A 115,343-nucleotide genomic window follows, 5' to 3' on the forward strand; every position below is an offset into this window, starting at 1 on the left:
AGCAACGCAGCGATGCTAAAACTCCCCTCGAGGCGTGAGCGTGAATATGCAAGGGAAGTGAGAGAAAAAAGGTCGAAATATCCCTTAAAAAACAATGCCGGTCACCTTAAGTGACCGGCATTAACCTCAGAGGGTGCCGTTTTCCATTGTGCGGATAGCTTACTTCTTGATGCGGATTACCGGGGTTTCGCCCACAGTCACGCTACCAGTCAGTTTGATCAGCTCTTTGATTTCGTCCATGTTGGAGATAACAACCGGAGTCAGGGTAGACTTCGCTTTCTCTTCCAGCAGGGCCAAATCGAACTCGATAACTACGTCACCTTTCTTAACGCGCTGACCTTCTTCTGCGATGCGTTTGAAGCCTTCGCCTTTCAGTTCAACAGTGTCGATACCGAAGTGGACGAACAACTCAATGCCGCTATCGGATTCGATAGAGAAAGCATGGTTAGTTTCGAAGATTTTACCGATGGTGCCGTCAACCGGAGCAACCATTTTGTTGCCAGTCGGTTTAATTGCAATGCCATCACCAACAATCTTCTCGGCGAAAACCACATCTGGAACATCTTCAATGTTAACGATTTCGCCAGAAAGTGGGGCAACAATCTCAATGGTTCCGGTGTCTTTTTTATCATCAGAAACCAGAGATTTCAGTTTATCAAACAAACCCATGATCTTCTCCTAAGCAGTAAATTGGGCCGCATCCGGTGGATTAGCAGATTGTTTTTTCTTCAATGAACTTGTTAACCAGCATCATTAACTCGTCCGTTGTCGGTTGAGCAAGTGCTTGCTCTGCTAACACCTTCGCATCTTCGAAGTTCGTGTTACGAATAATCTTCTTAATGCGCGGGATAGAAATGGAGCTCATACTAAATTCGTCCAGACCCATTCCCAGCAACAGAAGTGTAGCACGTTCGTCGCCTGCAAGCTCACCACACATACCGGTCCATTTACCTTCTGCATGAGAAGCATCAATAACTTGCTTAATCAGAGTTAGTACAGACGGTGACATTGGCTGGTAAAGATGTGAAATCATATCATTACCACGGTCAACTGCCAGCGTGTACTGCGTCAGATCATTGGTACCGATACTGAAGAAGTCGACTTCTTTAGCCAAATGGCGAGCAATCGTGGCCGCAGCCGGAGTCTCAACCATCACGCCAACTTCGATAGTTTCGTCAAACGCTTTGCCTTCTTCACGCAGCTGCGCCTTCATGATTTCGATCTCAGCTTTCAGTGCACGCACTTCTTCAACAGAGATGATCATTGGGAACATGATACGTAATTTACCGAATACAGAAGCACGCAGGATAGCGCGAACCTGAGCGTACAGGATCTCTTTACGATCCATAGCGATACGCACTGCACGCCAGCCCAGGAACGGGTTCTCTTCTTTCGGGAAGTTCATGTACGGCAGCTCTTTGTCGCCACCGATATCCATGGTACGTACGATAACTGCTTGTGAGCCACAGGCTTCAGCAACAGCTTTGTACGCCGCGAACTGCTCATCTTCAGTTGGCAGTGAATCGCGGTCCATGAACAGGAATTCTGTACGATACAGACCTACACCTTCTGCACCATTACGCTCAGCACCGTCGACATCACGAACAGTACCGATGTTTGCGCATACTTCTACCTGATGACCATCGAGAGTGATTGCTGGCAGATCTTTCAGTTTCGCCAGTTCAGCTTTCTCAGAAGCTTCTTGCTGCTGTACAGCACGCAGAGCTTCGATCTCTTCGTTGGTTGGGTTAACGTAAACTTTATTGTTAACAGCATCGAGGATCAGGTAATCGCCGTTCTTCACCTGGCTGGTCACGCTACCGGTACCAACAATCGCAGGCAGTTCAAGAGAACGCGCCATGATGGAGGTGTGGGAGGTACGGCCACCGATATCGGTGATGAAACCCAGAACCTTTTGCAGGTTAAGCTGTGCGGTTTCTGACGGAGTCAAATCTTTAGCGACAAGGATAACTTCATCCTGGATGGCGCTAAGGTCAATAATTGCCAGACCAAGGATATTGCGCAGCAGACGCTTACCGATATCACGTACGTCAGCCGCACGTTCTTTCAGGTATTCATCGTCTAATTCTTCCAGCGCGATTGCCTGGCCTTCGATAATTTCGTGAGCAGCTGCATCAGCAGTCACTAACTTATCGGTGATAAGGGCTATGATTTCCTGCTCAAGCTCTTCGTCTTCCAGCAACATAATGTGGCCTTCGAAGATAGCTTCCTTTTCTTCACCGAAGGTCTCGCCAGCTTTAATTTTGATCGCTTCTAACTGTGCTGACGCTTTAGCGCGCCCGCTTAAGAAACGTTCAACTTCCTGCGCAACTTTGTCGGCAGAAATTTTCTTCCGGTCGATGACAATTTCATCTTCCTTCAGCAAAAGTGCCTTGCCGAAAGCGATACCCGGGGATGCTAAAATGCCTGAAATCATAACCCTACCTTACTTGTGACTGATATTTACGAAGAACCCAGAACTTACTCGAGTTCAGCCATCAGTTTTACCAGATGCTCAACTGCTTTCTGATCATCTTCGCCTTCAGCGGAGATGGTCACAACAGTACCTTGGGTCAGACCCAGAGTTTGCAGTTTGAACAGGCTTTTTGCGCTAGCGCTTTTGCCGTTGGAGGTCACAGTGATCTCAGAAGTGAAGCCTTTAGCTTCTTTTACAAACTGAGCAGCAGGGCGGGTATGCAGACCGTTTGGAGCGGTAATGGTAACTTCTTGCTGGAACATTGTATTTCCCCAACTTATAGGTTTAGTGTTGTGGAACTAAAGTCTAGCCTGGTGGCAAAACTTTAGCCTGTATAGTTAGCGCCGTGTTAATTGTAACTCTACGCGACACAGGATGCTTTCTGAAACCACGAAATGTGCTTTGGTATCGACCATGCGCTTCGCGGCTCGCTCGTCATTAATCATTATGCCGTGAAATGTGATTTTGCACCAAATCGTTAAATCGATTCAGCAGATGCACATCACATTTTTCGATTAATTTCGCGCATCAAAATAATTTGCTGGATAGATACCAGACCTTGCGAAGTGACGCAATGGCAGGGTGGCCAAAAATTTGACGTATGCCACAAAAAAGCACCCATTCGGGTGCTTTTTTACACTGATTTACCTGCCTGGCATCACTGTTGGAGTTCTTTTTCAGTGAAAAGATCGGCAAATAGGGCAGTACTCAGGTAACGCTCACCGGAAGAAGGCAGTATAACCACAATGTTTTTATTGGTAAATGCTTCATCTTCCTGAAGTTTTAACGCTGCAGCTACCGCTGCACCCGACGAAATTCCTGCCAGAATACCTTCTTCTTCCATCAAACGACGTGCAGTAGAAATAGCTTCGTCGTTAGTGATTGCGATGACTCTGTCGATAAGTTTCAGATCGAGGTTTCCAGGGATAAAACCAGCACCGATACCTTGAATTTTATGCGGACCAGGTTTGAGTTCTTCGCCCGCCAATGCCTGAGCAATAACCGGGGAGTCAGTTGGCTCAACGGCCACACTGATAAGGTCCGTTTTGCCCTTGGTGTTTTTAATATAGCGGCTCACACCAGTCAACGTACCACCGGTGCCAACACCAGCGATGAACACGTCCACTTCACCATCTGTATCTTCCCAGATTTCTGGCCCAGTAGTTTTTTCATGGATTTCAGGGTTTGCTGGATTGCTAAACTGTTGCAGTAACAGGAATTTCTCAGGATTACTGGCAACAATTTCTTCTGCTTTCTGAATCGCGCCTTTCATGCCTTTCGCGCCTTCAGTCAATACCAGGTTAGCACCCAGGGCTTTGAGCAGCTTACGGCGTTCAATACTCATGGTTTCAGGCATGGTTAGCGTTAGCTTATAACCACGTGCTGCGGCGACATATGCCAGTGCAATGCCGGTGTTACCACTGGTTGGCTCAACTAACTCTATACCGGGCTTCAGCACACCGCGTTTTTCGGCATCCCAAATCATATTGGCCCCGATACGGCATTTTACGCTAAAGCTCGGGTTACGGGACTCTACCTTGGCCAGGATGCGTCCATTACCGATGCGGTTCAGTCGAACCAGCGGCGTATGACCGATAGTCAGAGAGTTGTCTTCATAGATCTTGCTCATAACCCGTCCTTAACTGTATGAAATTTGGGAAACCTCTCCAGCATACCTGCTTAGAAGTTATGCGGAAGTAAAGAAATCGCATATCTATATGTAGAAGGGAAATAAGCAGAAGCCAGAAGGAATAAGGAGCGGCATAAGCCGCTCCTGCAAATTTACTTCCACATAGCGTGTTTAGGGCGATAGCAGTCAACCCACATGGCGGTAGCACCACATACAGCGACTGGCATGATAACCAGATTCAGGAATGGGATAAGCGTAAACAGACTGACTAGTGAGCCAAACTGCATATTAATGATTTTCTTCTCACGCAGTGAGATGCGCATTTCTTTAAATGGCACTTTATGGTTATCAAATGGGTAATCGCAATACTGGATAGCCAGCATCCAGGCGCTAAATAAGAACCATAAAACTGGCGCGACGGTTTGGCCAATACCAGGGATAAAATAGAGAACCAGCAATACAAGCGCTCGCGGTAGATACCAGGAGAGCTTTTGCCATTCACGTTTCATAATACGTGGAACATCTTTCATGATACCTAACACGCCGGTATCCGGTGGTGTTGCGCCAGTCAGACGAGCTTCGAGCTGTTCTGCCAGTAAGCCGTTAAAGGGGGCCGCAATCCAGTTGGCTATGGTTGAGAAGAAGTAGCCAAATACCAGCAAGATAGACACGACTGCCAGTGGCCAAATGAGATAGCTCAACCACTGTAACCAATCTGGAACGTAAGAAAGAAGTGTGGGAACCCAAACATCCAGGCGAGTAAACAACCACCAAAATGCTCCACCCATCAATAAAATATTGACCAACAATGGCAAGAGCACGAAGCGCCTGATTCCAGGCTGATGTACCAGCTTCCAGCCTTGCGAAAAGTAATAAACGCCACTACGTGGCCCGGCTCCTGAAGTTGAAACCATATCTGAACGAACTCCTTTTTGGTCATTACAATGACGTGCAGAGCTATCATAACTGAGTGCCAGGAGAAAAACTTATTAAGAAATGGTCGAAAAAACAGCGAAAAATCGATTTTGGTACATCTTTATGCTGAGAAAACAGTGTGCGGACTTGCACTTGAGCAGATGGGCAAATACTCTTAGTGAGTAAATGTTTGCCGTGGTGGCAAGGTGTTAGAACAACAGAGAATATAATGATGCAGGATTTGCGTCTGATATTAATCATTGTTGGCGCGATCGCCATAATAGCCTTACTGGTTCACGGCCTGTGGACAAGTCGTAAGGAGCGTTCTTCCATTTTTCGTGATCGTCCAATGAAGCGTTTGAAGTCTAAGCGTGACGAATACGAATCGGATGACGCTGAGGCTGACGATGAACAAGATGATGGAGTAGGTGAGGTGCGTGTGCGTCGGGTTAATCCTGCGCCAGAAACAACGACTCGCGAGCCAGAAATGCCTCGTCAGCCGCAAGCTCCTCAACATCAGTATGAGCCACCTTACGCCTCTGCGGAGCCGCGTCAGAGTGCGCCAGTGCGTCAGCCTGAACCGGTTATTCCACGTCAGGAAGTTCCTGTTGCGCCTGCACATCAGCCAGCGCCACAGCAACCTGCTGTCCATCAACCGGTACAACAGCCTGTTCAACCGCCTCAGCCAGTGGCACCGCAAGCGCCGGTCCAACCGGTGCAGCATTCTGAACCTGCGCCTGAGCCAGTTGCGGTACAACCTGCTCCGACACCGGAACCTCCGGCACGTCGTAAAGAGACGGTGATTGTGCTGAACGTTTCGGCTCATGCTGGCAGCATGATTAACGGCGATGTGCTGTTAAACAGTATTCAGCAAGCGGGCTTTATCTTTGGCGAAATGAACATTTTCCACCGTCATCTCAGCCCTGATGGCAGCGGCCCGGTTCTCTTTAGTCTTGCTAATATGGTTAAGCCTGGTTCATTTGACCCAGAAAGCATGACGAATTTTGCAACGCCTGGCGTGACAATTTTCATGCAGGTACCGTCATATGGCGACCCAACGCAAAACTTTAAGTTGATGCTGCAGTCTGCTCAGCACATTGCCGATGAAGTCGGTGGTGTGGTGCTGGATGACCAACGTCGTATGATGACACCGCAAAAAATGCGTGAGTACCAGGACCGTATCCGCGAAGTGGTTGAAGCTAACATCAGCCATTGATACGCGCTCTGAACATGTTTTTCTTTGAACCCTCGGATTCCGGGGGTTTTTTATATTGATGGTGCGATATGGACACAATCGAACAAAAAATCACTCAACTGCGAACCACGCTTCGCCATCATGAATATCTCTATCATGTGCTTGATACTCCAGAAGTCCCGGATGCGGAGTATGATCGCCTGATGGCTGAATTGCGTTCTCTGGAAGACGCACATCCTGAACTCATCACCCCTGATTCACCGACACAGCGCGTAGGTGCTGCACCTTTAAGCGAATTTACCCAGGTTCGTCATGAAGTACCGATGCTGTCGCTCGATAACGCCTTTGATGAAGCGAGCTACCTGGCCTTTAACAAGCGAGTCCAGGACCGCTTAAAAAGCGCAGAAGCGATTACTTTTTGCTGCGAGTTGAAACTCGATGGCCTCGCGGTGAGCCTGCTTTACGAAGATGGAGTGCTGGTTCGCGCCGCCACTCGTGGCGATGGTACGACGGGCGAAAATATCACTGCTAACGTGCGCACTATTCGTTCTATCCCTCTGAAACTGCGTGGCGAGAATATCCCCCTCCGCCTGGAAGTTCGTGGTGAAGTGTTCTTGCCGCAGGCTGGTTTTGAAAAGATTAACGAAGAGGCGCGCCGTACAGGCGGTAAAATCTTTGCTAACCCTCGTAATGCAGCAGCCGGATCTTTGCGTCAACTTGATCCACGTATTACAGCAAAACGCCCGTTAACATTTTTCTGTTACGGCGTCGGTTTGCTTGAAGGCGGTGAATTACCTACCAGCCATCACGGGCGTTTGCAGCAGTTTAAAGAGTGGGGGCTGCCGGTGAGCGACCGCATTCGTCTGTGCAACACACCAGAAGAAGTGCTGGCGTTTTATCACCAGGTTGAAGCCGATCGTCCGAAATTAGGTTTTGATATCGACGGTGTGGTTATCAAAGTAGATTCACTTGCACTGCAAGAAACACTCGGCTTTGTTGCCCGTGCTCCGCGCTGGGCGGTGGCGTTTAAATTCCCAGCTCAAGAGCAGATGACTTTTGTTCGTGATGTTGAATTCCAGGTTGGGCGCACGGGTGCAATTACCCCTGTTGCTCGTCTGGAGCCGGTTCAGGTTGCAGGTGTGCTGGTCAGCAATGCCACATTGCATAATGCTGATGAAATTGAGCGCCTGGGTTTAAGAATTGGCGATCGCGTGGTTATTCGCCGCGCGGGCGATGTAATCCCGCAAGTCGTAGGTGTGGTTGAGTCCGAACGTCCGGAGAATACCTGTGAGATTGTCTTCCCAACTCATTGTCCGGTATGTGGCTCTGACGTTGAACGTGTTGAAGGCGAAGCGGTTGCGCGTTGTACCGGCGGCCTGATTTGTGGCGCACAGCGTAAAGAAGCGCTTAAGCATTTTGTCTCTCGTCGCGCGCTGGATGTCGATGGCATGGGCGATAAGATAATCGACCAACTGGTTGAAAAAGAATACGTTCATACTCCTGCGGATCTTTTCCGCCTGACTGCCGGTAAACTTACCGGGCTTGACCGTATGGGCCCTAAGTCTGCTCAAAACGTAGTTGATGCGCTTGAGAAAGCTAAAGAGACAACGTTTGCACGTTTCCTCTATGCACTTGGCATTCGCGAAGTGGGAGAAGCGACAGCAGCCGGTTTAGCCGCGCACTTTGGTACGCTGGATGCGCTGATTGCGGCAAGTATTGAAGATCTGCAAAAAGTGCCTGACGTAGGAATTGTGGTCGCTACTCACACATTTAACTTCTTTGCTGAAGAGAGTAACCGTGAAGTGATTCGCCAGTTGACTGAAGAAGCGGGTGTTCACTGGCCTGCACCGGTGATTATTAAAGTGGAAGAGATCGACAGCCCATTCGCCGGCAAAACGGTGGTGCTCACAGGTTCACTGAGCATTATGTCGCGTGATGATGCCAAAGCACGCCTGGTCGCATTGGGCGCGAAAGTTGCGGGCAGCGTATCGAAGAAAACTGACCTGGTGATTGCGGGTGAGGCGGCTGGTTCTAAGCTCGTCAAAGCGCAGGAATTGGGTATCGACGTGATTGATGAAGCTGAAATGATTCGCTTGTTAGGTGAATGAGATGGATAAAGAGCAGCTTATTGAGATAGCCAATACAGTAATGCCGTTCGGCAAGTATAAAGGTCGTGTATTGATTGACGTACCGGAAGAGTACTTGCTGTGGTTTGCGCGTAAAGATGAATTTCCTCAAGGGCATCTTGGTGAGTTGATGAGGCTTACATTGCTGATTAAGACCGAAGGGTTGGAGGGGCTGGTGAAGCCCCTCAAACGGCATTAACTAAGTGTTATCGGTGGCGGTTTTGGCTGCCACCTGCGTCTCTTTCTGATAACGGCGGGCTAGCACCGCGCATATCATCAATTGCAACTGGTGGAAGATCATAAGCGGCAGCACCATCATCCCGACGGTTGCGACCGGGAATAAGATATTTGCCATCGGAATCCCATTCGCCAAACTCTTCTTCGAACCGCAGAACACAATGGTAATTTCATCAGCTTTGCTAAAGCCCAGACGCCTTGCCACAAACATGTTTATGCTGATGACAATAGCCAGCAACACCAGACTTACCACCACAATAAACAGTAGCGAGCCCAGGCCGACTTTGTGCCAAATTCCATGCCTGACCGCTTCGCTAAATGCCGTGTAAATGACGAGCAGAATGGAAGTCTGATCCGTTTTACCAATCCATTTTTTATGTTTTGCTACCCAATTACCAATCCACGGGCGAGAAAGATGGCCCGCCACAAACGGCACCAGTAGCTGCATCATAATGCTGCCGACTTGCTGCAAGCTGCCACTCGCGCCATGAACATGCATCACCATGCCCACTAAAAGCGGCGACAAGAATATACCAAGCAGACTAGAGGCCGATGCGGCGCACACGGCTGCTGCCACGTTGCCTCCTGCAAGCGAGGTGAACGCAATAGCGGACTGCACTGTGGCAGGCAAAATACACAGGTACAAGAATCCTGTATAAATCTCAGGGCTGACATTGACTGGTGCCCACCAGGCGAACAACACGCCCAGCACAGGGAATAGCACGAACGTGCTGCACATGACCCACAGGTGCAAACGCCAGTGGCTGCTGCCAGCAATAATCGCTTCGCGAGAAAGTTTTGCGCCGTGCATAAAGAATAAAAGTGCGATTGCGGCGGTTGTTAGCCCTTCAAAAAAGCCAACAAAGCTGCCTTGAGCGGGGAAAAAAGACGCCAGTAATACGGTCACAATTAGCGTCAGCGTGAAGGGGTCGAGTACGCGAAAGAGTTTCATCATCATTCCTCAAACTGTTGTAGAGCTATTGTGCTTTCATTAGTTTTAGAAATAAAATTGATTTATTGAATACATTAATGAATTAAATAGATGAATTATTCACTGCGTCAGTTAAAAGTGTTTGTCGCCGTGGCTCATGCCGGGAGTTTTAGCCGGGCAGGGGAGCAAATTGGCTTGAGCCAGTCGGCGGTAAGCCACAGCGTAAAAGAGCTTGAGAGCGAAATCGGTGTGAAGCTTTTGGATCGCACCACGCGCGAAGTGGTGTTGACGGAAGCAGGCCAGCAACTGGCATCCAGGCTCGAACGGCTTCTGGAAGAGCTGACCAGCACACTTTTGGATACACGTAGCGTTGGCCATCAACTAAGCGGAATTGTGCGTGTCGCTGCGAGCCAGACTATCTCCGCCCACTTAATGCCGCAATCTATCGCAGCGGCGGCGCTTGAGTTTCCCTCGATCCGCTTTGTGCTTCATGATCGCCCGCAACAGTGGGTGCTGCAAAGCATTCGCCAGGGAGAAGTCGATTTCGGCATGGTTATCGACCCTATCCAGGCCAACGATCTGGATTGTGAAGTCGTGCTTTCCGAGCCGTTTTTATTGCTTTGCCGTAATGACCATCAGTTTGCCGCTCAGTCACGTGTTTCGTGGCAGGCATTACAAGGTCAAAACCTGGTGCTACAGGATTACGCATCAGGTAGCCGCCCGTTGATCGATGATGCGTTAATGCGTCAGGGAATTGAGGCGAATATAGTTCAGCAGATTGGCCACCCTGCAACACTGTTTCCAATGGTCGAGGCGGGAATTGGCATTAGCGTTCTTCCGGCACTGGCATTGCCGTTACCTAAAGAGCGCCCTCTGGTTGTCAGACCCCTGGTTCCCGTTGTCGATCGGCAATTAATGTTGGTGCGGCGGAAAAATCGCTCGCTTTCTCGTGCTGCTGAGGCTATCTGGCAGGTTGTTCGTCAACAGGCGCAGCAGTTAGCCACTGCTCGCCTGAGCAACCCACTGTTTAATAAAGATTAGACGTAGATATCAATCTGGTGTTCTTCGGACGGTTTATTCACACCTTCTACTCGGGATTGTTGCAGTTCCTGTTTTTGCTGGGCCTGTTCAGCTTGCTCACGCTGGAGTTGCGCCAGTTGCGCCTGTAACATTTTAATTTGCGCCTGAATGAGCTCTTGTTGCTTCTGCTTTTCTTCTGTTGTGCCGCTGCCATTGGCAATATCTTTCGCTTGCTGAGTGAGTTTAGTGATTTGCTGGGTGATACGGCTGATTTGTGACGCTAGATCGTTACCCGAGTTTGATGAAGAAGTGTTCGCAGTAGTTTGCAGCGAAGGCGTGGACGTTGTTATGGTGTTGCTCATAATAATTCCCTCAAAGGAGCCGATAAAAGGTTATCGGCTAAGCAAGGAATAATCTTGAGTGAATTGGGCTGAACCTACCATTTGTGGCAGGGCTGTATTCATCAGAAGTTATATTTTACCGAATAGATAAACCCGTCTTGCAGGAAGCTTTCTCCCAGTTTGTTGTCGGCATAACGATATTGTATGCCTGTGGTAATGCTCGGAATGGGTGTCCACCACAAAGCGACAGCTCCGTTTATGCCATCTTTGCCACCGTTGCCGGCTGCATAATTGTCGGCGCGGTCAAATTCATATTCATTCCAGTTGGTGAGCATCAGCTTCTCGCCCCAAAGCGAGAAACTATATCCCGCAACCCAACCCGCGACATAACCGTTATTTCCGGTGTAGTAAGTCTGGTCGGTGTAGCGTTTAGCAATGAACGGTTTAAACCAGAAGCCATTAGCCGCATAGTTATAACCCAGACCGTAAAGTCCCATCACGTCATGGAAATTATTGGCGTTAGGGTAACCGTAAGTGCCATAGACGTGCAGATAAAGGTTTAAGCCAGTATCGCCCAGATAAATACGGTTAGTGTTTTTGAAGGTATAGCGTTGTTCTGAACCCGGTTTATCGTGGCGGCTATTCAACGGGTTTTCAAGATCGAAGAAGCCATACATTTCACCCCAGGTAAAGTTTGCACCGCCTTCGAGTTCCAGATACGCGAAATCGTCTTTGTGGGATTTTTCACTGGTGCGATGCGTGGTTCGAGATGTCCAGTCGAGATAATGTAAGCCGATGTCAGCGAATCCTCCTTTAAATTCGGCTTGAGTGGCAGTAACAGCCATTAACGAGGACAATAAAGCGAGTGTAGTGGTGAGGTGTTTTTTCATTTTTTATTTTCCCTGTGCCTTAAATCCGAGATTTCCGTCCGGAAAGATGCTGACAACAAGTAGTGTGTCGGCCGATGGCATATTGCGAGGGAAGAATGGGAAACACCAATATTGTATTCGGTGCGATTGATACAATTTCAGTATTGATTGGCTGGGGAAGACGAGTAGAGTTTTGTATGGGGAATACGTGCAAAATTCTGCTGAATCGCACATAGCAAAAAGGCGCCTTTAGGGCGCCTTTCTACATTGGTGGGGCGTGCAGGATATCACTCGTCTCATCCTGAGACTCGCCCTGCGGGTCACCGCAAGCGGTGATGCAAAATCGTTCCCGACGATTTTGTCGAACCTGCTGCAGGTTCGAACCCAGCACGAAAAAGATCGAGCCTTAGAAACAACAAAAGCGCCCCGAAGGCGCTTTTGTCTAAATTTGGTGGGGCGTGCAGGATTCGAACCTGCGACCAATTGATTAAAAGTCAACTGCTCTACCAACTGAGCTAACGCCCCGAATGGTGGGTGATGACGGGCTCGAACCGCCGACCCCCTCCGTGTAAAGGAGGTGCTCTACCAACTGAGCTAATCACCCAAACTTCGGTACTTCTATTGCAAGAGTAGATAATGGTGGGTGATGACGGGCTCGAACCGCCGACCCCCTCCGTGTAAAGGAGGTGCTCTACCAACTGAGCTAATCACCCAAATCTTATCTCTTGCTACACTGCGGAATCACTCACTAATGAATGGTGGGTGATGACGGGCTCGAACCGCCGACCCCCTCCGTGTAAAGGAGGTGCTCTACCAACTGAGCTAATCACCCCCGCTGTGTGGAGTCGCATTATAGGGAGAGTTGAAAATGAGTCAACGCCTTTTCTAAAGATTTTGTTCGTTCGTCGTAAAAATAAACAATGCGATCGCGAATTGCACATTGGTGATTGATTTGTCATCAGAATATGTGGATTGAAGACAAGAAAGGGTATCAACATTGAGGAATCAGTACACAGTGGTAGAATGTTGCCCACTCTATATTCCCTGGCATTTGCCGGTTCCCCGGTACTTTTGCGTAATTAAGGCCGTTTAATGAAAATCAAAACTCGCTTCGCGCCAAGCCCAACAGGCTATTTGCACGTTGGTGGTGCTCGTACTGCTCTCTATTCATGGCTTTTTGCTCGTAACCACGACGGTGAGTTCGTGCTACGTATAGAAGACACCGACCTTGAGCGTTCAACTCCAGAAGCTATAGAAGCTATTATGGATGGCATGAACTGGCTGAGCCTTGAGTGGGATGAAGGTCCGTATTATCAGACCAAGCGCTTTGACCGCTATAACGCGGTTATCGACGAGATGTTGGAAGCTGGTACAGCGTACAAATGCTACTGCTCTAAAGAACGCCTTGAGGCATTGCGTGAAGAACAAATGGCGAACGGCGACAAGCCACGTTATGACGGTCGCTGCCGCCATGGCCATGAGCATCATACTGCTGATGAACCATGTGTTGTGCGTTTTGCCAACCCGCAAGAAGGTTCTGTTATTTTCGATGACCAGATCCGAGGCCCAATCGAATTCAGCAACCAGGAGTTGGATGATCTGATCATTCGCCGTACCGATGGCTCCCCAACCTACAACTTCTGTGTTGTAGTGGATGACTGGGATATGGAAATCACCCACGTTGTTCGTGGCGAAGACCATATCAACAACACTCCGCGTCAGATCAACATCCTGAAAGCGTTGAATGCGCCAGTACCGGTTTATGCGCACGTTTCTATGATTAATGGCGACGACGGTAAAAAACTGTCCAAACGTCATGGCGCAGTGAGTGTCATGCAGTATCGCGATGACGGCTATCTGCCAGAAGCGCTGCTCAACTACCTGGTGCGTTTGGGCTGGTCTCATGGCGATCAGGAAATCTTCACTCGTGAAGAGATGATCAAATTGTTCACACTGGACTCCGTTAGCAAATCGGCCAGTGCATTCAATACTGAAAAATTGCAGTGGCTGAACCACCACTACATTAACCACCTTGCTCCTGAATATGTTGCGACCCATCTGCAATGGCACATCGAGCAGCAAAACATTGATACTCGCAACGGCCCACAACTGGCTGAGTTGGTTAAATTGCTTGGCGACCGCTGCAAAACTCTGAAAGAGATGGCTGAAACTTGCCGCTACTTCTATGAAGACTTCAGTGAGTTTGACGCAGATGCTGCGAAGAAACACCTTCGTCCGGTTGCTCGTCAGCCGCTGGAAGTTGTGCGCGACAAACTGGCAGCATTGACCGACTGGACTGCAGAGAATGTGCATAATGCAATTCAGGCAACCGCTGATGAATTGGAAGTAGGCATGGGTAAAGTTGGTATGCCGCTGCGTGTTGCTGTTACAGGGGCAGGGCAGTCACCTGGTCTTGATGTCACTGTTCACGCGATTGGTAAACAACGTTCGATTGCTCGTATTAATCAGGCTCTGGAATTCATTGCTACGCGCGAAGCACAACAGTAACGCCTGACGTTATAAAGTGTTGTGACTAAAAAGCCGGCTTATGCCGGCTTTTTGATACTCGTTTTACTCATCACGAATACCTAAACGCTTTAACACCCCAGCAATGCCTTCTCGCAGAATCAATGCAGACATTTTTTCTTGTTCCGAGATTGACATCTGTTTCATCGAATTGAGCAAAAGCCCTTCCAGTGAAGTGTCATTAACGTGGTAACTGCTGAGTTTCTCCGAAACGCGTTTTGCACTATTAATAAAATCGCGTACACGTTCATCCACATGAATCAGGCGAGCTTTACCTCCCTGAACACCGGGTTTTTGAGTGGTGAGCCAACTTTCTTTGCGTACCCATTTGTTGATTGTTTGGCGGCTATAACCAGTAATCATCGCCAGCTCTTCCGGGGTCATACGTTCCTTGAGCACAGTTTTTCCTTAAATCCAAAGGGGTTATTAGTGGTTCATTTTAGGGGATCATTTTACTGGAAACTGTGACAGGATTAACTACAGGAAGACGAGATGCCTCTGCTTTTACTTGTATTGTTTGCTTTTTCGGCGATTAATCGCCGAAGCTGAATTTGACGTTGACACTCTCGAATGGGTTTCATATGATGCCGCCCGTCGATACGACACGGTTTCACGGTACGGGGCTATAGCTCAGCTGGGAGAGCGCTTGCATGGCATGCAAGAGGTCAGCGGTTCGATCCCGCTTAGCTCCACCAAATCTTTACCAGCAAGATTTGAATCGTTTAAACCAAACCCATTCGTGGGGCTATAGCTCAGCTGGGAGAGCGCTTGCATGGCATGCAAGAGGTCAGCGGTTCGATCCCGCTTAGCTCCACCAAAATATGAAACCCTCGCCTAATGGCGGGGGTTTTTTCGTTTCTGCGCCAGAATAACGTCACAAAATAGTGATTTGAGCACGACTTTCCTCAATTCAGTGAATATATAAATACGATGTATTCTCAATATGAATATATCAAATTATTTCTCTTTGTTGGTTTGTATAAAAAACTAATAAATTTAATCACCTGCAATAATTCGCAAACTTGATTTGCGCAACAAATAAACGTATTATTTATCACCGAATAATGCTGCAAAGCCATTACAGAATACTCAGACCAGGGCTTATGATTTTTCAAAAATCTATCAAGAAATTCGTTACAGCACTGGTTTTATCTCTCTTTCTCGTCCCTTTTTCTCGCTACATTTCACCGTTAACGACAATTGATGGTGTTCAGGTTTATCTCGCATATCTTCCAATGGGTTTGTTGATAGCCATGGTGTTTATCTATGGCCGAGCTGCGATTATTCCTCTAATAATTTCATCAGTAGTGACATTCTCATGCGTACTTCATCTGTCATTTGTGGCGTTAGCGTCGTTTGTTTTTTGCCTGATATTTCCAATAATAGTTTGTAGTATAATTGCTCGTCATTACCTTGGGTCGAGATGGCGCTATGCTTTGACCGATAAAGGAATGGGGACTCGGATATTCTGGCTAGGGTTTGTCGCACCTTTCAGCACTAAATTATTGATGTATCTGGCGGGGCACTATATTCAATTTCCAGAAGCAGTGGCTGCGTACTTTGGTGACAATTCACTCATGTTTATGGTGGTGGATTTTCAAAATTTAATTGCCGCCTCGCTGATATTCACTTTCCTGTTTTACTATCCGCTTAGAATGATCCTGAATCCAAATTACGTCCGAGCCTTCTGGCGTCGTTGCGTGATGCGTGATTTCGTTGGCCCACGTCGTTTTTATTCTTTCACCTGGTTGTTATGCCTGATAACTCTGCTGGTGGTGTTGTGCTCATCGTGGGGCTTGTTGCAGGTTTCAGGCTACCTTGTGCCCGCTATCTTTGTGCTATTTACGCTGGGTATCCGCCATTTTGGCCCGCGTTTAATGGGGCTGTTATGGGCTATATCCGTATGGCTACTACTGACATATAACGATGGTTTCCTTTACGGGGTTAATACAGAATTTGCCCTGTCATTCATTCTTTCTGTTTTCATCTCTTTTTCCGTCTGTATGTTGTATATGACGATGATGTTTAAGAAAAACGAATGGATGAAACGCATTTATCATTCGCAGGCATTAACCGACCCATTAACACAATTACCAAATTTACGTGCCCTGGAACATCATGTGCAATGTTACCCGGAAGGGACGCTTTGCTGCCTAAGGATGTCGAACCTGGAATTTTTAAGCCGCCATTACGGCATGATGATGCGAATTCATTGTAAGCGTATAGTTACCAGTCAGATAACGCCTTTCCTGCATGAAGGTGAACAAGTATTTCAGTTGCCCGGAAGCGAATTATTAATTTTCCTCCGTGGACAACATACCGATGCGCGACTCGAACATATTGTTGATTTACTCAATAGCAAAAAAATAACATGGCATAACACCATGCTGGAAATTGAGTACGGCGCATCCTATAGCGTTATCGACAACAGCCTTGAAGAATTACACCGCACTTTAGGGCAATTAAGTTTTCTCTCCGATCAGGCGAGTGAATCGTTACGCGTACTCAGCTTGAATACCCGAGTTGAATATGTCTCTGACAAAACGACAGAGCGTGTTTTGTTACTGCAAAAAATCAAACGTGCTTTGAATGAAGAAGAGCCTGTCACTCTCTATGCACAACCTATTGTGAATAAGATGGGGCATGGATATCACGAAATACTGAGTCGTATCACTTTTGATGATGAATTAATTACCCCGGATAAATTTATTCCTGTTATTGCCGAGTTTAACCTCAGCACGCGCTTCGATATGTTAGTGGTGAAGAAGCTGGTGAATTATTTGTATCTTCACCCTGAGAAGGGCGAGCAGTCGCGTTTCTCGGTAAATCTTATGCCGTTGACGTTGATGCAAAAGGATATTGCGCAGAATATTATTTCATTGTTCACGCAATTCCAGGTGCCAACCAGCAGCGTGATTATTGAAGTCACCGAGGAACAGGCTTTTTCAGAGTCAGAAACTTCAATGCAGAACATTACGTTACTGCGTGATTATGGGTTTAAAATTGCCATTGATGACTTTGGTACCGGTTATGCGAACTACGAGCGGTTGAAAAGGCTGCAAGCAGACATTATTAAGATAGATGGTTGCTTCATTAAAGACATCACCACCGACTCGCTTGACCCGCTGATTGTTAAATCTATTTGTGATATGGCTCGAGCGAAGCAATTGATTGTTGTTGCAGAGTTTGTTGAAACGCAAGAACAGCGCAGGCTTTTATGCGAACTCGGCGTACAGTTTTTACAAGGGTATCTGATAGGCAAGCCAGAGCCTCTGGCCTTAGTCCATACATTAAGGTAGCAGTATGTTGCGAGCATATAATCAAGGGGCTGATTTGTGAGCACTTCTTTAGCGAATAGATTTCGCCTGCCAATGGCAAAAACACTCCGGGTTATCCATCTGGTTTTTATTTTTGTTTTTGCGCTGACTACTTTTTTATTCTGGCAGCAAGGACAGCTATTTAGCCATGGCTACCGTACAAGCCAGCTTAGCCACCTTGAAAGTGTAATTGCCAGAATCGAAAGCAAAGCACAGTACAAAGTTGACAACCTTCGCTATCTAAAACGAATTTTTATTGAAGCGATGGACGATCCGTTGTTCCCTGGTGTGGCAACTGTTCCTTCGGAAATTACAGGCGATGTTGGCGATTCACCATTGTGGGTCCGCGAGCTGCCTTTGCCCGATACGCTTACCGAGGACAGCGCGTTTCACGGCGAGGACGCGCTACAAGTCCGCCAGCAACTCTACGCATTGCGGAAGATTCAGGGCCTTTTCCCGTTGGCGACAGGGGCCAATGAACTGACTGCTGATTTGTACTACATCTCACGTGATGGCGAGTTTATTGTCTCTCTATCCCAGGAGATGAACTCGCTATTGGTGAGCAGCTACAACCCTCATGTAGAACAGGGTAGTTTCGTGCTGGCTTCGCCATTGCTCAATCCACAGCGAGAACCTTTCTGGACACGGCAGAATATCGCTAAAACTGATGACACTCTGGTTAATGCCGCCATTCCTGTCGATTTTCGTGGCGAATGGATAGGCCTTCTGGGGATAGCGTTTGAAAATGATGCAGTGCAAAAATTCCTTGCGGCGTCATTACCTGAAGATACGCAGAGTGCTTATCAATTGTTTGATGAACGGCTAATTCCACTCACCGGTACCGTAGGGTCGGCCAATCAATTTCAACTCACTGCTAAGCATCTACAAACTATTCGCCAGATGCTTGAAGTCTCATCGCGCGGCACGATGCGCGATGGGTCTGTATTCATCACTTTTGGCAGAGTTGTTGGCACGCGCTCGGTACTGATCAGTACCCAAACCCTCAGTCAGGGTTTACATGAAGACTTTGGCCGTTTCAGTATCCTGTTGATCGCGATGTGGGGGATATTCGTGCTGTTCCTCTGGGGATCGCACCGAGTGATTTGCCGCCTGGTGCGCAATATGGGGAGCTTGCAGCGTGAAATGCAGCATCATGCGCTTCACGATGAGTTGACCGGTGCACTTAACCGCCGTGGCTTCTTTGAGAAAACATCACAAATTAGCCCTGATTATGTAGATTACACACTTGTGCAATTAGATCTCGACCACTTCAAGAAAGTGAACGATGTTTACGGGCATCAGGTCGGTGACAATGTGCTGATGCATGCGACTCAGCGCATTCAGCGTGCGATACGCAGCCAGGATATTCTTGGGCGTATTGGTGGTGAGGAGTTCTGTATTTATCTGCCTAACTCCGATCTCAAGGCGGGGATTATGGTGGCTACAAGAGTTAAATGGGAGTTGGAGTCTTCGGCACTGGTTCTGGATGACGGCCGAAAATTACCTGTTACCGCATCGCTAGGTGTGGCTTCGCACAGTGAGTATCCTGAGTACACGCTTGATCAAATCCAGTCGCTTGCAGATATGCGGATGTATACCGCTAAAGAACGAGGCAGAAACCAGGTCTGCTGGCAGGATGACGATGCTATTCAGGCGTAGATAAATCCGCCAGGAATTTCAGGCATAAAAAAAGCCGGAGCAAATTGCCCCGGCTTTTTATTGTGAGAATTACAAGAACAGACCAGCGATAGATGCTGACAGAATACTCACCAGAGTTGCACCGTAAACCAGTTTCAGGCCAAAGCGAGAAACCACGTTACCTTGCTCTTCGTTCAGGCCTTTAATCGCACCAGCGATAATCCCGATAGAAGAGAAGTTAGCAAACGAAACCAGGAACACAGACAGGATACCTTCCGCACGTGGGGAAAGCGTACCGGCCAGTTTTTGCAGATCCAGCATCGCAACGAATTCGTTGGAAACCAGCTTGGTGGCCATGATGCTACCAACCTGCAATGCTTCATGGGAAGGAACACCCATTACCCAGGCAATCGGGTAGAAGATGTAACCCAGAATGCCCTGGAAAGAGATGCCAAAGATTGCTGCAAACAGTGCGTTAAGTGCCGCGATCAGGGCAATGAAGCCAATCAGCATTGCGGCAACGATAATCGCAACTTTAAAACCTGCCAGAATGTATTCACCGAGCATTTCGAAGAAGCTTTGCCCTTCGTGCAGGTTAGACATCTGGATATTTTCTTCGCTCTCATCAACGCGGTAAGGGTTAATCAGCGACAGTACGATAAAGGTACTGAACATGTTCAACACCAGCGCTGCGACCACATATTTTGGCTCGAGCATCGTCATATATGCACCGACAATCGACATGGACACGGTAGACATGGCCGTAGCGGACATGGTGTACATGCGGTTGCGAGACATCTTGCCGAGAATATCCTTATAGGCGATAAAGTTTTCTGATTGTCCCAGAATCAGCGAGCTTACGGCGTTAAAGGATTCCAGTTTACCCATACCATTCACTTTAGACAGAACGGTACCGATAAAGCGGATAACAATCGGCAGAACACGGATGTGCTGCAATATCCCGATCAGCGCGGAGATAAAGACGATTGGGCAGAGTACTTTCAGGAAGAAGAAGGCGAGTCCTTCGTCATTCATCTTACCGAATACAAAGTTTGTCCCTTCGTTAGCGAACGACAGCAGTTTCTCAAACATTTCTGAGAAACCTCTCACAAAGCCCAGACCGATTTCTGAGTTCAGGAAGAACCAGGCCAGGATGAGTTCGATCACTAACAGTTGAACGATAAAGCGAATACGAATCTGCTTACGGTTGCTACTCAGCAATAAAGCAAGTAGCGCAACCACGGCAAGCGCTAAGACAAAGTGAAGAACGCGGGACATATTTGCTCCAAACATGAGGCAGGTTTAATTTCGTTGCACATTCTATGAAACAAGCAATAAGAAAACGAGACTAATCGCACACTATAGTAATGTCATGTGACGAATCTCAAAATTAGTGATCAACCATACATTTCTGCTATGTTAAGTAAAGAAGATAAAAGTTGCGTCAACGCACATATCCTTAACATAGTGGTTGTCGTATTTTTTTTAATTAACGGACGATGCTAAATCGTCACCCCAAATCCCTCATTGTTTTCATCTATCAGAGCAATCAGTTTATCTCACTTAAATGAATTTGATAATCATTCTCATTTTTGATAGCTTGAAACATAGCAAAGGCTATATCTCAGAGGCAGATGATGACAAACAGTCGCGTTGACAACAGTGGTACCCGCACAGCGCGCAGATTACGCCTGGCGTTGATGGGGCCGGCTTTTATCGCTGCTATCGGGTATATCGATCCTGGTAACTTTGCTACCAACATTCAGGCCGGGGCCAGCTTTGGCTATAAATTGCTCTGGGTAGTGGTGTGGGCGAACCTGATGGCGATGCTTATCCAAATTCTGTCGGCAAAACTAGGGATTGCCACCGGCAAGAACCTCGCTGAACAAATTCGTGACCACTATCCGCGTCCGGTTGTGTGGCTGTACTGGATACAAGCCGAAATCATTGCCATGGCGACCGATCTGGCCGAATTCATCGGTGCTGCGATTGGTTTTAAATTAATCCTCGGTGTCTCATTGCTGCAAGGTGCGGTACTTACCGGTATTGCAACGTTCCTGATACTGATGTTGCAACGGCGCGGGCAAAAACCGCTCGAAAAAGTGATCGGTGGACTGCTGTTATTTGTGGCCGCGGCTTACATTGTTGAACTGATTTTCTCACAGCCTAAATTGGCTGAATTGGGCAAAGGGATGTTGATCCCAACCTTGCCGACCAGCGAAGCGGTATTTTTAGCCGCCGGAGTGCTGGGTGCGACTATTATGCCGCACGTTATCTATCTTCACTCATCGCTGACCCAGCATATGCACGAAGGCAATCGCGCCGAGCGTTACAGCGCGACAAAATGGGATGTGGGCATCGCAATGACGATTGCCGGATTTGTTAATCTGGCGATGATGGCAACGGCCGCCGCAGCGTTTCACTTCTCTGGCCATACAGGTGTTGCCGATCTCGAAAAGGCATATCTCACGCTTGAGCCACTTTTGAGCCATTCTGCGGCGACAATCTTCGGATTGAGCTTGGTTGCGGCGGGATTGTCATCAACTGTTGTCGGCACGCTGGCAGGGCAGGTCGTGATGCAGGGGTTCGTGCGCTTCTATATACCGCTGTGGGTTCGCCGCTCAGTCACCATGGCACCTTCTTTTATTGTCATCCTGATGGGGCTTGACCCAACGCGCGTTCTTGTTATGAGCCAGGTACTGCTCAGTTTCGGTATCGCACTGGCTCTGGTGCCGCTGCTGATTTTCACCAGCAATGAAAAATTGATGGGGGATTTAGTCAATACCCGGCTGGTAAAACAAGTGGGGTGGGTGATTGTAGCTGTAGTGGTGGCGCTTAACCTGTGGCTGCTAGTTGGTACGGCTTTGGGGTTGTAGATTTATAGCGCTCTGCGGCCACAGTCTTGTGGTCGCGGGTTACATCTTTATAAGTTCATTCATGCATTTGCGTTTATTTATATCCCTTCCCCTGGTGAGTTAGCAGAATATATGCCTGCTAACTCGAACCATAAACATTCCCTGAATCGCAAACGCGATTGCCAATACACCGACAATCATAAAATTGTGATGCCCTAACGCAATAGCACCTAAGAAAATGTCAATAATCGTATTGAGCAATAATATTCCAAAAAGCGGAATGCTCAGCAGTTTTCGATTCGCTATCGAGGTCCACATTATTTATAAATTACCCTGTGTATATTGGTGCCGAACACAGGCAATCATACCTATTAAGACTCTGTTGATTAGTTACTACTTTCAGAACAAATGGGTGTGATTTGTTGAACAATCAGCTCTATCCATCCCACATTATGTTATGTATGATTTATGCTGACGTTTAGAAATATCAGGGTTTTGTCATGTTCAAGCACTTTAATCATATGGCTCTTTTTGCCGCGCTGGTAAAAAACGGCAATTTTACAAGAACCGCTGAAGAATTGAATATGACGAAATCTCGCGTCAGCCAGCAAATAAGTGAACTCGAAGAATATCTTGGTTTACGTTTGCTCAATCGAACAACGCGAAAGATCTCGCTGACATATGCAGGTGAAAGTTATTTGCGATACTGTCAGGAAGTGATAGATGTTGCATTCAGAGCTGATGAGCTCATTCAGTTATTACGTGAAAGCCCAAATGGGAAATTAAGAATAATAGCGCCTCCGGGGTTCATGTACAGTGCCTTACCTGCACCTCACCATGAGTTTTTGAAAGCAAATCCTCAGGTTGAACTTGAACTGGTTACGGCTGACTCATTCTTTGGTTCGGTTAACGATACTTTTGATGTCGCTTACAGAATAGGTAAGCCTTCCGATGACTCTTTCATTGGGCGTTTCCTGGGAACCTTTAATCGATTTATTGTTGCGACGCCGGAGTATGCAGAAAAGCATAATGTCAGTTCACCTGATGAATTGCTTACATGTGATTTAATTACCCATAAAACATGGAAAAGCGTCACTCTTTCTCAAGAAGCTAGCAGCTATAAATTGGTCATGAATTCTCGGCATACCAGCGATAATCTGACTTATATATTGCAACAAGCTTTACAAGGTACAGGGATGGCAATTTTGCCCGAGTACATTGTGGATCCCTATCTAAAAAATGGTCAGCTTAAAATTGCTCTTCCCGACTGGAGTGTGCAGAAAATAGAATTGTGGATGATTTACCCCAGTAATAAAAATAACACTTTGACATTGCGTAATTACATTGATTTTATTCTTCATAGTGATGCCATCAAAGCACTGAGCAAAAATGGAAATACTGACTAGTTAATTCATCATTCATTACTTTTCTGTTTTTTATTATCTATATTTAATCTCAATTTTAAGTGGGAGAGATTATTGTATGCCGCAATACCTATCTTTAAAAGAGTACGCTTCTGATATTCATAGTAAAAAAACAAGTATGGATAGTTTATGGAATAACTACACATTGGTTTTGCTAAAGAATATTACATTAACTGAACGTTTATACCATCACCAGGTAGCAATTTGCCAAAGTAATAATTTGTCTATAAAGCTTTTTGGTTCGATGCAGCTAAACATTATCCGCACCGGTTTTTTAGGCCCTATTATGATTAGCTATCATCCTCTTATACAAGGAGAGAGCATTATAGACATACCCTCTTCATATATTAATCAACAGGGCCTCCTTGACGGAGTGATTCCTCTTTCTGATAAAAAACAGGTTTTTGAGCATTACTTACATAAATTGGTTCCCGTTTATGCACATATGGCAAATTTATGTGTAAAGGATAAAGAATGATAGTCAGGCCTGAGCAACACTGGTTTAGAAGATTGTTCTCATGGAGAGGGTCTATTATGAGGAAAATTTCTCGCCAGTTGCTCTTTTTCGCTATGTTGAATATGGCTTATCTATTTCTACTCCCGCTTTTGCATTTGCATGGTATTGAAGCAAAAGAAAATCCAATTGGTTTTATTGGGATATCCATTTCGATATTTCTTGGCTTCCGTAACAATGCAGCGTGGCTCCGCTATTCTGAGGCCAGAAAGCTTTGGGGAGACTTGTTGATTACCACTCGATCTTTAATGCGGGAAATAAAAAGCACAACAGAAGCTAGTCAGGATGAGATGAAAGTCGTGCTCAATTTTATCGTATGTTATTGCAACATATTAAAATCGATGCTGCGGCATGAAAAAATGCCTGTGGAGGTCACATCGCAAGCCCCATTTATGCTTGAGAGGCTAAATGTTGCCACTCCATGTAATGCTTTGCTTCAGGAGATTGGCAAATGGCTTTTTCGCTATAAGCGAAATTCCCTGGATTACCAGAACTTTAATCATTACCTCAATAATATCAGTACCATTCAGGGTGGGTGTGAACGTATCAGTAATACGCCAATTCCGTTTGCATATTCTTTAATTTTACATCGCACTATTTATATCTATTGTGCGATTTATCCATTGCTGATCATCGACAGCTTTGGGTTTCTTTCTCTGTTGTTTTCATTATTTACCACATATGCATTGCTTGCGCTTGATGCGATTGCTACTGAGCTTGAGGATCCCTTTGGTCGTGAAGATAATGATTTACCCTTGAATGCTATCTGCAACACCATTGAAATTGATTTACGGGAAATGATCCATGATGGGAGGCTTCCTGGAAAAATCACCCCAGATAAAAACTATCGATTGCTGTAATAAAAATGGGAGCCTTAGCTCCCATTTTTAAATCATTAGCCTCAATGGCGATGACCACCGCCGTGCCCACGTCCGTGATCACCACGGCCTCGACCACGATGATCGTCACGATCGTTCCAGCCCGCGCGATAACCTTTCTCAAAGCTGCTACGGCCACGGTCTTTATACCAGCCACGATGGTAGCCGTTATCATGGCGGTGCCAGCCACGGTCACGCCATTCATAATTACGATGCCAGTAATCACGGTCGCGCCAGCCGCCGCCATCCCAGTAATTACCGCGATAATCCTGATCGCCAATTTGAAGCTTAACTGACGGCAGCAGGGTGATTTCGCCCGCATTCGCCATCATTGGTGCAGATGCCAGTAATGCAATCGCAAGAATCAGTGTCCTGAACATACTCTCTCCCCTTACACGGTAACCGCCAGAGCGGCTTGTTAGCGGTATAGTAAGTTGTGGTAACTAAGTGTTTCATCGCCACAACTCCTAATTCGCAGAGGAGAGCACTTTTTGCTAATTTAGTTCGTAATTAAACCAGTTGGTGATAGCGGTTACACTAAAATAGCTTCAATTTCTGCCAGTTCTGCCGCCGTAAAGTGACGATTGGCTAACATGCCGACTGCATCATCAATCTGGCTGGTTTTACTGGCGCCAATCAGCACTGATGTGACTTTGTCACCACGCAGCACCCATGCCAATGCCATTTGGGAAAGTTTCTGCCCGCGACGTTGCGCTATGGCATTCAATTTACGAACTTTTTGCAGTTTTTCCTCTGTGAGCTGGTCAGCATTAAGGAACTTGCTGCCGCTTGCGGCACGGGAATCAGCAGGAATCCCATCAAGATAGCGATCGGTCAGTTGGCCGCCAGCCAGTGGTGAAAAGGCAATGCTACCCACGCCTTTTTCTTGCAGAACGGCCAGTAAACCGCCTTCAACCCAACGCTCAAACATCGAGTAACGTGGTTGGTGGATAAGGCATGGAGTACCAAGGTCATTCAAAATATCAATGGCTTGAGCGGCGAGTTCGGCTGGGTAATTTGAGACGCCAACGTACAGTGCTTTACCTTGACGCACCACGGTATCCAGTGCGCGCATAGTTTCTTCAAGGGGTGTTTCTGGATCCGGGCGATGGTGATAGAAGATGTCAACATACTCCAATCCCATACGCTTCAGGCTTTGATCAAGGCTTGAAATTAAATACTTACGCGATCCCCAATCACCATACGGCCCATCCCACATGGTGTAACCCGCTTTGGACGAAATAATCAGCTCATCACGATATGGAAGGAAATCTTCACGCAGGATACGGCCAAAGTTTTCTTCGGCAGAGCCCGGAGGTGGCCCATAGTTATTGGCCAGATCCAGATGGGTAATCCCGGAATCAAATGCGCGGTGCAACAACTGACGGCTGTTGTCCAGTAACGTGCTGTCGCCAAAATTGTGCCATAAACCCAGAGAAATGGCGGGTAGTTTGAGTCCGCTGCGCCCACAACGACGATATTCCATTGATTCATAACGCGCAGGATTTGCCTGATAGACCATATTAGTTTCCCGGTAAGTGAATAATGCCCAACTTAGTGTATACGTTTTCACAACATTACGGGCTTCAGACTACACCGCAGTTACGTGTAAATCCCTCTTTCCACACCCTTATTCTCATTGATCCTCGACAGCGATCACATATGCCCAATACTCACAGTAAGCCCTCTGAGAAGGAATGAGTTATGTCTTACACTGTCGCAGACTATCTTCTGGACCGATTCACCGAGGCTGGAATTACCCATCTGTTTGGTGTTCCCGGTGACTACAACTTACAGTTTCTGGACAATGTGATTAATAACCCGACCCTTGCCTGGGTGGGGTGTGCCAACGAGCTGAATGCTGCATATGCTGCTGATGGTTATGCTCGCTGTAATGGAGCGGCTGCGGTGCTCACTACCTTTGGGGTTGGAGAGCTCAGTGCCATTAATGGCATCGCTGGAAGTTACGCTGAATATTTACCGGTTATCCATGTAGTCGGCGCGCCATGCCTTGGGGCACAACAGCGCGGCGAGTTAATGCACCACACATTAGGCGACGGTGATTTCCGGCACTTTGCGCGAATGGCACAGGAAGTAACAGTAGCCCAGGCTTCCCTCACTGTAGAAAATGCCTGTTATGAAATCGACCGCGTTTTGCAACAAGCTTTGACCCAACGCCGTCCCGGTTATTTGTTATTACCTGGCGACGTCTCTCAGGCCCCAGCTACTCGCCCAACAAAACCGTTACTTACTTCGCAACAGTCAACCGATCCCGCCTTACTGGCGGAATTTCGTGCCTGTGTACAAGAACGCCTGGCTGAAAGCCGCAGTGTGGCCTTATTGGCGGATTTTCTGGCGTTACGTTTTGGACAGCAAAAAGCGTTGCAACAGTGGATGGATGACACTCCGATGCCTCATGCAACGTTGCTAATGGGCAAAGGGTTATTTGATGAAGGTCAGCAGGGGTTTGTAGGCACTTACAGCGCCGCTGCCAGCGATGCAACGGTGATACAGGCGATTGAAATGGCCGAACTGGTTATCTGCGTGGGCGTTAAGTTTACCGATACGCTTACTGCCGGGTTCACGCAGCATCTTACTCTTCAGCAGACTATCGACATTCAACCAAATGCCACCCGAATCGGCGAACGCTGGTTCAGCTGTATTGCAATGGCGCAAGCCGTGTCGGTCTTGCATCAGTTGTGCAAACACCAGGTTTCCGGCTGGCCCGTGTCAGAGCAAAAGCCGCCAGCACTGCCCGAAGCGACTAGCGGAAAACTAGACCAGCATGCGTTCTGGCAATCCATTCAAAAATTCCTACGCCCGGGAGATATAGTTCTGGCAGACCAGGGAACCGCCGCTTTTGGTGCGGCGACACTGACCCTACCCGCCGGGGTGACTTTTATCAGCCAGCCGTTGTGGGGATCGATAGGTTTTACCCTCCCGGCCGCGTTTGGGGCGCAAACCGCTTGCCCCAATCGTCGCGTGGTATTGCTGGTGGGGGATGGGTCGGCGCAGCTTACGATTCAGGAGATTGGCTCAATGATGCGCGATGGGCAACGCCCGGTGATCTTCTTGCTCAACAATGACGGTTACACCGTTGAGCGGGCCATTCATGGCGCCGAGCAGCGCTATAACGACATCGCGTCCTGGAACTGGACGCAAATTCCGCAGGCGATGAATCTTCACAACCCTGCGCAATGCTGGCGAGTGACTGAGCAAGTGCAGCTTGAAGAAGTAATGCAGAAAGCGGCACTGGCAGAACGACTTACGCTTGTGGAAGTCGTTCTACCGAAACAAGATATTCCCGAACTATTGCAGGCGGTTACGGCAGCGCTTGCTAAGCGCAATGCCGCTAAGGATTAAACCTTAGGCTTCTCCGCCATCATTACCGGTTTACCTGCAAGCATCAGCCAGGCTGGCAGCATCACGATGCACAGCAATGGGAGTAGTTTGATGTCGGGCACCACGGCCATTGCCATAAACAGGCTGAGCCAACCATCACGCGTAACGACTAACACCAGGCCAAGGATGGCGCAAGATAGCGTAATGGCAGCCGGAACTGCTTCAACATGCTGGTGGAGCATCATCCCAAGTGCGACCGCAACGAAAACCACTGGGAATATGCGTCCACCACGGAATCCACATGCAGAAGCAATCACCAATGCCGCCAGTTTTACCACCGCAAACATCAGCAATGTTGCTACAGAGTAATGCTGCCCAGCGGTAAGCTGGCGCATTTCATCCAACCCCTTAAATAGCGTGACTTCACCTCCAATCAGCCCTAACACGCCTAACAGGAAGCCACCAACACCAAGAATTAACACGGGATGTTTTAACTGGTGCATTAAACGATGCATACGTGGAAGGCACCAGACGGCAACCATGCCCAATGCAATAGCGATAGCTGCCACTACGGCGCCACTGAAAATATCAACCAGGCGCAGTTCGGTATATTGCAAAGAAGGCAAAGAGAAATCAGGGTGGAAGAACAAGTCTGTGGTCATTGCTCCGGCTGCTGCTGCCATAAGTGGTGCAAAAAGGCGGTCCCACAAGGGGACATCATTGCTGCCGTTGAGGGTCTGGGAAAATACCAACGCAGCTGCCACCGGCGTGCCGAACAATGCGCCAATGGTTCCGGCTGCGGCAAGAATCGTCCAGTCGAGCGCCCCGACTTTTGGCAACAAGCGTGCGCCAATAGCCACAGCCAGCGCGATATTTACCGCCATAATAGGATGTTCAGGCCCGAGGCTTACACCACCAGCAAGCCCTAGCACTAGCGCAATAATCAAACCCGGCAACGCCATTACGTTGACTGGCGCACCAATCAACGGTTCGGTGGCAGGATCAGGGCCTGCATGGCCAGGCATATAGCGAACCACTAACCCAACCGCAATCCCGGTGAAGGTCAGCATCAATAAAATCCACATCGGGGAATTCATGTCGAGATCGAAGCGTGCGGGCAGTGACACCCATAAATACTTTTGTAAGACAGCGGCAACTTTCATCACCACAATTAATACCAGGCTGGAACAGATCCCAATGACCAGTGCCGGAATGGAAAGAACCAGCATGGTTCTGGCTCGCGGATGGAGCATGATTTTTCCTTAACTAAAATTTTTTAACGCAAAATCGCCACGACATACAGTCTGCCAGATAACACATCTTGCCTTTCAGCAATAAGGGCTGAAACGCTCAAGCTAATCTGTGACGAAGATCTATAATCCCAAGGCACTTCTCATCTGGTCGTTGTTGTTTAGGCTAGCTAATTTTACAGTGTGGCCAGGACTTATTTTGACTTTAGCGGAGCAGTGGAAGAATGACAAAATATGCTTTGGTAGGAGATGTAGGCGGTACCAATGCACGTCTGGCACTGTGCAACGTAGAAAATGGCGACATCACTCAGGCGAAAACCTATTCGGGCCTCGATTTTCCAAGCCTTGAAGCGGTTGTGGTGCATTATCTCAAAGAGCACAGTGTTAGTGTGACTGACGGTTGTATCGCAATTGCTTGTCCGATTACCGGCGACTGGGTGGCGATGACCAACCATACCTGGGCATTCTCTACCGCTGAGATGAAAAAGAATCTTGGCTTTGAACATCTGGAAATCATTAACGACTTCACTGCTGTTTCGATGGCTATTCCGATGATCAAAGATGAGCACCTGATTAAGTTTGGTGGCGGTGAGCCAATCGAAGGCAAACCTGTTGCGGTATATGGTGCAGGTACCGGGCTTGGTGTGGCTCATCTCGTTCACGTTGATAAACGCTGGATTAGCCTACCGGGTGAGGGCGGTCATGTAGATTTTGCGCCAAACAGTGAAGAAGAGGGGATTATCCTCGAGGAACTGCGCACCGAAATCGGCCACGTTTCTGCTGAACGTGTGCTGTCAGGACCAGGTTTGGTGAATCTGTACCGCGCTATTGTTAAATCAGATGGTCGCGAGCCGCAGGGTTATAAACCGAAAGATATTACTGAACGAGCGCTAGAAGATAGCTGCACCGACTGTCGTCGTGCGCTGTCTTTGTTCTGTGTGATCATGGGGCGTTTTGGTGGCAACCTGGCTCTGACGCTGGGAACGTTTGGCGGTGTTTACATAGCAGGTGGGATCGTGCCGCGTTTCCTGGAATTCTTTAAAGCATCCGGTTTCCGTGGTGGTTTTGAAGACAAAGGGCGTTTTAAAGAGTACGTGCAAAGCATCCCCGTGTATCTGATTGTTCACGATCAGCCGGGGCTGCTGGGCGCTGGCGCACATCTGCGTCAAACGCTGGGACAAGTGCTTTAATCTCTTCGGGCGCAAATTCTTGCGCCCGTCTTACAAGCGCATCAACGCACGAAACTCTTTTACCTTGCTGCGACTCACTGGCACCTGAAAATCCAGATCCCGCAGGCGCAAAATATAAGTATTGTTAAACCAGGGCTCTATCTCGCGGATTTTACTCAGGTTTACGCAATATGAACGGTGGCAGCGGAAGAAGTGGCTTTCAGGCAACCTGTGGCAAAACTCGGTGATATTCATCGACATCACATAGGCTTCACGTCGCGTATAAACAAACGTCATTTTCTCGTGCGCTTCGGCGTAATAAATATCGTTGATATCGGTAACGATAATTCGTTCATCTTTTACCAGGTTAATGGTCAGCGCTTCACGGCTAGTAGTGCCGGATGTTGCGGGGGCATTTTGTTGCTGGTAAGCCGCTTCCAGTTTTTGCAGCATGCCGATAATGCGCGATTCCTGGTAAGGCTTCAGAATGTAGTCGAACGCTTCCAGTTCAAACGCTTCTACCGCATGTTCTTTCCAGGCAGTGATAAACACAATAAATGGCTTGTGGGCAAATTTACTGATGTTTTGCGCCAATAACACGCCATCTAAAGAAGGGATGTTTATATCTAAAAAAATAGCGTCAACTTCGTGATGTTGCAGGTATTTCAGTACATCCATACCATCGTCAAATGTACCAACCACTTCCATCTGACTATGTTCTTTTATCAGCCAGTTAAGCTCCTGCTGCGCCAGCACTTCATCTTCTACGATGAGGACTTTCATGCGTTTCCTCCTTGCTGCGACAATAACGGCGGAACGACAGTAGCGGCGTGAGGAATGTAAAACGCGATTTCCGTACCCGGCTCAAGACGGCGGATAACCAACCCCTCGCCATAGAGTAATTTTACGCGATGGTGCACATTTAACAGACCAATTTTATTGCCTGGCATCTCGTTGGCCTCTACACGTTCAATAACTTGCGGATCGATACCATGCCCGGTGTCACGTACCGCAATGCGCACCCGATTCCCGCTCTCTTCCACACTGATGGTGACAACACCTTTGCCTTTACATTGCTGAACGCCATGAACTATCGCGTTCTCAACCAGTGGCTGAATCAGCAGGCTTGGAATCAGGCAGTTAACCTCTTCATCAATGTTATAAATAACCGTTAGCTTATCGCCAAAACGCGCCTGCTCAATGGCAATGTAATCCTTAATTTGATACAGCTCTTTTTTAATGTCGATCTGCTCATCATCTTTTAATTCAATGTTGTAACGCAGATAGCGCGACAGGTTATAGATAAGCTGGCGGGCGGTATCTGGATTCATACGAATAGAGGATGAAATCGCATTTAGTGCGTTGAACAGAAAATGAGGGTTAATTTTGCTTTGCAGAGCGCGTAACTCAGCTTTATTTGCCATTTCACGTAACTGCTCGGCGCGAGAAACTTCCAGTTGAGTGGAGATAATCTGCGAAAGCCCGACCGCCATTTCTTGTAATGTGGAAGTGATCTGGTGTGCGTGGCGGTAATAGATTTTAAGCGTGCCGGTGACGACACCTTTTTCCCATAACGGAATAATTATTAGCGAGTGAATTTCCGGTGTGCGATAAGCCTCATCATCATTACGAATAATGATTTTCCCTTCTCGAATCGCGAGCTGCGTTCTTGGGCTGATACCGTCGTCGTTTTGCTTATAATTGTCTTCGCCAAAGCCGACGTAAGCCAACACTTTGTCGACATCGGTAATAGCTACGGCATCGGCATTAATATCGTCGCGAATAATATTGCAAACCTGGCGCAGCGATTCGCTGTTGACGTTACGAAATAAAGGTAGCGTTTTGTTGGCGATATCCAGCGCCAACTTGGCCTGGCGAGCGGCACTCGCTTCTTTTTCGCTCTCAACGCTTTGCACCAGCACCACAATCAGGCCGATTGAAACGGTGCCGAGGATCATAGGAATACCGATTTTCGAGACGATATCGATTCCTAAATCCACCGACGGCGCCCACAGCACCACCAGAATCATGGTCATGGTTTCACATAACATCGCACCGAAAATACCGACCCGCCAGTGCTGCTCTTTCGGGACTTTGCGGTTGATTAACCCGGAGATAATCCCGGCAACAATACTGGTAATTAGGCAGGGGACGGCAGTAATCCCATCGACATCAATCAAATAGCGATGTAGCCCGGCGATAATCCCGGTAATGATGCCCACCCAAGGGCCAAATAAAATCCCGCCCGCCATTACCGCGATAATACGCACGTTCACCAGCGAGCCTTCGACGTGTACACCAGACCAGGTGCTGAACAAGGCGAACATTGAGAAAATAGCGGTGACCGCTAGTAACTCTTTGGGCGTGTGGGCGTTTTTATGCAGCAGCTCGCGGAACAGACGGATGCGAATTAAAAAGAACAGGCAAATCAGCATCAGCGCCGCGCGGTCAAATACCGCCATCAGCATGTCAAAAGTTTCGTGCACGGTTAACTCGCGTGACTAAGAATGGAACGGCAATGATAAGGAAATTACTGAGTGGTTACCAGAAACGTGGGTTAATCCCCTCTCCCTGGGGAGAGGGTTAGGGTGAAGGGGTTACTTGCTGCCTAACTGCTCGCGTCCAGCCGCACTCAAATCTGCCGGAGTCGCACGCCCGTCAAAATCGATCTCAAAATCATCGGCCGCAAAATCTGGCGGTGATTTTCCTTCAACAAATGCTGGCCACTGGCGCTCGAGGTATGCGGCGTTTTTCTCGCACCACGGAGCCGCAGCGATATACATCACGTTACTGTCGAATTCTCCAAGGTGTTCATTTTCAACGGCATGGATCACATCGCAGTGCCAGAACACGGTATCGCCTGCTTCCATATCCGGAATTGAGGAAATCCCTGTTAATAAAAGGGGATGCCACTGCTCGTTAATAGAAAGAGCGCGTCCCGGCTTCGCTTCGCACAGAGATTCTTCAGGCACATCGTCTTGCAAAGCGCGCAGTAAGATATAGGCCATCGCGTTCGCTACGGGCAGCAAAGTCAGCGTGCCACCGTGTTTGCGTTGCGGGCTAAGTGCCGTCCAACCCTGGAAAGTACGGAACATGGAGCACACTGCTGGGGATGGAAATTCACGTACTTCGGTTCGGCCTTCCGCAGCAAATGGATTGTAATTTTGCCAGTCACCTGCAAACACATGGCGGTAAACATGGCGGAAATTCTCATCCAGCCAGCGCTCAACTGAACCGCCGTCGACATGTGGAGATAGACCCAAAGAGTTAGAGCGCGGCGGGCGGCGACGGGTACGGTCGGCGTAGCTCACCACGCGATCCGGGTCGAAATACTGCTTACCGTTGCTTTCGGTTTCCCATAAATTATTCAGGAAAACCTGTACCGCTTTCATACGAGCATGCTGTCGAGCTTCAACTTGTGGTTTAGACCAGTAAATACCGTAAATTTGCGGCTTACTGGCGGCAAGATTGCCAAAGTAGTTATCTTCTGCAGCATTCTTTAGTTTTTCGACAAAGTTATTCCGCTCCAGGTAATTTCCCACTTCTTCATTCCAGGCTTGAGCCTGGGATTCTGGGAATACACCTTTTACAGTGCAGCAACCGCGCTGGCGAATCAGGGCTTTTTGTTGCTCACTGACACGATTGTTGACGATATCGTCGGCATTAATTTGCGGCACCGGGTTTTCACCACGGGCCATCTCATCACGGATAGCGTCAATCTGGCGCTGCATATCGCCTTCGAGTTGTGCAAATACAGCTTTGTAGTCAGGCAATTCATGGCGAAGCTTTTGTTTTATCTCACGGATTGCATGCGGTAAGTCATCAATGTGTAGGGTCATGGCGAAACTCCACGTCTTTTTGAAAGAGGTTATATGAATGTTGCGACATGGTTAATGTAATCGATGGTCATCAAATAAAATAGGGATTAGCTTCAAGTGAAGCATCCTCTTTTGTGCGTCGTAAAAATATTTCGCTTTTCCTCTCGACAGATGATTTTTATTCAGGCTATTTTCTAAGCAAGCCACATCATGTGGCAGCGTCGCTCGGACGGTCCGGGCGCTAACGTTAATCTGAGGAATTTATGGCTGACTCCAGTCCAAAACGTCGTTTTTCGCGTATCGATCGTCTCCCTCCGTATGTATTTAACATCACCGCTGAGCTGAAAATGGCGGCACGTCGTCGCGGTGAAGATATTATCGATTTCAGTATGGGCAACCCTGATGGCCCAACACCGCCGCACATCGTCGAGAAACTTTGTACCGTTGCACAGCGTGAAGATACCCATGGTTACTCGACTTCCCGAGGCATACCACGCTTGCGCCGCGCGATTTCGCGCTGGTACAAAGACCGCTATGACGTCGAAATTGACCCTGAAAGCGAAGCGATTGTCACTATTGGCTCGAAAGAAGGACTGGCGCACCTGATGCTGGCAACGCTCGATCATGGCGATATGGTGTTGGTACCAAACCCAAGTTACCCGATTCATATTTACGGTGCGGTCATCGCCGGTGCGCAAGTTCGCTCGGTGCCGCTGGTGGAAGGCGTCGACTTCTTTGCCGAGCTGGAGCGGGCTATTCGCGAAAGCTATCCAAAACCGAAAATGATGATCCTCGGCTTCCCGTCGAACCCAACAGCACAATGTGTTGAACTCGAGTTTTTCGAAAAGGTTGTCGCTTTAGCAAAACGCTACGACGTACTAGTGGTGCATGATTTAGCCTACGCCGATATCGTCTATGACGGCTGGAAAGCCCCGTCAATAATGGAAGTCCCAGGTGCGCGAGATGTGGCCGTTGAATTCTTCACCCTGTCGAAAAGCTACAATATGGCGGGATGGCGCATTGGTTTTATGGTGGGCAATAAAGAGTTAGTCAACGCGCTTGCCAGGATCAAAAGCTACCATGACTACGGCACATTCACTCCGCTACAGGTTGCGGCAATTGCGGCACTCGAAGGGGACCAGCAGTGTGTACGTGATATCGCCGAGCAGTACAAACGCCGCCGCGACGTCTTAGTTAAGGGGTTGCATGAAGCGGGCTGGATGGTTGAGTGCCCAAAAGCGTCAATGTATGTATGGGCGAAAATCCCTGAGCAGTACGCGCAGATGGGGTCACTGGAGTTTGCTAAAAAGCTGCTTCAGGATGCGAAAGTATGCGTTTCGCCAGGCGTTGGGTTTGGTGATTACGGCGACACGCATGTTCGCTTTGCTCTCATTGAAAATCGCGACCGCATTCGTCAGGCAGTACGAGGCATTAAAGCGATGTTCCGTACGGACGGCCTATTACCAACCACACAGAAATCTTCTTCAGATTTAGCCGAATAAAAACGAAAACAGGAGCCTTATGGCTCCTGTCTCTCATTGTTTGATATTCCGGTTATTCAACCATCATCACAAACGTACCAACCCACACTAACAAAATGAACGATAAGCCCATCATGAAATATTTCACGTTACATTGCTCCGCGCGTGTTTCCGCGCAATCTTGCTAAAAATTCAGTATAGAAAGATGAAACCGCAGCTCGGGTATTTTGGGATTTACTTCACTCGATATAGCCGTTTCATATTGCATTTTGATGGCGATTCATTGATTCGCCGGCGCTAATGTACTCCCCCTATCAGGCTAAATACAAGCGCCAACAAACCGCTAAGACATTCATTTTTTAAACTTTACATTTCACATAAATAAATGGTTATAAAGTCAACTAAATTCAATTGGTTATACGTTTTTATGTCTGGCGGGGATCAGATGAAGAACAGGCTCTTTCGAGCCTGTGTTAGCGATGATTATCAGACTTATTTTACTGCGTCGTGGGCATTTTCCATTGCCTGTTTCATCGCAACGCTATTGATGGAATTCTGACGATTCTGCTCGGCGAGATAGCAGGTATCTTTGCTGATTCCCTGCGCCTGGCATTCCGCCATACGCTGTGCCGGAGAGCTACAACCAGCCAGTGCTGCGGCCATAACTAACATCAACATTACTTTTTTCATTGCTGTTTAACCCAAAATAGAGAAGAAGCCGCCGAAGCGAAACGCCATAATCTGGCGCGAGCATAATCCATCATTTTTAATAGGGGTAAACTAAGAAAAAGCCTAATCATTGATTTGGGTGATGAATGGTGATGGAAATAATTGATTTTTAGTCTACGTGCTGATTACCCACCCCAGATTTCAGCAGTGCGGCAATATGAAGTGAAAGCCTTTCAGCACTCAGGTTGGTGTCACCTTTACGAATTTCCTGTTGCAGGCGAGCAACAGGCATTAGCGTTAAACCGAACAAAGAGATGAACAAAAACTCCGGGTCAAGATCGGGATTTAAGAGTCCTTCATCCTGCCATTTGTGAATCCAGTTCACCGCCGACTGTTTTTCTTTGGAGCCAAAACGGGCATCAATTCGTTGCTTCAGTAACCCGGTTTCACTCAGTACTTCTCTTATCCAAAGCGGCGCAAACCATGGGTACAGCAAAGAGACATCAATGAATTTCTGTGTCAATGCGGTCAGCGCACCCACCGGGTCGTTTGGGTGTTGCTCAAAAGCGCCACCCATTGATGCCCGCGCTGGCATATAACGCTCATCAATTAATACATCCAGTAATTGTTCGCGGGTCTTGAAATAGTAATGCAGCATGGCAGGTGTCACACCAGCAGCAGAGGCAATGGCGCTCAGAGGGGTTTGTGCAATCCCCTGATTTGAAAATAGCTTCAGCGCAATATCAATCAAATGCTCACGTTTATCGGTGCTCTTACTGGTACCCGCTGGGCGGCCAGGGCGGCGACGTTTTTGGCCATTATCAATATGATTTTCGGATTTATCAGGGCCGTTTTCAGGTGACATTTTGTGCGCACTCCATTGACCGTGTGAAACTAATCCATCTATATTAATTATCCAGTTAATTAATTACAAGCCGATAGATAAAATGACAGTCACCGAAACACCCCAGACAGAAACGCAACAGCAAACGACATCGATTCGTTTGCTGTTTTCCGCGCTGATGCTGGTCATGCTGCTTGCGGCACTCGACCAGACCATCGTGTCTACCGCCTTGCCGACGATCGTCAGCGAGTTGGGTGGGCTGGAAAAACTCTCCTGGGTGGTGACCGCTTATTTGCTCTCTTCAACAATTGTGGTGCCGCTATACGGTAAATTTGGCGACTTGCTTGGGCGAAAAATCGTTCTGCAGGTCGCTATTGTGCTGTTCTTACTTGGCTCGGCATTGTGCGGCCTGGCGCAGAATATGACACAGCTGATTCTAATGCGTGCGTTGCAGGGGCTGGGCGGCGGTGGTCTGATGGTCGTGACAATGGCGGCAGTGGGTGATGTTATCCCTCCGGCTGACCGTGGGAAATATCAGGGCTTATTTGGCGGGGTGTTTGGGCTTGCTACAGTCATTGGGCCGCTGATTGGTGGTTTTCTGGTTGAGCATTTTTCCTGGCGCTGGATTTTTTACATCAACCTGCCGCTGGGTATTTTTGCGCTGCTGGTCATAGGTGCAGTGCTGAAACCGCAAACGGCGCGCATTCGCCACCAAATTGACTTCCTTGGTGCGGGTTATCTTGCGGCGTCGCTCACTTGTTTGATTCTGTTTACCAGCCAGGGCGGCACGGTAATGGCGTGGTCCGATCCCCAATTGTGGTGCATATTTGCTTTCTTCGTGGTGACGCTTGGTGGCTTTATTTATGAAGAACAACGGGCTTTTGAGCCAATCATTCCGCTCGGCCTGTTTCGCGATCGTACCTTCCTATTAAGTTGTCTGATTGGTTTTATCATCGGCATGTCGCTGTTTGGTTCTATGACTTTCCTGCCGCTCTATTTGCAGGTGGTGAAGTCATCCACGCCGACGGAAGCGGGGATTCAGTTGCTACCGCTGATGGGCGGACTCATGCTGACTTCGATTATTAGCGGGCGCATCATCAGCAAAATTGGGCGTTATCGTATCTTCCCCATTCTTGGCACGTTGGTGACGTTCATTGCCATGGCATTGCTCGGTACGCTGAAAATAGATACGTCGATCCACATTCTTTATCTGTATATCGCGTTGCTGGGATTTGGCCTCGGGATGGTTATGCAGGTGCTGATACTGGCGGTACAAAATAGCGTTGAGCAGAAACTGATTGGGGTTGCGACCTCCAGTACTACGCTGTTCCGCCAGATTGGTGGTTCGATAGGTGTCGCGGCTTTCGGTGCGATTTTTACTAACGTGCTGCAAAACAAACTTATTGAGTTGATCCCACCGGATGTTCAGCTGCCACACCAACTGGGTGCTAAAGCGGTACATGAACTTCCGGCAGCGCTGCAGAATGATTATTTGCAGGCATTTGGGACGGCACTGCACTCGGTGTACATGATTTCGGCGTGTGTTGTAGTACTCGCTTTTTTGCTCTCATTACTGATGAAAGATGTCCCGCTACGCAAATAATGTATGCTAATTATCAGTAGATAAGTGTGCGGGCGAAGAGGGCAGTGATGGTCACGGCGATAGATTTAAATAGCGATTTAGGTGAGAGTTTTGGCGCGTGGACGATGGGTGATGACGCCGCGATACTGAAACTTGTCAGCAGCGCCAATGTTGCCTGCGGTTTCCATGCCGGTTCCCCAGCTGCACTGTTATCAACACTGCGAGAGGCAGCCCAGCAGGGCGTGGCAATTGGTGCGCACGTCTCCTATCCCGATTTAGTGGGGTTTGGTCGTCGCAATATGGACGTTGCCCGTGATGAATTAATCGCTGATGTGATTTACCAGATTGGCGCACTGCAAGGCCTGGCGAAAGCGGCGGGCACCGAAGTGCGTTATGTAAAACCACATGGTGCGCTCTATAACACTATCGCCCAGGACGAGCGGCAGGCTTTGGCGGTCATCGACGCAATCCTTGCCATTGACCCTCGTTTACCGCTGGTGGGCCTTGCGGGTTCCCTGGTGCTGGATTTGGCACAGGAAAAAGGGCTGCGAACTATTTCTGAAGCCTTTGCCGACCGCGCCTATCACGCTAATGGTACGCTGGTTTCTCGGCGTGAGGCCGGCTCCGTACTGCATGATGCGCAGCTCATAGCGCAGCGTATGCTGCAACTGATTACCGAGGGTGGCGTGACATCCATCGAAGGACAGTTTACCCCTATCAAAGCCGACTCCATCTGTGTACATGGCGACAGCCCAGGCGCTATCGAAATAGCTCGTCAGATTCGTAACCTGCTGGAAGAGAAGGGCATTGCTATTCGAGCTTTCGCTGCCAGTTAATCAAAACGCGACGGTGGCGCACCTTCAATGCGTTGACTAGACTTCAAAAGTCGCAGTGAGCTTATTCTCGCGGCAGCCCCTTTCCTGCCGGATGAAAATAATGAAAACCGCGCCCGCCGATAAATCTTCACCCGTTGTCGAAAAACCGTTCTGGCTGAACTTTGACTTTCAGGTGCGGCGCTATGGTTTTGTCCTGCTATTGCTGATTGTTGCCGCCGCCTTGTGCGGGATATTTTCAAAGGGTTATCTGAGTGATACTTACCTTTCCAATACCAATGGCTCGCTTTCCCTCCATTATGAAAAATTCAATCGGCTGATGAGTGATGCTGACATGAAAATTGTTTCAGTCTCATCCCCTGGTGATCGCAACCGTATTATTTTTGGCGGTGATTTTATGGAGAGTTTTCGCGTTGATTCTCTGCAACCGCAGCCGGATAAAATGTACAGCCTCAATGGAGAAATGATCATTGAATATGACAAACCTACAGCTGGTGCACAGCAAATACTGTGGCTAAGTCTTACCCCGATGAAAGCAGGCCTGATTAAAAGCACGATAGCGGTTGATGGCGGACCGGATATTACGTTCCGGCAAATTATCTATCCCTGAGGTGGCCAGACAATGGATATGGTATTAAGGGCTCTCGCCATTTACTTGATATTGATGGTGGTTTTTAAGATTGCCGGCCGGCGTGCCTTGCTGCAAATGACCTCTTTTGACCTGATATTACTGCTGATTATTAGTGAGGCCACCCAACAAGCATTACTGGGAAATGATTTTTCAGTGACCGGAGCGATGATTACGATCGTCACTTTAATTGTGGTGGATATGCTGTTTGGCATGATTAAAAAATATCTGCCGGGAGCGGATGACCTACTTGATGGAACGCCGGTCATTCTGGTGGAAAATGGCTACCTTTTTCAGGACAAAATGAAAAAAGCCGATATTTCCTGCGACGATATTTTGTTAATGGCGAGAGTTGACCACGGCATTACCCGGCTTGCTGAAATTAAGTTTGCGATTCTGGAAACCAACGGCCATATCTCCATCGTCCCAGAATCCAAATAAAGCTCCAGAACGGAGAAAAGCATCTCCGTTCTGTGCCCGCACTTTATAGCGTCCCGGTACCACCATCTGAACACCATACCTGGCCTGACGTAAAGCTCGACTCGGGCGAGGCCAGTGTCACATACAGTCCGGCAATTTCCGCTGGCTGCCCTGGTCTGCCAAGTGGTGCGGACTCACCGAACTTTTCAATTTTCTCTTGTGGCTGGCCGCCGGAACACTGCAAAACAGTCCAGTAAGGGCCGGGCGCTACTGCATTTACCCTGATGCCTTCTGGCCCAAGCTGTTTTGCCAGTGACTTAGTGAATGCCACGATGGCGGCTTTGGTTTGGGCATAATCGAGCAAAATTTCGCTTGGAAGATATGCCTGAACCGACGAGGTATTAATAATAGAGGCACCGCGCGGCAGATAATCTAACGCGGCTTTAGTTATCCAGAACATGGCGTAAACATTGGTTTTGAACGTCGCGTCAAAGGCTTCTGTAGTGAGATCTTTAATCGACTCGCAATACTGCTGACGACCCGCATTGTTCACCAGCAGATCCAATCCCTCTAGCTGTTGCGCAGCCTGTTTCACCAGCTGTTGGCAAAACGACTCTTCACGAATATCACCGGGAATGGCAACCGCTTTGCGCCCGGCAGCGCGAATCAGTTCGATAACCTCTTTAGCATCGTCCTCTTCTTCAGGCAGATAGTTAATTGCAACATCCGCTCCTTCACGCGCAAAGGCGATAGCCACCGCGCGACCAATCCCGGAATCACCACCGGTTATCAGCGCTTTTTTCCCCGCCAGACGGCCACTACCTTTATAGGAGGTTTCGCCGTGATCGGGACGCGGCGTCATTTTCCCTGCAAGCCCAGGGAAAGGCTGTTTTTGATGGGGAAAGGGTGGAGTGGGGAATTGATCGGCGTGTGTCTCGTTACGGGTTGCAGGTATGTTTTTGTTATCACTCATACTTTTCTCCTGTTGGCATTTCAAACGCAGACAGTAAGCATAGGACAAACTCGCCAGACGGTGGGCCTGAGCAGGAGAACCAGGATTTCCCCTGGCGGTGCTCCCATTGATGAGCACGATTCATAATGGCTATCCGATTATGCGGGATTATCTTTTTGTGCGCAGTCGCTACTATAAGCGCCTGTCTTATTCGGATACCAAATTCTATGATTGACTCTCAGGCGCGCGTGCAGACGGCAGCGAGTAAAACGGCTGGCCTCTCCTTCGTGATTATTCTTAGCGCGTTAATGGCGTTCACTTCTTTATCGACTGATATTTATTTGCCTGCTATGCCGTTAATGGCCCAGGACCTACACGGCAATGCGGAACTGACGATCACGGGGTTCTTAATGGGCTTTTGTATCGCCCAACTGATTTGGGGGCCGTTAAGCGATCATTTTGGCCGCCGCCTGCTGTTATTTATTGGTATGGCGCTGTTTATGATCGGATCTGTGGGCTGCGCACTTTCCACCGACATTTCGCAGATTGTTTTCTGGCGCGTGTTTCAGGCTCTGGGCGCATGCACCGGACCGATGCTGGCGCGAGCCATGATCCGTGATTTGTTTAGCCGTACACGTGCCGCGCAAATGCTTTCTACGTTAATGATCATTATGGCGATTGCACCCATTGCCGGGCCACTGCTCGGTGGGCAGATGATCAAATTCACCACCTGGCACTCCATTTTTTGGCTATTGGCGGTAATTGGTGGGGTGATGTTTGTTTCACTGTTCTGGTTGCCTGAAACATTGCCGCAAGAAAAGCGGGTAAAAGCCTCGTTACCCAGCGCATTTCGTAACTACTACGCGCTACTAACGAATACTACTTTCATGCGTTTTACCCTGTGCCTGACCTTCTATTACGTCGCGGCCTACGCGTTTATTACCGGATCGCCATTTGTCTACATCACTTATTTTGGCGTGGAGCCGCAGCACTACGGTTGGCTATTTGCGTTGAACATTGTTGGGCTGATGGGCATGAGCGTGATAAACCGCCGTCTGGTTCAGCACTATTCGCTCGAAGTACTGCTGAAATTCGCGGTGGTGACTGCTGCCGTTGCCGCTCTGGTTCTGGCCGCTGCTGCGAAGCTGGAAATCGGTGGGCTGATTTTGATTGTGGCTGCGGTTTTTGTCTTCTTATCGATGAACGGCATTATTGCAGCAACCTCTACCGCCGCCGCGCTGGATTCCGTGCCAAACGTTGCCGGCTCTGCATCCGCCTTAATGGGGTCATTGCAGTACGGTAGCGGGATTATCTCTTCGTTGTTGTTGGCGCTGCTCAGTGATGGAACGCCGTGGACGATGGCCTGGATTATTGGGTTGTTTACCGTGGCCAGTGCGGTAATGGCACTGACCACGAAAAGCACCCAGTAAATATCAATACTTTGTGCTGCCCTCAGCGTTGAATGATTCACCCTGAAAACTCGATGTGTAATACCATTTATTTGAGAGGCTAAAGTTTATAAAATATTATCAGCAACCGGAGATAATAAATTGCACGGTGTTGCTGAGATATATAAGTAAACACTATTGCTGAGTCAGTTTATCTATTAGAACCTGACTCAGCATATTTATATCTACCAGATATAGCCGACGGCAAGGAGCCCATACAGCTCTCCGTTGTGCTGAACGATAGGACTGTCTGCGATATCTTTGTCATAAAATTCATAGTTGGCAGCAAACATTCCTACCCATTTGGAATTGAAACGATAGCTGGTAATTACCGCCGCCATTGGGGAGAAGGTGGTACCGGTATCCCATTCCGGGCGTTCAGGTGTTGCTTCGCTTTTCGAAACACCGCCGAAGTAATAGTTTGCCATCTTATCGCTGCGAATCATCATCCCCATGCCAGGCATAACCAATAAATTTCCCTTAATGATTGGAAAATCAGCCCACAACAATAATTCCTGACCATTGCTACGGCCTGTTACATCTGAACTAATTCGTGCACTAAGTAGAGCGTAAGGGGTAATGATCGTTCCACCGACACCAGCTTCTAACTCTGATTTTCGCTTGTGCATTCCGTCGAATGCATCTTCATCATCGGGATCAAGGTTACCAAAGCGGAACCGACCGTATGCATAGGCGGCTACCTTGTCGTCGAGGTGAAAGTAATAACGCGCCCGGTCACCCAGATACATGAATTGTTCGCCAAAATAGACAGCACCAGGGACGATATAGGTATCATTTTTCTGCGCTTCGTAACGTGGTGTGCCGCTAATGACAGCCCCGCCTAATACCAGGCCTTTGGGGATGGGGCTGGTGGCATTGTCCTTGGCGAATAAATCTAAGGAGCCTAGATCAACTTCGGCTTTCGCGGATGTACTTAGCAGCAGCAGGGAGCAGAGTGCAGCAAAATGTCGGTCTGGTCTCATCGAATTTCCCAAAAGTGGTGAGCGCGTGGGTATTTTCATTCTTGTCAAAATGTCTGTCCCGTACGAATCATTGCAGCTGATTTCATTATGTAAATGACAGATCTGCTGAGGGGTAGGCTTCTTGAAAAGTTTAGTTCACTGGCAAGAGAGAGAACTAAATTATTTATACTGTAATCAAGGTTATGCGGCGGGTGTTGAAATAATCATCAACATTGGCAGTGAACGAAGCTCTTTTAAATTAGATAATTACAGTATGAATATCTTATTGGTTATATTTTTTGTGGTTTTTAAAACTACTATTTAATTTATTGCCTATGATGAATCTGAGTGGATTTGATTTGAAATGTAGAATAATGGACATTATTGGGCTAGTGACAAATTTTAATGTTATCGACACAAAGTTCTAACATCACTGTGTGGTATTTATGCAGTCAGAGCAATTTTTGCATAATAAATGCCATGATTACTCAAAAGTGGATGTTAAATTTTTTATTTTAGTTGGGTTGCATATGAATCAGCCTGGTTTCTTTCTGGGAAATGAATTTTTTATTATTTGAGATGTTACTCACTTTATTTTTTAGTGTAAGTTATTATGTATCTGGCAACGGCAGCTTTCTTATACAGATTTCATTGTAAATAAAAAGTTAATATTAATTTTTTAATTAAAGAAAGATGTTCATTTTTAGACAAAGTGGCACATCGAATTCTTATTTTGTTGCATCTATACCCAAAATAATTCGAGTTGTAGGAAGGCGGTGACGCAGTGACAAATTCGTCGGGAACGAATTTGACCAGCCAAAGGCTGGCCTCCGGTGAGAGACAGGAGTCTCTCATTAATCCCCGGGAGCTTACTCAAGTAAGTGACTGGGGTGAGCGAGTATTGCCAACGCACATGCAACTTGAAGTATGAAAGGTATATGTAATATCAATACTCAGGGGCAAGTGGTTTGCACAACATACTCGGTATCGTCAAAGTAGTCATTGGACAGGTTTTTGCTATAGCTGTTGATGGAACGCAGCGTGAATTGCATGAAGGGGATCGAATCTTCGCTGGAGAAGAAATCGTAACCGGTGCTAACGGCGCATTAACGGTGAACTTATCCGATGGTCATACAATGGATATGGGGCGTAATAGTCACTGGAGTGACCAAAGCGGCGTAAGTGCTGCGGCTAACACTGAGCATGCAACGGATGATGTTGCAGCACTCCAGCAGGCAATTACAGATGGTGTTGACCCGACTAAAGCACTGGAAGCAACTGCTGCTGGTAATGAGACGCCAATTGAAGCCGGTACTGGCGGCGGCGGGCATTTCATTGAGCGAGTAGACCTGACTGGCGAAGTGCTGGATGTTACTTCGGGCTTTGCCACAAACAGCTTAAATTCCCAAATATCAGGCAACCGCGAATTCGATACTTTCTCTGCTCCGATTGATAATGTTCAGGACACAAATACTAATCCTACCCTGACGCAAACGGTGCAGCAGACTCCTACCAATAACGCTGTACCGGTGGGCGATCTGACGCCATCGAAAACGGTGGAGCAGCCACTGGTAGAAACGCCACACGTCGACCGACCGTCAGAGATCCCGACGACGGAGCTGATGCCAGCAGAAGTTCCGCTAACAACACTGACCCCGACCGACGTTCCGCAGACGACGCTGACGCCAGCCGACGTTCCGCAGACGACGTTGACCCCGGCCGACGTTCCGCTGACCACGCTGACGCCAGCCGACGTTCCGCAGACGACGCTGACCCCGGCCGACGTTCCGCAGACGACGTTGACGCCAGCCGACGTTCCGCTGACCACGCTGACGTCGGCCGAAATTCCGCAGACGACGCTGACGCCGGCAGAAGTTCCACTGACGACGTTGACCCCGGCCGAAATTTCGCAGACGACGCTGACGCCAGCCGACGTTCCGCTGACGACACTGACGCCAGCCGACGTTCCGCTGACCACGCTGACGCCGGCAGAAATTCCGCTGACGACGTTGACGCCGGCCGAAATTCCGCAGACGACGCTGACGCCAGCCGAAATTCCACTGACGACACTGACGCCGGCCGACGTTCCGCAGACGACGCTGACGTCGGCAGAAATTCCGCAGACGACGCTGACGCCGGCCGAAATTCCGCAGACGACGTTGACCCCGGCCGACGTTCCGCTGACGACGTTGACTCCAGCCGACGTTCCACTGACCACGCTGACGCCGGCCGAAATTCCACTGACGACGCTGACGCCAGCCGACGTTCCGCAGACGACGCTGACGCCGACCGACGTTCCGCAGACGACACTGACCCCAGCCGACGTTCCACTGACCACGCTGACGCCAGCCGACGTTCCGCAGACGACGCTGACCCCAGTATTTGTTCCGCAGACCGAGCTGACGCCCGCGAAACATCACGATCACGTCAACATCACTATTGATAACATTGTGACCGAGACAACCCCGCCAACAATGGAGCTGCACGGCACCATTACCCATGTTAATGGTGGCAGTGGATCACCGGATGGTTTTGATGTTCAGGATGGCAAAATTGTCAGTATCGGTTCAAATGTGCGTATCTATTTGAGCAAGGATGATTTCGAGCCGAAGTGCGACGATCCTGAACATCAGATCCAGCATTACAACGAAGGTAATCAGAAAGGTGATGGGAATTATTCCGATGTATTTGTCGTGCATCCGGGCAGCCAATATATACGCCCTGCTGATAGTTATCACGATAACCTTCAGAGCGTTAAAGGGGATTCGCAGAGCGGACATAAAGACTATATCTTCCTGCAAGATGGTGAAGGGATTCATTACAAGATTACATCAGGTGTCGATCACCCTGAAAACCATCAGGTGAATTCTTGGGATAATGTTTCGGTTACTGGGACTGATGGCCATGGCCACACGTTATCTTTAAATGGTTCAAACCAAATTGCGGGAGTGATTTACGGTGATGGCACTTCTCCTAACTCGCCAGAGAGTAATCCTCCACAGGTAGAGTCTCCTGCCAGCGAGCAGCACTCTACTATCACCGGTACCGTAACGGGTGACGCAGCGCTGGGCGACATCGTGAAGCTGACCGTCAACGATCACCACTATAAAGGTGAGGTGGTTGACTTGGGTAACGGGAAGCTCGGCTACAATATTGGGGTTGAAACAGGCGATCTGAAAGAGGGGCTACCTGTCCATGTCAGCATCACTATCAAAGATGACTTGGGCCATGTGACAACAGCGACGGCAGATAAAAATATTGATCATGACCAGGTCCCTCCAGCCAATTCATCTGATGATGCCGATACAATTGATGCTACCCATGATCTATACCCAGCGAGCCATGACCATGATGTGAGCGCCACTATTTCCATCGATCAAGGCATCGGAGATGGCAATACTAATGCCGGTCAATTGCTGGGTATTACGACTAATGTCATTGGCACCGTCGGGGGGAATGTCCATGTACATGATGAAGTCACCCTGGTGGTTAACAATCATACCTACTACGGTTACGTGCAGCCGATGGGAAATGGGCAGTTGGGTTATAGCATAGCGGTAACGACCACTGACCTGTCAGACAACCAGATTGCTCATGCCAGCGTGAAAACGGCGGATGGTGTAGAAGCACATGCGGAGTATAGAGCAGGGCTTTCTATCACAATCGATCAGGTGGCTGGTGATGACAATATCAATGGGCTGGAAGGTCAAAAACAGACCACGGATGTCACCGGTACGGTGAGTGGTGATGCGAAAGCCGATGATTTAGTCACGCTAACAATCAATGGTCATGATTATACAGGTCAAGTTGTTGACTTAGGTGACGGCCATCTGGGTTACAAAATTCCGGTAAATACTGCTGAATTGGCAAATGGCCATGTTATCCACGCAAGCGTGACAGCGAAAGATGGAGTGGGTGATACGGAAGAAGCATACACGGACCATTTCGTTCGTAATGACACCGCCGTGCCAGTCGAAAACACGGACAATACGGATTTGGCGCGAGAAGCTCCGCCTGCAAATAAAGCTGTAGCAACTGAGGGGGCTGCAGCTATTGATGCATCACATAGCCCAATTACCCATATCAATGGTGGTAGTGAATCAGCTGATGGTTTTGATGTTCAGGATGGGAAGATAGTTGCCATTGGTTCGAATGTGAATGTCTGGTTGAGTGATGGTGACTCTGAGCCGAACTGTGCCGATCCTCAGAACCAAATAAAGCATTACAGCAATGGCAACGTTAACGGTGATGGAAGCCATGCGGATGTCTTCGTGGTACATGAAGGCAGCGGCTATATGCAGGATGGCAACCACCGTGGCCTGGATGCGATTAACGGAACTACGCAGCAGTTGCAGGGCGGGCACAAAGACTACATCTTCATACAGGATGGTAAAGAGTCCGACTTTGAATTCTCATTCAGCAGCAATAACAATGCGCAGACCAACGTGAACACGCTGGATAATGTGACGGTGACGGGCACTGTAGGGCAGGAGCTACATTTACAGGGTATGAACCATCTTGAAGGGGTGATCTATGGTGATGGCACTGTCCATACGCCAAACGAGGGCCGTACATCGATTTCTCATTCCGATGCTCCGGTATCTGAAGCTGAACATTCGTTACCTCCAGCCGCACCTCCTGTACCTTCTGCCGAAGAAAGCGCTGTTCACGCGACAGTAGAGCACCACGCTGAACAGTCGCATTCGCTTAATAACTTGCTGGAAAGTAATGATGATCTTTTCCTTCCGGCAGCTGCGCCATCAGCAGATAGCGCCTTACACCACTCCGTCAGTACTGATCTGGGCAGTGATCAGGATCAGCATGTTGAAGATCGCATAAACCTGAGTGACCTGGCTCATGAGCTTGAGCATGGCACGGATATTACCAGCCTGATTAAAGGGACTGAGCAATCGGGTAGCGAACCGACGGTTATCGATCCTAAAGCACATGCGGCTCCGGCTATGATGTCTGAGTCTGCGGGAATGGACAGTTTGCAGCACTCATCATTTGATCATTTATTGCATAAACCAGAGCACCAGTACTAACGCTTAACACCAGTAATGAATAAGAGCCTGCCAGCGAAAGTGGGCAGGCTCTTTTAATTTCAGCCGTCTATGTAATATTCGGAACAAGGACATTAAATTAAGATGGGAATCAGGAAGATAACCTGGTTTCACATATGTTTATTGGTTCGCTAGAACCATTTTAACCTTGCTAAGGAGTTAGCATGCCACTGCATTTACGCCGTTTAGCTTTAATCCCTCTGTTTGTTCTGACCGCTTGTAATAGCCACACCAATACCACCGTTCCTCCAACCAGCACACTTTCCGCTGCGGGGTATCACCACCAACAACTGGTCGTTGATAACTCAACACTTGAAATCTCGCGTAGCGCACTGGAATACAACGTACAAAAAGTACAAAAACTGCTGGGTAATAAATCGACCATGTGCGCCATTCTGAAAGGGGATGCCTACGGGCACGACCTGTCGCTGGTCACACCGGTGATGCTGGCAAACAACGTGCAGTGTATTGGCGTTGCCAGCAATGAAGAACTTAAAACTGTTCGTGATCTTGGCTTCAAAGGCCGCTTGCTGCGCGTGAGAAATGCCACTGAAGAAGAGATGCGTCAGGCGACGGACTATGACACCGAAGAGTTAATCGGCAATCTGGATATGGCTAAACGCCTGGATGCAATTGCTCAACAACAAGGGAAAACTCTGCGTATTCACCTGGCGCTGAACTCCGGCGGCATGTCACGTAACGGGCTGGAGGTGAGTAACCAGGAAGGGCTGAACGATGCGAAAGCTATCTCTGAACTAAGCCACTTGAAAATCGTCGGCATCATGTCGCATTACCCTGAAGAAGATGCGGCGGCTGTGCGTAAAGACCTCGCGCGCTTTAAAGTTCAGTCACAGCAGGTTCTGGATATCACGGGCCTGAAACGTGAAGACGTAACAATGCATGTTGCTAACAGCTTCGCGACGCTGACAGTACCTGAATCCTGGCTGGATATGGTGCGTGTTGGTGGTGTGTTTTATGGCGACACCATTGCCAGCAACGATTACAAACGCGTAATGACGTTAAAATCGTCTATCGCCTCGGTGAATCGTTATCCTAAAGGCAATACCGTGGGTTACGACCGCACCTACACCCTGAAACGTAACTCTGTGCTGGCCAACATTCCGGTGGGGTATGCCGATGGTTACCGCCGTGTGTTCAGCAACGCGGGGCACGTACTGATTCGTGGCCAGCGTGTACCCATTCTTGGCAAAACATCGATGAATACCGTGGTAGTTGATGTGACCGATTTAAAAGGTGTTACGCCTGGGGATGAAGTGGTTCTGTTTGGTAAGCAGGGGAATGGAGAGATTACCGCGACTGAAGTAGAAGATATCAGTGGTGCATTATTTACCGAAATGTCGATTCTCTGGGGTGCTACGAACAAGCGCGTACTGGTTGATTGATATTTTTAGCCCAGTTCTAAGCTGGGCTTTTTCTATTAGCATCTCTTATTTTTATTGCCGCGAACTTAGAGCGTTGTAGTAAATCGTTGCATGACTTTACCAACAGATATCATTGATTCGGCATTTTGCTGGATCTAATGCCATATGCTTTGATGGTATGCTCGTGATGGTTTTTCTAAGAACTCAGGTTCTCCCTATCAAAGTGAATCTATGGCGACAATGAAAGAGGTTGCCCTGTTGGCCGGAGTGTCGACAGCAACGGTATCTCGGGTAATAAATCAAACTTCATACGTTGAACCTGTTACGCAGGAACGTGTGGAGAAAGCTATGCGTGAGCTGAACTATCGGCGTAATGCTGCAGCTCTGGCTCTCGCCAAACGTAGTGGCAATATGCTGGGGTTGTTAACCGGCAATCTGGCCGATCCGTTTTTTGCCCGATTAGCCCGAGGTGTAGAAGAAGTTGCACGCCAGCAGGGGTTTCGTCTGATGGTCTGTAGTGGCGGCCATCAGGCTGAGCTGGAGAAGTCAGGCTTAGATTTTTTGATTAACCAGGGCTGTGAAGCCATTGTCGTGCATGCGACGCGCCTGCCCGACCAGGATTTAATTCGCTATAGCACCCATACCCCCGCTATGGTCCTTGTGAACCGCTACATTCCATCCATATCACCTCGCTGTGTTTGGCTGGATAACCAAAGTGCAGCACGTCAGGCCACACGATACCTGTTGGAAAACGGCCATCGCTGTATTGCCTGTATTACATCAGACTTGCCCATTAATGACCGACAGCAGCGGCTGGAAGGCTACCGATTAGCGATGGCTGAATTTGGGATTACCCCGGAGAAAAGCTGGATAATTAGCGTGCCATTTAATGAAGAAGGTGGGGAAACGGCCGCCAGAAAACTTCTCGATAGCCACATTCCTTTTACTGCGGCATTTACCTTTAACGATGTTATGGCCGCCGGTATGATGCGCGCCCTTCATCAACAAGGCGTTGTCCTACCTGAACAGTTGTCACTGGTGGGTTTTGATGATGTAGTACTCGCGCGTTATCTGTTCCCGGCCTTAACCACTATGCACTATCCGATTGAGCGCATGGCCCGGCATGCAGCTCTGCTCGCCATTGGGTTACATCAACATGAAACGCCACCGCCGCGCTCCTTGTGTTTTGCTGCTGAACTGATCGAACGAGATTCGGTGATGCGGAAAAATTAATTGAAGGCGTACCGTCAATGGCTCTTTCTGTGATAAATGTCACAACTTTATTCTTCATGTATGCGGTTACATGGCAGCATCCTTTCCATCACATTTGCATTGTTCTGTTCCCTTTACGCTGCATCCACCAAAATAAATCGGAACACAATTATGAAAGCGAATGAACCACACAACGACAAAAAAGCGCTCTCTTTTGGGCTGGCTTTGCTCCCCATAATCGCGATGCTGGCATTTCTCATCATCGGATATGGGGTGATGGGGTTGCGTATTGAGCCGTTGCTTTTGAGCTCTGCGGCGATTGCGGCAGGTCTTGCCTGGTGGCAAGGATATAGTTGGGATGATGTGATGAATTCCATCGTCGCTAAACTCGCGAAAGCGATGCCGGTTATTATGATTTTGATATGCGTCGGCGGGCTTATTGGCACCTGGATGTTTAGCGGCACTATTCCTTATATGGTGTACTGGGGACTGAAGCTGATTAGCCCTCAATATATTCTTATCGCTGCATTTTTTCTGACCAGTGTGGTGTCAGTTTGTACCGGCACATCATGGGGTTCGGCGGGCACGGTTGGCGTAGCATTGATGGGGGTTGCTTCCGGGCTGGATGTCCCACTAGCTGCCGCAGCAGGGGCAGTGGTTTCTGGTGCCTACTTTGGCGACAAAATCTCTCCGCTGTCGGATTCAACTAACTTTGCGGCCATTGTTGCTGACACCTCGTTGTATGAACATATCCAGCATTTGATGTACACCACCATTCCGAGCTTCATTCTGGCAGCCATTGTTTATCTGGTTGCAGGCCACAGCAGCATGATGGGCGAAGTTGCCACTCCGCAGCGCGTGACGGACATTATTAACGCACTGGATAGCCTGTATAACTTCCATATCGTACTGATACTGCCGCCAATTATTGTCCTTTGGGGTGCTATCAGCAAAAAACCGGTCATCCCGTTGATGCTGATTGCCTGCTTGCTGGCCATTATTCTTGGCGTCTGGCTACAGGGATTGAGTGTTAAGCAGGGGCTGGATGCATTCATGGATGGTTTTAACATCAACATGTTCCCACAGGGTTCTGATGGGGTGATTGCGGATGTACCTCGCCTGCTTAATCGCGGTGGCCTGTTCTCAATGATGAGTACAATCTTGCTGGTATTCTGTGCTTTCTCTTTTGCTGGTGCACTGACACTGACAGGCGCACTGACTATCATTATCAACCGCTTGCTCACCGTTATTCATAGCGTAGGTCAACTGATTGCGGCCACTATTGGCACGACTATTCTGGTTACGGCTGCTACCAGCGACGGCAAACTGGCGCTGCTGGTTCCGGCCGAGCTTTATCAGGATGCGTATCGCCGCATGGGTTTAGATACCAAAAATCTTTCCCGCACCATTGAAGATGCGGGAACTGTGATTGAGCCTCTTATTCCGTGGACCGCTGCGGGGGTCTATATGGCGACCACGCTGGGCATAAGTACTCTGGATTTCTTACCCTGGGCCGTACAGTGTTACTCCGCTATTTTCTTTGCTTTGATTTATGGTTTTACCGGGTTTGGTATCGCTAAAGCACCGATTAAAGTCACTACACCAATGGAGAATTCAAAGCAGGAGGCTACATCATGAATAACAATTTTGACCAGGTGATTAATCGCCATGCTACGGGTTCAGTGAAATGGGATTTCATCGATCGTTATCAGAATATGCAAACTGACAATTTACTCCCAATGTGGGTTTCTGATTATGATTTTGCCTGCCCACCAAATGTGTTGGAGGCGCTTCATCGGCGTGTTGATCATGGTGTGTTTGGTTACAGCGAGCGTGATGAAAAATACTACACGGCGCTGACTAACTGGTTTGAGCGTCGCCATCAGCTCCTGATTCGCCCTGAATGGGTTTGCAGCATTGAAGGAGTCGTGCCGGGCCTTTCACTGCTGGTACAAATGCTAAGCCAGGTGGGTGATAGCGTTGTGGTTCAGGGGCCGTACTACGGATCATTTGCCAAAATTATTACGCTTAACCAGCGCCAACTGGTTGAAAATCTGCTGCAAGAAGATCCAGATGCAGGATATGTGATGGATCTTGAGCAGTTAGAGGAATTGTTTAGCAAATACCGCCCGCCACTGTTCATTCTGTGTAATCCACATAACCCTACAGGGCGTTGCTGGAGCAAAGATGAGTTAACCAAGCTTTTGGCGCTATGTGAAAAATACGATGTGACGGTACTTTCAGACGAAATCTGGGCTGATTTGCTGCTGCCAGGCTCAACGTTTACCTCTGTTTTGCATCTTGAGTCTTGCTGGCATTCAAGGGTAATTGCTGCCACATCAGCAAGTAAAACCTTTGGACTCTCATCGCTGCGGATCTCTAACTTCCTTATTCCTGATGCAGATTTAAAGGGGAGATTTATCGAGCGTTTAAATGCTCACGGTCTGGACGTATTCAATGCGCTTTCGATGGAAGCGGCTACTGCGGCATATAATGGTGCCGAACACTGGCTGGACGAATTGCTTGGTTATCTCGCGGCAAATCGTGATTGGTTTGTGTCGCAGGTAGAGAACTATTTGCCGTGGTTACGTGTTATTCCGGCACAAGGTACCTATTTGATATGGATAGATTGCCGCGCATTGGGTTTGAACGATGATGAGTTAAAGAACGTGATGACTGAGATAGCCGGTATTGCTCCTTCTATGGGGAGTGGTTTTGGCCCATCAGGCTCGGGCTTTATTCGTCTGAATCTCGGTTGCCCGCGCAGTTATCTTGAGCAAGCCATTAAAGGGCTGCTGCGTATTGGCGCGCAGTAGCTTCAAACATAATAATACGCCCCTCAGCCAGCCTTGGCTGAGGGGCGTATTTCAAAGGGACGCTGGAAACTTTCCCTACCACATCAAATCATCGGGCACGACAAAGTCAGCATACGGGTCTTCTTCGTCTTGAGCTTCCTGGCTCAGCGTACTGTTTAATACGATATAGCTCGCATCACGCTGCGCAATTTTATCGGCAACACTTGCTGGGATAATCGCGTATTCACCTTCAGGATTTTTATCTGTCATCAAACGAGCAATAGCGAGACGGCCATTGGTTAATTGAGTCTGAGTAACCTTATCCACATAGATTTTTTTAATTAAATTGTTATCTGTGAAGTTATAGCCAATATCGCCTTTTGAAATAACAATTCTATTCATTTCAATCAGCTGTTTAATTTGAGCTTTATATTCTTTAGATAAAGCAGCTTGCTTTTGTTGTTCAACCAGCTCTTTATCACGTTCAATTTGCGCCTTTTTATTCTCTTCTACAGCCTCGCGTGCCTCACGAGCCTGAACTCGTGATTTTTTGGCCGTTCTCTGAACTTTGGCCATTTTTTTACTGCTGACTAAGCCAGCTTTCAGCATCTGCTCTTGTAATGTGAGTTTTGTCATGTTCGTGGTCTAAAAGATTCAAATAGTACCAGGGATTATACCTTGAATTTCCGAGGCTGTACCAGGCTGTGGGAGTGGGGGGAAATCAAAGTTGCTGAAAGAGTTAGTGCGAGTTTGGTGGTTTCTTGCGGATGTGGAGAAATATTAATGGTGTCCCCTGCAGGAATCGAACCTGCAACTAGCCCTTAGGAGGGGCTTGTTATATCCATTTAACTAAGAGGACCTAATGCCCGTCATACTTCAAATTATGGGGGTGTTGGCTGCGTTCACAAATTCCAGTCACTTACTCAAGTAAGCTCCTGGAGATTTGTTCTTTTGCCACCTACCCACAATTCGAACTATTTAGGGCATTGCGCGGCGTAGTATACCCGCTTTTAGGTCTGAGTTAAGGGGCAGGGCTGTTGATCGCCTGAAACGTAACCATTTTTATGTGCGTCGCGCCTGCTTTTTGTCTTCGCCACCTTCTTTACCGTCTTCCACTTCCTGTTTGCGCTTCGCTTTAGCCTTCGTCTCTGCTTTTTTCTTGTTGCTCATATCGTTACGGATTTGCGCATGGCTAATCAGTGCGAAGATAAACGTGCCGCCGCAGATGTTGCCTGCGAGCGTTGGCAAGGCGAACGGCCAGAAGAATTCACTCCAGTGGATGGTACCGTTAAATACCAGGTAGAGAATTTCCACGGAGCCGACCACGATGTGGGTTAAATCCCCAAGCGCGACCAGCCAGGTCATGATGATGATGACAAATATTTTTGCCGAACCTGCTGACGGGAACATCCACACCATGGTGGCGATTATCCAGCCGGAAATGATGGCGTTGGCAAACATTTCGCCCGGCGTGTTGTGCATCACGTCCATTCCGATAGAAACGAATGCGTCGCGGGTTTGCTCGTCAAATATCGGCATATATTCAAACGCATATGCCGCAAGGCCGGTGCCGATAATATTGCCGAGTAAAACCATGCCCCATAAGCGCATCAACAGCAGGAAGTTGCTGCCGCTAGGTTTGTGCATCACGGGCAGGACAGCGGTGACGGTGTTTTCAGTAAACAGTTGTTGGCGTGCCATGATCACGATGATAAAGCCAAAGGTGTAGCCGAGGTTTTCGAGTAAAAAACTACCCGGTACACCTTCCAGATTGACGTGAAATATTCCCTTTGCCAGCAGCGATGCGCCCATCGATAACCCGGCGGCAACGGCTGACCAAAACAACGCCATTGCGTCGCGTTCCAGTTCTTTTTCACCGTCCTGGCGAATGTGCTCGTGAATCGCCATCGCCCGCGATGGCAGTTGTTCCTCGTCTACTTCAATTTTTTCCCCGTGATCTTTTTCGTCACTTTCGACCTCAATTTCATCGGTGGATTTGTTGATTTTTTCTTCTTTAATTTCACCCATTTTTAAGGTCACTCACTCATTATTGTCTTCTCTAAGCGTAGCGGCTTTTGGCGTTGTTCCCCGCCTTGCGGGCTAAATTGAGATAATTTTGATCTCGGGTGTGCGGATTACCTCTTTTGGAGTACCGCAGCGGCGCGAGCCCAACTGGAGCAAAGCCTCTGATGTGTTATGATTTTGCATCCCAAGACAAGGAGTGTTCCTCACATGCTTGATGCCATTAACCTGACCTGCGTACGTGACGACCGCGTGTTATTTAGCGAGTTGTCTTTCACCGTATGCCCAGGTGAAATGGTGCAAATCGCTGGCAAAAATGGCGCGGGGAAAACGTCACTGTTGCGGATTCTGGCGGGGCTTGCGCAGGCGGAAGAAGGTGAAGTGAAGTGGCAAGGTGAAGGCTTATCCCGCGCACGTTACCAGTATCATCAGGATTTGTTGTGGCTCGGGCATCAGCCTGGCATCAAAACCGTTCTTACCGCATTTGAAAATTTGAGCTTTTTTCACGCTCAAAGCGCGGAAACCCTACGTTGGCAAGCGCTCACTGAAGTGGGTTTGTTGGGTTTTGAAGATGTGCCTGTTAATCAACTTTCTGCAGGACAACAACGCCGGGTGGCACTGGCCCGATTATGGCTAAGCTCGCAAAAAATCTGGATTCTTGATGAGCCTTTTACCGCCATTGATGTTACGGGTGTGGAAAAACTTACCCGGCAGTTGAAGCTGCATACCGAACAAGGCGGCATGGTGATTCTCACCACGCATCAGCCACTGGTAGTCAGCAATGTGCGCCAAATCCATTTGCAGGAGAAACTGGCATGATGCGCCGAATTTTTCTGCATGAACTGCGCGTGGTGTTCCGTAAAGGTGCGGAAATAGCCAACCCACTGTGGTTCTTTCTTATTGTTATTACACTGTTTCCGCTAGGAATTGGCCCTGAGCCGCAACTTCTGGCACGTATTGCGCCGGGCGTGATTTGGGTTGCGGCGCTGTTGGCATCACTACTGGCGATGGACAGATTGTTTCGCGATGATTTTCAGGATGGCTCTCTTGAACAACTGATGTTGCTGCCAATCCCTTTGCCGATGGTGGTGTTAGCGAAAGTGACCGCTCACTGGGTGGTCACTGGCTTGCCGCTACTGATCCTCTCGCCGCTTGCCGCGTTGCTGCTAGGCATGGATTTTTACGGCTGGCAGGTGATGGCGTTAACGCTGCTTATCGGCACGCCGACATTGAGTTTCCTGGGGGCGCCGGGCGTTGGGTTAACGATGGGTTTGCGGCGCAGCGGCGTGCTGCTGAGTCTGTTGGTTTTACCGTTAACGATTCCACTGCTGATATTTGCGACTGCGGCGATGGACGCTGCATCTATGCATCTTCCGGTCGATGGCTATCTGGCAATTTTAGGTGCGTTGCTGGCGGGCAGCGCGACGTTAAGCCCGTTTGCCACGGCGGCGGCGCTGCGTGTCAGTATTCAATAATTAAAAATGTCGGATGGCGCTTCGCGTTTCCGACCTACAAGTTCTAACCCGATTTTTGTCGATATTTTGTGAGCAACGATTATGTGGAAATGGTTACATCAGCTCGCTAAACCCGAGCGGCTTTATCAGCTTTGCGGGCGTCTGGTGCCTTGGTTTGCACTTGTCAGCGCGGTGCTGTTGGTGGTCGGTTGTATCTGGGGCTTTGGTTTCGCGCCCGCGGATTATCAACAGGGCCAGAGCTACCGCATCATGTATCTGCATGTTCCGGCGGCTATCTGGTCGATGGGCATTTACGGATCGATGGCGGTGGCGGCGTTTATCGGCCTTGTGTGGCAGATGAAAATGTCAGACCTTGCGGTAGCGGCAATGGCTCCGGTCGGGGCTGTATTTACCTTTATTGCGCTGGTCACCGGTTCCGCATGGGGCAAACCGATGTGGGGAACCTGGTGGGTGTGGGATGCACGTCTGACTTCCGAGTTGGTGCTGCTGTTTCTCTATATCGGCGTAATTGCTCTATATAACGCCTTTGACGACCGCCGACTGGCCGGGCGTGCGGCGGGTATTTTGGTGTTGGTCGGTGTGGTGAATTTACCGATTATCCACTTCTCGGTGGAGTGGTGGAACACGCTGCATCAGGGCTCGACCAATATGCAGCAAAGTATTGACCCATCAATGCGCACTCCGTTACGCCTGACTATCTTCGGTTTTCTGATGCTGTTTGCCACGCTGACGTTAATGCGCCTGCGCAACCTTATCTTGCTTCAGGAGCAGCGCCGTCCGTGGGTAATGGAACTGGCGAATAAAAGGAGAAGCGCATGACCAGCGCATTTTTAAACTGGACAGAATTTTTTGCCATGGGTGGCTATGCGTTTTACGTCTGGCTGGCTGTCGCGCTAACCTTCATCCCATTGCTGGTATTGGTGGGGCATACCCGTTTGCAGCATCGCACCATTTTAAATTCAGTCACGCGCCAACAGGCACGAGAAAAACGGATTCAGGCAGCACGTCAGGCAGAGGGAACTGAATGAATACGCGTCGCAAAAATCGATTATATCTGGCGCTTTCTGTGCTGGTGGGGTTGGGGCTTACTATCACGCTTGTGCTGTATGCGTTACGTAGCAATATCGATCTCTTCTATACCCCGAGTGAAATTCTATATGGCAAAGGCGAAAGCCACCAGTTGCCAGAAGTCGGGCAGCGTTTACGTGTTGGCGGTATGGTTCAACCCGGCAGCGTGAAGCGTGATAGCCAGACCCTGAAAGTGACATTCAAACTCTATGACGCAAGCGGAGTAGTGGATGTCAGCTACGTCGGTATTTTGCCGGACTTGTTCCGCGAAGGGCAGGGCGTGGTCGCACAAGGCGTGTTTGAAGTCGGTAACAGGATTGAAGCCAAAGAAGTGCTGGCGAAGCATGACGAAAATTACACCCCGCCGGAAGTAAAAGAAGCGATGGAAAAAAATCACCAACGCGCGCCACAGGCCTATAAGGATAACGCTTCATGATGCCAGAAATCGGCAGTTTCTTGCTTTGCCTGGCGCTCGGCTGGTCATTGTTACTCAGTGTTTACCCGCTGTGGGGTGTGAAGCGTAATGACTCACGGTTGATGGCTTCTGCCCGCCCATTAGCATGGGCACTGTTCATCACGCTGTGCGCCTGTTTCCTGGTGCTGGTGAATGCATTTGTGGTGAACGATTTTACCGTACTGTACGTCGCGAATAACTCCAACAGCGAGTTACCTGTGTGGTATCGCGTTGCCGCCACCTGGGGCGCGCATGAAGGCTCATTGCTGCTTTGGGTATTGTTGCTGAGTGCCTGGACGTTTGCCGTGGCGTTGTTTAGCCGCAGCATGCCGCAAGATGCGGTGGCGCGTGTGCTGGCGGTGATGGGGATGATTAATTTCGGCTTCCTGCTGTTTATCATTTTCACCTCGAATCCATTCACCCGCACGCTGCCTGACTTCCCTATTGAAGGGCGTGACCTGAACCCACTGTTACAGGATATCGGGCTGATTTTCCACCCACCGTTGCTGTACATGGGGTATGTCGGTTTCTCCGTGGCGTTTGCGTTTTCTATTGCGGCACTGATGGCCGGGAAACTTGATTCTGCCTGGGCGCGCTGGACTCGCCCATGGACGTTAGCGGCGTGGTCATTTTTAACCATCGGCATTGTTTTAGGTTCGGCCTGGGCTTATTACGAGCTGGGCTGGGGCGGCTGGTGGTTCTGGGACCCAGTAGAAAACGCCTCGTTTATGCCGTGGCTGGCAGGGACGGCGTTAATCCACTCGCTTTCGGTGACTGAAAAGCGCGGCAGCTTTAAAGCCTGGACGGTGCTGCTCGCGATTACCGCATTCTCGCTGTGCTTGCTGGGCACGTTCCTGGTGCGCTCAGGCGTGCTGGTTTCGGTGCATTCATTTGCTTCTGACCCGGCGCGCGGCATGTTTATCCTCGCCTTCCTGGTGATTGTGATTGGCGGTTCGCTGCTGCTGTATGCGGTTCAGGGCGGTAAAGTCCGTTCACGTGTCGGCAACAGTTTGTGGTCGCGGGAATCCTTTTTGCTCGGCAATAACGTGCTGTTAATCGCAGCGATGCTGGTGGTGTTGTTAGGAACGCTGCTGCCTTTAGTGCACAAGCAACTCGGGCTGGGCAGTATTTCTATTGGCGAGCCGTTCTTCAACACGATGTTTACCGCCTTGATGGCCCCGTTTGCACTGTTGCTCGGCATTGGCCCGCTGGTGCGCTGGCGCCGCGATGAACCGCAAAAGCTGATTAAACGCCTGGTTATTGCCGTTGTGGTGACCGTGGTGCTGGCGTTAACGCTGCCATGGCTGATGCAAGACCGTATCGAAGCGATGACTGTCGTCGGTTTACTGATGGCGGTTTGGGTATTTGTGCTGGCGTTAACCGAAGTCTATGAGCGCGCCATGCATCGCCATGGCTTGCTGAAAGGATTATGGAAATTGCCGCGCAGCCATTGGGGCATGGTGTTTGGACATCTGGGGCTGGCGGTAACTGTCGTCGGTATCGCATTTAGCCAGAATTACAGTATTGAGCGTGATGTGCGCATGAAAGCAGGCGACAGTATCGACATTCACCAGTACCACTTTGTGTTCCGCGATGTGCATGAACTGACGGGGCCGAACTACCGTGGCGGCGTGGGTATTATCGACGTGACGCGTAATGGCAAACCTGAAGCCACGCTGCATGCTGAAAAACGTTTCTATAACAGCAACCGCGCCATGATGACCGAAGCGGCAATTGATGGCGGTGTGACGCGCGATCTCTACGCTGCTCTCGGTGAAGAGTTAGATGACGGTAGTTGGGCGGTTCGCCTCTATTACAAACCTTTTGTGCGCTGGATTTGGATGGGCGGAATATTGATGACGCTCGGCGGCCTGTTCTGTTTATTCGACCCACGTTACCGCCAGCGTAAAAACATGCCGGAGGCTGCATGAAGCGCAAAGTATTATTTATCCCGCTCGTTTTATTTTTGTTGTTGGCCGCGATGTTACTGTGGCAACTGGCACGTAATGCGCAGGGCGATGACCCGACCAATCTCGAATCTGCATTAGTTGGGAAAGCGGTGCCGGTGTTCCGTCTTGAGTCTTTGGAAAACCCTGGCAAGATTTATGACCAGTCAGTTCTGACTGATGGCAAACCGTTATTACTCAACGTGTGGGCAACCTGGTGCCCTACATGCCGTGCTGAGCATCAATATCTCAATGGTCTCAAAGCACAAGGCGTGCGGGTGGTCGGCATGAACTATAAAGATGAGCGCCGCAAAGCGATTACCTGGCTGAATGAATTAGGTAACCCTTACGCGCTGAGCCTGTTTGATGGCAACGGTATGCTGGGGTTAGATCTGGGCGTTTACGGTGCACCCGAAACCTTCCTGATCGATGGAAAAGGGATCATTCGTTATCGCCACGCAGGGGATCTTAACGATCGTGTCTGGCAGCAAGAATTAAAACCGCTGTGGGATAAATACAACAAGGAGGCAGGTGCATGAAACGCGTATGGCTATTTCTCATCGCATTCTTGTTCTCGTTTAATGTGCTCGCGGCAATAGACACTTTCCAGTTCAAAGACGAAGCGCAAGAGCAGCAGTTCCGCCAGCTCACTGAGCAATTGCGCTGCCCAAAATGCCAGAACAATAGCATCGCTGATTCTAATGCGATGATTGCCTCTGACATGCGCCTGAAAGTTTATGAACTGATGCAGCAGGGCAAAACGAAGCAGCAGATTATTGATTACATGGTTGAGCGCTACGGCAATTTCGTGACATACGAACCACCGCTAACGCCTGCCACTATCATTTTATGGGTGCTGCCAGTGCTATTTATTCTCGGCGGTGCGGGCGTGATTGTCATGCGCAGTCGTAAACGGCGAGTGCACTTTAGTGATGAGCCTGAAAGTGAAACTCAACCAGCGATTAGCCGAAAAGCCCATTTCTGGTTTTTCGCACCCGGTGCTGTGGTGTTAATTGTAGTGAGTGTTGGTGTTTATCTGAAAACGTCTGACTGGAAACAGGTTCGCGCCTGGCAAAATGTCTCAAACCAGACGCCGCAACTATTACAACGGGCGTTAGATCCGCAGGCCGAACCGCTGAACATGGCGGAAATGGCGGATCTCGGGCTTGGATTGCGCACGCGTTTGCAACATGAACCTGGCAATATTGAAGGCTGGATGATGCTCGGGCGAATTGGTATGGTTCTGAATAACGCAAGTACCGCTACACAAGCTTTTGCACATGCGTATAAACTGTCGCCCACTAACAGTAATGTAAAGCTGGGCTATGCTGAAGTATTGACCCGTAGTGGCGATCCGCAAGATAACCAACTGGGTGGGAATCTGCTGCGAGAGCTCCTTAAAACGGACCATACAAATGTTCGCGTGCTAAGCCTGCTGGCATTTAGCGCTTTCGAACAACAGAATTACCGCGAGGCTATTGGTGCATGGCAAGTCATGCTGAAAGTATTACCGGCAAATGACCAGCGCAGGGCTGTGGTGCAAAGAAGCATCGAGCAGGCGCAGGTTGCACAAGCTGGTATGGACAGCACCAAACCTGAGAGCGCAGACAAATAATAACAGGGAGACACATATGAATTTCCGCCTGACCGGACTGGCGTTGGCCACGACACTTTTAGTCGGGTGCGCCAGCTCTGCCGATCAACAGCCGCAGGGGCGTTCGGACCCATTTGAAGGGTTCAACCGTACAATGTACAACTTCAACTTTAATGTGTTGGACCCGTATGTTGTGCGCCCGGTGGCTGTGGTGTGGCGTGATTATGTGCCGCAACCGGCTCGTAATGGGATAAGTAACTTCACCAGCAACCTGGAAGAACCCGCCACAATGGTGAACTTCTTCATTCAGGGTAACCCGTATCAGGGGATGGTGCACTTTACGCGCTTCTTCCTGAACACAATGCTCGGTATGGGTGGTTTTATCGACGTGGCTGGCATGGCGAACCCTAAACTCCAGCGTGAAGAACCGCATCGCTTTGGTTCAACACTCGGCCACTATGGCGTGGGCTACGGCCCGTATGTGCAATTACCGTTCTATGGCAGCTTTACACTGCGTGATGAAGGTGGTGATTATGCCGATACGCTCTATCCGCTGCTATCGTGGTTGACCTGGCCGATGTCTATCGGCAAATGGACAGTTGAAGGGATCGAAACTCGTGCTCAACTGTTGGACTCTGATGGTTTGCTCAAGCAGTCATCCGATCCGTACATTTTGGTTCGAGAAGCATACTTCCAGAGCCACGACTTTATTGCTAACGGTGGGAAGCTTTCACCATCAGCAAATCCGAATGCTGCAGCAATTGAAGATGACTTGAAAGATATCGACTCTCAGTAAGCATTGAGTGGGTAATAAACATAAAAAAGGCGAAACCGAGGTTTCGCCTTTTTTGTCACTATTAACTATTAGAATGCGTAGTTAAAGTTCATACCGTACAGCCAGGCTTTGCCTTCAGACTGGAAGGTGTAATCACCTTCTTTGATCTCAACGTGCTGACCGTGCATGTAGGAAACGCCCAGGTCTACAGAAGCATCGTCGTTAAATGCGTAGGTAGTACCAGCACTGAGCCAGAAGCGATCCTGGTCAGGAATGGAGATCGAACGTTTGTCTGCCGGAACTGGGCTGTCATCGAACGCGATACCGGTACGGAAGGTCCAGTTTTTATCCATAAAGTAGGTGGTACCTAAAGCAATACGGTACGCATCTTTGAAGCTTTCATCTTTATAGAACAGAGTCTGTCCGTTGGTGCCTGTGGCTTTCAGCTCCTGGAACTGGCTCCAACTGGTGTAAGCCACGCTGTAGTGGATAGCCCACTGCGGCGCTACTTTGTTATAACCGGACAACTCCCACATTTCAGGTAAGTTCAGGGTCAGAGAACCTGGGACAGTTTGGCCGCTGGTTCCCCATGGGAAAGCTGTACCTGCGCCAGGGATAACATTCGCTTGGGCAGGAATATTACTTTTGTAATCACCATCGAAGTCAATTTTGACTTCGGAACGGTAGGTGAAGCCGTAGCGGTTATCTTTATCGATTTCATAAAGAATACCTGCGTTCCAGCCATAACCCCACTCGTCACCTTTCATGTGGGATATTTGGGTTCCTGGAGTGGCAAGGCCTATACCAGAGATTTGTTCACCTGCGTAACGTTCAATTTTTGCTTTAGCGTAAACAGCATCAAAGCCAAGACCAAAGCTCCAGTTGTCATTTAAACGATAAGCACCGCTAAGATTCAGGTTTAAGGTGGTCAGATCGGTTTTGCCACCATATTCACCAGCGATATAATTATTGTTAAATTCTGTAGCAAGGCCGTAGTTGGAGGTAACTGAAGCCCCCCAACCAAACTGTTCATTGATTGGCGCAACAAAATGCAGGTTCGGTACCCACGCAGTTGGCGCGATGTTGTCGGCAGCGGTGCTACGTCCGGTATAGGGTGAGCTACCAGAAATATTAACGTCTGGATCTATAAACACTGCGCCACCGGAGAAGGAAGGGCGGTCAAACATCATGATAGTTGCAGGGTTACGGCTGGCGGAGCCCGCGTTATCCGCAACTGCACCTTCCCCTGAATAAGCTCGGCCTAGGCCTGAGGAAGAGAACTCGTTTAATTGAAAGCCGGCTGAGTAGGCCTGCGATGAGACAATTGCCACTGCAACCGCTAGGGCTGACTTTGTAAACAGGTTTTTCTGGCTCATGACCAAAACCTCATAATGGATTTATTTTTATACAAACAATGTTACATACCGTAACAGGAGCGCGAATAGTAGGGTCTGTTCTGTTACAGAGAAAGCAGACCAGTGGCGAGAGTATAGGTCTGACCAGATGGGATGTTGCAAGTTTGTATCTAAGAATTTTCAAATTTGATCGTCGAAACGAGATCTGACTGGCAAAATCGGGTTCTTCGTCACTTAGCAAAATGGGTGAATCTTGTTTTAGATCATTTTTAAGTGTGATTTGGGTCACTTACGGATTTTGACAAGATTAACGACTGGAGTCGCTTCAACAGGGAGCGTAAAATAGACAAGATTCGTTGAAAACATTTTGCCTTTTAAATACAGAGGAAATCATAAAATGAGTAAGAACACTGCTGATGAAACCCCGGTTTGCTGCTGTATTGATGTCGGCTCTATCATCGATAACACCGACTGCACAGCAACATACAGCCGCGTGTTCGCGACCCGCGCTGAAGCTGACGAAACTCTGGCTGCGCTGACTGAGAAAGCACGTGCCGCAGAATCTGAACCTTGCCAGATCGTCCCTCGTTATACTGAAGAAGCTGACGGCGTTCGTCTGGATATCGATTTCACTTTCAGCTGCCAGGCTGAAACCATGATCTTCCAGCTGGGCCTGCGTTAATATTTCCTGACGCTCTCGTCCCTGAGAGCGTCATTTTCCTCTCTTAAAGCGTGTTCCCCCTCCCAAATTTTTAGTCCCCCGGTTGGCTGATTGTAACTTTTTGGTTAAAACTATGATCAGGTCAGACCACTATTGGTCATTTACAATTTTATTCCCAGAAATAGGAAGTTACAGCAATGCAGCTGTAGATTCATACACAAAGGGAAGAATAGGGGAGCGTTATGAGTCAGGCACTTCCGCTGGTCACCCGTCAGGGCGACCGTATTGCTATTGTCAGTGGGTTACGCACCCCGTTTGCCCGTCAGGCTACGGCATTTCACGGCATACCTGCTGTCGACCTCGGCAATATGGTGGTCAGCGAACTGTTGGCACGTAGCGAAATTCCCCCAGAAATTATCGAACAACTGGTTTTCGGCCAGGTCGTCCAGATGCCGGAAGCGCCAAACATCGCCCGCGAAATTGTCCTCGGCACCGGAATGAGTGTGCATACCGATGCCTATAGCGTGAGCCGTGCCTGTGCGACCAGCTTCCAGGCCGTAGCGAATGTGGCTGAAAGCCTAATGGCTGGCACGATCCGAGCAGGTATTGCTGGTGGTGCCGACTCCTCATCTGTACTGCCGATTGGCGTTAGTAAGAAGTTAGGCCGCACATTAGTGGATGTGAACAAGGCGCGTACTTTGGGCCAGCGTCTGAAATTATTCGCGCGTTTGCGCCCACGTGATTTATTACCGGTACCTCCTGCTGTTGCTGAATATTCAACGGGCTTGCGTATGGGCGACACCGCCGAACAAATGGCGAAAACTCACGGGATTACGCGTGAGCAACAAGATGCTCTCGCGCATCGCTCTCATACCAAAGCGGCCAACGCCTGGAGAGAAGGGAAACTGGCTGATGAGGTGATGACCGCCTTTATACCGCCATATCGCCAGCCTTTCAGCGAAGATAACAACGTTCGCCAAAACTCCTCAATTGCTGATTACGCAAAGCTACGTCCAGCCTTCGATCGCAAACATGGCACGGTCACCGCCGCCAATAGCACGCCATTAACCGATGGCGCGGCAGCGATTATTTTAATGACGGAATCTCGTGCCAAAGAGTTGGGTTTGAAGCCTTTGGGCTATTTACGCAGCTATGCGTTCACCGCCGTTGATGTCTGGAAAGATATGCTGCTGGGCCCGGCTTGGGCTACCCCACTGGCGCTTGAGCGAGCGGGCATCACTTTGAATGACCTGACGCTTTTCGATATGCATGAAGCCTTTGCCGCACAAACGCTAGCTAACCTGAAAATGCTTGCCAGTGAGCGTTTTGCACGTGATGTATTGGGCCGTGCCCATGCCACGGGGGAAGTCGACGATGCGAAATTTAACGTACTGGGTGGTTCGATTGCTTATGGGCATCCATTTGCCGCAACCGGTGCTCGAATGATCACGCAAACGCTACATGAATTGCGCCGTCGTGGTGGAGGTTTTGGCCTGGTGACCGCCTGCGCCGCAGGTGGCCTGGGTGCTGCAATGGTTCTGGAGGCCGAATAATGGAACAGACTTCTGCTTTCCACTTACATATCCGTCTCGACAATATCGCGATAGTGACTATCGATGTGCCGAACGAAAAGATGAACACTCTGAAAGCCTCGTTCGGGCCCGAAGTACATAACATTATCAAACAGGTTCGCGATAACACGGCATTGCAGGGGCTGATATTTATCTCTGCCAAGCCGGATAACTTTATTGCCGGTGCTGACATAAACATGATTGCAAGCTGCCAGAGTGCGCAAGAAGCACAGGCACTGGCACATCAGGGGCAGCAAATTATGGCTGAAATTGCTGCCTTGCCGATTCCTGTAGTTGCGGCGATTCATGGTGCGTGTCTCGGCGGTGGGCTGGAGTTGGCACTGGCCTGCCATTCACGTATTTGTACTGATGACGAGAAAACAAAACTGGGGCTGCCGGAAGTGCAGCTCGGCCTGCTGCCTGGCTCGGGTGGCACACAGCGTTTACCGCGTTTGATTGGCGTCAGCAATGCACTTGATATGATTCTGACCGGTAAACAATTACGTCCACGCCAGGCGCTGAAATTGGGGCTGGTGGATGAAGTTGTGCCACAGTCAATTCTGCTGACGGCAGCAGTTGAGCTGGTGGGCAAAGGCCGTCAGGCATCGCGCACATTGCCGGTTCGAGAGCGTATTTTAGCCGGTCCGCTTGGGCGTTCTTTATTGTTCAGCATGGTGAGTAAGAAAACTGAGCAAAAAACTCGCGGTAATTATCCTGCCACGCAGCGCATTATCGATGTGATAAAAGTTGGTCTTGGGCAGGGGAGTTTTAGCGGATACGAGTCGGAAGCGAAAGCCTTTGGCGAGTTGGCTATGACACCGCAATCGGTGGCTTTGCGCGGGTTATTCTTTACCAGTACCGAGCTTAAAAAAGAACATGGGGCTGATGCTCAACCACGAGTTATAAATGCAGTAGGTGTGTTAGGTGGCGGATTAATGGGCGGAGGGATTGCTTTTGTCACCGCGACTAAAGGCAAATTGCCCGTACGCATCAAAGATATTAATCACGATGGCATTAACCATGCGTTGAAATACAGCTGGGACTTGCTGGATAAAAAAGTACGCCGTCGACATCTGAAAGCGGCTGAGCGCCAGCGTGAAATGGCGCGTATCTGCGGTGGTACCGATTATCACGGTTTCCACAATCGCGACATCGTCGTGGAAGCGGTTTTTGAAGATCTCGCTCTCAAGCAAAAAATGGTCGCGGAGATAGAGCAAAATGCTGCACCACATACCATTTTTGCCTCAAACACGTCTTCACTGCCGATTGCTGATATTGCGGCAAATGCCGCACGTCCAGAACAAGTGATAGGCCTGCATTACTTCAGCCCGGTGGATAAAATGCCGCTGGTGGAAGTGATTCCACATGCGGGAACCAGTGCGGAAACCATTTCCACGACCGTTCAACTTGCCAAAAAACAGGGCAAAACACCGATTGTTGTTGGCGACAGCGCCGGGTTTTACGTCAACCGTATTCTGGCACCTTACGTTAACGAAGCGATGCGTTGCCTCGTGGAAGGGGAGCCTGTCGATAAGATTGATAATGCGCTGGTAGCGTTTGGTTTCCCGGTCGGCCCAATCCAACTTTTGGATGAGGTGGGAATTGATGTGGGGACTAAAATTAGTCCTATACTTCAGCAAGCTTACGGAGATCGTTTTGCAGCGCCGTCAGAAATTGCAGCAATATTGAATGACGATCGCAAAGGTAGAAAAAACGGGCGTGGTTTCTATCTTTATTCAGGGAAAGGGAGTAGAAGCAAAAAGCAGGTCGACCCTGCAATCTATACTCTGCTCGGTGTTTCACCCAAAGGGCAACTGGCAGAAAATGAAATCGCACAACGCTGCGTGATGATGATGCTTAATGAAGCGGCTCGATGCCTCGATGAAGGTGTTGTTCGCAGTGCCCGCGATGGTGACATCGGTGGCGTGTTTGGTATTGGTTTTCCGCCGTTCCTTGGTGGCCCGTTCCGTTATATGGATAACCTGGGGGCGGGTGAAGTCGTCGCACAACTGCAACGTCTGGCCAGTCAGTACGGGGAGCGTTTTACTCCCTGTGAAAGACTTTTACAAATGGTCGAAGAGCAACGAATTTTCTGGGGGAAAGTGAACCCCGGTGAAGGAAATGTAGTCAAAGAATCATGATTATATGGTTCGGTGAATGGATGCTGGTCGCTCACTTAATAAACAGTGATTGACTATACTTGCACCATTGAGGTAAAAAACAGCGTTTCATTCGATGTACGGATAAGGCACAATGCCCGGCTGCTGAATTTCTCCACGTAGGTTTCAGGGGAATTCAAGCATTCCTGGTTAACAAAAGCGGTGCAATATGCAAGTTTTTATCATGCGTCACGGCGACGCAGCTCTCGATGCCGCCAGTGACTCGGTACGTCCGCTCACCCAGTGTGGTTGTGATGAATCCCGAGTAATGGCGACCTGGTTGAAAGGTCAGGTTGTGGATATCGAACGTGTTCTGGTGAGCCCTTATCTGCGAGCCGAACAAACCCTGGATGTTGTGCGGGAAGCACTGACTCTTCCAGGTAAAGAAGACATTCTGCCGGAATTGACACCGTGCGGCGATGTAGGTCTGGTGAGCTGCTATTTGCAAGCCCTGGCCAATGAAGGGGTTGAGTCGGCGCTGGTGATTTCTCACCTACCGCTAGTCGGTTATTTGGTGTCTGAGCTGTGCCCAGAGGAAACACCACCGATGTTCAGTACCTCTGCCATTGCTAATGTCACTCTTGATCCTGAAACAGGGAAAGGGGTGTTCAACTGGCAGATGAGTCCGTGTAATTTGAAGGTAGCTAAAGCTATCTGATAGCCGTAAGCATGAAAAAAGAGCCGCTATAATAGCGGCTCTTTGTATTTCTGGGGCCGCGGGGTGCGGGCTCAGGATTACGGCAACTCCGGCGGTAGCCACTCTTCGATTTCAATCAACACCAACAATGCAGCATCACCACCGTACTCTTTTGGTGCCTGATGAAATGCCATTATGTGTGGGTGTTGAGCCAGCCACAGTGGCGTTTGCTGCTTCAACACATGCTTACCATGGCCATGCATCACACAGGCACAAAAAACATGCTCACGCCGACAGGCCGCAATCAACGCGCCTAATTCCTGCTTTGCCTGCATCTGTGTCAGGCCATGCAAATCGAGGAATAACTCCGGCGAATAATCTCCGCGACGTATTTTTTTCAGCTCAAAATGGCTGACGTCTTCGCGCACGTAACGTGTGGGGCCTTCTGTTGCCAGACGCGGCTGGAATTCATCAGAAAAATAGTGGCTGGCATCAACCTGCTCCTGCAACAGTCGCTTTACCGGAACTTCCTGCACTTTTTTGCGTATTGGGCGATGAACAATCGTGTCCTGAGTCAATTTTTTTGTGCCGCTCATCAGATCACGGAAAAGGTTCTGATCGTCAGCGCTGAGCGGAGTTTTCTTCTTCATTGGTATCTCGTCTCGCTTCTGCTATTGCGTCAGTTTACCTGGTTTGCCGTTCATCGCTAAATAAAACGTCATTTTCCCCACGCTGAGCGCGATTGAAATGCTGATTTGTCGCGGCCTTCATGGCAAACTAATCGATTATTGAATTAGCGCGAACGGCCTGCGGAGGGCAACGTGGATAAAATTTTCGTCGATGAGGCAGTTAATGAGCTGCACACCATTCAGGATATGCTGCGCTGGGCAGTCAGTCGTTTTAGCGCCGCCAATGTCTGGTATGGCCACGGCACGGATAATCCGTGGGACGAAGCCGTTCAGTTAGTGCTGCCAAGTCTCTATCTGCCGCTGGATATTCCTGAAGATATGCGCACCGCACGTCTGACACCAAGCGAGCGTCATCGCATCGTTGAGCGTGTAATTCGTCGTGTTAATGAGCGTATTCCGGTGGCCTATCTGACAAACAAAGCCTGGTTCTGCGGCCATGAGTTTTATGTTGATGAGCGTGTGCTGGTGCCGCGTTCCCCGATTGGTGAGCTGATCACCAACCGTTTCGCGGGTCTTTTCGACCAGGAACCACACCATATTCTTGATATGTGTACTGGCAGCGGCTGTATCGCTATCGCCTGTGCTTACGAATTCCAGAATGCGGAAGTGGATGCGGTCGATATTTCTCTTGATGCGCTGGCAGTTGCTGAGCAAAACATCGCTGAGCATGGCCTGGAAAGCCAGGTAACGCCAATGCGTTCCGACCTGTTCCGTGACCTGCCAAAAGTGCAGTACGACATTATCGTCACTAATCCACCATATGTGGATGCGGAAGATATGTCTGACCTGCCGGGTGAGTTCAAATTCGAGCCGGAATTAGGTCTGGCTGCGGGGACAGATGGCCTGAAACTGGCGCGTCGTATTCTGGCATGTGCACCGGACTACCTCGCCGATGGCGGTATCCTGATTTGTGAAGTCGGGAACAGCATGGTGCATCTGATGGACCAGTATCCTGATGTGCCGTTCACCTGGCTTGAGTTCGATAACGGCGGTGACGGCGTATTTATGCTGACTAAATCGCAGCTTATCGATGCGCGTGAACATTTCAGTATTTACAAAGACTAATCGTGTAGACGGGCCTTATGGCCCGTCTTCTTTTGCTGACAACACAACAAAAATGACAACGGTAAGGAGCCGTGAAAAATGGCAGGAAACTCTATCGGACAAGTATTTCGCGTAACGACTTTTGGTGAATCCCATGGTGTCGCGCTGGGTTGTATCGTTGATGGTGTGCCGCCAGGCATCCCGCTTACCGAAGCCGATTTACAACACGATCTCGACCGTCGCCGCCCGGGGACCTCACGCTACACCACGCAACGCCGCGAACCCGATCAGGTGAAGATCCTTTCCGGCGTATTTGAAGGTGTCACTACCGGCACCAGTATCGGCCTGTTGATTGAAAATACCGATCAGCGCTCGCAAGATTACAGCGCTATCAAAGACGTGTTCCGTCCGGGCCACGCAGATTACACCTACGAACAAAAATACGGCCTGCGCGATTATCGTGGCGGTGGTCGTTCTTCAGCACGTGAAACCGCGATGCGTGTGGCGGCTGGGGCGATTGCTAAAAAATATCTGGCGCATAAATACGGCATTATTATTCGTGGTTGCCTGACGCAAATGGGCGACGTGCCGTTAGAAATCAAAGACTGGGATCAGGTTGAACAGAACCCGTTCTTCTGCCCGGATCCGGACAAAATCGAAACGCTCGACGAACTGATGCGCGCGTTGAAAAAAGAGGGTGACTCCATCGGCGCGAAAGTCACTGTCGTTGCCGACAACGTGCCGCCAGGCCTTGGCGAACCTGTATTTGACCGCTTAGATGCTGATATCGCCCATGCGCTGATGAGCATTAACGCCGTGAAAGGCGTGGAAATTGGCGAAGGTTTTGGCGTGGTAAGTCTGCGTGGAAGCCAGAACCGTGACGAAATCACCAAAGAAGGTTTCCAGAGCAACCACGCTGGCGGCATTCTGGGTGGCATCAGCAGCGGCCAGCAGATTGTGGCCAATATGGCGCTGAAACCGACTTCCAGCATTATGGTCCCAGGGCGCACTATTAACCGCGAAGGCGAAGAAGTTGAGATGGTCACGCGTGGTCGCCACGATCCTTGCGTGGGTATTCGTGCGGTTCCGATTGCCGAAGCCATGGTAGCGATTGTATTGATGGATCATATGCTGCGTCAGCGTGCTCAAAACGGTGACGTGACTTTCCCTTTGCCGCGCTGGTAATGCGATGAAAAAAACACTCGTGGGGCTGCTGGCATTGCTTGCCAGTACCGCTACTTTTGCTGCGACGCCGTGGCAGAAAATTAGTCATCCGATTGCGGGAAGCCCGCAATCTATTGGTGCATTCTCTAACGGCTGCATTGTGGGTGCCCACGAGTTGCCGCTTAACGATCCTCGCTATCAGGTGATGAGACAGGACCAACGTCGCTATTTCGGTCATCCCGATTTAGTGATGTTTATTCAACGTCTCAGTAACCAGTCGACGCAACTTGGCCTTGGCACGTTATTGATTGGTGATATGGGAATGGCTGCTGGTGGGCGTTTTAGCTCTGGCCACGCCAGCCACCAAAGCGGCCTGGATGTTGATATTTTTTTGCAACTCCCGAAAGCACGTTGGACGTCCGCTCAGCTTCTCAAACCGCAGGCGCTGGATTTAGTCGCCAGTGATAATCAGCATGTGGTGCCGCGTTTGTGGCAGCCAGAAATCAGCAGCCTGATTAAGCTTGCGGCGAAAGATAATGACGTCACGCGGATCTTTGTCAATCCGGCTATCAAGCAGCAACTTTGTCTGGATGCGGGTGCCGATCGCGACTGGCTGCGTAAAGTGCGCCCGTGGTTTGCTCACCGCGCGCATATGCACGTGCGTCTGCGTTGCCCGGCAGATAGCCTCGAGTGTGAAGATCAGCCATTACCGCCGCCAGGTGACGGTTGTGGCGCTGAGCTGCAAAGCTGGTTTGCGCCGCCGCCTCCGGGCAGCATACCGCCGAAAAAGAAAACTCCGCCCCCTTTACCCGCCTCTTGTCAGGCCTTGCTGGATGAGCACGTTCTCTAACGGATAAGTTCATGGAATGGTTTATGGTTTCCCCCCTGATGCTGGTGATGTTGTTTTTTGTCGCCATGCTTGCAGGGTTTATTGATTCACTGGCAGGCGGCGGCGGTTTGATTACCGTCCCTGTGTTGTTGGCAACGGGAATGTCACCTGCACATGCTTTGGCGACCAACAAACTCCAGGCCTGTGGGGGGTCGGTTTCTTCCTCGCTCTATTTTATTCGCCGCAAAGTGGTCGATCTTAAAGAGCAGAAACTGAATATTCTGATGACGTTTATCGGCTCAACAACCGGGGCATTGCTGGTTCAATACGTAAAATCAGACGTGTTGCGTCAAATCTTGCCGCTGCTGGTGATCTGTATTGGTCTGTACTTTTTACTGATGCCAAAACTTGGTGAAGAAGACCGACAGCGCCGTTTATACGGCCTGCCATTTGCGCTGGTTGCAGGTGGTTGCGTCGGTTTCTATGATGGTTTCTTTGGCCCAGGTGCTGGCTCTTTTTACGCACTAGCGTTCGTCACGCTGTGCGGTTTTAACCTCGCAAAATCTACGGCTCACGCCAAAGTATTAAACGCTACATCAAACCTCGGCGGCCTGCTTTTGTTTATCATTGGCGGGAAAGTGATTTGGGGAACCGGTTTTGTAATGATGGCCGGGCAGTTCTTAGGGGCGCGAATGGGATCACGCCTCGTGTTGAGTAAAGGGCAAAAACTGATCCGTCCGATGATAGTTATCGTGTCAGCGGTGATGAGCGCCAAACTCTTATTTGATAGCCACGGACCGGAGATTCTCCATTGGTTGGGGATAGTTTGAGATGACAACAGCAAATATGACAATAACGACAGAACACCATTATCAGGAACTTATCGACATTTTCGATAACTGCTTTAAAGACGAATTTAATACACGTCTGATTAAAGGCGACGACGAACCGATCTATCTTCCTGCTGATGAGGAAATTCCTTATCACCGCGTGGTGTTTGCCCATGGCTATTACGCCAGCGGAATGCATGAAATTTCTCACTGGCTTATTGCGGGCAAAGCGCGCCGTGAACTGGTGGATTTCGGTTATTGGTATTGCCCGGATGGGCGTGATGCCGAAACACAAAGTAAATTCGAAGACGTGGAAGTGAAGCCGCAAGCGCAAGAATGGTTGCTGTGTGTGGCAGCAAACTTCCCGTTCAATGTGAGCTGCGACAACCTGAGCGGGGATGTTGACCCGGACAGAATCGCGTTCCAGCGTCGTGTGCATGCGCAGGTGATGATCTACCTGCAAGAAGGCATCCCGGCTCGTACGGCAAAACTGATTGAAGCGCTGCGGGACTATTACAAAACCCCGCCGCTGGCAGCGGAGCATTTTCCGTGGCCGGAAGACCTTTAGACATACCCTAAATAATTCGAGTTGCAGTCAACGCGCCTGCGGCTTGAAGTATGACGGGGATAAAAACCTGCAAAATGATGAGGAAGTACGATGATCGCTGAATTTGAAACACGCATTCTGGCGCTAATTGATGAAATGGTTGAGACGGCCAGTGATGATGAACTGTTTGCCAGCGGTTATCTGCGTGGCCATCTGACTCTGGCGGTAGCTGATCTGGAGCATGGTGAAGACCACAGCCCTGAAGCGCTTAATACTGCGGTATCAGGTAGCCTGGAAAAAGCGATTCAGGCAGGCGAACTGTCGCCACGCGACCAGTCTTTAGTGCTGAGTATGTGGGACAATTTGTACCAGAAGGCTAAGTTCTAAGTCATTTGCCCTCTCCTTTGGGAGAGGGCTTAATCTCAAATCTATTTAACTTCTCTTCCTTTCAGTAACTTCCGCACCCAAAATCGATTTGGATTGAGCGCCGCAAGCGTTTCAGTATCCATCGGAACCGGTTCATCGCTCATTTGAGCCGCCAGAATTTCTGCCGCCAGTGGCGCACTGCATAATCCCCTTGAACCCAGAGCCGCCAACATAAAAAGATTCTCATAAACCGGAGCGGTTTCGGCGTTGTCATGGTTTTCAACAAGTGTTGCGTAGGTTTCAAGCGTGTCATCGTAGCGAGGGACACTTCCTACAAGCGGCATATGGTCGCGCGTCGCACAGCGCACGCCACAGCGTGCTTCAGTGGCGCTAACATCCACTTCGCACGGCCAGTCCACATCCGGCAAACAGTTCAGTAAACGCTGGCGATTATGCTGCTGATCTTCTTCGTTGTACTGCATCTCTTCTACGCCACGGTGGTAGCTGGCACCGATACAATGCTGCTGATTGTTCGGATTTTGCGGCGTTAAATAGCCGTCGTAGCACAACACCTGGCGCAATTCTGAAAGTGCCGGGGTCGTTGGGATGTGGCTGACCTGGCCGCCTACCGCTGAGAACGGCAGTTTTTCAGTTTGCGCGAATTTACTGACCCTGAAGCCGTTTGCCAGCACTACAGCCGCATGTTGTTTTGCATCCTGTTCGGCTAACGATAATTGCCATCCATCACATGTTTGAGTCAGTTCCTCAACCTGATGTTGATAATGGGTTTTTAGCCCCAGGGTTTCTGCCAGCGCCAGCGCACCGGCTGTCAGTTGTGCCGGGCATAACCAACCACCAAGAGGGTAGGTTGCTCCACCATGGCCGGTTTCTAAGCCGCAAAGTTTTGTCGCCGTTTCTGCATCGACGGCATGAACGAGGGCATCGGGAAATTTGAGGCTCAGCATCTGGTCGATTTTATGCTGACTTTTTTCGTCCCAGCCCAGTTGTGTGACCCCGCACCAGGCATGATCAAACTCGACGGGCAGTGAGTCGTACACGTGACGAGCAAAAGTAAATGCAGCACTAAAAAAGTTTGTCAGCGTGGCGCTGTGAGTGTTTAGCAGCGGGTAAAGCGCGCCCTGGCGGTTGCCGGAGGCACCGAGTGCCGGAGCGTCATCTTCGCAATACAGCGTCACCTGCCAGCCACGGCGCAATAAAGCGAGTGACAGTAGGGCGCTGGCAATGCCGCCGCCAATTATGGCAACCTCTTTTGCTTGTGACGAAGGGCGTGCGTACCACGGCGTGCGTGCCGGCGATTCAATTGCACGTTCCATTACGCCAACCAGCATTTCGCGTTTGCGGCCAAAGCCCCTGGTTTTGGTCATCGAGAAACCAGCATCAATTAAGCCACGGCGTACAAACCCGGCGCAGGTAAATGTCGCCAGTGTGCTTCCCGTGCGTGCCAATTTCGCCATCGCATTGAACAACTGTGGTGTCCACATATCCGGATTTTTTGATGGCGCGAAACCGTCAAGGAACCAGGCATCTACCTGATTATTTAAAGTGTCATCTAATTGCGGTATCAGTTCGTTGATATCACCGAACCAAAGGTCGAGAGTAATGCGGCCTTCCGCCAACAAAATACGGTGGCAGCCTGCAATTGGCAGCGGCCATTGTTGCTGTAATTGCTGCGCGAACTCGGCAAGTTCAGGCCAATGGGCATGAGCGGCATGTAAATCTTTTACGGTCAGAGGGAATTTTTCAAAACTAATAAAGTGCAGACGTTTGAGGGTGGCTTGAGGCTGATTTTTGCAAAAATCTTCAAAAGCTTGCCATAAAGTCAAAAAGTTAAGACCGGTGCCGAAACCACTTTCACCGACTACAAACAGCGAACGTTCATGGGTAGCAAAACGCTCATTTAGACGGTTTCCTCCCAGAAATACATAACGAGTTTCCTCCAGTCCATTATCATTAGAGAAGTACACGTCGTCGAACTCTCGGGATACAGGTGTACCCTCTTCATTAAAGTCCAGGTTGGCAGATTGTATTGGGGAGTGTTTCACGTAAGTTACTCGTCTGGCAGGCAGTGTAACGATCATAACGATGTGTGCGAAGCGGCGCAAATTTCAGACTGATTTGGCTGATCGGACTTGTTCGGCGTACAAGTGTACGCTATTGTGCCTGTCGAAATCCTAATAGTGCAGTAGAAGAGGTATTGAATGAAACGTGCAGTGATTACTGGTCTGGGCATTGTTTCCAGCATCGGTAACAACCAGCAGGAAGTCCTGGCATCTCTGCGTGAAGGTCGCCCGGGGATCACTTTCTCTCAAGAATTCAAAGATTCTGGAATGCGCAGCCACGTGTGGGGTAACGTTAAACTGGACACCACCGGCCTGATTGACCGTAAAGTCGTCCGTTTCATGAACGATGCCTCTGTCTATGCTTACCTTTCAATGCAGCAAGCTATTGAAGATGCTGGTTTGAAAGAAGAAGTTTATCAAAGCAACCCTCGTGTGGGCCTGATTGCAGGTTCCGGTGGTTCTTCTAAATCTCAGGTGTTCGGTGCAGACGCAATGCGTAGCCCGCGCGGCCTGAAAGCGGTTGGTCCTTATGTTGTGACCAAAGCGATGGGTTCTGCGGTTTCCGCATGTCTCGCTACTCCGTTCAAAATTCACGGTGTGAACTACTCAATCAGCTCCGCATGTGCGACTTCTGCGCACTGTATTGGTAATGCTGTTGAGCAAATTCAACTGGGCAAACAGGACATCGTATTTGCTGGCGGCGGCGAAGAGCTGTGCTGGGAAATGGCCTGTGAGTTCGATGCAATGGGCGCACTGTCTACCAAATATAACGAAACGCCAGACAAAGCGTCCCGTACCTATGATGCGAGCCGTGACGGTTTCGTTATCGCAGGCGGCGGCGGTATGGTTGTGGTTGAAGAACTGGAGCACGCTCTGGCTCGTGGCGCACACATCTACGCTGAAATCGTTGGCTACGGCGCAACATCTGATGGCGCGGATATGGTTGCTCCATCTGGTGAAGGTGCTGTGCGTTGCATGAAGATGGCAATGCACGGTGTTGATACCCCGATTGACTACCTGAACACCCACGGGACTTCTACGCCGGTTGGCGATGTGAAAGAACTGGGCGCAATTAAAGAAGTCTTCGGTAACAACTCGCCAGCAATGTCTGCGACCAAAGCGATGACCGGTCACTCTCTGGGTGCTGCAGGCGTTCAGGAAGCTATCTACTCTCTGCTGATGCTGGAGCACGGTTTCATCGCGCCAAGCATCAACATTGAACAGCTCGATGAGCAGGCTGCTGGCCTGAACATCGTGACTGAAACTACCGAGCGTCAACTGAACACTGTAATGTCTAACAGCTTCGGTTTCGGTGGTACGAATGCCACGCTGGTTATGCGTAAAGTTAACGCTTAATCCCAGGTGATGTTAATAAGCGGGGTGCCTTGTGCACCCCGTTTTTTTTTGCATAATGGCTGCTGCCAAGGAGCCGTGAAATGTCCTCAATAAAAAATTCTCAGCTAAACAACAAATCCGAAAATAAGTCCTTATTCAGCATTACCTTCGCGGTGTTTCTCACCTATATGACGGTTGGCTTGCCGTTGCCTGTTATCCCGCTTTTTGTTCACCATGAGCTTGGGTTTGGCAACACCATGGTAGGGATTGCCGTAGGCATTCAGTTCCTGGCAACGGTTTTAACCCGCGGTTATGCCGGGCGTCTGGCCGACCAGCAAGGAGCGAAGCGTTCGACGTTACAGGGGATGTGCGCATGTGCATTTGCTGGCGTCGCTTATCTGCTGGCGGCGCTATTGCCCGTAGATGCGATGGCGAAATTCGGCTTGTTGATAGTGGGGCGCTTAATTCTCGGTTTTGGTGAAAGCCAGTTGCTGACCGGAAACCTTACCTGGGGTTTGGGTCTGGTTGGCCCGGCTCGTTCCGGTAAAGTGATGTCCTGGACCGGTATGGCGATTTATGGCGCATTGGCGGCGGGTGCACCTATTGGCCTGCTGTTAAACAGCCATTGGGGATTTGTGGCGCTGGGTGTTTCGACTATCGCCTTGCCACTGGTAGCACTGGCGTTTAATGGTCGAATTCGTGCCGTGCCTGCGCATAAAGGCGATCGTCCTTCACTGTTCGCCGTGATAGGCCTCATCTGGAAACCAGGTCTTGGGCTGGCGTTACAGGGCGTCGGTTTTGCCGTAATTGGTACCTTTGTCTCACTTTATTTTGCGTCGAACGGCTGGGCCTGGGCAGGCTTTACGCTGACCGCCTTTGGTGGTGCTTTTGTGCTGATGCGTGTGCTGTTTGGCTGGATGCCAGACAGATTTGGTGGTGTGAGAGTGGCACTGGTCTCGTTGGCGATTGAAACCGCCGGGTTGGTTTTACTCTGGCAGGCACCGGGAGCAGGCGTTGCGCTAATCGGTGCTGCGTTGACGGGTTGTGGCTGCTCGTTAATCTTCCCGGCCCTGGGTGTTGAAGTGGTGAAACGTGTACCGGCTCAGGTACGCGGTACGGCGCTTGGTGGCTATGCGGCGTTTCAGGATATCTCGTACGGTGTCGCAGGGCCATTGACCGGATTGTTGGCAACCTCGATGGGGTATCCGTCAGTATTTTTGGCTGGAGCAATTTCTGCGGTAGTCGGGATTGTGGTTACACTCATCGCCTTTCGCAAGTAACTATAGCCACCCAAGGCTGGGTGGCTAACGTTTAAATCACTATCCAGAACAAAACCATCACCACAATCAGTGCGATAAGTGCCAGGCCTGGGCGGGCACTTATTACCTTCATCGGTTCAATAAATGGCGCCCAAATTGGGCTGGCGATCGGCTGAATGTTATGCACTTCTAGCGCTGATGACTGGCGTTCGGCGCGTTTTAAAAACACCTGATTCAAAATATCCTGCACCTGCGCGGCGGTCAGTAACGTTTGCGGTGTAGCCTGAAAACGTTGCTGCGTATAGTCCGTTATCTCTTTCCATTCAGCGGGTTCGAGCGGCTGCTTCAACGCCGCCTGAATGGTGTGCAATGTCGGCGTGTTTTGCTGGCTTAATGTCTGGCGTGCTTGTAACCAGGTAGTCAGCAGCGCGAAATGTTTGGCCGGGATCAGCTCGCCCGTTTTCACACCGCTTAACTCAAGCATTGACTGCCAGATTAACTTACTGGACTCGCCCGTTGCGGCAGCGAGTTTAGCGACCTGTTTATTTAATGAATTGTGTTCAGCGGGCAATAGCGGGCGATCTGTCGCCGGGCGTTGCTGTGGCTGCGGGATAGCCAACTGGTTATTTTGCAATAACGTCAGTACGCTTTTTAATTGTTCTGGCGTGAGCTGGCTAAGGGCTGTCTGCCCAAACTGTTGGCGAATGTAATCACTCACCGCCTGGCGATTATTGCCCTGCGATAGCAATTCGCTAAGCTGTTGTACAACCTGACGTGTGGCATGGGTTGTTTGAGCATTACTGAGACGCTGATTCAGATTTTGTTCAGCCGCGGGGAAGTGACGCGATAACAATGGCGTTTCACCTTTTAGCCCGAGGTCATGTTTTAATCCCGCCCACACTTCGGCACTTTGTTGCTGGTTAAGCGCAACAATACGTGTAATCAAACGTTCCAGAACGGTACGTTGCTGTGTAGAAAGCGGAAACTCACCTGCCGCTGAAGTTGGGGAGGGTGGTTCCCCCGGAGGACGTGCTGTCGCCCCCTGAATGGGTTGCATAGGCTTAAATCCTTTGTCATTCCCTAGCTCAAGTATGCCAGGACGCCAGATTATGGCACACTATCGGGCTTATTCTCGACGATTAACCGAACAGGTAGCTAACGTGAAAATCCTCGTTGACGAAAACATGCCCTATGCACGTGAATTGTTTAGTCGCTTAGGCGACGTAACCGCCGTCCCAGGCCGCCCAATTCCCGTATCCGAACTGGCTGATGCCGATGCGTTAATGGTGCGTTCAGTCACCAAAGTGAATGCTGATTTACTCGATAACAAAGGGATAAAGTTTGTCGGTACGGCAACGGCTGGCACTGACCATGTTGACGAAAACTACCTTGAGCACGCGGGTATCGCATTTTCGGCCGCTCCCGGTTGTAACGCCATTGCCGTAGTTGAATATGTCTTCTCCTCACTGCTAATGCTTGCCGAACGCGACGGTTTCCAGCTTACCGACCGAACCGTGGGTATTGTTGGTGTCGGTAATGTCGGCTCGCGTTTGCAGGCGCGTCTTGAAGCTTTTGGCGTTCGTACGCTGCTTTGCGATCCACCTCGTGCCGACCGCGGTGATAAAGGCGATTTTGTTTCACTAGAACAACTGGTGCATGAAGCCGATGTGCTGACGTTCCACACGCCGCTGTTTAAAGACGGTGCGTATAAATCGCTGCATCTGGCCGATGAAAAACTGATCTCAAGCCTCAAAGCCGGTTCGATTCTGATTAACGCCTGCCGTGGCCCGGTCGTCGATAACGCCGCCTTGCTGAAATGCCTCGAGAACGGGCAGGATCTCAGCGTGGTGCTGGACGTCTGGGAGCCGGAGCCGGAACTCAATGTATCTTTGCTCGAGAAAGTTGATATTGGTACCGCCCACATCGCGGGCTACACGCTCGAAGGTAAAGCGCGTGGCACCACGCAAGTGTTTGAAGCATTTAGCGAGTTTATTGGTCAGAAACAACAAGTGGCTTTAGACACTCTGCTTCCTGCCCCAGAATTTGGTCGTATTACCCTTCATGGCCCGCTTGATCAGGCAACACTCAAAAGACTGGTTCATCTGGTGTATGATGTGCGCCGCGATGATGCTCCGCTGCGTAAAGTGGCGGGAATTCCTGGTGAGTTTGATAAGTTGCGCAAAAATTATCAGGAACGCCGTGAATGGTCATCGCTATATATCCAGTGTGATGATGAAGCGGCAGCGACAATGCTGCAAAAGCTAGGCTTTAGCGCCACCTATCACACTGCGCGTTAAAAAATCCTTCTCATTTCCCCGGCGTTACACCGGGGAAATACTGCTATTTAAGTCTGGAGTAAACCAACATGTCTGAAGGCTGGAATATTGCCGTTTTAGGTGCCACGGGTGCCGTAGGCGCAGCTGTGATTGAACTGCTTGCCGAACGCCAGTTCCCGGTTGGTGAATTGTATGCCCTGGCGCGCAATGAAAGCGCCGGTGAAAATATCCGTTACGAAGGCAAGACCGTGATGGTTCAGGATGCTGAATCATTTGACTGGACTCAGGTTCAGCTCGCGTTCTTTGTGGCGGGCGCAGAAGCGTCAGCGCGTTATGTTGAAGAAGCCACGAATGCCGGTTGCCTGGTTATCGACTCCAGCGGCCTGTTCGCCATGGAACACGATGTCCCGCTGGTAGTACCTGACGTGAATCCTTTTGTGCTGGGTGAATACCGCAATCGCAATCTGGTGGCCGTGGCTGATAGCCTGACCAGCCAACTCCTGACAGCCCTGAAACCGCTTATCGAACAAGGTGGTTTATCACGCATTCAGGTCACTAATTTACTGGCAGCTTCTGGGCGTGGCAAAAGTGCGGTAGACGCACTGGCCGGACAGAGTGCGCGTTTGCTTAATGGTTTACCAATTGAAGAAGCGGATCTGTTTGGTCGCCAGCTGGCATTCAACATGCTGCCCCTGGTACCGGATGCTGAAGGTAGCGTTCCGGTAGAACGCCGCTTAGTGAACGAAGTGCGTAAAGTGTTGCAGGATGAAGGCGTGATCATTTCGGCCAGCTTCGTCCAGGCCCCGGTGTTTTACGGCCACGCGCAAATGGTGAACTTTGAAGCCATGCGCCCGCTTGCCTCTGAAGAAGCGCGTGACGCGTATATCCAGTTTGAAGATATCGAACTTTCTGAAGAGGGCGATTTCCCTACTCAGGTTTCCGATGCTTCCGGCAGCTCGCACCTTTCCATTGGCTGTATCCACAACGATTACGGTATGCCTGAGCAGATTCAATTCTGGTCTGTTGCCGATAACGTTCGTTTCGGTGGTGCATTGATGGCGGTGAAAACGGCTGAGAAATTAGTGCAGGAGTATATGTACTAATGTCCGACGAGTTGCACCAAACACCACTCAACAAGATTGCACTCGGCATTGAATACGACGGCAGCAAATATTATGGCTGGCAGCGCCAGAATGAAGTGCGCAGCGTGCAAGAGAAGCTTGAAAAAGCGCTCTCTAAAGTGGCTGATGAGCCAATAAATGTATTCTGCGCCGGACGTACCGACGCTGGCGTACACGCCACCGGCCAGGTGGTGCACTTTGAAACGCGTGTGCAGCGTAAAGATGCGGCATGGACGCTTGGTGCAAATGCGAATTTACCTGGTGACATTGCGGTGCGTTGGGTTAAAGCTGTGCCCGATGATTTTCACGCGCGCTTCAGCGCCACGGCGCGCCGTTATCGTTATGTCATCTATAACGAGCGGCTACGTCCTGCAGTGATGGGGCAGGGGGTGACGCATTTTTATCATCTGCTGGATGCTGAACGTATGCACCGTGCAGCGCAATGTTTGCTGGGTGAGAACGATTTTACGTCGTTCCGTGCCGTGCAATGCCAGTCGCGCACACCCTGGCGCAATCTGATGCACATCAACGTCACACGTTATGGTTCATACGTGGTGGTGGATATCAAAGCCAATGCGTTTGTGCATCACATGGTGCGAAACATTGTCGGCAGCCTGATGGAAATCGGTTGTGGCAATCAAGAAGAGAACTGGATGGCCGAATTGCTGGCGGCGAAAGATCGTAAGCTTGCAGCGGCGACCGGAAAAGCAGAAGGCTTGTACTTAGTTTCTGTTGATTACCCTGACCACTTTGCATTACCTAAACCCCCGATGGGGCCTCTTTTTTTGGCAGACTGACGCCAGTCGAGAAAGGTAGATAACGATGGAATTTATCCGCTTTATTATTGATTTTATTTTGCACATTGATGTGCACTTAGCGGAGTTGGTTGCACAGTATGGTGTCTGGGTTTATGCCATTCTGTTTTTGATTCTGTTTTGCGAGACAGGTCTGGTGGTGACGCCGTTCCTGCCCGGTGATTCGCTGCTGTTTGTTGCCGGAGCGCTGGCCGCCTTGCCGACCAACGATCTGAACGTTCATACCATGGTGATTTTAATGATCATCGCAGCTATTGTTGGGGATGCGGTGAACTACACTATTGGGCGGCTGTTTGGTGAAAAGCTGTTCAGTAATCCGAATTCAAAAATCTTCCGCCGTAGTTATCTTGATAAAACACACGCTTTTTACGAGCGTCATGGTGGAAAAACGATTATCCTCGCGCGCTTCGTACCGATTGTGCGAACTTTTGCACCGTTTGTCGCCGGGATGGGGCATATGTCCTATCGCCATTTTGCGATGTATAACGTTGCCGGTGCGTTGCTGTGGGTGTTGTTATTCACCTACGCAGGCTACCTGTTCGGCGATTTGCCAATTGTGCAGGAAAACCTGAAATTACTGATTGTGGCGATTATCGTGTTGTCGGTCCTGCCTGGTGTGGTTGAAATTATTCGCCACAAACGCGCGGCCAAACGCCTGCAAAAGTAACCCCATCGCGCGGTTCGACCACTTTTTTATCCAAAGTCGCGGGCCGTTATGTTTTAATGAGCACCATTTATGGTCTGGGGCAGCTAGTTCTGCCACAGAAAAACTGGCATCGACCAGGTTCAAGCAGAAAGGTCATCAATGAGCTGGATTGAACGAATTCTCAATAAGAGCAATATCACCCCTACCCGTAAGGCGAGTATCCCTGAAGGGGTGTGGACGAAGTGCGACAGCTGTGGCCAGGTTTTGTACCGTGCCGAACTGGAACGCAATCTCGAAGTCTGCCCAAAATGCGATCACCACATGCGTATGTCTGCGCGCGATCGCTTGCACAGCCTGTTAGATGAAGGCTCGATGTTTGAATTGGGTAGTGAACTTGAGCCAAAAGATATCCTCAAGTTTAAAGACTCTAAAAAATATAAAGACCGTCTGGCATCAGCCCAGAAAGAAACCGGCGAGAAAGACGCGCTGGTGGTCATGAAAGGTACGCTCTATAACATGCCAGTTGTGGCGGTGGCGTTTGAGTTTGCTTTCATGGGCGGTTCTATGGGTTCTGTTGTCGGCGCGCGTTTTGTTCGTGCCGTAGAACAAGCTCTGGAAGATAACTGCCCGATGATCTGCTTCTCTGCTTCCGGTGGCGCACGTATGCAAGAAGCGCTGATGTCGCTGATGCAGATGGCGAAAACCAGTGCAGCGTTGGCCAAAATGCAGGAACGCGGTCTGCCGTATATTTCGGTTCTGACTGACCCGACTATGGGTGGCGTTTCCGCAAGCTTCGCGATGCTGGGCGATCTGAACATTGCTGAACCAAAAGCACTGATCGGCTTTGCTGGCCCTCGTGTTATCGAGCAGACAGTTCGCGAAAAACTGCCGCCGGGCTTCCAGCGCAGTGAGTTCCTGATCGAAAAAGGGGCGATCGACATGATCGTTCGCCGTCCAGAAATGCGCCTCAAGCTGGCAAGCGTTCTGGCAAAGCTGACCAATCAGCCCGCGCCAAATCCGGAAGCGCCGCGCGAACCGATTGTGGTTCCGGCAGCACCGGAAGAAGGTCACGAGGCCTGATAGTTAATAAGGGCAGGCCAAATAGGTTCTGCCCTTTTTCTTGAACCGTAGACAGAGCGGGCATCATGGAAAAAATTCAAACTCCTCAAGCCACGTCGCCTCTGGCCACGTGGCTTTGTTATCTGGAAAACCTCCATTCTAAAACCATCGAGCTTGGCCTTGATCGCGTAAAAAAAGTTGCCGCCACGCTTGATGTGCTGAAACCTGCGCCGACGGTATTTACCGTGGCGGGAACCAATGGCAAAGGCACCACTTGTCGCACCCTGGAAAAGGTGTTGATGGCGGCGGGATATCGTGTTGGTGTCTACAGCTCACCGCATCTGGTGCGTTACACCGAGCGCGTGCGCTTGCAAAGTGAAGAGCTGGACGAGACGTACCACACGGCGGCCTTTGCACAAATTGAAGCCATGCGTGGCGAAACATCACTGACCTATTTTGAGTACAGCACGTTGTCAGCGTTATTGTTGTTTAAGCAACTGGCAGTGGACGTGGTGATTCTTGAAGTCGGCCTGGGTGGTCGCCTGGATGCGACCAATATTGTCGACGCCGATGTGGCGGTCGTCACCAGTATCGCGCTGGACCACACCGACTGGCTGGGGCCAGACCGCGAAAGCATTGGGCGTGAAAAAGCCGGGGTCTTCCGTGGTGGTAAACCTGCTGTGGTGGGCGAGCCAGATATGCCACACACTATTGCTGATGTGGCGGCGGAAAAGGGCGCTCATCTGCTGCGCCGTGATGTTGACTGGTCTTATGAGGTTGGTGAGAACAGCTGGATCTTTAAAGATGCTCAGGGTGAACTCAACGGCTTACCGTTGCCACTGGTCCCGCAGCCGAATGCCGCAACCGCGCTGGCCGCATTGCGTGCAAGCCAGTTAAATGTCAGTAATGAAGCTATTATTCAAGGGATTAAAGAGGCGACGTTACCGGGCCGTTTCCAGATTATTTCGCAGACACCGTTGGTTATTCTCGATGTGGGGCATAACCCCCACGCGGCGGCCTATCTTGCCGGGCGCCTGGCACAGCTACCAAAGCGTGGGCGCGTGCTGGCGGTAATTGGTATGCTGCACGACAAAGACATCGCCGGTACGCTGGCAAATTTGTCGCCTCAAGTTGATAGCTGGTATTGTGCTCCGTTGGAAGGGCCGCGAGGTGCGAGTGCTGAACAGTTGATTGAGCATCTGGGCCAGGGTGAAGTCTACGGCACAGTGGCGCAAGCCTGGAATGCTGCGATGAGTGCAGCAACAGGGGATGATACCGTGCTGGTGTGTGGTTCATTTCATACAGTAGCCCACGTAATGGAAGCGCTGGACGCGGAGAAAACAGGTGGCGAGTAAGTTTCAAAATCGATTAGTAGGGACCATCATTTTGGTCGCACTGGGGGTCATTATCCTGCCAGGGCTACTCGATGGTCAGAAAAAACATTATCAGGATGAATTTGCAGCCATTCCTCTGGTTCCAAAACCTGGGGATACCGCTGAGCCGGATATGTTGCCTGTTGCAACTCAGGCACTCCCTTCTCAGCCACCTGAAGGCGCCGCCGAAGAGGTGAGAGCGGGTACGGCAGCAGCACCAGGATTAGATATCGCCTCACTGCCGAGTGATGGTGGTGCGGGTATTGATGAAGTTCCGGTCGCCCGTGCTCAACCAAAACCGCAACCTGTCGTTGAGAAACCGAAACCTAAGCAGGTCGAAAAACCGCAGAGTAGGGCTGAGATTGATCAAACGGCAGAACGTCTGGCGATGATGAACGAAGAACCACCTGCGCCTGCAAAACCTGTGAAGCAAGAAGCGACCGAACAAGCGCCAACCGGCAAAGCTTACGTCGTGCAACTAGGTGCATTAAAGAATGCCGACAAAGTGAATGAAATTGTTGGTAAACTACGCGGCGCTGGGTTCCGTGCTTACACGTCACCGTCGACACCAGTGCAGGGGAAAGTTACCCGTATTTTGGTGGGGCCGGACGCTTCGAAAGACAAACTTAAGTCGTCTTTGGGCGAGCTGAATTCGCTTTCCGGGCTGAACGGTGTGGTGATGACTTACACGGCCAGGTAAACCCGCAGAGGCGGGATTTAGGGCAGATTTTTAATGGCGTTGAGCATTTTTTCAACGCCATTATTTATTTACGCGAGGGAAGGAAATCCCTACGCAAACGTTTTCTTTTTCTGTTAGAATGCGCCCCGAACTGGACGTCAGGGCGATTTGTCGTGGGATTTGTTCATGGTTTGGATAGATTACGCCATTATTGCGGTCATCGGCTTTTCGGCTCTGATTAGTGTTATTCGTGGGTTTGTGCGTGAAGCGTTATCGCTGGTGACCTGGGGCTGTGCTTTCTTTGTCGCCAGTCATTACTACACTTACCTGTCAGTCTGGTTCACAGGCTTTGAAGACGAACTGGTACGTAATGGAATAGCTATCGCGATTCTATTTATCGCGACACTCATTGTCGGTGCGATAGTCAATTATGTGATTAGCGCGCTGGTTGAGAAAACCGGCCTGTCGGGTACAGACAGGGTGTTGGGGATCTGTTTCGGTGCTTTACGTGGAGCATTGATCGTCGCCGCCATTCTGTTCTTTCTTGATACGTTTACTGGTTTTTCGAAGAGTGACGACTGGCAAAAGTCGCAGCTTATCCCGCAATTCAGTTTCATCATCAGATGGTTCTTTGACTATCTGCAAAGCTCGTCAAGTTTCTTGCCTCGGCCTTAGGGCGGGGGTTATGGCTTAGAGTCTGATTTTTCTGGCTATTTTATTTTCAAATAACGCCAGAAAAACAGACTCACGATGAGGAAAAGACAACATGTGCGGTATTGTCGGTATCGCCGGTTTCATGCCGGTAAACCAGTCTATCTATGATGCGTTAACGGTGCTTCAGCATCGTGGACAAGATGCCGCAGGCATCGTCACCATTGATGCTTTAAACTGTTTTCGTCTACGCAAAGCTAATGGACTGGTGAGTGATGTATTTGGTGCCATTCACATGCAACGCTTACAAGGAAACATGGGCATTGGTCATGTGCGATACCCTACAGCGGGTAGTTCCAGCGCTTCTGAAGCCCAGCCTTTCTATGTGAACTCTCCGTACGGCATTACCCTTGCACACAACGGTAACCTGACTAACGCCCACGAACTGCGCCAGAAGCTGTTCGAAGAAAAGCGTCGTCACATTAACACCACTTCCGATTCTGAAATCCTGCTGAATATTTTCGCCAGTGAGCTGGATAACTTCCGCAACTATCCGCTGGAAGCAGACAATATTTTTGCCGCTATCGCTGCAACTAACCGTCAGATTCGTGGCGCTTACGCATGTGTGGCAATGATTATCGGCCACGGTATGGTTGCGTTCCGCGATCCAAACGGCATCCGCCCACTCGTAATGGGCAAGCGTGATTTGAACGATGGTCGCACTGAATATATGGTGGCTTCCGAGAGCGTTGCGCTTGATACCCTGGGCTTCGAATTCCTGCGTGATATCGCACCAGGTGAAGCGGTGTATATCACCGAAAAAGGTCAACTGTTTACCCGTCAGTGTGCCGACAACCCAACAAGCAACCCTTGCTTGTTCGAATATGTCTACTTTGCACGCCCGGACTCTTTCATCGACAAAATTTCCGTTTACAGCGCACGCGTTGAGATGGGCAAAAAACTCGGTGAGAAAATTGCCCGCGAGTGGGAAGATCTGGATATCGATGTGGTTATCCCGATTCCAGAAACATCCTGCGATATCGCGTTGGAAATCGCCCGTATTCTCGACAAGCCATATCGCCAGGGCTTCGTGAAGAACCGCTACGTTGGCCGTACCTTTATCATGCCGGGCCAGCAGCTGCGTCGTAAATCTGTACGCCGTAAACTCAACGCCAACCGCGCTGAGTTCCGCGATAAGAACGTTTTGCTGGTGGATGACTCTATCGTTCGTGGCACCACTTCTGAGCAGATTATCGAGATGGCGCGTGAAGCCGGTGCGAAGAAAGTTTACCTCGCGTCAGCGGCACCAGAGATTCGCTTCCCGAACGTATACGGCATTGATATGCCAAGCGCTAACGAACTGATTGCTCACGGCCGTGAAGTTGACGAGATCCGTCAGCTGATTGGTGCCGATGGTCTGATTTTCCAGGATCTGAACGATCTGATTGAGGCTGTACGCGTTGAGAATCCGGATATCACGCAGTTTGAATGCTCGGTGTTCAACGGTATTTACGTGACCAAAGATGTGGATCACGAATATCTTGAGTATCTTGAGTCACTGCGTAATGACGATTCACAAGCGATTGCCCGTCAGAACGAAGTGGAAAACTTAGAGATGCATAACGAGGGGTAGAGCCATCCTCACCTTAACCCTCTCCCAGAAGGAGAGGGTTACCATTTCTTGCATCCCTGCCCATCTTGCGGCAAAGTCAGCCCAGATAAACTCCTCGGGCGAACTAAAATATGAAACGGTTAATTGTTGGGATTTCAGGTGCCAGTGGTGCAATCTACGGTGTGCGACTACTTCAGGTTCTGCAACAATTACCCGATATCGAAACTCATCTCATTCTGAGTAACGCAGCTCGCCAGACCCTTGCCTTAGAAACCGATATTTCCCTGCGCGAAGTTCAGGCTCTGGCTGATGTGGTTCACGACGCCCGTGATATCGCCGCCAGCCTCTCTTCAGGCTCTTTTAAGACGCACGGCATGGTGATATTGCCTTGTTCAATTAAAACCCTTTCTGGCATTGTCCACAGCTATACCGATGGCCTGCTGACGCGTGCGGCAGATGTGGTGTTAAAAGAGCGTCGTCCGCTAGTGCTTTGCGTGCGCGAAACGCCGCTGCATCTTGGCCATTTGCGTTTAATGACCCAGGCCGCCGAACTAGGTGCGGTGATTATGCCGCCAATGCCGGCGTTTTATCATCGTCCGCAAAGCGTGCAGGACATTATCGACCAGACGGTCAACCGGGTACTCGATCAGTTTGATATTGAGCTACCACAGGACTTGTTCACCCGCTGGAACGGGGCATAAATATTGCGCCAGTGTGGTGCATCACAAAACGCTTCGCCTCAAATTGGGGCGATTTTGTAACCCCGATCACTTCCAGAACATTTATCCGCTATTTTCCACCGTTAATGCTTTTCCCTCATACCAGACCTGCTATCTTTCATTCTCGTGACAGAGTTGTAACTTTTATTTAACACAAAACCACGCACTTTCTTTCACGCAAGAAAAAGTGGCATGGGAACTGCAACTCTGGTCTGCAACACAAAACAAACACAACACGACGTTACACATAATAAGATCAGCCACCTGAGGGTTATGTATGAAAAAGCAAGTTCTCGCTCTGTCATTACTGCTTGGCCTGAGTGCCACCGCAAGCGTCTTCGCAGCCATTCCGCAGAGCATTCGTCTTGGTACGGACACCACATATGCACCGTTCTCATCTAAAGACGCGAAAGGGGATTTTGTTGGTTTCGATATCGATCTTGGCAATGAGCTGTGTAAACGCATCAATACTAAATGTACGTGGGTAGGAAGCGACTTTGATGCGCTGATCCCATCGCTTAAAGCGAAGAAAATCGACGGTATCATCTCCTCGCTTTCCATTACTGAAAAACGCCAGAAAGAGATTGCCTTCTCAGACAAACTTTATGCTGCTGATTCACGCCTGATTGCTGTTAAAGGCTCTCCGGTTCAGCCAACTCTTGATTCACTCAAAGGCAAGCACATCGGTGTGTTGCAAGGCTCTACCCAAGAAGCATATGCCAACGCTGAATGGCGTAGCAAAGGTATCGATGTGGTGCCTTACGCTAACCAGGATCTGATCTATTCTGACCTGGCTGCTGGCCGCCTTGATGCGGCATTCCAGGATGAAACCGCTGCAAGCGAAGGCTTCCTGAAATTGCCTGCGGGTAAAGGCTATCAGTTTGCTGGCCCATCTGTGAAAAACAAACAGTACTTTGGTGACGGCACCGGTATTGGCTTGCGCAAAGACGACGTAGAGCTGAAAGCTGCCTTCGATAAAGCGCTGGCAGAAATGCGTAAAGACGGTACTTACGACAAATTTGCTAAAAAGTACTTCGATTTTAATGTTTACGGTGAATAACCTCATCCCGTAGTCTGTAGCCCGGTTATGGCTTTCATGGCCGGGCTGAATAGAATTGCAATCTAACCTGATTCTACTTGCACTCCGTTAGTGCAAATTATTGCTGATGCACCAAAATGGTGTTTTACTTGCATCCTGTTGGTGCGACATGCTTTTCAAGTGAAAGTGCTCCTGAAACAGGGCGCGCCATCCGCTTGAAAAAACACTATATTGGTATGCATAAATTGGCATGAAACATGCAATTTTATCCGGTTAAAAAGCAATCGCGCAAAATATACGGTCTACTCGAGGATAATTATGAACAAGCAGATCATCGCTCTTTCTTTGGTACTGGCATTTTCCAGTGTTTCCACAGCTTTCGCCGCAATTCCTAAAAATGTACGTATTGGTACTGACCCAACTTACGCACCGTTTGAGTCGAAAAACGCTCAAGGGGAACTAGTCGGTTTTGATATCGATTTGGCAAAAGAACTCTGCAAACGCATCGAAACTAATTGTACCTTCGTGGAAAACCCACTGGATGCGTTGATCCCCTCGTTGAAAGCGAAAAAAATCGACGCGATTATGTCGTCGCTTTCTATTACTGAAAAACGCCAGCAAGAAATTGCCTTCACCGACAAACTGTACGCTGCAGACTCGCGTTTAGTGGTCGCGAAAGGTTCGCCGATTCAACCCACTCTTCAGTCTCTGAAAGGTAAGCGTGTCGGTGTGCTGCAAGGCACTACGCAAGAAACCTACGGTAATGAGCACTGGGCACCGAAAGGCATCGAAATTGTCTCTTACCAAGGCCAGGACTCTATTTACGCTGACCTGACGGCAGGCCGTATTGACGCCGCTTTCCAGGACGAAGTGGCTGCGAGCGAAGGCTTCCTGAAACAACCTGTTGGCGCAAATTACCAGTTCGGTGGGCCATCAGTTAAAGACGACAAACTGTTTGGTGTTGGCACCGGTATGGGTCTGCGTAAAGACGATACCGAGTTACGCGAAGCACTGAACAAAGCATTTGCTGAAATGCGCAAAGACGGAACTTACGAGAAGTTAGCGAAGAAATACTTCGACTTCGATGTTTACGGTGGTTAACAGTCACCAGTGGTTCAACCTGCCCGCTGCGGGCAGGTTAGGTTTGTGCAAACACTGACGACAGGATACGCACCATGTTGTACGGTTTTTCAGAAGTCATTTTTAAAGGGGCTGTCGTCACGCTGGAACTGGCGCTAAGCTCCGTTATCCTCGCCGTTATTATTGGCCTGGCGGGAGCTGGTGCTAAGTTATCCAAAAATCGCCCGTTAGCCATGCTGTTCGAAGGTTACACCACGCTGATTCGTGGCGTGCCCGATCTGGTACTGATGCTGCTGATTTTCTATGGCCTGCAAATGGCGCTCAATGTGTTAACCGACTCGCTTGGCGTTGCCCAGTTTGATATCGACCCAATGGTTGCCGGTATCATTACGCTTGGTTTTATCTACGGTGCCTATTTTACCGAAACGTTCCGTGGTGCTTTTATGGCTGTTCCGAGAGGGCACATTGAAGCGGCAACCGCCTTTGGTTTTACCGGTTCGCAAACTTTCCGCCGCATTCTCTTCCCAGCCATGATGCGCTATGCGCTGCCTGGCATTGGTAATAACTGGCAGGTTATTTTAAAAGCCACCGCGCTGGTCTCGTTGTTGGGTCTGGAAGATGTGGTGAAAGCGACTCAGCTTGCCGGGAAAAGCACCTGGCAGCCATTCTACTTTGCGATTGTCGCCGGGATCATTTACCTGTTCTTTACCACGGTATCGAATGGTGTACTGCTCTGGCTTGAACGCCGTTACTCGGTTGGCGTGAAGAGGGCTGAGCTATGATGGATATTTTCCACGAATACTGGAAGGCGCTGCTGTGGACTGATGGCTATCGGTTTACCGGGGTTGCCATTACGCTGTGGTTGCTGATTTCATCGGTGGTGATGGGCGGGATTCTGGCACTGTTTTTGGCCATCGGCCGCGTATCCAGCAACAAATTTATCGCGTTCCCTATCTGGCTGTTTACCTACATTTTCCGTGGCACACCGCTGTATGTGCAGTTGCTGGTGTTTTACTCCGGCATGTATACGCTGGAAGTGGTGAAAGGCACGGTACTGCTCAATGAGTTTTTCCGCAGCGGCCTGAATTGTACGGTGCTGGCGCTGACGCTCAATACGTGTGCGTACACCACCGAAATCTTTGCCGGGGCTATCCGTGCTGTACCGCATGGTGAAATTGAAGCCGGGCGCGCATATGGTTTCTCGCCATTCAAAATGTATCGCTGCATTATTCTGCCTTCAGCGCTGCGTATCGCACTGCCTGCGTACAGCAACGAAGTGATTTTGATGCTGCACTCCACCGCACTGGCGTTTACTGCCACGGTGCCGGATCTCCTGAAGATCGCCCGCGATATCAACTCCGCAACTTACCAGCCGTTTACCGCTTTTGGGATTGCTGCGGTTCTGTACCTGTGCATTTCTTATGTGCTGATTAGATTGTTCCGCAAGGCGGAGCAACGCTGGTTGCAGCATATTAAACCAAGCTCAACACATTGAGTGTTCAACGATGACTGATAAAAAATTAAGCGTTACCGACCTGCACAAGCGCTACGGCCAACATGAAGTGCTCAAAGGTGTCTCTTTACAGGCCAATGCGGGCGATGTGATAAGCATCATTGGCTCATCGGGTTCTGGCAAAAGTACCTTTTTACGCTGCATTAACTTCCTCGAAAAACCGAGTGAAGGGACGATTGTTGTCAATAACCAGAACATTAATCTGGTGCGTGATACCGACGGACAGTTAAAAGTTGCCGATAAAAATCAGCTTCGTTTACTACGCACGCGTCTGACGATGGTATTCCAGCATTTCAACTTGTGGAGCCACATGACGGTGCTGGAAAACGTGATGGAAGCGCCGATTCAGGTGCTTGGCCTGAGCAAGCAAGAAGCGAAAGAGCGTGCAGTGAAGTATCTGGCGAAAGTTGGCATTGACGAGCGCCAGCAGATTAAGTACCCGGTACATCTTTCCGGCGGCCAGCAGCAGCGTGTCTCCATCGCCCGTGCACTGGCGATGGAACCTGAAGTGTTGCTGTTCGATGAACCGACCTCCGCGCTTGATCCTGAACTGGTAGGCGAAGTGTTGCGTATCATGCAGAAACTGGCCGAAGAAGGGAAAACGATGGTAGTGGTAACGCATGAGATGGATTTTGCGCGCCACGTTTCAAACCATGTGATTTTCCTGCATCAGGGTTTAATCGAAGAAGAGGGAACGCCAGAAGAGTTGTTTGGTAACCCGAAAAGCGCCCGTTTGCAGCAGTTCTTGTCGGGATCGTTGAAGTAATCCCCTCACCCTTTCCCTCGGGGCTGTCTCTTATACACAACTCACCTTGGCAATCTTGTCAGGGTGAGATCTTTAAGCCTCGCTGATTTTCCGTTCACCCGTGCGTTCAGTTATCTCTTTCATTCCTGCAAACGGTGAACGTATCAAGGAGAGCACGCCCTCTCCTTGATAATCCAGGCGCCCGGCCATTAAATTGCCGCTGCGCGGTAAACCCCAGCTTATCCCCAACATCAGGGTCGTTCGCGATTCGTTCCCGACGATCGCTCTCTTTCGCTGCTCCCGGCAGCTCAACCCTGACTTATGGGGAGCACTGGGGCAATTTATACCGGGAACAAAGTCAAAACCGACTCGGTGTGGTTTTTATCCTTTGATGTTCACCGGTACAGTGGCTAAATAAAACACTTAATATCAGGTGAATGGAACTGTCTCCCGAATCACAGAGATGTGACTAAGAGACAGCCCCCAGGAGACGGAACTATTCGGTTTTCCCCTTCTCCAAGGGGAGAAGGTGGGGATGAGGGTGTTTAATATCACCGATAACTTCCCGAATGAGCATTTCTGGATCCAAACTCACCATCCTCGCCAAGTGCACAAACTCCACCATATCTAACCTTCGTTCACCGCTTTCAACTTTAGCGATAAATGACTGAGGCTTGCCCAGTGCCTCTGCAAGTTGTGTCTGCGTTATGTTGTTTTCTTTTCTAGCTTTCTTGAGTGCGTTGATGACGCGCTGATATTCATCTGAGTAAACAGAAGCCATTTGTTCGATTCCGTAAAATATCCCGAAATCGAATATCCTCTCGTTGTGTTTTTATCCCAAAAAAGGATAATTGAGTAATTAACAACCTCACATAGAGAAATTAAGATGCAATATCAGGATTGGCACTCAGCCGACATTATTGCGGCATTACGTAAAAAGGGCACTTCTCTGGCTGCGGTTTCACGCGAAGCGGGGCTGAGTTCTTCCACTCTGGCAAACGCGCTTTCTCGCCCGTGGGCAAAAGGGGAAATGCTGATAAGCCTTGCGATTGGTATACCGGCAACGGAGATCTGGCCGAGCCGTTATTTTGATCCGGAGACTCACCAGCCTGTTGAAAGGTTGATGCGTAATCGGGGGAGTAGGCGGGTTTAGTTTTTGGTTGAACTAGCCCCCTCTCCGAACGGATAGGGGATTATTCGGTTTTCCCCTTCTCCTGGGGGAGAAGGTCGGGATGAGGGCGTTTCCTACCGCACCACATCCCCAAGAGCTTCCTCAAGATCATACCAACGGAAGCCAAACCCGGACTCTTCAAGCCGCTTTGGCAACGCGCGTTGCCCGCCCAATACCAACACCGAAGATTCACCCATCATCATCCTGACTGCGGTTGCCGGTGCACGTATAAATGCCGGGCGATTCAGTACATGGCCGAGAGCATGAGAGAACTGTTCATTGCGCACCGGATAGGGTGAAACCATGTTAAATGGCCCACGCAGGTCGTTATCCAACAGCCACAAAATACCGTTCACCATATCGTCGATATGAATCCACGCCAGATATTGCCGCCCATCGCCCATTGGCCCACCCAGACCTAAACGGAATATCGGCAGCAGTTTTGCCAGAATCCCGCCTTTGGGGGCTAACACTACGCCGGTACGCAGCAGGCAGACGCGCGTGTGCTCGCTCTGTGCCCCACAAGCAATTTGCTCCCAACGGGCGCACAGCTTATGGGTAAATTCATTGTGGGGCGGTTCATCTTCGTTGACGACCACTTCACCGAGGTCACCATAATATCCGGCGGCAGAACCAGAGATAAACACTGCAGGCGGCGTCTGGCTTGCTTTAAACATCTCAACCAGGCGTTCGGTGATTTGCCAGCGGCTTTGGCACAAGCGCTGTTTTTGCGGCTCGGTCCAGCGTTTGTCGGCAATGGGTTCACCTGCAAGATTGATCACCGCATCGAACCCATCAAGATTTTGATGGTCGTTCAACCCTTTCCAGAATGTGACTTTGGGGTCAAAAAGCGTACGCGCTTTGTCGGGGTTTCTGGTGACGATCGTGACACCGTGCCCTAATTCCAGCAAGCGCGGTACCAGATGGCTGCCAATCAGGCCGGTTCCTCCGGTAATCAGTATCTGCATGCTCGTCTCCAGTTGTTTGCGCTTACTTGCGCCAACTCATGGTCATTGATACCGAGTCGGCATAGCGCAGCGCGTGAAGTTTATCGATCTCTACTTCAGCATAAGATACCCACGGATGATCGCATGCGATGTCGAGCACATCCTGAGTTAATTTTTCCAATAATGAGAAGCGATGGTTCTCTACCAACTGAATGATTTGTTTAGTGATAGTGCGGTAATTCAGCGCGTCGTTGATATCTTCGCTGGCGCGGGCTTTGTCCGCCGGGTAATGAATGGCGACGTTAATGACTATATCCTGGCGATTGGCAATTTCTTCTTCCTTGATACCAATGAAGGTGCGCAGGCGTAAATTTTTGATTCGAATAATTGCGTCTGGTTGTGGGGACATTGCAGGTGTGCTCCATGTAGTTATTTTCCATCGCAGACTATACCCAAATTAGATGAGGAAAAAAATTGCGCGCCTTGTCGGGCGCGCAGGGTTCAGTTTTGCTGCGCTTTCTCATAGGCGCGTTCGGTTGCCGGGCGTGAGCGGATTCGCTCAAACCAGTTTTGAACGGCAGGGAAGTGCGCCAGATTGATGCGTTGACGCTCATGGGAAACCGTCCACGGATAAGTGGCAATATCAGCGATGCTGTATTCGTTACCGCCCAGCCATGGAGTTTTCTCAAGCTGCTTATTCAGAACGCCGTACAAGCGTTGGGTTTCAACCTGGTAACGCTCAATGGCATAGGGTACGGGCTGCGGTGCGAAGTGATTGAAGTGATGATTCTGACCAAGCATTGGGCCAAAACCACCCACTTGCCAGAATAGCCACTGCAATGTGTGGGTGCGTTCGCGCAGGTCTTTGCTTAATAGTTCGTTGGTTTTTTCTGCTAAATACAGCAGAATTTCACCGGATTCAAACAAGCTCAGTGGGCCGCCGCCGTCCAAAGGGTGGTTGTCGATAATCGCCGGAATTTTATTGTTCGGAGAAATCGCTAAAAAGGCAGGCTGAAACTGATCTCCTTTGCCAATATCAATATGATGAATGGCGTAGTCCAGGCCCGTCTCTTCCAGAAACAGCGTGATTTTGTGGCCGTTTGGTGTCGGTGCATAGTAGAGGTCAATCATGTCATTCCCATCCTGATATCAGTATTTTTCTTAAACCTATGGAGTATAGACTTTTTGAAAAAAGTGCTTCGTAGATGATTTTTGCTCAAGTGACAGTTGCCATTTTCCGCTATATGTTCAATAGCCTGGGAAACGAAATCATGGGGATATTATGAGCCAGCCGACAATAACACTTTGGTCCGATGCGAATTTTTTTAGCCCGTACGTGATGTCTGTCTACGTTGCACTCAAAGAAAAAGGCCTGAACTTTAACCTGCAAACGATTGATCTGAATAGCGGGCAAAACCTGCAACCTGGCTGGAAAGGCTATGATTTGACGCGCCGCGTTCCCACTTTAGAAGTCGATGATTTTCTACTGAGTGAATCCTCCGCCATTACTGAATATCTTGAAGAGCGTTTTGCTCCGCCAACCTGGGAGCGTATTTATCCGCATGATCTGGAAAAACGCGCCCGGGCGAGACAAATCCAGGCCTGGATCCGCAGCGATTTAATGCCAATTCGTGAAGAGCGTTCAACCGACGTGATTTTCGCAGGCGTGAAGAAACCGCCGCTGACGGAGAAAGGACAGATAGCCGCTCAAAAACTAATAACGACGGTAGAAAAGTTGTTGCCTGTCGGCCAACAAAATATTTTTGGTGAGTGGTCGATTGCCGATACCGACCTGGCATTGATGCTTAATCGTTTGATTCTCAATGGCGATGAAGTCCCTGCTCGGCTGGAAGAGTATGCAGCCTTCCAGTGGCAACGTGCTTCTGTGCAGCGTTTTCTGGCACTTTCCGCAAAGCATTCTGGCTGATTAGCCCCATAATTCGCTATGATAATTCCGCTTACCATTAACAGGAATAGGGCTTTATGAAGCTGATGTTTGCCTCGGATATTCACGGATCGTTACCCGCAACAGAGCAGGTGCTGGCACATTTTGAGCGCAGTGGTGCTAAATGGTTAATATTGCTGGGTGATGTGCTGAATCATGGGCCGCGAAATGCGCTACCGGTGGGCTACAATCCTGGCGCTGTTGCAGAGCGCTTCAACAGCATTGCAGACAGAATTATCGCGGTTCGTGGTAACTGCGACAGTGAAGTTGACCAGATGCTGCTTCATTTTCCGATTACTGCACCCTGGCAACAAATATTGATGGAGGACCAGCGTTTATTTGTGACGCATGGTCATCTGTATAACCCTGATAAATTGCCACCACTGGCAGAAAACGATGTTTTGGTTTTTGGTCATACTCATCTTCCACTGGCTGAGAAGCAAGACACGGTCTATCTCTTTAATCCGGGCTCGGTGAGTATCCCTAAAGGCGGCTTTGAAGCGAGTTATGGCATGCTAAACGACGGTGTTCTGAGCGTTCACGCACTGAATAACGCTGGGGTTATTGCACAGGTCGAGATTACCCCGTAACTTACCGCTTGTTGAACATAACGCGCCAAAGAGCGCCCTGAATAAGGTTTCCCCAATGGCGGAACAGAGTCATTTTGTTGGCATGGAATGGGTAGATATTGTCAATGAAGACAATGAAGTAATCGCGCAAGCAAGCCGCGAGCAAATGCGCGCGCAGCGTTTGCGCCATCGCGCGACTTATATCGTTGTGCATGATGGTATGGGGAAGATTTTGGTGCAGCGTCGTACCGAAACCAAAGATTTTATGCCGGGCATGCTGGATGCTACCGCTGGTGGCGTAGTGCAGGCTGATGAACAACTGCTGGACTCAGCACGTCGTGAAGCTGAAGAGGAGTTGGGTATTGCCGGGGTGCCATTTGCCGAGCATGGTCAGTTCTACTTTGAGGACACCAACTGCCGCGTATGGGGAAGCCTGTTTAGCTGTGTTTCTCATGGCCCGTTTGCGTTGCAGGAAGAAGAAGTCAGCGAAGTATGCTGGATGTCGCCGGAAGAAATTACAGCCCGCTGTGACGACTTTACGCCGGACTCTCTTAAAGCACTGGCGTTGTGGATGACCCGCAATGCGAAAAATGAATCCCAGCACACGGCTGCTGCGGAGTAATTCATTTAGTTTTACCGGATCACGCCAATAAAAAAGGCCGCATATAAATGCGGCCTTGTTGCTTCTCAGAAGAACTTAGTCTTGTTGAGAAGACTGAATCGCAGTCAGAGCGATGGTGTAAACGATATCGTCTACCAGTGCGCCACGAGACAGGTCGTTGACTGGTTTACGCATACCTTGCAGCATTGGCCCGATGGAGATCAGGTCTGCTGAGCGCTGTACCGCTTTATAGGTGGTGTTACCGGTGTTCAGGTCTGGGAAGATGAACACGGTAGCGCGACCCGCAACCGGTGAGTTTGGCGCTTTGGATTTAGCAACGTCAGCCATAACTGCGGCGTCGTACTGCAACGGACCATCGATGACCAGGTCAGGACGTTTTTCTTGAGCAATACGTGTAGCTTCACGTACTTTCTCAACGTCGCTACCTGCACCAGAAGTGCCGGTGGAGTAGGACAGCATTGCAACGCGTGGGTCGATACCGAATGCAGCAGCGGAATCCGCAGACTGAATAGCGATTTCTGCCAGTTGCTCAGCAGTTGGGTCCGGGTTGATCGCGCAGTCGCCGTAAACGTAAACCTGTTCTGGCAGCAGCATGAAGAACACAGAAGAAACCAAAGAGCTGCCTGGTGCAGTTTTGATCAGCTGCAACGGTGGACGAATGGTGTTCGCGGTAGTGTGAACAGCACCGGAAACCAGACCGTCAACTTCGTCTTGCTCAAGCATCAAAGTACCCAGCACAACGTTGTCTTCCAGTTGCTCACGCGCAACGGCTTCGGTCATGCCTTTGCTCTTACGCAGCTCAACCAGACGTGCAACGTAGCTCTCGCGAACCACTTCCGGGTCAACGATTTCGATACCCGCACTCAGTTCAACGCCTTGCGCAGCAGCAACACGGGTGATTTCATCCGGGTTACCCAACAGCACGCAAGTTGCGATACCACGTTCAGCACAGATAGATGCCGCTTTCACGGTACGTGGCTCTTCGCCTTCTGGCAGAACAACACGTTTGCCGGCTTTACGCGCCAGCTCAGTCAGCTGATAACGGAATGCTGGAGGTGACAGACGACGGCTACGCTCAGACGTTGCAGTCAGAGATTCGATCCAGTTTGCATCGATGTGGCTGGCCACATATTCCTGCACTTTCTCGATACGCTGATGGTCGTCAGTTGGGACTTCCAGGTTGAAGCTTTGCAGGCTCAGGGAAGTCTGCCAGGTGTTAGTGTCAACCATGAACAGCGGCAGGCCGGTAGCAAATGCACGCTCACACAGTTTGGTGACGCGTGGGTCCATTTCGTAACCGCCGGTCAGCAGAACTGCACCGATGTCTACACCGTTCATTGCAGCCAGGCATGCTGCAACCAGCACGTCTGGACGGTCTGCTGAAGTCACCAGCAAAGAACCTGGACGGAAGTGTTCCAGCATGTGCGGAATGCTACGCGCACAGAAGGTCACAGACTTCACGCGACGAGTTTTGATGTCGCCTTCGTTGATGATGGTTGCGTTCAGGTGACGCGCCATATCAATTGCACGAGTAGCGATCAGATCAAAGCTCCATGGCACACAGCCCAGAACTGGCAGCGGGCTGTCAGCGAACAGCGCTTTAGGATCGATGTTAGCGATGCTCGCTTTAGTGGAGTCATCAAAAATTTCGGACAGATCAGGACGGGTACGACCCTGCTCATCAACTGGGGCATTCAGTTTGTTAATGATAACGCCAGTGATGTTGGTGTTTTTGCTGCCGCCGAAGCTGCTACGAGCCAGTTCAATACGCTCTTTCATCTGCTCTGGGGAGTTGTTACCCAAAGACATAACGAAGACGATTTCAGCGTTCAGCGTTTTTGCGATTTCGTAGTTCAGAGATTGCGCAAACTGATGTTTACGAGTTGGAACCAGACCTTCAACCAGAACCACTTCAGCATCTTTGCTGCTGGCGTGGAAGTTGGCGATGATCTCTTCCATCAGCACGTCTTGTTGGTTGCTGGACAGCAGCGACTCAACGTGATTCATGTGCAGCGGTTCAGCCGTTGGGATGCTGGAGTTAGCACGCACAATGCTGGTGGTTTGATCTGGAGTATCGTCACCGGTACGCGGTTGGGCGATAGGTTTGAAAACGCTAAGGCGAACGCCTTTTTGTTCCATAGCACGGATAACACCAAGGCTGACGCTGGTCAGGCCGACGCTGGTTCCGGTAGGGATCAACATAATAGTACGGGACACGGTATAACCTCTTTGTATATACCCGGCATATTTCGGGTCGCAGAGGATTGCAGCAACTCGAATTATTTTGGGTATTGCCCTTTACAGGACTCAGAAAACAACACCGCCAGCGAAGGCTGGCGGTAAGGAGAATCAAGCGGTCAGGCGAGATGCATCCTGAGCGATAACCAGTTCTTCGTTGGTCGGAATGACCATCGCAGGAACGGTACCCTCTTTGTTGATGTAGCCTGATTTGCCGAAACGAGCAGCCAGGTTGCGTTCGTGGTCAACTTCAAAGCCCAGAACACCCAGTTTGCCCAGAGACAGCTCACGTACCATTGCAGCGTTTTCACCGATACCACCAGTGAATACAACGCCGTCCAGACGACCTTCCATCAGTGCAGTGTAAGAACCGATGTATTTCGCCAGACGATGGCAGAACACGTCCATTGCACGTTTAGCATCTTCTTTAGTGGTGTAGTTGTCTTCAACATAACGGCAGTCGCTGGTGACTTCAGTCAGACCCAACAGGCCAGACTCTTTAGTCAGCATTTTGTTGATATCGTCAACGCTCATGCCCAGGGAATCGTGCAGGTGGAAGATGATAGCTGGATCGATGTCACCAGAACGGGTGCCCATTACCAGACCTTCCAGCGGAGTCAGACCCATAGAGGTGTCAACACACTTGCCGTTACGGATAGCAGAAACAGAACCGCCGTTGCCCAGGTGGCAAGTGATCAGGTTCACTTCTTCCACTGGCTTGTTCAGCATTTTCGCGGCTTCTTGAGTCACATAGAAGTGGCTGGTGCCGTGTGCGCCGTAACGACGAACGCCATGCTCTCTGTACAGGTTGTACGGCAGAGCATAGAGGTAAGATTCTTCTGGCATGGTCTGATGGAACGCGGTGTCAAACACAGCAACGTTTTTATCAGCCAGTTTAGGGAAAGATTTCAGTGCTTCAGCAATACCGATCAGGTGTGCCGGGTTATGCAGTGGTGCAAAAGAAGCAGTATCTTTGATACCCTGAATCACGGTCTCGTCGATAACGACGGAGCTGGTGTACTTCTCGCCGCCGTGAACAACACGGTGGCCGATAGCAGTCAGCTGCTCGGACAATTCAGGTTTTTGTGCCAGAATGGTATTAACCATAAAGTTAAGAGCTTCGCTGTGAGCGGCGCCTGCACCCAAAGCCGCTTCTTGTTTACCGCCATCCATTTTCCACTTGATACGTGCTTCAGGAAGATGGAAACATTCGGCTAAACCAGAAAGGTACTCGTCACCGTTTACTGCATCAATGATTGCAAATTTCAGTGAAGAGCTACCGCAGTTCAGAACCAGTACTAACTTACTCGACATGGAAGTACCTACTATTAATATGTGGCTAAAAAAACGTCAGTTAGTCTCTCAGCGTAGCGCATGATGAGCCTGACATTTATGATTAACGTCATGCCAGAAGCGTTTTTTTGGCATGAAGATTAAATACTCTAGAGTTTACGCCATGTTGCGCGATTTTTCGGCAACGGCTGACTGAGCAAAAAATTGACAACCTGCGGTTTCCCTTCTACGGCCATCAAGGCCGGCACAGGATACCCGATTGCAGCAGCTAAAGACAAAAGATTTTGAACCATGTAATTTAGAGTTGTTGTTTTGCACAAAAATTTTATTTTTTATATGTGAAGTTGAGGTAAAGCCATGTCGACACCCCTAAATAGCCACGCCAGCTGGTTTAGCATGTTCAGTCGTGGGCAACACTATTCTAAGACCTGGCCTGTCGATAAACGCCTCGCGCCAGTCTTTGTAGAAAATCGTGTTATCCGCGCCACACGTTTTGCCATCCGCTTTATGCCCCCACTTGCTGTGTTTACGCTGACCTGGCAGATTGCCCTTGGCGGCCAACTTGGCCCCGCAGTCGCAACCGCATTATTCGCCTGTAGCTTACCAATGCAGGGTTTATGGTGGCTAGGTAAGCGCTCAGTTACGCCACTGCCGCCGACCATTTTGAGCTGGTTCTACGAAGTGCGTGGCAAATTACAGGAAGCAGGGCAGGCGCTAACACCGATTGAAGGCAAGCCAGATTACCAGGCGCTCGCTGAAGTACTGAAACGTGCGTTTAAGCAGTTGGATAAAACTTTTCTTGATGATTTGTAAAATCCCTGCCGTTACGCATATATAGAAGGATATTTTTTCGCAGGAGTGATTCTGCGCAACAGGAGCTAAGAAATGGAAATGACTAACGCCCAGCGTCTGATTTTATCTAATCAGTACAAAATGATGACCATGCTCGATCCAGACAACGCCGAGCGTTATCGTCGCCTGCAAACGATCATTGAGCGCGGTTACGGCCTGCAAATGCGCGAGCTGGATCGTGAATTCGGTGAGTTGACGGAAGAAACTTGCCGTACTGTCATCGACATTATGGAGATGTACCACGCGCTGCACGTCTCCTGGACGAACCTGAAGGATAACCAGGAAATTGACGAACGCCGTGTCACCTTCCTCGGCTTCGATGCAGCAACTGAAGCTCGGTTCCTGGGATATGTTCGATTCATGGTCAATATTGAAGGCCGTTACGCGCATTTTGACGCAGGTACTCATGGCTTTAACGCGCAGACCCCAATGTGGGAAAAATATCAGCGGATGTTGAAAGTGTGGCAGTCCTGCCCACGTCAGTATCATTTAAGTGTGAATGAGATCGCGCAGATTATTAATGCCTGAGGGGAGACGCGTCGTGAAGTGCAAAGGTTTCTTGTTTGATTTGGATGGGACTCTGGTTGACTCCCTGCCAGCGGTTGAGCGTGCATGGATTAACTGGGCTAAGCGTTTCGATATTTCGCCGCAAGAAGTATTAGGCTTCATTCATGGTAAGCAGGCGATAACTTCGCTGCGTCATTTTATGGCGGGTGCGTCTGAAGAAGAGATCCAGCAGGAGTTTTTCCGTCTTGAGAAAATCGAGTCTGAAGATACCGACGGTATTGTGGCATTGCCAGGAGCTGTTGAGTTATTGACTCATCTGAACGAAGCGGGCATTCCATGGGCTATCGTGACCTCAGGTTCATTACCTGTGGCTTCAGCTCGTCGTGCGGCTGGTGGACTGCCAGAGCCTGAAGTGCTTGTTACTGCTGAACGTGTTGCTCGAGGCAAACCTGAGCCGGATGCCTACTTACTCGGTGCGCAATTATTAGGTTTAGAGCCTGAAGAATGCGCTGTAGTAGAAGATGCGCCAGCAGGTGTACTTTCTGGCCTGGCTGCAGGTTGCCATGTTATTGCGGTCAATGCACCGGCCGATACGCCACGGCTTGAGCATGTCGACTATGCTCTGCATTCGTTGACTGAGCTTCTGGTTCAGAAGCTGCCAGATGGCACAGTCGAAGTGTTGAGAAAACACTAAACACATGATTTAGCCCCGCGATAGCGGGGCTTTTTTATGGCATGATTTTTACCCTTTCAATCAGCTATCACCCTAATTAATTGGAGTCACAGCAAGGCAGCAAGGGAGCTTATCCCGGGGAACTTACATGAGTAAGTGACTCGGGTAAGTGAGCGTAGCTAACGCGGCTGTGGCTTCAAGTAAGACGGGGAAAAAGGAATTGTTTTGAACTCAGAACTGATTTGGGTTTTATCGCTGTTAGCGATAGCGGTGGTGCTGTTTGCCACTGGCAAAGTACGTATGGATGCGGTTGCACTTCTTGTCATTATTGCGTTTGTCCTCAGCGGCACACTCACTCTCAGCGAGGCCTTCTCAGGCTTTAGCGATCCCAACGTTATCCTGATTGCAGCACTCTTTATTATTGGCGACGGCCTGGTACGAACCGGCGTTGCTACCAAAATGGGTGCCTGGCTTGTGGATGTTGCAGGCAGTAGTGAAACCAAAATGCTGGTTTTGCTGATGCTCACCGTTGCGGGGCTTGGCGCATTTATGAGTTCAACGGGTGTGGTCGCAATATTTATCCCCGTGGTACTCAGTGTTTCAATGCGCATGAAAACCTCGCCATCGCGCTTAATGATGCCGCTCAGTTTTGCAGGGTTGATTAGCGGCATGATGACGCTGGTCGCAACACCACCCAATCTGGTCGTAAACAGCGAATTGCTGCGCGAAGGGTTGCAGGGGTTCCATTTCTTTAGCGTTACGCCTATTGGCCTGGTCATTTTATTGCTGGGTATCGGCTATATGCTGATTGCGCGTTTTGCACTGAAAGGGCAGAACAAAGACGATGGCAAGCAGGACTGGCGTCGTCGTACTTTTCGTGACCTGATTAAAGATTACCGCCTGACCGGCCGTGCGCGTCGTCTCGCAATTCGCCCGGGTTCACCGATGGTGGGCCGACGTTTGGATGATTTAAAACTGCGTGAGCGTTATGGCGCCAATGTCATCGGCCTTGAGCGCTGGCGCAAATTCCGCCGGGTTATCGTCAATGTCACTGGCGTCACTGAATTTCGCGCGCGCGACGTGCTGTTGATTGATATGTCTGCTTCTGAAGTCGATCTGCGTGAGTTTTGTAGCGAGCAGATGCTTGAGCCAATGGTTCTGCGCGGCGAGTATTTTTCGGACCAGGCGCTGGATGTTGGCATGGCCGAAGTTTCGTTGATCCCTGAGTCCGAACTGATAGGGCAGACACTGCGCGAGATAGGCTTCCGTACTCGCTACGGCCTGAACGTTGTTGGGTTACGTCGCAATGGCGAGGCAATGGAAGGGCTGTTGGTCGATGAGGCGTTACAGCTTGGTGATATCTTGCTGGTTGTCGGTGACTGGAAACTGATTAGTCAGTTGCAGCAAAAAGGCCGCGATTTCCTGGTCCTCAATTTGCCGGTGGAAGAGGGCGAGGCGTCACCAGCGCATAGCCAGGCACCCCATGCGATTTTCTGCCTGGCGTTGATGGTCGCCTTGATGTTGACGGACGAAATTCCTAACACCATCGCGGCCATTATTGCCTGTTTGTTGATGGGCAAGTTCCGTTGTATCGACATGGAAAGTGCTTATAAAGCTGTTCACTGGCCAAGTATTATTTTGATTGTCGGTATGATGCCATTCGCTCTTGCACTGCAAAAAACGGGTGGTGTGGATTTGATTGTAAACGGGTTGATGAGTCTCGGCGGTGGCTATGGTCCACACATGATGTTGATTTGCCTGTTCGTGATGTGTGCCGCGATTGGCTTGTTTATCTCAAATACGGCGACTGCGGTGTTAATGGCACCTATTGCGTTAGCTGCGGCAAAATCGATGGGCGTTTCCCCTTATCCATTTGCCATGATCGTCGCACTCGCTGCCTCTGCTGCGTTTATGACTCCTGTATCTTCACCTGTTAATACGCTCGTTCTGGGGCCAGGAAATTATAAGTTCAGCGATTTTGTGAAGATGGGCGTGCCGTTTACGGTGATTGTGATGGTGGTAAGCGTGGTGATGGTGCCGATGTTATTCCCGTTTTAATACCCTTCATACTTGAAGCCGCATCTTTGTTGGCTGGGTTTACAAACCCCAGTCACTTACTTTTGTAAGCCCCTGGGGATTTTCTCTCTTGCCGCCTTGATGTAGCTCCAATTATTTTGGGTATAGGTTAAAGCGGCGAGTCCTGGCTAATCTCATCGAGCGACAGCTGGAAGCTCGGTACAAACACATTCATAAAATAGTCCATCTCTTCGCTGTGGCGGTCAGCCAGCGTTTTCTCGAGCCTACCTTTTGCCAGTAAAAATTCATTGTTACCGGCAGAGAGCTCTTCCAGACATTTTAGATAGGCACATAACGCATCGGCTTGCTTGACGATGGCTCGCTCCTCGTCGCTACTGCGATGTTCATCAATCAGTGGTGCCCAGATATCACGTAACTCTTCTGGTACCATATCAATCAATTTCTGTTGGGCGATTTTCTCGATAGCTTTGTATTCATGAGCAATTTGCGTGTTGAAATACTTCACCGGCGTTGGTAAATCCCCCGTAAGCACCTCACTGACATCGTGATACATCGCAAGCAGGGCGACATGTTCGGCGTTAATTTGGCCGTTGAATTTACGATTTTTAATCACGGCTAATGCATGAGCGACCATTGCAACTTGCAGGCTATGCTCCGATACATTTTCGGTACGCACATTACGCATCAGCGGCCAACGATTGATTAATTTCAGGCGTGAAAGGTGGGCAAAGAAATGGCTTTGGCTCATAGATACACTCAGTACGTAAGCAAAGAAAACCATTGTGCGGGGAGTCGGGGGAAGATGCAAACATCTCCCCCGAGAGAATTATTGGTGGTAATGGCCGAGGAAACGACCAAATTTATTGATAGCCATTTCCAGTTCATCAACACGCGGTAAAGTCACGATACGTACGTGATCCGGCCACGGCCAGTTAAATGCCGTTCCTTGAACCAAAAGCACTTTTTCTTGTAATAAGAAATCCAGCACCATTTTTTGGTCGTCGTGGATATTAAAGCGTTTAGCGTCGATTTTAGGGAACATATAGAGTGCGCCCTGCGGTTTCACACAGGAAACACCAGGAATATCGTTAATCAGTTCCCACGCACGGTTACGCTGTTCATACAGACGCCCGCCTGGTGCAATAAATTCGCTAATACTCTGATAACCGCCTAAAGCCGTCTGAATCGCATGCTGAGCAGGTACGTTCGCGCACAAACGCATCGACGCGAGCATCTCCAGCCCTTCGATATAACCTTTTGCGTGCTTCTTCGGCCCATTCAGAACCATCCAACCCTGGCGGAACCCGGCAACACGATAAGTTTTGGACAGCCCATTAAAGGTCACTGTCAGCAGGTCCGGAGCCAGTGCCGCAATTGAATGGTGCTGTGCCGCGTCGTACAGAATCTTGTCGTAGATTTCATCAGCAAAAATAATCAAATTATGCTGACGCGCAATTTCTACAACTTCCAGCAACAGCTCTTTAGAGTAAACCGCACCGGTTGGGTTGTTCGGGTTAATAATTACGATACCGCGAGTACGTGGTGTGATTTTAGCCCGAATATCGTCAAGATCCGGGAACCAGCCTGCCGACTCATCACATAAATAGTGAACGGCTTTGCCACTAGAAAGCGAAACTGCTGCAGTCCACAAAGGGTAATCAGGCGCTGGTACCAGCATCTCATCACCACTGTTCAGCAATGCTTGCATCGATTGAACAATCAGCTCAGAAACACCGTTGCCGATGTAAATATCTTCAACTGTCACGTCCCGCATTTCACGAGCCTGATAATGCTGCATGATGGCTTTACGTGCGGAGTAGAGTCCTTTCGAGTCGCAGTAACCCTGAGCAGTAGGCATATTACGAATCACATCGACAAGAATTTCATCCGGGGCATCAAAGCCAAATGGCGCAGGGTTGCCAATATTCAACTTGAGGACTTTATTCCCTTCTTCTTCAAGACGCTTAGCCTCCTTGAGCACTGGGCCACGGATGTCATAACAGACGTTATCAAGTTTGCTGGATTTTTCGATAGGGGACATGAACCTGACCTTTAATGTTAGCGCCACTTCCTGCCGTGGAAGCGACCAGGCAACAAATGTACTCCTGCCACGCCCAGATTTGAAGGCAGTCGAGGCGCCAGACTGCAATTTATCTTTCAAGTTAGGCACAAGCAGAAAAACCAATTGAATATCTAATGATTGGTATAAAATACTGATTATTTTACATAAGATAGATGTATATATAAATGTTAAGCCATTTGGTGATTTCATCAACTGGTGTGGCGCTGGTGTTGTAGTGGGTAATGCTGAGTGGTTTGAAAATTAAATTGAGTGATAGTTAAGGAAAATTGAATGTTTATGCTTGAGGTTAAAAGAAGTTCACTAATGTGAGTTAATAATATGTATATAAAAATAACTCTGAGTGTCATTAATATAACCGAAGAATAGAGTTAAGTTACTTCTCTTTTGCCTCGTATAGCTTCAGGGATTTTTATGAATAACCTGTTGAAGAGTGAAATGAAAAAGGAGAATGAGATCAGATAATTCGCAACAAAACTTATGGAATGGCATGATTTGCGGTAAGATATGTCACGGAAAATGACGAGTGTCTATTTTTGGACATACTGAAACTCTATGTTTTACCTCGGGTTAGTATATAACCATTGTTCTTTGGTAATTGTCCGTGCAGCAAAAATGACATAGAGAAAACTTTCATTGCACTTATCCTCGTAGCCACAAAATGTTGAATAAATAAAACTCAGTACTGAAGTAGGCTTACAATAATTACTCAGTTTTAATTTAAGTGACTAGTACAATAAGACGAATGTTTGTATGTTGGTTACGGCGGTATAATATTTCCTGGAATATGTGATCTACATTATTGGCTCGCATGTACTGGGATGCATGAAAAATAAAAAGTCAGAACGACTGTCAGGATGACGGTATGGCCCCTCGGGAGACGTTCTGTAAAAGGGAATTGCTTTATCTTTTTGATAAATCACAGCAATAAAACTAAGGCAGACTCGTAAGAGCAACCTACTAGTGAAAAAATTATGATTAACGCAAATCGTCCGATACTAAATCTCGACCTCGATCTGCTAAGGACTTTTGTTGCCGTAGCGGATTTGAATACTTTTGCTGCGGCGGCAGTTGCGGTTTGCCGTACGCAATCGGCTGTAAGCCAGCAGATGCAGCGTCTTGAACAGTTAGTAGGAAAAGAGCTCTTTGCCCGTCATGGTCGTAATAAGCTGCTGACCGAGCATGGTATTCAGCTTCTGGGTTATGCGCGAAAAATTCTACGTTTTAATGATGAAGCATGTACGTCACTGATGTTTAGTAATTTGCAGGGTGTGCTCACGATTGGTGCATCTGATGAAACTGCGGATACCATTCTGCCTTTCTTGCTTAACCGAATAAGTTCGGTTTATCCAAAGCTGGCGTTGGATGTCCGGGTTAAACGTAATCCATTTATGGTTGAAATGCTTAATCAGCAGGAAGTTGATTTGGTTGTCACCACATCAAAACCCGCGCATTTTGAATCCATTGTGTTACGTACCTCACCAACTTTATGGTATTGCGCATCGGATTACGTCTTCCAGAAAGGTGAAACCGTACCTTTAGTCATGCTCGACGATCCGAGTCCTTACCGGGATATGATGCTTGAGCATTTGAATGCAGCGCGCATTCCCTGGCGTATTGCGTATGTTGCTTCCACTCTTTCGGCTGTGCGTGCCGCGGTGAAAGCCGGCCTGGGTGTGACTGCACGGCCTGTTGAGATGATGAGCCCAGAATTGCGTGTGCTGGGTAATGCTGATGGCTTACCGGTTATGCCAGATACTCAATACTTGTTGTGCCGTAATGTGCAGACCAGTAATGATTTGGCTCAGGCTATCTTTAGTGCTCTGGAATCAAACCCAAACCCATACCGTTACATGGCTTCGTCAGATGAAGATGATGATACCGTGCTGATGGAGCGTGATTTCGAGTAATGCCTTCGGTTTGTTAGTAACAAAATATGAAATTCGAAAACAGGTCATTGAGGTCGTTTTTTCACTCAGCGGCCTGTTTTTTAACCACTGCAAGTTGTGTTTATTACTAATTTGTAAAAACATGTTTTAAAACAATCTGCTTCATAGTGCCCTAGATACCTACCTTCTACGTACTTCCTTCGACTCAATACTCGTTTAATTGTTAAAAAATACGCTGCAATGTTGTTGTTTTCTGATGTGGATTAACAGAAGCGTGTCTCAGATCAAGAAAATACTCCCTCTTAGGGGGATGAATAGTTGAGATTTCCTGCCAAAATAGAACGGTAGATATTTTTTTCCTCGTTAACGGACACGATTCACCTTCATTAAAATAGGGTTAATAATTCGGCATTACTGATTTTTAACGCACTAAATGTTAATGAAGTTGGGCTCATGTAAATTAATGTGTGGATACTTTTGTTAAAGTTGACAAAAGGTTATAGAAAGGAGTAAAAAACCCCATCAATTTGCTGGTAAAGTTTTGATTCCGGCAGTTATTGTAAGGTTTATTGTTCCTCCCCATGAATCGATGTGGTGTTCATCTGCCAGCAAGAGCAGAGACTTTGGCGCCACTTTTGATGAGTAAGCAATGAGTATGTCAACATCCACTGAAGTTATCGCTCACCATTGGGCGTTCGCAGTTTTTCTTATTGTTGCCATAGGCCTGTGTTGCGTAATGCTTCTCGGGGCCTGGTTCCTTGGCGGGAGAGCTAAGGGTCGGCACAAAAACACTCCCTTCGAGTCAGGTATCGACTCAGTTGGTACAGCGCGCTTACGTCTATCCGCCAAGTTTTACCTGGTTGCCATGTTCTTCGTTATCTTCGACGTGGAAGCCTTGTATCTCTATGCGTGGTCAGTTTCTATCCGTGAAAGCGGATGGGTAGGCTTCGTCGAGGCCGCAATTTTCATTTTAGTGCTACTGGCAGGCCTGGTGTATCTGGTGCGTATTGGCGCGCTTGACTGGACACCTGCGCGTTCGCGCCGTGCCCAAATCAACCCGGAAACCGACAGTATCACTAACCGTCAGCAGTAACAGCGAGGCAATAAGATGGACTATACGCTCACCCGCATAGACCCCGACGGTGAGAACGACCGTTACCCCCTGCAAAAACAGGAGATCGTAACCGATCCTCTTGACCAAGAAATCAACCGTAGCGTGTACATGGGCAAGCTCGAACATGCCATGCACGATATGGTGAACTGGGGTCGTAAAAACTCAATTTGGCCTTATAACTTTGGCCTTTCTTGCTGCTACGTTGAAATGGTGACCTCGTTTACCGCCGTACATGACGTGGCACGTTTTGGTGCCGAAGTTCTGCGTGCTTCCCCGCGTCAGGCTGACCTGATGGTTATAGCAGGAACCTGCTTCACCAAAATGGCTCCCGTTATTCAGCGTCTTTATGACCAAATGCTTGAGCCAAAATGGGTTATCTCGATGGGTGCCTGCGCCAACTCCGGCGGCATGTACGACATCTATTCTGTAGTGCAAGGCGTGGATAAATTCCTGCCGGTAGATGTTTACATCCCAGGCTGTCCACCGCGCCCGGAAGCCTATATGCAGGCTCTGATGTTGCTGCAAGAATCTATTGGTAAAGAGCGTCGTCCACTTTCTTGGGTGGTTGGCGATCAAGGTGTATATCGCGCCAACATGCAATCAGAGCGCGAACGTAAACGTGGCGAGCGTATTGCTGTCACTAACTTGCGGACACCAGACGAGATTTAATTTGCGCCTGTGGTCGGCGTGAGTTTACTTCGCATATCAATAATATTAGCGCGAAGCCGCTGACCAACAGTCACCACAGTACCATTTGCAATGGTGAGAATTATGACCGATTTAACCGCGCATGATGCCAACCAGCAAGCCTGGCAAACCCGTGACCATCTTGATGATCCGGTTATTGGCGAACTGCGTAACCGTTTTGGGCCGGATGCCTTTACCGTTCAGCCAACCCGTACCGGTGTTCCGGTAGCCTGGGTTAAGCGTGAACAATTACTGGAAGTTGTCGATTTCCTGAAAAGACTGCCAAAACCTTACGTCATGCTGTTTGACTTGCATGGCATGGATGAGCGTCTTCGTACCCACCGCGACGGTTTACCGGCCGCGGATTTTTCCGTTTTCTACCACCTGATTTCTATCGATCGCAACCGCGATATCATGCTCAAGGTGGCGCTGTCCGAAAACGACCTGAACGTACCAACGATCACCAAACTTTTCCCGAACGCTAACTGGTATGAGCGTGAAACCTGGGAAATGTTCGGCATCACCTTTAATGGTCACCCGCACCTGACGCGCATCATGATGCCGCCAACGTGGGAAGGCCATCCGCTACGTAAAGATTATCCGGCGCGTGCCACCGAGTTCGATCCGTTTGAATTGACCAAACAGAAAGAAGACCTCGAGATGGAAGCGCTGACCTTCAAGCCTGAAGAGTGGGGCATGAAGCGCAGCAGCGAGCATGAAGATTTCATGTTCCTGAACCTTGGTCCTAACCACCCATCAGCGCACGGTGCATTCCGTATCGTTCTGCA

General features: G+C 49.5%; 107 protein-coding genes, 7 tRNA genes and 2 pseudogenes (1 of these 116 running past the window's edge). 76 read left to right on the forward strand and 40 right to left on the reverse strand.

Features of this window, described 5'->3' with window-relative positions; genetic code table 11:
* Positions 1 to 159: 159 nt before the first annotated feature.
* The 5 genes from crr to cysZ form a co-directional block, all read right to left on the reverse strand.
* Positions 160 to 669: a PTS glucose transporter subunit IIA gene (gene crr / locus LVQ79_RS17415; RefSeq protein ID WP_034459029.1), complete on the reverse strand. Its 510-nt coding sequence runs from the start codon at positions 667 to 669 to the stop codon at positions 160 to 162.
* 40 nt (positions 670 to 709) lie between these two features.
* Positions 710 to 2,437: a phosphoenolpyruvate-protein phosphotransferase PtsI gene (ptsI, locus tag LVQ79_RS17420; RefSeq protein WP_151995202.1), complete on the reverse strand. Its 1,728-nt coding sequence runs from the start codon at positions 2,435 to 2,437 to the stop codon at positions 710 to 712.
* 44 nt (positions 2,438 to 2,481) lie between these two features.
* The gene (ptsH, locus tag LVQ79_RS17425) at positions 2,482 to 2,739 is read right to left on the reverse strand and encodes a phosphocarrier protein Hpr (RefSeq protein WP_034459025.1); all 258 of its coding nucleotides are present in this window, start codon (positions 2,737 to 2,739) and stop codon (positions 2,482 to 2,484) included.
* A gap of 395 nt (positions 2,740 to 3,134) precedes the next feature.
* Positions 3,135 to 4,106, reverse strand: coding sequence for a cysteine synthase A (cysK, locus tag LVQ79_RS17430; protein ID WP_064560169.1), 972 nt, complete (start codon positions 4,104 to 4,106; stop codon positions 3,135 to 3,137).
* Positions 4,107 to 4,258: 152 nt separating this feature from the next.
* The gene (gene cysZ, locus LVQ79_RS17435) at positions 4,259 to 5,020 is read right to left on the reverse strand and encodes a sulfate transporter CysZ (RefSeq protein ID WP_232865901.1); all 762 of its coding nucleotides are present in this window, start codon (positions 5,018 to 5,020) and stop codon (positions 4,259 to 4,261) included.
* A gap of 230 nt (positions 5,021 to 5,250) precedes the next feature.
* Here cysZ and zipA point away from each other — a divergent pair, with 230 nt between their 5' ends.
* The 3 genes from zipA to LVQ79_RS17450 all read left to right on the forward strand — a co-directional run bounded on the left by zipA (position 5,251) and on the right by LVQ79_RS17450 (position 8,541).
* Positions 5,251 to 6,237 carry a cell division protein ZipA gene (zipA, locus tag LVQ79_RS17440; RefSeq protein WP_232865902.1) on the forward strand — a complete coding sequence of 329 codons (987 nt, stop codon included), beginning with the start codon at positions 5,251 to 5,253 and terminating at the stop codon, positions 6,235 to 6,237.
* Between the two features lie 68 nt (positions 6,238 to 6,305).
* Complete coding sequence (gene ligA, locus LVQ79_RS17445) at positions 6,306 to 8,324, forward strand: NAD-dependent DNA ligase LigA (protein ID WP_232865903.1); 2,019 nt, start codon at positions 6,306 to 6,308, stop codon at positions 8,322 to 8,324.
* Position 8,325: 1 nt separating this feature from the next.
* Entirely contained in the window at positions 8,326 to 8,541 is a 216-nt protein-coding gene (locus tag LVQ79_RS17450) for a DUF3820 family protein (protein WP_034459012.1), read from the forward strand.
* On the opposite strand, the gene LVQ79_RS17455 is transcribed toward LVQ79_RS17450, so the two are convergent.
* Positions 8,542 to 9,531 (reverse strand): bile acid:sodium symporter family protein, encoded by a 990-nt coding sequence (locus LVQ79_RS17455; RefSeq protein ID WP_232865904.1) that lies wholly within the window; start codon positions 9,529 to 9,531, stop codon positions 8,542 to 8,544.
* Between the two features lie 90 nt (positions 9,532 to 9,621).
* On the opposite strand from LVQ79_RS17455, the gene LVQ79_RS17460 reads away from it, so the two are divergent.
* Positions 9,622 to 10,551, forward strand: coding sequence for a LysR family transcriptional regulator (locus tag LVQ79_RS17460; RefSeq protein WP_232865905.1), 930 nt, complete (start codon positions 9,622 to 9,624; stop codon positions 10,549 to 10,551).
* On the opposite strand, the gene LVQ79_RS17465 is transcribed toward LVQ79_RS17460, so the two are convergent.
* The 6 genes from LVQ79_RS17465 to LVQ79_RS17490 form a co-directional block, all read right to left on the reverse strand.
* Positions 10,548 to 10,892 (reverse strand): FlxA-like family protein, encoded by a 345-nt coding sequence (locus LVQ79_RS17465; RefSeq protein WP_232865906.1) that lies wholly within the window; start codon positions 10,890 to 10,892, stop codon positions 10,548 to 10,550. The two genes, LVQ79_RS17460 and LVQ79_RS17465, sit on opposite strands and share 4 nt — an antisense overlap.
* A gap of 101 nt (positions 10,893 to 10,993) precedes the next feature.
* A complete protein-coding gene (locus LVQ79_RS17470; protein WP_232865907.1) occupies positions 10,994 to 11,761 on the reverse strand; it encodes a nucleoside-specific channel-forming Tsx family protein in 768 nt (255 codons plus the stop codon).
* Between the two features lie 428 nt (positions 11,762 to 12,189).
* Positions 12,190 to 12,265 (reverse strand) — tRNA-Lys (locus LVQ79_RS17475).
* A 3-nt stretch (positions 12,266 to 12,268) separates the two neighbouring features.
* A tRNA-Val gene (locus tag LVQ79_RS17480) sits at positions 12,269 to 12,344 on the reverse strand.
* Between the two features lie 33 nt (positions 12,345 to 12,377).
* Positions 12,378 to 12,453: transfer RNA gene (locus LVQ79_RS17485), tRNA-Val, on the reverse strand.
* 43 nt (positions 12,454 to 12,496) lie between these two features.
* Positions 12,497 to 12,572: transfer RNA gene (locus tag LVQ79_RS17490), tRNA-Val, on the reverse strand.
* A 260-nt stretch (positions 12,573 to 12,832) separates the two neighbouring features.
* On the opposite strand from LVQ79_RS17490, the gene gltX reads away from it, so the two are divergent.
* Complete coding sequence (gene gltX, locus LVQ79_RS17495; RefSeq protein ID WP_232865908.1) at positions 12,833 to 14,248, forward strand: glutamate--tRNA ligase; 1,416 nt, start codon at positions 12,833 to 12,835, stop codon at positions 14,246 to 14,248.
* Positions 14,249 to 14,311: 63 nt separating this feature from the next.
* Here gltX and LVQ79_RS17500 read toward each other — a convergent pair whose 3' ends face one another.
* Positions 14,312 to 14,665, reverse strand: a complete 354-nt coding sequence (locus LVQ79_RS17500; protein WP_064512886.1) for a YfeC-like transcriptional regulator — start codon at positions 14,663 to 14,665, stop codon at positions 14,312 to 14,314.
* A 220-nt stretch (positions 14,666 to 14,885) separates the two neighbouring features.
* Between LVQ79_RS17500 and LVQ79_RS17505 the strand changes: the two genes are divergently transcribed.
* From LVQ79_RS17505 to LVQ79_RS17520, 4 genes are all read left to right on the forward strand, one after another.
* Positions 14,886 to 14,961 (forward strand) — tRNA-Ala (locus LVQ79_RS17505).
* Between the two features lie 46 nt (positions 14,962 to 15,007).
* Positions 15,008 to 15,083: transfer RNA gene (locus tag LVQ79_RS17510), tRNA-Ala, on the forward strand.
* 286 nt (positions 15,084 to 15,369) lie between these two features.
* The gene (locus LVQ79_RS17515; protein WP_232865909.1) at positions 15,370 to 17,565 is read left to right on the forward strand and encodes an EAL domain-containing protein; all 2,196 of its coding nucleotides are present in this window, start codon (positions 15,370 to 15,372) and stop codon (positions 17,563 to 17,565) included.
* A 36-nt stretch (positions 17,566 to 17,601) separates the two neighbouring features.
* Positions 17,602 to 19,242, forward strand: a complete 1,641-nt coding sequence (locus tag LVQ79_RS17520) for a diguanylate cyclase (protein ID WP_232865910.1) — start codon at positions 17,602 to 17,604, stop codon at positions 19,240 to 19,242.
* 69 nt (positions 19,243 to 19,311) lie between these two features.
* Here LVQ79_RS17520 and LVQ79_RS17525 read toward each other — a convergent pair whose 3' ends face one another.
* Positions 19,312 to 20,499 carry a NupC/NupG family nucleoside CNT transporter gene (locus LVQ79_RS17525; RefSeq protein WP_232865911.1) on the reverse strand — a complete coding sequence of 396 codons (1,188 nt, stop codon included), beginning with the start codon at positions 20,497 to 20,499 and terminating at the stop codon, positions 19,312 to 19,314.
* 289 nt (positions 20,500 to 20,788) lie between these two features.
* Between LVQ79_RS17525 and LVQ79_RS22670 the strand changes: the two genes are divergently transcribed.
* The 5 genes from LVQ79_RS22670 to LVQ79_RS17545 all read left to right on the forward strand — a co-directional run bounded on the left by LVQ79_RS22670 (position 20,789) and on the right by LVQ79_RS17545 (position 24,874).
* Positions 20,789 to 20,878 carry a hypothetical protein gene (locus LVQ79_RS22670; RefSeq protein ID WP_420535613.1) on the forward strand — a complete coding sequence of 30 codons (90 nt, stop codon included), beginning with the start codon at positions 20,789 to 20,791 and terminating at the stop codon, positions 20,876 to 20,878.
* The gene (locus LVQ79_RS17530) at positions 20,859 to 22,097 is read left to right on the forward strand and encodes an Nramp family divalent metal transporter (protein WP_232865912.1); all 1,239 of its coding nucleotides are present in this window, start codon (positions 20,859 to 20,861) and stop codon (positions 22,095 to 22,097) included. Before LVQ79_RS22670 ends, LVQ79_RS17530 begins: the two co-directional genes overlap by 20 nt.
* A gap of 479 nt (positions 22,098 to 22,576) precedes the next feature.
* A complete protein-coding gene (locus LVQ79_RS17535) occupies positions 22,577 to 23,482 on the forward strand; it encodes a LysR family transcriptional regulator (RefSeq protein WP_151995192.1) in 906 nt (301 codons plus the stop codon).
* Positions 23,483 to 23,558: 76 nt separating this feature from the next.
* Complete coding sequence (locus LVQ79_RS17540; protein WP_151995191.1) at positions 23,559 to 23,978, forward strand: hypothetical protein; 420 nt, start codon at positions 23,559 to 23,561, stop codon at positions 23,976 to 23,978.
* Between the two features lie 56 nt (positions 23,979 to 24,034).
* Entirely contained in the window at positions 24,035 to 24,874 is an 840-nt protein-coding gene (locus tag LVQ79_RS17545; RefSeq protein WP_232865913.1) for a bestrophin family protein, read from the forward strand.
* A 41-nt stretch (positions 24,875 to 24,915) separates the two neighbouring features.
* On the opposite strand, the gene LVQ79_RS17550 is transcribed toward LVQ79_RS17545, so the two are convergent.
* Positions 24,916 to 25,272 carry a DUF2502 domain-containing protein gene (locus LVQ79_RS17550; protein WP_151995189.1) on the reverse strand — a complete coding sequence of 119 codons (357 nt, stop codon included), beginning with the start codon at positions 25,270 to 25,272 and terminating at the stop codon, positions 24,916 to 24,918.
* A gap of 152 nt (positions 25,273 to 25,424) precedes the next feature.
* Positions 25,425 to 26,414 carry an L-glyceraldehyde 3-phosphate reductase gene (gene mgrA / locus LVQ79_RS17555; RefSeq protein ID WP_232865914.1) on the reverse strand — a complete coding sequence of 330 codons (990 nt, stop codon included), beginning with the start codon at positions 26,412 to 26,414 and terminating at the stop codon, positions 25,425 to 25,427.
* Positions 26,415 to 26,596: 182 nt separating this feature from the next.
* Between mgrA and LVQ79_RS17560 the strand changes: the two genes are divergently transcribed.
* Positions 26,597 to 28,255: an alpha-keto acid decarboxylase family protein gene (locus tag LVQ79_RS17560; protein ID WP_232865915.1), complete on the forward strand. Its 1,659-nt coding sequence runs from the start codon at positions 26,597 to 26,599 to the stop codon at positions 28,253 to 28,255.
* Here LVQ79_RS17560 and LVQ79_RS17565 read toward each other — a convergent pair.
* On the reverse strand, positions 28,252 to 29,487 hold the full coding sequence (locus LVQ79_RS17565; protein WP_232865916.1) for an ion channel protein: 1,236 nt from the start codon (positions 29,485 to 29,487) through the stop codon (positions 28,252 to 28,254). The two genes, LVQ79_RS17560 and LVQ79_RS17565, sit on opposite strands and share 4 nt — an antisense overlap.
* A 221-nt stretch (positions 29,488 to 29,708) precedes the next feature.
* On the opposite strand from LVQ79_RS17565, the gene glk reads away from it, so the two are divergent.
* Entirely contained in the window at positions 29,709 to 30,674 is a 966-nt protein-coding gene (glk, locus tag LVQ79_RS17570; protein WP_232865917.1) for a glucokinase, read from the forward strand.
* A gap of 30 nt (positions 30,675 to 30,704) precedes the next feature.
* Here the strand turns inward: glk and LVQ79_RS17575 are convergent, their stop codons facing one another.
* The 3 genes from LVQ79_RS17575 to LVQ79_RS17585 form a co-directional block, all read right to left on the reverse strand.
* Positions 30,705 to 31,436, reverse strand: a complete 732-nt coding sequence (locus LVQ79_RS17575) for a LytR/AlgR family response regulator transcription factor (protein WP_232865918.1) — start codon at positions 31,434 to 31,436, stop codon at positions 30,705 to 30,707.
* Entirely contained in the window at positions 31,433 to 33,139 is a 1,707-nt protein-coding gene (locus LVQ79_RS17580) for a sensor histidine kinase (RefSeq protein ID WP_151995183.1), read from the reverse strand. The genes LVQ79_RS17575 and LVQ79_RS17580 overlap by 4 nt, the downstream gene beginning before the upstream one ends.
* A gap of 111 nt (positions 33,140 to 33,250) precedes the next feature.
* Complete coding sequence (locus LVQ79_RS17585) at positions 33,251 to 34,492, reverse strand: DUF1479 domain-containing protein (RefSeq protein WP_232865919.1); 1,242 nt, start codon at positions 34,490 to 34,492, stop codon at positions 33,251 to 33,253.
* 242 nt (positions 34,493 to 34,734) lie between these two features.
* On the opposite strand from LVQ79_RS17585, the gene alaC reads away from it, so the two are divergent.
* Positions 34,735 to 35,973, forward strand: coding sequence for an alanine transaminase (gene alaC, locus LVQ79_RS17590; RefSeq protein WP_232865920.1), 1,239 nt, complete (start codon positions 34,735 to 34,737; stop codon positions 35,971 to 35,973).
* Positions 35,974 to 36,025: 52 nt separating this feature from the next.
* On the opposite strand, the gene ypdK is transcribed toward alaC, so the two are convergent.
* The 3 genes and pseudogenes from ypdK to LVQ79_RS17600 all read right to left on the reverse strand — a co-directional run bounded on the left by ypdK (position 36,026) and on the right by LVQ79_RS17600 (position 37,486).
* Positions 36,026 to 36,100: a membrane protein YpdK gene (ypdK, locus tag LVQ79_RS22605; RefSeq protein ID WP_115631778.1), complete on the reverse strand. Its 75-nt coding sequence runs from the start codon at positions 36,098 to 36,100 to the stop codon at positions 36,026 to 36,028.
* A 362-nt stretch (positions 36,101 to 36,462) separates the two neighbouring features.
* Positions 36,463 to 36,642: pseudogene (locus LVQ79_RS17595) on the reverse strand (hypothetical protein); the annotation flags it as partial.
* 148 nt (positions 36,643 to 36,790) lie between these two features.
* Entirely contained in the window at positions 36,791 to 37,486 is a 696-nt protein-coding gene (locus LVQ79_RS17600) for a TetR/AcrR family transcriptional regulator (protein WP_232865922.1), read from the reverse strand.
* An 82-nt stretch (positions 37,487 to 37,568) separates the two neighbouring features.
* On the opposite strand from LVQ79_RS17600, the gene LVQ79_RS17605 reads away from it, so the two are divergent.
* Genes LVQ79_RS17605 through LVQ79_RS17620 form a run of 4 tightly spaced genes read left to right on the forward strand, consistent with a single transcriptional unit; the run spans position 37,569 to position 40,949 of the window.
* Positions 37,569 to 39,068, forward strand: a complete 1,500-nt coding sequence (locus tag LVQ79_RS17605; protein WP_232865923.1) for an MDR family MFS transporter — start codon at positions 37,569 to 37,571, stop codon at positions 39,066 to 39,068.
* A 47-nt stretch (positions 39,069 to 39,115) separates the two neighbouring features.
* Entirely contained in the window at positions 39,116 to 39,883 is a 768-nt protein-coding gene (locus tag LVQ79_RS17610; RefSeq protein ID WP_232865924.1) for a LamB/YcsF family protein, read from the forward strand.
* A 55-nt stretch (positions 39,884 to 39,938) separates the two neighbouring features.
* The gene (locus LVQ79_RS17615) at positions 39,939 to 40,490 is read left to right on the forward strand and encodes a hypothetical protein (RefSeq protein ID WP_232865925.1); all 552 of its coding nucleotides are present in this window, start codon (positions 39,939 to 39,941) and stop codon (positions 40,488 to 40,490) included.
* Between the two features lie 12 nt (positions 40,491 to 40,502).
* Entirely contained in the window at positions 40,503 to 40,949 is a 447-nt protein-coding gene (locus LVQ79_RS17620) for a DUF421 domain-containing protein (protein WP_232865926.1), read from the forward strand.
* Positions 40,950 to 40,992: 43 nt separating this feature from the next.
* Here LVQ79_RS17620 and LVQ79_RS17625 read toward each other — a convergent pair whose 3' ends face one another.
* The gene (locus LVQ79_RS17625) at positions 40,993 to 41,901 is read right to left on the reverse strand and encodes an SDR family oxidoreductase (protein WP_232865927.1); all 909 of its coding nucleotides are present in this window, start codon (positions 41,899 to 41,901) and stop codon (positions 40,993 to 40,995) included.
* Between the two features lie 206 nt (positions 41,902 to 42,107).
* Here LVQ79_RS17625 and LVQ79_RS17630 point away from each other — a divergent pair, with 206 nt between their 5' ends.
* Positions 42,108 to 43,310, forward strand: coding sequence for a multidrug effflux MFS transporter (locus LVQ79_RS17630; RefSeq protein ID WP_232865928.1), 1,203 nt, complete (start codon positions 42,108 to 42,110; stop codon positions 43,308 to 43,310).
* 84 nt (positions 43,311 to 43,394) lie between these two features.
* A pseudogene (locus LVQ79_RS22675) lies at positions 43,395 to 43,460 on the forward strand (multiple stress resistance protein BhsA); the annotation flags it as partial.
* Positions 43,461 to 43,513: 53 nt separating this feature from the next.
* Here LVQ79_RS22675 and LVQ79_RS17635 read toward each other — a convergent pair.
* Positions 43,514 to 44,311, reverse strand: coding sequence for a MipA/OmpV family protein (locus LVQ79_RS17635; protein ID WP_232865929.1), 798 nt, complete (start codon positions 44,309 to 44,311; stop codon positions 43,514 to 43,516).
* Between the two features lie 947 nt (positions 44,312 to 45,258).
* Between LVQ79_RS17635 and LVQ79_RS17640 the strand changes: the two genes are divergently transcribed.
* The 5 genes from LVQ79_RS17640 to LVQ79_RS17660 all read left to right on the forward strand — a co-directional run bounded on the left by LVQ79_RS17640 (position 45,259) and on the right by LVQ79_RS17660 (position 54,763).
* Positions 45,259 to 49,335 (forward strand): retention module-containing protein, encoded by a 4,077-nt coding sequence (locus LVQ79_RS17640; protein ID WP_232865930.1) that lies wholly within the window; start codon positions 45,259 to 45,261, stop codon positions 49,333 to 49,335.
* A gap of 182 nt (positions 49,336 to 49,517) precedes the next feature.
* Positions 49,518 to 50,756 carry an alanine racemase gene (gene alr, locus LVQ79_RS17645; protein WP_232865931.1) on the forward strand — a complete coding sequence of 413 codons (1,239 nt, stop codon included), beginning with the start codon at positions 49,518 to 49,520 and terminating at the stop codon, positions 50,754 to 50,756.
* A 210-nt stretch (positions 50,757 to 50,966) separates the two neighbouring features.
* Positions 50,967 to 51,968 (forward strand): LacI family DNA-binding transcriptional regulator, encoded by a 1,002-nt coding sequence (locus tag LVQ79_RS17650; protein ID WP_232865932.1) that lies wholly within the window; start codon positions 50,967 to 50,969, stop codon positions 51,966 to 51,968.
* Positions 51,969 to 52,118: 150 nt separating this feature from the next.
* Entirely contained in the window at positions 52,119 to 53,585 is a 1,467-nt protein-coding gene (nhaC, locus tag LVQ79_RS17655) for a Na+/H+ antiporter NhaC (protein WP_232865933.1), read from the forward strand.
* Positions 53,582 to 54,763, forward strand: a complete 1,182-nt coding sequence (locus LVQ79_RS17660; protein ID WP_232865934.1) for a MalY/PatB family protein — start codon at positions 53,582 to 53,584, stop codon at positions 54,761 to 54,763. Before nhaC ends, LVQ79_RS17660 begins: the two co-directional genes overlap by 4 nt.
* Positions 54,764 to 54,838: 75 nt before the next feature.
* Here LVQ79_RS17660 and LVQ79_RS17665 read toward each other — a convergent pair whose 3' ends face one another.
* The 3 genes from LVQ79_RS17665 to LVQ79_RS17675 all read right to left on the reverse strand — a co-directional run bounded on the left by LVQ79_RS17665 (position 54,839) and on the right by LVQ79_RS17675 (position 56,770).
* Positions 54,839 to 55,378 carry a DUF2058 domain-containing protein gene (locus tag LVQ79_RS17665; RefSeq protein ID WP_064512831.1) on the reverse strand — a complete coding sequence of 180 codons (540 nt, stop codon included), beginning with the start codon at positions 55,376 to 55,378 and terminating at the stop codon, positions 54,839 to 54,841.
* Positions 55,379 to 55,526: 148 nt separating this feature from the next.
* Positions 55,527 to 55,601, reverse strand: a tRNA-Arg gene (locus LVQ79_RS17670).
* A 203-nt stretch (positions 55,602 to 55,804) separates the two neighbouring features.
* Positions 55,805 to 56,770, reverse strand: coding sequence for a formate/nitrite transporter family protein (locus tag LVQ79_RS17675; protein WP_255669096.1), 966 nt, complete (start codon positions 56,768 to 56,770; stop codon positions 55,805 to 55,807).
* A gap of 204 nt (positions 56,771 to 56,974) precedes the next feature.
* On the opposite strand from LVQ79_RS17675, the gene ccmA reads away from it, so the two are divergent.
* The 9 genes from ccmA (at position 56,975) to mlaA (ending at position 64,097) form a co-directional block, all read left to right on the forward strand.
* Complete coding sequence (gene ccmA, locus LVQ79_RS17680) at positions 56,975 to 57,583, forward strand: cytochrome c biogenesis heme-transporting ATPase CcmA (protein WP_232865935.1); 609 nt, start codon at positions 56,975 to 56,977, stop codon at positions 57,581 to 57,583.
* On the forward strand, positions 57,580 to 58,239 hold the full coding sequence (gene ccmB / locus LVQ79_RS17685; RefSeq protein WP_232865936.1) for a heme exporter protein CcmB: 660 nt from the start codon (positions 57,580 to 57,582) through the stop codon (positions 58,237 to 58,239). Before ccmA ends, ccmB begins: the two co-directional genes overlap by 4 nt.
* 81 nt (positions 58,240 to 58,320) lie before the next feature.
* Positions 58,321 to 59,058, forward strand: a complete 738-nt coding sequence (locus LVQ79_RS17690; RefSeq protein ID WP_232865937.1) for a heme ABC transporter permease — start codon at positions 58,321 to 58,323, stop codon at positions 59,056 to 59,058.
* Positions 59,055 to 59,267 carry a heme exporter protein CcmD gene (gene ccmD / locus LVQ79_RS17695; RefSeq protein WP_232865938.1) on the forward strand — a complete coding sequence of 71 codons (213 nt, stop codon included), beginning with the start codon at positions 59,055 to 59,057 and terminating at the stop codon, positions 59,265 to 59,267. Before LVQ79_RS17690 ends, ccmD begins: the two co-directional genes overlap by 4 nt.
* The gene (gene ccmE / locus LVQ79_RS17700) at positions 59,264 to 59,743 is read left to right on the forward strand and encodes a cytochrome c maturation protein CcmE (RefSeq protein WP_232865939.1); all 480 of its coding nucleotides are present in this window, start codon (positions 59,264 to 59,266) and stop codon (positions 59,741 to 59,743) included. Before ccmD ends, ccmE begins: the two co-directional genes overlap by 4 nt.
* Complete coding sequence (locus LVQ79_RS17705; RefSeq protein WP_232865940.1) at positions 59,740 to 61,692, forward strand: heme lyase CcmF/NrfE family subunit; 1,953 nt, start codon at positions 59,740 to 59,742, stop codon at positions 61,690 to 61,692. The genes ccmE and LVQ79_RS17705 overlap by 4 nt, the downstream gene beginning before the upstream one ends.
* The gene (gene dsbE / locus LVQ79_RS17710) at positions 61,689 to 62,246 is read left to right on the forward strand and encodes a thiol:disulfide interchange protein DsbE (protein WP_151995277.1); all 558 of its coding nucleotides are present in this window, start codon (positions 61,689 to 61,691) and stop codon (positions 62,244 to 62,246) included. Before LVQ79_RS17705 ends, dsbE begins: the two co-directional genes overlap by 4 nt.
* Positions 62,243 to 63,322, forward strand: coding sequence for a cytochrome c-type biogenesis protein CcmH (locus tag LVQ79_RS17715; RefSeq protein WP_232865941.1), 1,080 nt, complete (start codon positions 62,243 to 62,245; stop codon positions 63,320 to 63,322). The genes dsbE and LVQ79_RS17715 overlap by 4 nt, the downstream gene beginning before the upstream one ends.
* 16 nt (positions 63,323 to 63,338) lie before the next feature.
* Positions 63,339 to 64,097 carry a phospholipid-binding lipoprotein MlaA gene (mlaA, locus tag LVQ79_RS17720; RefSeq protein WP_232865942.1) on the forward strand — a complete coding sequence of 253 codons (759 nt, stop codon included), beginning with the start codon at positions 63,339 to 63,341 and terminating at the stop codon, positions 64,095 to 64,097.
* A gap of 68 nt (positions 64,098 to 64,165) precedes the next feature.
* On the opposite strand, the gene fadL is transcribed toward mlaA, so the two are convergent.
* Positions 64,166 to 65,458, reverse strand: coding sequence for a long-chain fatty acid transporter FadL (gene fadL, locus LVQ79_RS17725; RefSeq protein ID WP_502258316.1), 1,293 nt, complete (start codon positions 65,456 to 65,458; stop codon positions 64,166 to 64,168).
* A gap of 370 nt (positions 65,459 to 65,828) precedes the next feature.
* Here fadL and LVQ79_RS17730 point away from each other — a divergent pair, with 370 nt between their 5' ends.
* The 4 genes from LVQ79_RS17730 to sixA all read left to right on the forward strand — a co-directional run bounded on the left by LVQ79_RS17730 (position 65,829) and on the right by sixA (position 70,480).
* Positions 65,829 to 66,113, forward strand: a complete 285-nt coding sequence (locus LVQ79_RS17730; RefSeq protein WP_064512780.1) for a YfcZ/YiiS family protein — start codon at positions 65,829 to 65,831, stop codon at positions 66,111 to 66,113.
* A 221-nt stretch (positions 66,114 to 66,334) separates the two neighbouring features.
* Entirely contained in the window at positions 66,335 to 67,645 is a 1,311-nt protein-coding gene (gene fadI / locus LVQ79_RS17735; protein WP_232865944.1) for an acetyl-CoA C-acyltransferase FadI, read from the forward strand.
* The gene (fadJ, locus tag LVQ79_RS17740) at positions 67,645 to 69,804 is read left to right on the forward strand and encodes a fatty acid oxidation complex subunit alpha FadJ (protein WP_232865945.1); all 2,160 of its coding nucleotides are present in this window, start codon (positions 67,645 to 67,647) and stop codon (positions 69,802 to 69,804) included. The genes fadI and fadJ overlap by 1 nt, the downstream gene beginning before the upstream one ends.
* 187 nt (positions 69,805 to 69,991) lie before the next feature.
* On the forward strand, positions 69,992 to 70,480 hold the full coding sequence (gene sixA, locus LVQ79_RS17745) for a phosphohistidine phosphatase SixA (protein ID WP_064512773.1): 489 nt from the start codon (positions 69,992 to 69,994) through the stop codon (positions 70,478 to 70,480).
* A gap of 77 nt (positions 70,481 to 70,557) precedes the next feature.
* Here the strand turns inward: sixA and smrB are convergent, their stop codons facing one another.
* Entirely contained in the window at positions 70,558 to 71,109 is a 552-nt protein-coding gene (gene smrB, locus LVQ79_RS17750) for an endonuclease SmrB (protein WP_232865946.1), read from the reverse strand.
* 171 nt (positions 71,110 to 71,280) lie between these two features.
* Between smrB and prmB the strand changes: the two genes are divergently transcribed.
* From prmB to LVQ79_RS17780, 6 genes are all read left to right on the forward strand, one after another.
* Complete coding sequence (gene prmB / locus LVQ79_RS17755; protein WP_151995285.1) at positions 71,281 to 72,213, forward strand: 50S ribosomal protein L3 N(5)-glutamine methyltransferase; 933 nt, start codon at positions 71,281 to 71,283, stop codon at positions 72,211 to 72,213.
* 78 nt (positions 72,214 to 72,291) lie between these two features.
* Complete coding sequence (gene aroC / locus LVQ79_RS17760; protein WP_232865947.1) at positions 72,292 to 73,377, forward strand: chorismate synthase; 1,086 nt, start codon at positions 72,292 to 72,294, stop codon at positions 73,375 to 73,377.
* Between the two features lie 4 nt (positions 73,378 to 73,381).
* Positions 73,382 to 74,206, forward strand: coding sequence for a penicillin-insensitive murein endopeptidase (mepA, locus tag LVQ79_RS17765; protein WP_232865948.1), 825 nt, complete (start codon positions 73,382 to 73,384; stop codon positions 74,204 to 74,206).
* Positions 74,207 to 74,217: 11 nt separating this feature from the next.
* On the forward strand, positions 74,218 to 75,015 hold the full coding sequence (locus tag LVQ79_RS17770) for a sulfite exporter TauE/SafE family protein (protein WP_172893554.1): 798 nt from the start codon (positions 74,218 to 74,220) through the stop codon (positions 75,013 to 75,015).
* A 22-nt stretch (positions 75,016 to 75,037) separates the two neighbouring features.
* A complete protein-coding gene (locus tag LVQ79_RS17775; protein ID WP_232865971.1) occupies positions 75,038 to 75,583 on the forward strand; it encodes an elongation factor P hydroxylase in 546 nt (181 codons plus the stop codon).
* Between the two features lie 90 nt (positions 75,584 to 75,673).
* Positions 75,674 to 75,949: a YfcL family protein gene (locus LVQ79_RS17780; protein WP_064512761.1), complete on the forward strand. Its 276-nt coding sequence runs from the start codon at positions 75,674 to 75,676 to the stop codon at positions 75,947 to 75,949.
* A 41-nt stretch (positions 75,950 to 75,990) separates the two neighbouring features.
* Here the strand turns inward: LVQ79_RS17780 and mnmC are convergent, their stop codons facing one another.
* A complete protein-coding gene (gene mnmC / locus LVQ79_RS17785) occupies positions 75,991 to 77,991 on the reverse strand; it encodes a bifunctional tRNA (5-methylaminomethyl-2-thiouridine)(34)-methyltransferase MnmC2/FAD-dependent 5-carboxymethylaminomethyl-2-thiouridine(34) oxidoreductase MnmC1 (RefSeq protein WP_232865949.1) in 2,001 nt (666 codons plus the stop codon).
* A gap of 156 nt (positions 77,992 to 78,147) precedes the next feature.
* Here mnmC and fabB point away from each other — a divergent pair, with 156 nt between their 5' ends.
* Positions 78,148 to 79,365 (forward strand): beta-ketoacyl-ACP synthase I, encoded by a 1,218-nt coding sequence (gene fabB, locus LVQ79_RS17790; protein WP_151995290.1) that lies wholly within the window; start codon positions 78,148 to 78,150, stop codon positions 79,363 to 79,365.
* Between the two features lie 80 nt (positions 79,366 to 79,445).
* Positions 79,446 to 80,624, forward strand: a complete 1,179-nt coding sequence (locus LVQ79_RS17795; protein WP_232865950.1) for an MFS transporter — start codon at positions 79,446 to 79,448, stop codon at positions 80,622 to 80,624.
* Positions 80,625 to 80,655: 31 nt separating this feature from the next.
* Here the strand turns inward: LVQ79_RS17795 and flk are convergent, their stop codons facing one another.
* Entirely contained in the window at positions 80,656 to 81,660 is a 1,005-nt protein-coding gene (gene flk / locus LVQ79_RS17800; protein WP_232865951.1) for a flagella biosynthesis regulator Flk, read from the reverse strand.
* 103 nt (positions 81,661 to 81,763) lie between these two features.
* Here flk and pdxB point away from each other — a divergent pair, with 103 nt between their 5' ends.
* The 15 genes from pdxB to hisP all read left to right on the forward strand — a co-directional run bounded on the left by pdxB (position 81,764) and on the right by hisP (position 95,952).
* Positions 81,764 to 82,900: a 4-phosphoerythronate dehydrogenase PdxB gene (gene pdxB, locus LVQ79_RS17805; RefSeq protein ID WP_232865972.1), complete on the forward strand. Its 1,137-nt coding sequence runs from the start codon at positions 81,764 to 81,766 to the stop codon at positions 82,898 to 82,900.
* Between the two features lie 68 nt (positions 82,901 to 82,968).
* Positions 82,969 to 83,982 (forward strand): aspartate-semialdehyde dehydrogenase, encoded by a 1,014-nt coding sequence (locus tag LVQ79_RS17810; RefSeq protein WP_232865952.1) that lies wholly within the window; start codon positions 82,969 to 82,971, stop codon positions 83,980 to 83,982.
* Positions 83,982 to 84,797, forward strand: coding sequence for a tRNA pseudouridine(38-40) synthase TruA (truA, locus tag LVQ79_RS17815; protein WP_232865953.1), 816 nt, complete (start codon positions 83,982 to 83,984; stop codon positions 84,795 to 84,797). The genes LVQ79_RS17810 and truA overlap by 1 nt, the downstream gene beginning before the upstream one ends.
* A gap of 25 nt (positions 84,798 to 84,822) precedes the next feature.
* Entirely contained in the window at positions 84,823 to 85,482 is a 660-nt protein-coding gene (locus tag LVQ79_RS17820) for a DedA family protein (RefSeq protein WP_034458864.1), read from the forward strand.
* 138 nt (positions 85,483 to 85,620) lie between these two features.
* Entirely contained in the window at positions 85,621 to 86,541 is a 921-nt protein-coding gene (gene accD / locus LVQ79_RS17825; RefSeq protein WP_064512747.1) for an acetyl-CoA carboxylase, carboxyltransferase subunit beta, read from the forward strand.
* Positions 86,542 to 86,606: 65 nt separating this feature from the next.
* Complete coding sequence (gene folC, locus LVQ79_RS17830; protein WP_232865954.1) at positions 86,607 to 87,875, forward strand: bifunctional tetrahydrofolate synthase/dihydrofolate synthase; 1,269 nt, start codon at positions 86,607 to 86,609, stop codon at positions 87,873 to 87,875.
* Positions 87,865 to 88,593: a cell division protein DedD gene (gene dedD / locus LVQ79_RS17835; protein WP_151995297.1), complete on the forward strand. Its 729-nt coding sequence runs from the start codon at positions 87,865 to 87,867 to the stop codon at positions 88,591 to 88,593. Before folC ends, dedD begins: the two co-directional genes overlap by 11 nt.
* 165 nt (positions 88,594 to 88,758) lie before the next feature.
* A complete protein-coding gene (gene cvpA / locus LVQ79_RS17840; protein WP_034458856.1) occupies positions 88,759 to 89,247 on the forward strand; it encodes a colicin V production protein in 489 nt (162 codons plus the stop codon).
* A 91-nt stretch (positions 89,248 to 89,338) separates the two neighbouring features.
* The gene (purF, locus tag LVQ79_RS17845) at positions 89,339 to 90,856 is read left to right on the forward strand and encodes an amidophosphoribosyltransferase (RefSeq protein WP_064512741.1); all 1,518 of its coding nucleotides are present in this window, start codon (positions 89,339 to 89,341) and stop codon (positions 90,854 to 90,856) included.
* 110 nt (positions 90,857 to 90,966) lie between these two features.
* The gene (locus LVQ79_RS17850) at positions 90,967 to 91,536 is read left to right on the forward strand and encodes a UbiX family flavin prenyltransferase (RefSeq protein ID WP_034458851.1); all 570 of its coding nucleotides are present in this window, start codon (positions 90,967 to 90,969) and stop codon (positions 91,534 to 91,536) included.
* A gap of 295 nt (positions 91,537 to 91,831) precedes the next feature.
* Positions 91,832 to 92,614 (forward strand): lysine/arginine/ornithine ABC transporter substrate-binding protein ArgT, encoded by a 783-nt coding sequence (gene argT / locus LVQ79_RS17855; protein WP_232865955.1) that lies wholly within the window; start codon positions 91,832 to 91,834, stop codon positions 92,612 to 92,614.
* 297 nt (positions 92,615 to 92,911) lie between these two features.
* Positions 92,912 to 93,694, forward strand: coding sequence for a histidine ABC transporter substrate-binding protein HisJ (hisJ, locus tag LVQ79_RS17860; protein ID WP_034458847.1), 783 nt, complete (start codon positions 92,912 to 92,914; stop codon positions 93,692 to 93,694).
* A gap of 74 nt (positions 93,695 to 93,768) precedes the next feature.
* Positions 93,769 to 94,455, forward strand: coding sequence for a histidine ABC transporter permease HisQ (locus tag LVQ79_RS17865; protein WP_134185133.1), 687 nt, complete (start codon positions 93,769 to 93,771; stop codon positions 94,453 to 94,455).
* Positions 94,452 to 95,168, forward strand: coding sequence for an ABC transporter permease (locus tag LVQ79_RS17870; protein WP_151995300.1), 717 nt, complete (start codon positions 94,452 to 94,454; stop codon positions 95,166 to 95,168). Before LVQ79_RS17865 ends, LVQ79_RS17870 begins: the two co-directional genes overlap by 4 nt.
* A gap of 10 nt (positions 95,169 to 95,178) precedes the next feature.
* Positions 95,179 to 95,952, forward strand: coding sequence for a histidine ABC transporter ATP-binding protein HisP (gene hisP, locus LVQ79_RS17875; RefSeq protein WP_151995301.1), 774 nt, complete (start codon positions 95,179 to 95,181; stop codon positions 95,950 to 95,952).
* A gap of 475 nt (positions 95,953 to 96,427) precedes the next feature.
* On the opposite strand, the gene LVQ79_RS17880 is transcribed toward hisP, so the two are convergent.
* The gene (locus LVQ79_RS17880; protein ID WP_232865956.1) at positions 96,428 to 96,712 is read right to left on the reverse strand and encodes a helix-turn-helix domain-containing protein; all 285 of its coding nucleotides are present in this window, start codon (positions 96,710 to 96,712) and stop codon (positions 96,428 to 96,430) included.
* 105 nt (positions 96,713 to 96,817) lie between these two features.
* Here LVQ79_RS17880 and LVQ79_RS17885 point away from each other — a divergent pair, with 105 nt between their 5' ends.
* A complete protein-coding gene (locus LVQ79_RS17885) occupies positions 96,818 to 97,084 on the forward strand; it encodes a helix-turn-helix domain-containing protein (protein WP_232865957.1) in 267 nt (88 codons plus the stop codon).
* 92 nt (positions 97,085 to 97,176) lie between these two features.
* Here LVQ79_RS17885 and LVQ79_RS17890 read toward each other — a convergent pair whose 3' ends face one another.
* The 3 genes from LVQ79_RS17890 to yfcG form a co-directional block, all read right to left on the reverse strand.
* Positions 97,177 to 98,070 carry a TIGR01777 family oxidoreductase gene (locus tag LVQ79_RS17890; protein WP_232865958.1) on the reverse strand — a complete coding sequence of 298 codons (894 nt, stop codon included), beginning with the start codon at positions 98,068 to 98,070 and terminating at the stop codon, positions 97,177 to 97,179.
* Positions 98,071 to 98,092: 22 nt separating this feature from the next.
* A complete protein-coding gene (gene folX / locus LVQ79_RS17895) occupies positions 98,093 to 98,458 on the reverse strand; it encodes a dihydroneopterin triphosphate 2'-epimerase (protein ID WP_151995303.1) in 366 nt (121 codons plus the stop codon).
* 92 nt (positions 98,459 to 98,550) lie between these two features.
* Positions 98,551 to 99,180, reverse strand: a complete 630-nt coding sequence (gene yfcG / locus LVQ79_RS17900; RefSeq protein ID WP_232865959.1) for a GSH-dependent disulfide bond oxidoreductase — start codon at positions 99,178 to 99,180, stop codon at positions 98,551 to 98,553.
* Between the two features lie 151 nt (positions 99,181 to 99,331).
* On the opposite strand from yfcG, the gene yfcF reads away from it, so the two are divergent.
* Genes yfcF through yfcD form a run of 3 tightly spaced genes read left to right on the forward strand, consistent with a single transcriptional unit; the run spans position 99,332 to position 101,185 of the window.
* A complete protein-coding gene (yfcF, locus tag LVQ79_RS17905; RefSeq protein ID WP_232865960.1) occupies positions 99,332 to 99,976 on the forward strand; it encodes a glutathione transferase in 645 nt (214 codons plus the stop codon).
* 56 nt (positions 99,977 to 100,032) lie between these two features.
* A complete protein-coding gene (gene yfcE / locus LVQ79_RS17910) occupies positions 100,033 to 100,584 on the forward strand; it encodes a phosphodiesterase (RefSeq protein ID WP_232865961.1) in 552 nt (183 codons plus the stop codon).
* Between the two features lie 55 nt (positions 100,585 to 100,639).
* Positions 100,640 to 101,185, forward strand: coding sequence for an NUDIX hydrolase YfcD (gene yfcD, locus LVQ79_RS17915; RefSeq protein WP_255666872.1), 546 nt, complete (start codon positions 100,640 to 100,642; stop codon positions 101,183 to 101,185).
* Positions 101,186 to 101,260: 75 nt separating this feature from the next.
* Here the strand turns inward: yfcD and pta are convergent, their stop codons facing one another.
* Together pta and ackA are read right to left on the reverse strand one after the other, a co-directional pair.
* Positions 101,261 to 103,402 carry a phosphate acetyltransferase gene (gene pta / locus LVQ79_RS17920; protein WP_151995307.1) on the reverse strand — a complete coding sequence of 714 codons (2,142 nt, stop codon included), beginning with the start codon at positions 103,400 to 103,402 and terminating at the stop codon, positions 101,261 to 101,263.
* 132 nt (positions 103,403 to 103,534) lie between these two features.
* Positions 103,535 to 104,737 (reverse strand): acetate kinase, encoded by a 1,203-nt coding sequence (gene ackA / locus LVQ79_RS17925; protein ID WP_064512697.1) that lies wholly within the window; start codon positions 104,735 to 104,737, stop codon positions 103,535 to 103,537.
* Positions 104,738 to 105,073: 336 nt separating this feature from the next.
* Between ackA and yfbV the strand changes: the two genes are divergently transcribed.
* The 4 genes from yfbV to LVQ79_RS17945 all read left to right on the forward strand — a co-directional run bounded on the left by yfbV (position 105,074) and on the right by LVQ79_RS17945 (position 108,806).
* Positions 105,074 to 105,529, forward strand: a complete 456-nt coding sequence (gene yfbV, locus LVQ79_RS17930; protein WP_151995308.1) for a terminus macrodomain insulation protein YfbV — start codon at positions 105,074 to 105,076, stop codon at positions 105,527 to 105,529.
* Positions 105,530 to 105,601: 72 nt separating this feature from the next.
* Positions 105,602 to 106,096 (forward strand): YfbU family protein, encoded by a 495-nt coding sequence (locus LVQ79_RS17935; RefSeq protein WP_034458818.1) that lies wholly within the window; start codon positions 105,602 to 105,604, stop codon positions 106,094 to 106,096.
* The gene (locus LVQ79_RS17940) at positions 106,089 to 106,769 is read left to right on the forward strand and encodes a sugar phosphatase (protein WP_134185153.1); all 681 of its coding nucleotides are present in this window, start codon (positions 106,089 to 106,091) and stop codon (positions 106,767 to 106,769) included. The genes LVQ79_RS17935 and LVQ79_RS17940 overlap by 8 nt, the downstream gene beginning before the upstream one ends.
* Positions 106,770 to 106,973: 204 nt before the next feature.
* A complete protein-coding gene (locus tag LVQ79_RS17945; protein WP_232865962.1) occupies positions 106,974 to 108,806 on the forward strand; it encodes an SLC13 family permease in 1,833 nt (610 codons plus the stop codon).
* 127 nt (positions 108,807 to 108,933) lie between these two features.
* On the opposite strand, the gene yfbR is transcribed toward LVQ79_RS17945, so the two are convergent.
* Positions 108,934 to 109,533 carry a 5'-deoxynucleotidase gene (yfbR, locus tag LVQ79_RS17950; RefSeq protein ID WP_232865963.1) on the reverse strand — a complete coding sequence of 200 codons (600 nt, stop codon included), beginning with the start codon at positions 109,531 to 109,533 and terminating at the stop codon, positions 108,934 to 108,936.
* A 78-nt stretch (positions 109,534 to 109,611) separates the two neighbouring features.
* A complete protein-coding gene (gene alaA / locus LVQ79_RS17955; protein WP_064554960.1) occupies positions 109,612 to 110,826 on the reverse strand; it encodes an alanine transaminase AlaA in 1,215 nt (404 codons plus the stop codon).
* 1,013 nt (positions 110,827 to 111,839) lie between these two features.
* Between alaA and lrhA the strand changes: the two genes are divergently transcribed.
* The 4 genes from lrhA to nuoC form a co-directional block, all read left to right on the forward strand.
* On the forward strand, positions 111,840 to 112,775 hold the full coding sequence (gene lrhA, locus LVQ79_RS17960; protein WP_232865964.1) for a transcriptional regulator LrhA: 936 nt from the start codon (positions 111,840 to 111,842) through the stop codon (positions 112,773 to 112,775).
* A gap of 628 nt (positions 112,776 to 113,403) precedes the next feature.
* Positions 113,404 to 113,847: an NADH-quinone oxidoreductase subunit NuoA gene (nuoA, locus tag LVQ79_RS17965; protein WP_034497229.1), complete on the forward strand. Its 444-nt coding sequence runs from the start codon at positions 113,404 to 113,406 to the stop codon at positions 113,845 to 113,847.
* A 15-nt stretch (positions 113,848 to 113,862) separates the two neighbouring features.
* Positions 113,863 to 114,537 (forward strand): NADH-quinone oxidoreductase subunit NuoB, encoded by a 675-nt coding sequence (gene nuoB / locus LVQ79_RS17970; RefSeq protein ID WP_034458804.1) that lies wholly within the window; start codon positions 113,863 to 113,865, stop codon positions 114,535 to 114,537.
* Positions 114,538 to 114,627: 90 nt separating this feature from the next.
* Positions 114,628 to 115,343 carry the 5' portion of an NADH-quinone oxidoreductase subunit C/D gene (nuoC, locus tag LVQ79_RS17975; protein WP_232865965.1) on the forward strand. It continues 1,096 nt past the right edge of the window, so 716 of the gene's 1,812 nt are visible here — the first part of the coding sequence; its start codon is at positions 114,628 to 114,630; its stop codon lies off the right edge, out of view.

Origin of the sequence: Buttiauxella cochleicola (assembly GCF_021282405.1) — a bacterium.
Lineage (GTDB): Bacteria > Pseudomonadota > Gammaproteobacteria > Enterobacterales > Enterobacteriaceae > Buttiauxella > Buttiauxella massiliensis.

Bases quoted from the DNA above. Each gene is read 5' to 3' on its own strand.
- crr (WP_034459029.1), bottom strand. From the start codon at position 669: ATGGGTTTGTTTGATAAACTGAAATCTCTGGTTTCTGATGATAAAAAA.
- ptsI (WP_151995202.1), bottom strand. From the start codon at position 2,437: ATGATTTCAGGCATTTTAGCATCCCCGGGTATCGCTTTCGGCAAGGCA.
- ptsH (WP_034459025.1), bottom strand. From the start codon at position 2,739: ATGTTCCAGCAAGAAGTTACCATTACCGCTCCAAACGGTCTGCATACC.
- cysK (WP_064560169.1), bottom strand. From the start codon at position 4,106: ATGAGCAAGATCTATGAAGACAACTCTCTGACTATCGGTCATACGCCG.
- cysZ (WP_232865901.1), bottom strand. From the start codon at position 5,020: ATGGTTTCAACTTCAGGAGCCGGGCCACGTAGTGGCGTTTATTACTTT.
- zipA (WP_232865902.1), top strand. From the start codon at position 5,251: ATGATGCAGGATTTGCGTCTGATATTAATCATTGTTGGCGCGATCGCC.
- ligA (WP_232865903.1), top strand. From the start codon at position 6,306: ATGGACACAATCGAACAAAAAATCACTCAACTGCGAACCACGCTTCGC.
- LVQ79_RS17450 (WP_034459012.1), top strand. From the start codon at position 8,326: ATGGATAAAGAGCAGCTTATTGAGATAGCCAATACAGTAATGCCGTTC.
- LVQ79_RS17455 (WP_232865904.1), bottom strand. From the start codon at position 9,531: ATGAAACTCTTTCGCGTACTCGACCCCTTCACGCTGACGCTAATTGTG.
- LVQ79_RS17460 (WP_232865905.1), top strand. From the start codon at position 9,622: ATGAATTATTCACTGCGTCAGTTAAAAGTGTTTGTCGCCGTGGCTCAT.
- LVQ79_RS17465 (WP_232865906.1), bottom strand. From the start codon at position 10,892: ATGAGCAACACCATAACAACGTCCACGCCTTCGCTGCAAACTACTGCG.
- LVQ79_RS17470 (WP_232865907.1), bottom strand. From the start codon at position 11,761: ATGAAAAAACACCTCACCACTACACTCGCTTTATTGTCCTCGTTAATG.
- gltX (WP_232865908.1), top strand. From the start codon at position 12,833: ATGAAAATCAAAACTCGCTTCGCGCCAAGCCCAACAGGCTATTTGCAC.
- LVQ79_RS17515 (WP_232865909.1), top strand. From the start codon at position 15,370: ATGATTTTTCAAAAATCTATCAAGAAATTCGTTACAGCACTGGTTTTA.
- LVQ79_RS17525 (WP_232865911.1), bottom strand. From the start codon at position 20,499: ATGTCCCGCGTTCTTCACTTTGTCTTAGCGCTTGCCGTGGTTGCGCTA.
- LVQ79_RS22670 (WP_420535613.1), top strand. From the start codon at position 20,789: ATGAATTTGATAATCATTCTCATTTTTGATAGCTTGAAACATAGCAAA.
- LVQ79_RS17530 (WP_232865912.1), top strand. From the start codon at position 20,859: ATGACAAACAGTCGCGTTGACAACAGTGGTACCCGCACAGCGCGCAGA.
- LVQ79_RS17535 (WP_151995192.1), top strand. From the start codon at position 22,577: ATGTTCAAGCACTTTAATCATATGGCTCTTTTTGCCGCGCTGGTAAAA.
- LVQ79_RS17540 (WP_151995191.1), top strand. From the start codon at position 23,559: ATGCCGCAATACCTATCTTTAAAAGAGTACGCTTCTGATATTCATAGT.
- LVQ79_RS17545 (WP_232865913.1), top strand. From the start codon at position 24,035: ATGAGGAAAATTTCTCGCCAGTTGCTCTTTTTCGCTATGTTGAATATG.
- LVQ79_RS17550 (WP_151995189.1), bottom strand. From the start codon at position 25,272: ATGTTCAGGACACTGATTCTTGCGATTGCATTACTGGCATCTGCACCA.
- mgrA (WP_232865914.1), bottom strand. From the start codon at position 26,414: ATGGTCTATCAGGCAAATCCTGCGCGTTATGAATCAATGGAATATCGT.
- LVQ79_RS17560 (WP_232865915.1), top strand. From the start codon at position 26,597: ATGTCTTACACTGTCGCAGACTATCTTCTGGACCGATTCACCGAGGCT.
- LVQ79_RS17565 (WP_232865916.1), bottom strand. From the start codon at position 29,487: ATGCTCCATCCGCGAGCCAGAACCATGCTGGTTCTTTCCATTCCGGCA.
- glk (WP_232865917.1), top strand. From the start codon at position 29,709: ATGACAAAATATGCTTTGGTAGGAGATGTAGGCGGTACCAATGCACGT.
- LVQ79_RS17575 (WP_232865918.1), bottom strand. From the start codon at position 31,436: ATGAAAGTCCTCATCGTAGAAGATGAAGTGCTGGCGCAGCAGGAGCTT.
- LVQ79_RS17585 (WP_232865919.1), bottom strand. From the start codon at position 34,492: ATGACCCTACACATTGATGACTTACCGCATGCAATCCGTGAGATAAAA.
- alaC (WP_232865920.1), top strand. From the start codon at position 34,735: ATGGCTGACTCCAGTCCAAAACGTCGTTTTTCGCGTATCGATCGTCTC.
- LVQ79_RS17600 (WP_232865922.1), bottom strand. From the start codon at position 37,486: ATGTCACCTGAAAACGGCCCTGATAAATCCGAAAATCATATTGATAAT.
- LVQ79_RS17605 (WP_232865923.1), top strand. From the start codon at position 37,569: ATGACAGTCACCGAAACACCCCAGACAGAAACGCAACAGCAAACGACA.
- LVQ79_RS17610 (WP_232865924.1), top strand. From the start codon at position 39,116: ATGGTCACGGCGATAGATTTAAATAGCGATTTAGGTGAGAGTTTTGGC.
- LVQ79_RS17620 (WP_232865926.1), top strand. From the start codon at position 40,503: ATGGATATGGTATTAAGGGCTCTCGCCATTTACTTGATATTGATGGTG.
- LVQ79_RS17625 (WP_232865927.1), bottom strand. From the start codon at position 41,901: ATGAGTGATAACAAAAACATACCTGCAACCCGTAACGAGACACACGCC.
- LVQ79_RS17630 (WP_232865928.1), top strand. From the start codon at position 42,108: ATGATTGACTCTCAGGCGCGCGTGCAGACGGCAGCGAGTAAAACGGCT.
- LVQ79_RS17635 (WP_232865929.1), bottom strand. From the start codon at position 44,311: ATGAGACCAGACCGACATTTTGCTGCACTCTGCTCCCTGCTGCTGCTA.
- alr (WP_232865931.1), top strand. From the start codon at position 49,518: ATGCCACTGCATTTACGCCGTTTAGCTTTAATCCCTCTGTTTGTTCTG.
- LVQ79_RS17650 (WP_232865932.1), top strand. From the start codon at position 50,967: ATGGCGACAATGAAAGAGGTTGCCCTGTTGGCCGGAGTGTCGACAGCA.
- nhaC (WP_232865933.1), top strand. From the start codon at position 52,119: ATGAAAGCGAATGAACCACACAACGACAAAAAAGCGCTCTCTTTTGGG.
- LVQ79_RS17660 (WP_232865934.1), top strand. From the start codon at position 53,582: ATGAATAACAATTTTGACCAGGTGATTAATCGCCATGCTACGGGTTCA.
- LVQ79_RS17665 (WP_064512831.1), bottom strand. From the start codon at position 55,378: ATGACAAAACTCACATTACAAGAGCAGATGCTGAAAGCTGGCTTAGTC.
- LVQ79_RS17675 (WP_255669096.1), bottom strand. From the start codon at position 56,770: ATGGGTGAAATTAAAGAAGAAAAAATCAACAAATCCACCGATGAAATT.
- ccmA (WP_232865935.1), top strand. From the start codon at position 56,975: ATGCTTGATGCCATTAACCTGACCTGCGTACGTGACGACCGCGTGTTA.
- ccmB (WP_232865936.1), top strand. From the start codon at position 57,580: ATGATGCGCCGAATTTTTCTGCATGAACTGCGCGTGGTGTTCCGTAAA.
- LVQ79_RS17690 (WP_232865937.1), top strand. From the start codon at position 58,321: ATGTGGAAATGGTTACATCAGCTCGCTAAACCCGAGCGGCTTTATCAG.
- ccmD (WP_232865938.1), top strand. From the start codon at position 59,055: ATGACCAGCGCATTTTTAAACTGGACAGAATTTTTTGCCATGGGTGGC.
- ccmE (WP_232865939.1), top strand. From the start codon at position 59,264: ATGAATACGCGTCGCAAAAATCGATTATATCTGGCGCTTTCTGTGCTG.
- LVQ79_RS17705 (WP_232865940.1), top strand. From the start codon at position 59,740: ATGATGCCAGAAATCGGCAGTTTCTTGCTTTGCCTGGCGCTCGGCTGG.
- dsbE (WP_151995277.1), top strand. From the start codon at position 61,689: ATGAAGCGCAAAGTATTATTTATCCCGCTCGTTTTATTTTTGTTGTTG.
- LVQ79_RS17715 (WP_232865941.1), top strand. From the start codon at position 62,243: ATGAAACGCGTATGGCTATTTCTCATCGCATTCTTGTTCTCGTTTAAT.
- mlaA (WP_232865942.1), top strand. From the start codon at position 63,339: ATGAATTTCCGCCTGACCGGACTGGCGTTGGCCACGACACTTTTAGTC.
- LVQ79_RS17730 (WP_064512780.1), top strand. From the start codon at position 65,829: ATGAGTAAGAACACTGCTGATGAAACCCCGGTTTGCTGCTGTATTGAT.
- fadI (WP_232865944.1), top strand. From the start codon at position 66,335: ATGAGTCAGGCACTTCCGCTGGTCACCCGTCAGGGCGACCGTATTGCT.
- fadJ (WP_232865945.1), top strand. From the start codon at position 67,645: ATGGAACAGACTTCTGCTTTCCACTTACATATCCGTCTCGACAATATC.
- sixA (WP_064512773.1), top strand. From the start codon at position 69,992: ATGCAAGTTTTTATCATGCGTCACGGCGACGCAGCTCTCGATGCCGCC.
- smrB (WP_232865946.1), bottom strand. From the start codon at position 71,109: ATGAAGAAGAAAACTCCGCTCAGCGCTGACGATCAGAACCTTTTCCGT.
- aroC (WP_232865947.1), top strand. From the start codon at position 72,292: ATGGCAGGAAACTCTATCGGACAAGTATTTCGCGTAACGACTTTTGGT.
- mepA (WP_232865948.1), top strand. From the start codon at position 73,382: ATGAAAAAAACACTCGTGGGGCTGCTGGCATTGCTTGCCAGTACCGCT.
- LVQ79_RS17770 (WP_172893554.1), top strand. From the start codon at position 74,218: ATGGAATGGTTTATGGTTTCCCCCCTGATGCTGGTGATGTTGTTTTTT.
- LVQ79_RS17780 (WP_064512761.1), top strand. From the start codon at position 75,674: ATGATCGCTGAATTTGAAACACGCATTCTGGCGCTAATTGATGAAATG.
- fabB (WP_151995290.1), top strand. From the start codon at position 78,148: ATGAAACGTGCAGTGATTACTGGTCTGGGCATTGTTTCCAGCATCGGT.
- LVQ79_RS17795 (WP_232865950.1), top strand. From the start codon at position 79,446: ATGTCCTCAATAAAAAATTCTCAGCTAAACAACAAATCCGAAAATAAG.
- flk (WP_232865951.1), bottom strand. From the start codon at position 81,660: ATGCAACCCATTCAGGGGGCGACAGCACGTCCTCCGGGGGAACCACCC.
- LVQ79_RS17810 (WP_232865952.1), top strand. From the start codon at position 82,969: ATGTCTGAAGGCTGGAATATTGCCGTTTTAGGTGCCACGGGTGCCGTA.
- truA (WP_232865953.1), top strand. From the start codon at position 83,982: ATGTCCGACGAGTTGCACCAAACACCACTCAACAAGATTGCACTCGGC.
- LVQ79_RS17820 (WP_034458864.1), top strand. From the start codon at position 84,823: ATGGAATTTATCCGCTTTATTATTGATTTTATTTTGCACATTGATGTG.
- accD (WP_064512747.1), top strand. From the start codon at position 85,621: ATGAGCTGGATTGAACGAATTCTCAATAAGAGCAATATCACCCCTACC.
- folC (WP_232865954.1), top strand. From the start codon at position 86,607: ATGGAAAAAATTCAAACTCCTCAAGCCACGTCGCCTCTGGCCACGTGG.
- cvpA (WP_034458856.1), top strand. From the start codon at position 88,759: ATGGTTTGGATAGATTACGCCATTATTGCGGTCATCGGCTTTTCGGCT.
- purF (WP_064512741.1), top strand. From the start codon at position 89,339: ATGTGCGGTATTGTCGGTATCGCCGGTTTCATGCCGGTAAACCAGTCT.
- LVQ79_RS17850 (WP_034458851.1), top strand. From the start codon at position 90,967: ATGAAACGGTTAATTGTTGGGATTTCAGGTGCCAGTGGTGCAATCTAC.
- argT (WP_232865955.1), top strand. From the start codon at position 91,832: ATGAAAAAGCAAGTTCTCGCTCTGTCATTACTGCTTGGCCTGAGTGCC.
- hisJ (WP_034458847.1), top strand. From the start codon at position 92,912: ATGAACAAGCAGATCATCGCTCTTTCTTTGGTACTGGCATTTTCCAGT.
- LVQ79_RS17865 (WP_134185133.1), top strand. From the start codon at position 93,769: ATGTTGTACGGTTTTTCAGAAGTCATTTTTAAAGGGGCTGTCGTCACG.
- LVQ79_RS17870 (WP_151995300.1), top strand. From the start codon at position 94,452: ATGATGGATATTTTCCACGAATACTGGAAGGCGCTGCTGTGGACTGAT.
- hisP (WP_151995301.1), top strand. From the start codon at position 95,179: ATGACTGATAAAAAATTAAGCGTTACCGACCTGCACAAGCGCTACGGC.
- LVQ79_RS17880 (WP_232865956.1), bottom strand. From the start codon at position 96,712: ATGGCTTCTGTTTACTCAGATGAATATCAGCGCGTCATCAACGCACTC.
- LVQ79_RS17885 (WP_232865957.1), top strand. From the start codon at position 96,818: ATGCAATATCAGGATTGGCACTCAGCCGACATTATTGCGGCATTACGT.
- LVQ79_RS17890 (WP_232865958.1), bottom strand. From the start codon at position 98,070: ATGCAGATACTGATTACCGGAGGAACCGGCCTGATTGGCAGCCATCTG.
- folX (WP_151995303.1), bottom strand. From the start codon at position 98,458: ATGTCCCCACAACCAGACGCAATTATTCGAATCAAAAATTTACGCCTG.
- yfcG (WP_232865959.1), bottom strand. From the start codon at position 99,180: ATGATTGACCTCTACTATGCACCGACACCAAACGGCCACAAAATCACG.
- yfcF (WP_232865960.1), top strand. From the start codon at position 99,332: ATGAGCCAGCCGACAATAACACTTTGGTCCGATGCGAATTTTTTTAGC.
- yfcE (WP_232865961.1), top strand. From the start codon at position 100,033: ATGAAGCTGATGTTTGCCTCGGATATTCACGGATCGTTACCCGCAACA.
- yfcD (WP_255666872.1), top strand. From the start codon at position 100,640: ATGGCGGAACAGAGTCATTTTGTTGGCATGGAATGGGTAGATATTGTC.
- ackA (WP_064512697.1), bottom strand. From the start codon at position 104,737: ATGTCGAGTAAGTTAGTACTGGTTCTGAACTGCGGTAGCTCTTCACTG.
- yfbV (WP_151995308.1), top strand. From the start codon at position 105,074: ATGTCGACACCCCTAAATAGCCACGCCAGCTGGTTTAGCATGTTCAGT.
- LVQ79_RS17935 (WP_034458818.1), top strand. From the start codon at position 105,602: ATGGAAATGACTAACGCCCAGCGTCTGATTTTATCTAATCAGTACAAA.
- LVQ79_RS17940 (WP_134185153.1), top strand. From the start codon at position 106,089: ATGCCTGAGGGGAGACGCGTCGTGAAGTGCAAAGGTTTCTTGTTTGAT.
- yfbR (WP_232865963.1), bottom strand. From the start codon at position 109,533: ATGAGCCAAAGCCATTTCTTTGCCCACCTTTCACGCCTGAAATTAATC.
- alaA (WP_064554960.1), bottom strand. From the start codon at position 110,826: ATGTCCCCTATCGAAAAATCCAGCAAACTTGATAACGTCTGTTATGAC.
- lrhA (WP_232865964.1), top strand. From the start codon at position 111,840: ATGATTAACGCAAATCGTCCGATACTAAATCTCGACCTCGATCTGCTA.
- nuoA (WP_034497229.1), top strand. From the start codon at position 113,404: ATGAGTATGTCAACATCCACTGAAGTTATCGCTCACCATTGGGCGTTC.
- nuoB (WP_034458804.1), top strand. From the start codon at position 113,863: ATGGACTATACGCTCACCCGCATAGACCCCGACGGTGAGAACGACCGT.